We start from the raw sequence: 113,693 nt of genomic DNA, 5'->3' as shown, positions 1-113,693 counted from the left end.
GGGACGCATCCCGGATATGGCCGCTGAGCGTCACGACACCGTCCCGGACCGAGACGCGTGCGGATGACGCCGGGGTGGGGAAGAGGTACGACACCACCTCGCGACGGACTTCGCGTGCGCCATGGTCACCGCGCCGGCCTTCGCGAGGTCGGACAGCCGGCGCAGCTGGGTGATGGGGGCCCCCGGGGGGTCGGGGTCGCTGTCGCGGAACTCCTCCTTGGGCAACAGGTCGGCCTCGGACACCACCCCGACGACACGGCCCTCGCCCTTCAGGACGGGCAGGGCGCTGACCTTCCAGTCGTGCATCATCCGCACGATCTCCTTGAAGGCGGAGTGCCGTACATGACGCCTCCCCTGGCGCTGTCACTTCGACTCGGCGCGATCACAGGAGGCTGCCGCTGCCGTAGGGGGCGTACAGGTCCAGCAACCGGGCGCGGGACGAGCGCAGGCGGTGAGCGAGGACGTTCCCCACCCACTGGGCGACGCTCGCGCCGAGCGCGGGGTCGTCCCGGCACATCGAGCGGACTGCGGTGGCGTCGAACTCGTAGGCGCGCACCGGGCTGGTCGCCTCGGCGCCCATATGCCAGCTGTGCGGGGCGAACAGCCAGGACCAGCCGAGGAGTTGGTTGTGGTCGAGGGTCTCGATGACGGCCGCGCGGCGGCCGGGCACGTGCATGTCCAGGGCGACGGTGCCGGTACGGATGATCCAGAACCGATCCGCCTTGCCGCCTTCCTCGAAGAGGCGGGCGCCCTGCGGGAACGACACCTCCCGGGCGAAGCGCATCAACCGATGACGGTGCTCGGCCGGCAGTGCCCGCAGCATGCCGGCCGTGGCGGGAGCGTTCATGACGTGCCTCCAGTCAGAGCGTACGAACCTGCCATGTCCAGCGTGTTCCCGTGCCTGCTCCTGGGCCATGGGCCACCCGGCCCCATTGCCGGGCCGCCCGGTACCCCGTGAGAGCCCAAGGGCCCCTGGCCCGGGAACGGGCCGGGGCGGTTCGATGAAGACGAGAGACAACCCGTTGGAAGGGGGTGCTCATCGTGGGTACGTCACCGACCCCGGAGTTCTGGCGGCTGTTCGCCGTCCTCCTGGTGATCTCTACGGCGGTCACCTTCGTGCTCAGCGCCGCGCTCGACGCGCTGACGCTACGGGCCCAGCGGCGCGACATCGGGCACCGGCCGACGACCACGCGGATGAGCGAGGCGTCCCACGGACCCGTCCGGAGCCTGGTACGGCACTGAACCGGAGAAGCGCCGCACAAGGCCGTTCCTGGACAACGCTCGACCCAGAAGAGCACACAGGCTCAAACGGAGGAGGCAGGCAGCATGCTTCAGCACGTCACCGCAGGAGTCGACGGTTCCACCGAGAGCCTGGCGGCCGCACACTGGGCGGCCCGGGAGGCCCTGCGTCGCGGAGCCCCGTTGAGGCTGGTGCACGCGTGGGCCTGGCATCCCCGCCCGGCCGCCGCCGTACCCATGGGCACGAGCGAGCGCGAATGGGCCCAGCAGACCCTGGACCGAGCGTCCGGCAGCGTCCGGGCCGCACACCCGGGGCTGCGGATCGTCGAGCAGTTGGTGTCCGGCTCAGCGGTCGACGCCCTGCTCGCTGCGCCCGAGGAGGCACGGTTGCTGGTGCTGGGCTCCCGCGGGCTCGGCGGTGTCGCGGGCTTCCTGGTCGGATCCGTGTCCCAGCGGGTCGTGGCCAGGTCGGTGCGCCCGGTGGTGCTCGTCCGGGCGGGCGAGGCCGCCGCCGACGAACACCTTCCGGTGTCCGACGGCGTCTCGCCGGAGGAGATTCCCGGAACCCCGTACCGCGATGTCGTCCTGGGGCTGGACACCCGGCGCCCCTGCGACGAGCTGATCGAGTTCGCCTTCGAGTTCGCCGGGCGCTACGGCGCCGCACTGCGCGTGATCCACGCCTTCAGCGTTCCGTCATCCGACGGCGCCGACCTGCACGCGGTCACAGGGGCAGGGCCGGAGTTTCTGGCGGTGCAGGAACGCGCCGTCGTCGCGACGCTGCGTCCGTGGTGCGAGAAGTTCCCCGAGGTCTCCGTGACCGAGACCGTCTCCGAAGACAGGGCGGCCACCGCGCTGGTGCGCGCGTCGTCCGGTGCCTCCCTCGTCGTCGTGGGGCGCCGCATCCGGGACGGCCACCTCGGCACGCACATCGGTCCCGTGACGCACGCGGCGCTGCACCATGTCCGCTGCCCCGTCGCCGTCGTACCGCACACCTGAACCGGTCCCCACGATGCCCCCATCGGCGCCGCCCGACCACCGCACGCCCGGACCGTGAACTGCTCGACACCTGCGGCCTCGACGGGCCGGAGCTCACCGACAACGGAATGCACACCACCAAGGCCGTGCTGGTCGCCACACTGGAGGACTGAACCGTGCGCATCGTCATCGCCCTCGGCGGCAACGCCCTGCTGCGCCGGGGTGATCGCCCCGACGCGGCCATACAGCAGGCGAACGTCGACCGGGTGGCCACTGCCGTCGCCGCCCTCGCCCTCGAACACGAGATCGTCATCACCCATGGCAACGAGCCGCAGATCGGCCTGCTCGCCATGGAGAGCGCGGCCGACCCGGTCCTGACCGCTCCCTTCCCGCTCGACCTGCTCGGCGCCCAGACCGAGGGCCTGATCGGCTCGCTTCTGGTCCGGGCCCTGCACGACACGCTTCCCGGACGCAAGATCGCCGCACTCGTCACCCACACCCTGGTACGGGGCGACGATCCGGCGTTCGCGCGGCCCACGAAGCGCGTCGGCCCCGTGTATCCCCGGGACGTCGCCCACTCCCTCGCGCGAAGGCGGGGCTGGCACATCGCCAAGGACGCCACCGGGTGGCGTCAGGTCGTCGCCTCACCCACGCCTGAGGGGATCGTGGAGACCGAGACCATCCATGACCTGCTCACCTGCGGCGCGCTGGTCATCTGCGCCGGCGGCGGAGGCGTTCCCGTCACCGCCGACCACGACACCGGCGCGCTGACCGGGGTCGAGGCGGTCGTCGACAAGGACCTCACGGCCGCCCTGCTCGCCGAGGAACTCAAGGCCGACTTCCTGCTCATCCTCACCGACGTACCGAACGTCTACGCCGACTACGGCACCCGGCACCAGCAGTCCGTCCTCGACGTCACCCCCGACGATCTGCGGCGCGGCCCCTTCCCCGAGGACTCGATGGGCCCCAAGACGGAGGCCGCCGCCCGGTTCGTCGAACGCACGGGCGGGCTGGCCGCCATCGGCGCCCTCGACGCCGCGTACGAGATCGTCCACGGGCGGTCGGGGACCCTCGTGCGCTCTGACCTGGCCGTCGGCTGAGAGCCGCCGACGCGAAGGGGTGGGGCGCCGGAACGGTTCTTCCCCCCGCCTTCGCAGCGATCGGGGTTACTACGGAGGCGGGCCACTCGTGTGCCCGTACGGCCTGTCTGAGTTTCCGTGGCTCAGCGTGGATCAACCGGTCCTGTGTCCCCGCTGCGGGCTGGCCAGGTCCCACGCCCTGCCCCACTGCCCGATACGCCGCCGGTCGAGTCCTACCGCGCGAGGGCTCCGGCGCCGAAGGCGTGCGCGGCCCCGGTGGCCAGGGCGCCGGCTCCGACGGGCGCTTCCGTGGGAGTCGGCGGCTCGACGGGGTCTCGTCGGCGTCTGTCCAGCGGACTGGCGACGCCAAGCAGGTGCGGTCGATGAAGGCCGTGGTACGCAAGTCCAGGACCGGATCGGGTGCCGGCCGGCGGCGAGGTCCTCCAGCCGGGCCCTGAGGGACGGCGCAGTGAAGATGTCGATCTCGCCCACCCAGCTCCACGACGGTGGTTTCACCGACGCGAACCGGACCTGGTCCGAGGAGACAGGCAAGGCGCGCCGCGGGTGGGCCGATCGGCCCACCCGCCCGGTCCCGCGAGGCCCGTCAGGCGTAGCGACGCGGCCGAGCATTCCCCGAACACCGCGGACAGGCCGGCCGTGCGGCCCATCGACCGTGGTGCTGCGCGGGTCGTTCTCCGTCTCGGCAGGGACCCATGGCCCCTCATCCTCGGGCCTCGTCCGGCGCAGGGTGGAGGAACGCAATGCCGCTGTACCAGGTGAGAGACGGGCTGGCTGATGGACCCCAATGACGGTTTCCGCGAACTCGGGCGGCAGGAGTGCCTGCGGCTGATGGCCAAGGCGTCCATCGGCCGCATTGTCTACACGCGCCGCGCCCTGCCCGCCGTGCTGCCGATCAACTTCACCCTGGACGGCGACGGCACGGTCCTGCTGCGTACCTCCGCAGCCTCGGAACTGGTCCGCGCGATCGACGACACGGTGGTCGCCTTCGAGGCCGACGACGTCGATGTGGCCCGCCACTCCGGCTGGAGCGTTGTCGTCACGGGCACGGCCACAGTGGTGACCGACCCGGCCGAGCATGAACGCCTGGCCCGCACCGGCCCGGCCTCCTGGGTACCCGCGCCGCAGGAGGTCTTCGTCCGCATCGAGGCCGAACTGGTCACCGGACGGGAGCTCGTCGCCGGACGAACCCTGTACGGGGTAGATCTCCCCGCCTGAAGGTCCTCCTCCCTTTTCCTGTTGCTTCTCGTCGGCCGGAGCCGTACGGCCCGACGAGATGGGGCCATACGGCACGCCGCCGGGTTCCGGCGGCCTCTGCCCGCGGCGTCCGCGGACGACGAGCATCTCCGTGGAGCAGAAGGGAACAGGACAATGACTGAGCATCATGTGGCTGTTGGAGTGGACGGCTCATTGGTCGCCGTACTGGCCTTGGACCGGGCTGCCGAGGAGGCGGTGCGCCGCGGCGCCGCGTTGCGCATCGTGTACGCCGTGGCCGACCGGGACGAGGCGGGGCCGGTTCTGGCATCGGCCGCCTCGCGGGTCCACGAGCGCCATGCCGGTCTGCTGGTGGAGACCAGGGCCGTGGAGGGCGGCGCCGTGCGGGCGCTGGCACGGGAAAGCGAGAGTGCGGCCCTCACCGTCGTGGGCACCCGGGGGTTCGGCGGTGTCTCCGGCCTGCTGGCCGGATCCGTGAGCCGGCGCCTGACCGGGCACGTGCACGGTCCGCTGCTGGTCGCCCGCGGGGATCACCCTCACGACGAGGGGCGCGCGGTGCTGCTCGGCCTGGAGAGCGACGCCGATGAGGCCGCTGCTGCCTATGCCTTCCAGGAGGCGTCCCGGCGTGGGGCCCGGCTGCGTGTCGTGCACTGCGCGACACACCGGCACACCTCGCCGGAACTGGCCTCGCTGGTGGCCGCGACGAGTCCTGGCCGGCAACGCCAGGCCCAAAGCGACCGTGCGGAAGAAGCCGTGCCGCGCTTGGGTATCGCCCGGCTGCGGGAGGAGTACCCCGGGGTCGAGGTCGACAGCTGCACGGTCCGCACCGGCCCGGCCCACGCCCTGCTGGCGGGCACCCGCGAGGCGGACGTCGTGGTCATCGGCACACACCGGCGCGCGGGCCGGCCCGGTCCACCACTCGGCCCGGTCGGGCATGTCCTTCTGCACCACTCCCACTGCCCTGTGGTGCTGGTGCCGACGACCTGAAGACAGGCACAGTGGATCCGCCGGGGCGGGTGAGTGTGGGGAGGTACGGCCCCGCGTGCACCTCAGACCGAACCCCGACCCGCAAGCGTCCACGGCACCGACCTGCCTGAGGTCGCCGACTGTCCTGGGACGGCTGACCGATGCCAATGGGGCCCGGACAGCGGGCCGTTCGGCCCGCGGTCCGGGCCCTGCAGCCCCTCCGACGGGCGTCGACGACGCGGGACATTGAAGGTGCGACGAGAGTCGCCCGACATCCTGCGCGTCATACCCCTCGAAAGGGATGAGCATCATGACAGTGCACGACCACCCCCAGCGTCATACGGGATTCCGCTTCCCGTCCCTGCGCAGGGCCGGGACGGCTCCCGCCGCCGGCGAGACGACCGCCACCGCGACGGCGACCCGGGCGTACATGTTCGCCGGGCTCCGGATCCTGACCGGGTTCGTCTTCCTGTGGGCGTTCCTGGACAAGACCTTCGGCCTCGGTTACGCCACCGGTTCCGGCAAAAGCTGGATCGACGGCGGCTCGCCCACCAAGGGCTTCCTCGGCGGGGTCGCCGCCGGCCCGATGGAGTCCACCTTCCACGACTGGGCCGGGGCCGCCTGGGCGGACTGGCTGTTCATGCTCGGCCTGCTCGGCATTGGCCTCGCCCTCGTCTCCGGCATCGCGCTGCGGCTCGCCGCGGTCGCCGGCACCGGCATGATGGCGCTGATGTGGATCGCCGAGTGGCCGCCGGCCAAGCACCTGTCCGACGGCTCGGTGAGCATGTCGACCAACCCGTTCGCCGACTACCACCTCATCTACGCCATCGTCCTGATCGCGCTGGCGGTCGCGGGCGCAGGCGCCACCTGGGGACTGGGCAAGGCGTGGGCGCGGCTGCCGTTGGTCAGCCGTAACCGCTGGCTGCTCTGAGGGCCGCGCGCTCACAGGAGCGGGGCACCTCCGCCGACGGGCGGAGGTGCCCCGGTCGTTCGTTTTCAGGCAGCCGGGCGATGCCGGGGGCCCGACCGGGCCCAACGGCCCAGCAGACGAGGGACCGATGGCGAGCCCCAGGAACTCCGACAGGCCCTCCTCGTAGGCATCGCGAGCGACGAGCATCAAAAGCGAAGAAGTTCCACGTGCAGAGCGAGGGAGAGACCGGCGATGACGGCAACGGCGACAACTGGTGCCCGGGCGGCAACCGAGGCATGGCGCGGCTTCGCCGGCTTGCGCTGGCGCGACCGCATCGACGTACGCGACTTCATCCAGGCCAACTACACGCCGTACGAGGGCGACTCGACGTTCCTGGTCGGTCCGACCGAACGCACCCTCGCCGTCTGGCACAAGGTCGCTCGTCTGTTCCCCGAGGAGCGGCGCAAGGGAATCCTCGACGTCGACCCGGGCCACCCGTCCACCATCACCTCGCACCGGCCGGGCTACATCGACCGCGACCGGGAGCTGATCGTCGGCCTGCAGACCGATGCCCCGCTGCGGCGGGCCATCATGCCCAACGGCGGTCTGCGGATGGTCGAGAACAGTCTGAAGGCGTACGGCTACCGGGCCGACCCCTTCGTCACCCGTGTCTTCGGCACCTACCGCAAGACCCACAACGACGGTGTCTTCGACGCCTACACGCCTGAGATGCGTGCGGCCCGCAAGGCCGGGATCATCACCGGCCTGCCGGACGCCTACGGCCGCGGCCGGATCATCGGCGACTACCGTCGGGTCGCGCTGTACGGCACGGACCGGCTGATCGAGTCCAAGCGGGCCGAGCGCGCCCTGCTGGACGCGCGGCTCTCCAGCCCGGACGTCATCCGCGACCGTGAGGAACTGGCCGAGCAGATCCGGGCGCTGGGCGAACTGACGGCGATGGCGGCCTCGTACGGCTGCGACGTCTCCCGCCCGGCCGTCACCGCCCACGAGGCCGTGCAGTGGCTCTACCTCGGCTTCCTGGCGGCGGTGAAGGAGCAGAACGGCGCCGCGATGTCGCTTGGCCGCACCTCCACGTTCCTGGACGTCTACGTGCAGCGGGACCTGGACGAGGGGACCCTCGACGAGACCCGCGCCCAGGAGCTGATCGACGACTTCGTGATCAAGCTGCGGATCGTACGGTTCCTGCGCACCCCGGAGTACGACGCGCTGTTCTCCGGCGACCCGACCTGGGTGACCGAGTCCATCGGCGGCATGGGAGGTGACGGGCGCACACTCGTCACCCGCACGTCCTTCCGCTTCCTGCAGACGCTGTACAACCTCGGCCCGGCCCCCGAGCCCAACCTGACCGTGCTGTGGTCACCCCAACTGCCCTACGGCTTCAAGGAGTTCTGCGCCCGGGTGTCCATCGACACCAGCGCCGTGCAGTACGAGTCCGACGACCTGATGCGCCCGCGCACCGGCGACGACACCGCGATCGCCTGCTGCGTCTCGGCGATGACGGTGGGCCGGCAGATGCAGTTCTTCGGGGCCCGCGTCAACCTCGCCAAGGCGCTGCTGTACGCGATCAACGGCGGCCGCGACGAGATGACCGGCGAGCAGATCGCGCCCGAGGCGCCCGCGCTGACCGGTGAGTACCTGGAGTACGGGGAGCTGTCGGCCGCGTACGACCGCATGCTGGACTGGCTGGCGGCCACCTACGTCAACACCCTCAACGTCATCCACTACATGCACGACAAGTACGCCTACGAACGCATCGAGATGGCGCTGCACAACCACCCGGTGTATCGCTACATGGCCTGCGGTATCGCCGGACTCTCGGTGGCCGCCGACAGCCTCTCCGCCGTCAAGTACGGCCGGGTGAAGGTGATCCGGGACGACACGGGCCTGGCCGTCGACTACGAGATCGAGGGCGACTTCCCGGCGTACGGCAACAACGACGACCGTGTCGACTCCATCGCCGTCGACCTCGTGAAGTCCTTCATGGCGAAGGTCCGTTGCCACCCCACCTACCGTAACGCCGAGCACACCCAGTCGGTGCTGACCATCACCTCCAACGTGGTGTACGGCAAGCACACGGGCAACACCCCCGACGGCCGGCGTGCCGGACAGCCCTTCGCGCCCGGCGCCAACCCGATGAACGGCCGTGACCGGCACGGAGTGGCCGCCTCCGCGCTGTCGGTGGCGAAGCTGCCCTACGAGGAGGCCCGGGACGGCATCTCGCTGACCACGACGATCACCCCGGAGGGGCTGGGGCACCACCCCGACGAGCGGCCGGGCCACCTGGTGGGCATCCTCGACGCCTATACGGCCTCGGGCGGCTTCCACATGAACGTCAACGTCCTGGACCGGGCGACCCTGGAGGACGCCATGGAACACCCGGAGAAGTACCCGGAGTTGACGATCCGGGTCTCGGGGTACGCCGTCAACTTCGTCCGCCTGACCCGCGAGCAGCAGCTCGACGTGATCAGCCGTACCTTCCACGGATCGCTGTGAGCACCTCGGTCGCACCGGTGACGGGCCGGATCCACTCCTGGGACCTGTCCACGGGAGTGGACGGTCCCGGGACCCGGTTCGTGCTGTTCCTCAGCGGCTGCCCCCTGCGCTGCCTGTACTGCGCCAACCCCGACACCTGGCACATGCGCGACGGGAAACAGACCACGGTCGACGAGGTGATGGCCGAGATCGAGAAGTACCGGCCCTTCATCACCGTCGCCGGCGGGGGGGGAGTGACGCTCACCGGCGGCGAGGCCCTGCTGCAGCCCGAGTTCACGGCCTCGGTCTTCCGCCGCTGCAAGGAACTCGGTCTGCACACCGCCCTGGACACCTCCGGTTTCCTCGGCGCCCGCGCCACCGACGAGCTGCTCGCCGACACCGACCTGGTCCTGCTGGACATCAAGTCCTTCGACGGCCGGACCTACCGGAGGCTGACCGGCGGCGACCTTTCCCCGACCCTCGACTTCGCCACCCGCCTGGACCGGCTCGGCGTCCCGGTGTGGATTCGCTACGTCCTCGTGCCCGGCTGGACCGACGACCCGGCGGCCGTCGACGGCCTCGCCGGGTTCCTCGCCGGGCTGGGCAACGTCGACCGGGTGGACGTCCTGCCGTTCCACAAGCTAGGCGCCCACAAGTACGACGCGCTCGGCATCCCCTTCCCGCTGCGCGACACACCCACGCCGGATCCGGACCTGACGGAGCGGGTGCGCGAGCAGTTCCGTGAGCACTGCCTGCGGGCGGTGTGACGCGCTGAGCGGCCCGGAACCCCGGGCTGCTGCACGTGCTCAGTACCGGGATGCCGGCCAAGTACAGGGCACGGCCACGAGGACGCCGACATCCAACAGCACGCCGACACTGAGCCATGCGTCGAACCAGATCGCCTTGAGAACAAGCCCACTTGCGGCCCCGACCAGAGCCGCGGTGGGCCACCAGCTGGTGGCCGGCAGCCACCACTTCACCAGCACCAGGCCGCGAGAGAGGTGTGTGGGGTGGTCGATGTCCAGCCGGGCCGGGTAGTCGGGTTCCTCGCCCAGGCTGAAGGGCGCGGGTAGCGGTCGGTGCCCAGGGCGCCGTACGAGTAGTAGGCGACGCGCCAACTCCCGCGCAGGACACCGAGGTCGAAGTCGGCTTCGTTCCGTCAGAGCGACGGATGGTGCGACGGGGCGGCCATCCGGCCGCTTCTCATGGGCACTGCCGCCCCGCCGTGTGAGGGCCCGCACCCGCTGCCCGGAGCAGCGACGACGCCCCCGTGATCAGCACTCGTCGGTCAGCCCAGGGGGAGCCGGGCGACGACGTACTCGGTGAGGTCGAGGAGCCGGTTGGTGTAGCCCCACTCGTTGTCGTACCAGCCGAACACCTTGACCAGGTTCCCGTGGGCCTGGGTGAGCGGGGCGTCGAAGACGCAGGAGGCGGGGTCGCCGACGACGTCGCGGGAGACGATCGGGGCGTCGGACACCCGCAGGATGCCCTTCAGAGGCCCGTCGGCTGCCTCCCGGAAGGCGGCGTTGATCTCGTCGACGGTCACCTCCCGGTCGAGTAGGAGGGTCAGGTCGGTCAGGGAGCCGTCCTCGACGGGAACGCGGACCGCGAGGCCGTCGAGGGTGCCGGCCAGCTCCGGCAGGACCAGGCCCACCGCACGGGCCGCTCCTGTGCTGGTCGGGATGATGTTCACCGCGGCCGTGCGGCCCCGCCGCAGGTCCTTGTGCGGGCCGTCCAGGACGACCTGGTCGTTGGTGTAGCCGTGGATGGTGGTCATCAGGCCCTTGTCGATGCCGAAGGCGTCGTCGAGGACCTTCACCATCGGGGCCACGCAGTTGGTGGTGCACGAGGCGTTCGAGACGACGTGGTCGCTGTCCGGGTCGTAGGTGGCCTCGTTGACGCCCATGACGATGGTGGCGTCAACTCCCTTGCCCGGCACGGACAGCAGCACCTTGCGGGCGCCGCCCTTCAGATGCAGTCCGGCGTCCTCGCGGCTGCGGAAGCGTCCGGTGGACTCGATGACGACGTCCACGCCGAGGCCGGCCCAGTCCAGGGCGGCGGGGTCGCGCTCGGCGGTCACGGCGATGCGGTGGCCGTCGACCGTGATCGAGGTGCCGTCGTGCTCGACCGTGCGGTGCAGCCTGCCGTACGTCGAGTCGTACTCCAGCAGATGGGCGAGCGCCGCCGGGGAGGTGAGGTCGTTGACCGCCACCACCTCGACCGGTGTGCCGGCCGCTGTCTCCGCGCGCTCCAGCACGAGCCGCAGGTAGTTGCGTCCGATGCGGCCGAAGCCGTTGATTCCCACGCGCACGCCCATGTCCGTCGTCCTCCCGATCGATCCGCGTCCGTGTCGCTGCCAGCCTGCTGGCCGGGGACGGGATCGTGCTTGGGCCGGACGGGGACGAGCCGGGGGGACGTTCGGTCCAGCGGCTCGCCGCGGGCTTCAGCGCCCCTGTGGCTTGGCCCGGTCCTGGGCCTGGGCCTGGGTGGCGATGACCGCGGCCTGGATGCGCCGCTCCACACCGAGCTTGGCCAGCAGCCGGGAGATGTGGTTCTTCACCGTCTTCTCCGCGAGGTAGAGCCGCTGGCCGATCTGGCGGTTGGTCAGTCCCTCGCCGATCAGGGCCAGGATCTCCCGCTCCCGGTCCGTCAGACCGGGGAGGGCGTCGGGCTCGGGTTCCGGCTCCTGGCCCTGGCGCAGCCGGGCCATCAGCCTGGCGGTGGCGCTGGGGTCGAGCAGGGACTGGCCGGCGGCGACCGTGCGGACGGCCGAGACAAGGTCCGAGCCCTTGATCTGCTTCAGGACGTACCCGGACGCCCCCGCCATGATCGAGTCCAGCAGGGCTTCCTCGTCGTCGAACGAGGTCAGCATCAGGCAGGCCAACTCCGGCATCTGCGAGCGCAGTTCGCGGCACACGGTCACGCCGTCGCCGTCGGGCAGGCGGACGTCGAGCACGGCCACCTGCGGGCGCAGCGCGGGCACGCGGATCAGGGCCTGCTCGACAGTGGCGGCCTCGCCGACGACGGTGATGTCCGGCTCGTCGTTCAGCAGGTCGTGCACCCCGCGCCGTACCACCTCGTGGTCGTCCAGCAGGAAGACCCGGATCGGGTTGTCCGGGCCGGGCTGCGCGCCGTCCGCCATTGGATGCTCCTTGTTCTGCGCTGTCTGAATCCTGCACCGGGTTCTGCACCGGGCTGTCGCCCACGGGGTGTAACCAGTCCTTGCCTATTGCAGATCTTGCGCGATCCGGGGCCAAAGGGCCAGGGCCGTTCGGCCCTACCGACTTCTGCGCCCCGCCTTCCCCCGGGGGCCCGAGCGGATCGCCTACGCGGACCGGCAGCGGCCGGGCAGTGGATCTGCTCGGCAGGCTCGAATCCATGGGAGCGGGCAACATCTCCAGGTCTCGGTCATGCGCGTGGTCGGCCTGGGGGCACGCCTCCGACGTCGCACCGACCGCCGCGAGAGGCGGGCGTGGTGTGGTGGTCGGCGACGCCGGGCGCTCTCCCGTGTTCCCGGCCCGCGCGGCCGTCCCAGATGGCGTCGGATCAGCAGGAGGCATCCCGCGTCGGCGCGCCCCGCTCGGCTCAAGGGGTCCGTCTCCGCGTTGCTCGGGGCCGATCGGCCCCCTCTCCGAGGACGTCCAGGACCTGCCGCCGCGCCGGGACGGAGCCGACGCTGAATTCGCACCGCACCGCACTGCACCGCACAGTCAGCCCTTGAGGAGCATGTGATGAAGGCAGCAGTCGTCCGATCCTTCGGCCAGCCGCTGGTGATCGAGGAACGGCCGGATCCGGAGCCCGGCCCCGGCCAGGTCCGCATCCGCGTGGAGGCGTCCGGGCTGTGCCACACCGACATCCACGCCGCGCACGGCGACTGGCCTGTCAAGCCCACCCCGCCCTTCGTGCCCGGCCATGAGGGCGTCGGCCTCGTCGAGGCCCTCGGCGAGGGCGTGACCCACCTGGAGATCGGACAGCGGGTGGCCGTGCCCTGGCTGGGCTGGGCCTGCGGGCGGTGCGAGCACTGCCTGTCCGGCTGGGAGACCCTGTGCGAGCAGCAGATCAACACCGGCTACGGCGTGGACGGCGGCTACGCCGAGAAGATGCTCGCCCCGGCCGACTTCGCCGCTCTGGTCCCCGACGGCATCGACCCGCGCGACGCCGCCCCGCTGACCTGCGCCGGCGTGACCACGTACAAGGCCCTCAAGGTCGCCGGTGTCCGTCCCACCCAGCTGGTGGCGATCTCCGGCATCGGCGGGCTCGGCCACCTGGCCGTGCAGTACGCGAAGATCGCCGGCGCCACCGTCGCCGCGATCGACGTCACCGACGACAAGCTCGACCTCGCCCGCGAGCTCGGCGCCGACATCCTCATCGACGCCCGCAAGGAAGACCCGGCGAAGGTGCTCAAGCAGCACGGCGGTGCCCACGCCGCCATCGCGCTCGCCGTCAACGAGCAGGCGTTCGCCTCCGTCTACGGCGGACTGCGGCGCGGCGGCAAACTGGTCATGGTCGCGCTGCCCGCCGGCGGAACCATCCAGTTGCCGATCTTCGACACCGTTCTGAACGGCACCTCCGTCATCGGCTCCATCGTCGGCACTCGCCAGGACCTCGACGAGGTCTTCCAGCTCCACGCCGCCGGACGCACCAAGGTCATCTACGAAACCCGGCCGCTGCACACCGTCAACGACTCCATCGCCGAAGTCCTCGACGGACAGATCAAGGCACGCATCGTCTTCGAGACGTGACCCGCTCCCGCCGGCCGCCGACCGGGCGCCGACCGGGTTCAGCGCCCGCGGGCAGACCCGGTCCCGGCAGCCCCTCAGGGCCGCTGCCCTTCGTCCGCGGCGAGCGGACCGGTCAGCCGGACGGTTGCCGGCAGGCCGCGTTCGTGCGGCTCCGGCAGCCACTTCACCTCGGAGCGGCGACGAGAAGACCGACGCCACGCTCGGGAGTCGGATTCACCTGCCCGCCCGTCTGCCCGCCCCGTGCGCGCCACTGAGCCGGCGCTCTTCGCGGGAGCCGGCTGGGCCGAACGTCCCCGTGCCGTCCCGATGCGGCCCGCATGACATGCTTCCCTGCTGTCACGCTGGGAGCGGACCCCGGTCACCAAACCACCGGGCACCGATCGAAAGGACGACGGATGGAGGGCGTGAAGCCGGGCTCCGCCGGTGAGAGCAGCCCCGCTTCCGCGGGCCGGAGCCGTCCTCGGCGCGCTGCCGTCCGCGTTCCCCACGAGCGTGTCCGGCAGGCACGGATGCGCACCTCGCAGGACCGTGTCGCCGACGCGATCACCTCGTTCGCGGGGACGATGCGATTCGTCTACCTGCACGCTCTCTGGTTCACGGTTTGGATCGTGCTGAACGAGGGCCTGCTCGGGAAAGCAGAGATCTTCGACCCGTATCCCTTTGGGCTGCTCACCATGATCGTGAGCTTGGAAGCGATTTTCCTGTCGACGTTCGTCATGGTCAGCCAGAACCGGCAGGCGGCACGCGAGAACGTACGCGCCGATCTGGACTTCGAGACCAACCTGCGCTCCGAGGTGTGGTCGGTTCATATAGGAAAGGCACTGGGCCTCGACCCTCAGCAGATCGAGCAGCACGTGCAGGAGATCATCGCGCAGAGCAAGGCGGGCATGGACCTCGAGCAGCGTGGGACGCCGGTCGACCCCCAGGACCTCTGATTCCAGAAGGAGAGAACACGTGGAGGCCATCGCATACGGCGTCCTCGCGGACGAGGAGCCGCTGCTGCACGGCGCATTCACACGCGAGTTCGCGGGCCGGCATGAACTGCGCTGTCTGGGACTCTTCCTCAATCGCGACACGGCCCCCACCGCAGCCGGGCACGAGATCGTGCTCACCAGCGTCAACGACACCCTCGACGCCGAGGTCCTGCGCGCCCTGGCCACGGGCGGCACGAAGATGATCGCCCAGCGGGCCACCGGCTACAACAACATCGACCTGACCGTGGCCGGGGAAATCGGCCTGACGGTGGCCCGGGTGTCGTCCTACTCGCCCTACTCGGTCGCCGAGTTCGCCTGGGCCCTGGCGCTCGCCGTCGACCGGCGGATCGTTCGCGCCGCGCACCGCACCCGGGAGTTCGACTTCCGACTCGACGGGCTGATGGGCCGCGACCTGCACGGCCGAACGGCCGGTGTGGTGGGCACCGGCAAGATCGGGGCCGCGTTCGCGCGCATCGCCCACGGCTTCGGGATGCGGCTGCTGGGCTGGGACCTCGCCGAAAACCCGGACTGCCTGGCCCTGGGCATGCAGTACGTCGAGCGGGAGCGGCTGTTCGCCGAGGCGGACCTGGTCAGCCTGCACGTGCCACTGTTGCCGGACACCCACCACCTCCTCGACGCGCGTGCCCTGGGGCTGATGAAGGACGACGCGCTTCTGGTCAACTCCAGCCGCGGCGGCCTCGTGGACACCGACGCCCTGCTGGAAACCCTGCGCGCGGGGCGGCTCAGCGGCGTCGGCCTGGACGTGTACGAGGAGGAGGCCGGAGTGTTCTTCCTCGACAAGTCCCTGGAAGTGATGACCGACGAACGCCTCGCGCGGCTGATGACCTTCAACAACGTCCTGGTCACCTCGCACCAGGCGTACTTCACCCGGGACGCCGTCGGCCAGATCGCCGAGACGACGGTGGCCAATGTCGCGGACTACTTCGCCGGCCGAACCGGCGACAACACGCTCGTCCGGTCGCCCGCCGCCTGAGGCGCCGGACCCAGCGTGGATGGCTCTGCCGTTCGGAATCGGGGAGGTTTCCGTACCCGATGCGGTGGCAACCCGGCGATGGGCTCTGCGACGGCACCCACCCCGGCCCCGGGCGCCTGCGCGCCCATAAGATTCCGGCCGCAGAGCCTGGAACTCAATGATCACTCGACGTACTGGGGCGTCGCGCAGACGCATGGGCGGCATTCGGGGTTTCGGTTTCGCACGCCCGGCAGGTCCCATGAGGCGGACACTGGGATCAGCCGGCCGGATGCGGGCTGACCGCCACAGCCGTGTGGCGTGTCCGCCGAGCCGTCAGTGGGGTACCCGGTCAGCGGGGTCCACGTCCCGGCGGGCGCGTGCGAGGAGGATGCCATGGCATTGCGACAGCTCGATGAGAAGACGGTGACCACTTTGGTCGCCGAGGCCACCGCGGCGCCGTCCATGCACAACGCTCAGCCATGGCGTTTCCGCTTCCTGGCCGCTGACCGTCTTCTGCTGCTGTACGCCGACCTCGAGCGGGCCATGCCGCGCTCCGATCAGGGCAACCGGGCGCTGCACATCGGCTGCGGAGCGGCACTCTTCAACCTGCGCGTCTCCGCCGCGCATGCGGGCCTCAACCCGGAGGTACGGCTGCTGCCCGAGCCGCAGGATCCGCAGCTGCTCGCCGCCGTCCATCTGACCGGGGAGGCCGGGCGCGCGCCGGACGACGAGCTGGCCCGGCTGCATGCGGTGATCCGGCAGCGCCACACCAGCCGCCATCCTTTCGCGGAGAAGGACATCCCCGAGGACATCCGGACCACGCTGCAAGAAGCTGCGGCACGCGAGTCGGCCGCCCTGCTCTTCCCCGGCCCCTGGCATGCCGAGACGGTGCTCGACCTGGTCCGCGACGCGGAGAGCCGCGATGTCATGGACTCCGGCGCCCGCGAGGACCTCGTCCGCTGGACCCGGCTCGGCCCGGAGGCGGACAGCGCCGTCGACGGTGTCCCCGAGTACGCCTTCGGGCCGCGCAAGCGGGACGGCAAGGCTCCGGTACGGGACTTCTCCGGGCGCCGACCGGTGGCCGACCGCGGCACCACCACCTTCGAGTACACCCCGCACCTGGCCCTGCTGAGCACTCCCGGCGACGGGCCCGCCGACTGGCTGCGCGCCGGTCAGGCCCTGGAACGCGTGCTCCTGGAGGCAACCCTGGCCGACCTGGCCACCTCCCTCACCTCCCACGCGCTGGAGACCCCCGAACTGCGCCTGCTGGTCCGCGACCCGGGATCGGGCACGGGGCAGGTGCAGATGGTGCTGCGTCTCGGCTACGGCCCGCGAGGTCCGGCCACGCCCCGCCGCCCGGTCAGTGACGTTCTCGACATCGTGTAGCCGCAAGACCGCTTCCGTCTGACCGGGCCTTGCGATCGTTCGCAGCTGTGAGTGTTCGCTCCGCTGTCGCTTGTCCTTGGTGTGTTTGGCGCGTCCGGTCGCTGGAGACCCGCACGGAAACCAGGCGCGACTGCGTGGCCCGTTCGGACCGAGGGGTGGCCGGGGGCACTGTTGCCGCCGACGGGTCCGGTGGGGGTGTCCGCATCCACGTGAGCCGATCGGCCTCATAGAGAAGGCCATTCGGCCCTCGGCCCCCGCACGTGGATCGAGCCACGATGGTGAGCGCCATCCCCCTGCACACCCGCACTGCTGAGGAGACCCATGCTTTCGCCCGAGTCGGCCACCGTCGTCCGTGCCACCCTTCCCGCCGTCGGCGGAGCTCTGGACGAGATCACGGCCCGGTTCTACGACACGATGTTCGCCGAACAGCCAGAGCTGCTGGACGGGCTGTTCAACCGCGGCAACCAGGCCAGCGGACAACAGCGCCGTGCGCTGGCCGGGTCCATCGCAGGCTTCGCACAGGCACTGCTCGCCGACCCCGACGCCCGCCCGGACGCGCTGCTGTCGCGGATCGCCCACAAGCACGCCGCACTTGGTGTCACCGAGGACCAGTACACGATCGTCCACAAGTACCTGTTCGGGGCCATTGCCGACGTCCTCGGCGAGGCGGTCACGCCGGAGGTCGCCGGCGCGTGGGACGAGGTGTACTGGCTGATGGCCGGCGCGCTCATCGCCCGGGAGGCCCGCCTGTACCAGGAGGCGCAGGTCGATCCCCGTCATCCGTGGCGGCAGTGGACGGTCGTGGAGCGGCGGGAGGAGACCCCCGACGCGGTGTCCTTCCTGCTGCGCCCGGCCGACGACGCCCCGCTCCCCTCCGGCAGGGCCGGCCAGTACGTCAGCGTCCGCGTGAAGATGCCCGACGGCATACACCAGTTGCGCCAGTACAGCCTCTCCGGCGCCCCTGGCGACCAGCTGCGCCGTATCACCGTCAAACGGGTCGCGAGCGTGGCCGACGCCCCCGAGGGCGAGGTGTCCAATCAGCTGCACCGCACCGTCCGGGCCGGCGACGAACTCACCCTGTCCGCGCCGTTCGGCGACGTGGTCCTCGACGAAGCCGACAGCCCGCTGCTGCTGGTCTCGGCCGGCATCGGCTGCACCCCGATGGTCGGCATGCTCGAACACCTCGCGGCGACCGGAGCCGCCCGCCCGGTCACGCTGCTGCACGCCGACCGTTCCCCGGCCGACCACGCCCTGCGCGCGGACACCCGCCGCCTCGTCGGCCAACTGCCCGGCGCCCGGGCCGAGTTCTGGTACGAACAGGATGCCGCCGCCGAGCCCGGCGCCCGCACCGGTCTGATGGATCTCGACGGACTGGACCTGCCCGCCGACGCCGACGTCTACCTGTGCGGCGCACTGCCCTTCATGCGGTCCGTGCGGGCCCAGCTGCTGCAGGCCGGTATCCCCGCCCGCCACATCCGTTACGAGGTCTTCGGCCCCGACCTGTGGCTGGCCCACGCGGAAGGCTGATCACGGGCACCGCAGAAGGTTGGGCGGGGCCGGTGACCCCGCCCTACGCGGAAGCTGTGCGGGCCGGTGTCGAACCGGTGGTCGCAGGCGTCCAGAACCGCGTCCCCTTTGCCGATCAGGTGGGCCCAGGTGGCGGTGTGTCCACCTGGAGGTCACGGTCGTGGCATTGGTCCTGTGGAGGAGTGGTCGTGCCCAGGCTGCCTTGGGGCTGCTTGCTGGTACAGGGCCGAGCCGGGGCAGGTGGTGGGGTCGGCCGCCCCCTCGCGGTTGGGCCGGTGGGCATGGGGCTGGCGGCCGGGGGTCGGGATCCCAAGTCGCCCCGGTGCGTCGCCATGGGACAAGCCGAGATCCTGGACCTTCGGTAGGGCTCCGGCGGCGGGTGCACGCCGGAAGGGCGCCACACGCAGCTTCTTCGACCTCGACGGCCACGGCCGGCAGGTCGTGTGCATGGATCCGTCAGACGCCTCGGACAGCTCGACCACGCCGGCGAGAGGCCCGACCCCACCGACCTAGCGCAGGCACGAATCCCGTGGGCGTCAATCTGATAGGTAATTGCTAAATTTCGCAATTGGTTAGATGCTGTATTAGCTGTGATCGCAGGTAGTCGCGTACGCAGCCTTCCCCGTCTGACCCGAGGTGGGGTCTTCGAAGGAAGCCGAGGGACCGTGTCCGTTCCGCTGTATCAGGCCAAGGCCGAGTTCTTCCGGATGCTGGGGCATCCCGTACGGATACGGGTGCTGGAGTTGCTGCAGGACGGGCCGTTGCCGGTACGGGACCTGCTCGCGGCGATCGAGGTGGAGCCCTCCGCCCTGTCGCAGCAGCTGGCGGTGCTGCGCCGCTCCGGAATCGTCACCGCGACGCGGGAAGGCTCGACCGTTGTCTACGCGCTGGCCGGCGGGGATGTGGCCGACCTGTTGAAGGCGGCCCGGCGGATTCTGACCGACGTGCTGGCCGGGCGGAACGAGTTGCTGGCCGAGCTGCGGGAAGCCGAGGTCGTCGCGCGATGACCACGGCACTCGGCCGGGTGGGGAACCGGATCGCCGCGCTACTGCCCAGGCGGGACGATCTGGCTCAGATGCGGCGGGACCCACGACGGGATCTGCTCGCGGGTCTGACCGTGGCGATCGTCGCGCTGCCGCTCGCGCTGGGCTTCGGTGTTTCTTCGGGGCTCGGCGCTCAGGCGGGCCTGGCGACCGCCGTTGTCGCGGGTGCGCTCGCCGCGGTCTTCGGCGGGTCGAACCTGCAGGTGTCCGGCCCGACCGGTGCGATGACGGTGGTCCTCGTGCCGATCGTGGGCCAGTACGGGGCGAGCGGAGTGCTCACCGTCGGCTTGATGGCGGGCGTCATGCTCGTCGGCCTGGCCGCGCTGCGGGCCGGCAAGTACATGCAGTACGTACCCGCCCCGGTCGTCGAGGGCTTCACCCTCGGCATCGCCTGCGTGATCGGTCTGCAGCAGGTCCCGAGCGCCCTCGGCGTGCCCAAGCCCGACGGCGACCGCGTCCTGGTGGTGACCTGGCGCGCCCTCGAGGAGTTCGCCAAGGCCCCGAACTGGACGGCCGTCGGCTTCGCGATCGCCGTGGCCGCGGTCATGTTGCTCGGTGCCCGCCGGCTGCCGACCGTCCCGTTCTCCATCCTGGCCGTGATCGCCGCTACGGCCGTGGCACAGCTCGCCCACCTGGACGAGGCAAAGCCGATCGGTGACCTGCCCTCCGGACTGCCCGTACCGTCGTTGTCCTTCCTGGACCTCGGCTCGCTCGGGACGCTGCTCGCGCCGGCCGTGGCCGTCGCCGCTCTGGCCGCCCTGGAGTCGCTGCTGTCGGCGTCGGTGGCCGACGGCATGACCGTGGGCCAGCAGCACGACCCGGACCGGGAGCTGTTCGGGCAGGGCATCGCGAACATCGCCGCCCCGCTGTTCGGCGGTGTCCCGGCGACCGGAGCGATCGCCCGCACCGCGGTCAACGTCCGCACCGGCGCGAGCTCACGATTGGCAGCCCTGACTCATGCCGCGGTCCTGGCCGTGATCGTCTTCGCGGCGGCGCCTCTCGTCTCGAAGATTCCGCTGGCCGCCCTGTCGGGCGTCCTGCTGGCCACGGCGATCCGGATGGTCGAGGTCGGCTCGCTGCGGGCCATGGCCAAGGCCACCCGCTCCGACGCGCTGATCCTCGTCCTCACCGGCGTCGCCACGCTCGCACTCGACCTCGTGTACGCCGTGATCATCGGCCTGGTCGTGGCGGGCGCCCTGGCTCTGCGTGCCGTGGCCAAACAGGCACGTCTCGACCAGGTACCGCTGGACCGCGGCGACCACAGCGTGGAGGAACACGCCCTGCTGGCCGAGCACATCGTGGCGTACCGCATCGACGGCCCGCTGTTCTTCGCCGCCGCGCACCGCTTCCTGCTGGAGCTGACCGACGTGGCCGACGTCCGTGTCGTCATCCTGCGCATGTCGCGCATCTCCACGATGGACGCGACCGGGGCCCTAGTCCTGAAAGACGCCGTCGAGAAGCTGAAGCGGCGTGGCATCCTCGTCCTCGCCTCCGGGATACGCACCAGCCAGGTTCAGGTCCTGGCCTCCGTCGGCGCGCTGGACCTGCTGCGCCACGAGGGGCGGGAGTACGCCTCCACACCCGAGGCGATCCGCGGTGCGCGCGATCACCTGGAGAAGTCCGGTGTCCTGTCGACCGGCCCGGCCCAGCCGACCGCCGCCACCAGCGAGGAAGCAGTCGGATGAGTACGCGTCCCGCCGTACTGCAGCAGCATCGGGAGCAGGCTGCACGTCCCACCCGGCACGTGTGGGAGTTCGGCCGCCTGATCGTCCGCACCCCGACCCCGCCTGATCCGGTGCTGTTGTCAGCGACGTCCCCGGTGGACGACGCGGGCGCCGCGACCGACACCGGCGGGACGGTGACCGCGACCCGCCCCGCCGACATGATCACCGACCGGGACCAGGCCGCCCACTACCAGCGCCCCCTGCCCGGCCGGGTGCAGGCTCCGCACCACCCACTCGTGCGCATCCGCACACAGACTGCGACCGGCCTCCGCTGCGCGCGGGCCACGGAGGGCTGATGTCCACGCGGCTCGAAGCCCTGCCCCACCGACACGTGCTCACGCTGCCCGCCGAGCCGTCCGCCGTCCGGATAGCACGGGAGACCGCCGAACAGGCACTGGTGGAGTGGGGGATCAGCCTGCGCCACCCCACCGTGAACCCGGCCCTGCTGATCGTCAGCGAGCTGGTCACCAACAGCGTGCGCCACGCCGCCGTCGTGTCCCCGAACACCACGGGGTGGCCGGTCGGCTGACCTCGCCGGCTCTCAACCCGAGACGAAGGAACCGTCGCCGTCCCGTACCGGGACGAGGGCGGATGCGTCCTCTTCGGTGGCGATCGCCACGTCCTCGACGAATCCCATCGCGGCCAGCTGACGGCCGGAGGCGCTGGTGGCGACCGTGTGGGCGAGGTCGGCGGTGCCTTCGTAGTTCGCCTTCGCGGCGGCGGCCTCCGGGGAGAGCGGGCCCGCGCCCTGGGAGCACAGGGCGCTGACGAGGGCTCCGGCGCCGAGCAGGTCTTCCAACGCGGGGCGCAGGCTGCCGTCCGGCCACAGCTCGCCGGCGGCGATCACGGCGACGGGATGTTCGGGGGTGCCGTAGTCGTGGGAGGTGAGCCAGGTGCCGACCGCGGTGATGTTGCGCAGGCAGGCGGCGACCACCCGCACGCCGGGCGGCGCGGCGGTTGCGATCGCGGCGCCGTTCGGTGACGGCAGCACCAGGCGGGCCACGAAGGGCGCGGCCCGCAGGTGGGCGGGCGACAGCGACCAGGGCGTTTCCGGTGTGACGGTGTGGCGGTGGGAGGCCAGCCGGGCACCCGACTGGCGCGCGTACGCCGTGGCGGCCTGCGCGGCGCCGCTCCGTTCCGCCTCGGACACGGGGCCGCCCGGCCACCGGAAGGGAAGGACGCGGATGCCCCTGTCGACGGCGACGCTCACCGCTGTGGTGAACGACAGTACGTCGACGGCGACAAGGCAGGCCGTCGCGCTCGCGAGCCGGCTCGCACCCGCGGGCCCCCATTCGAAGCGCACTCCGCTCCCGGACTGGACCTCCCAGCCACCCATTGCACCCCTATCAGGTCTGTGTGCCGTGCATGGGCCAGCGGCGGTCGGTGCCCGGGGTGGGCTTGTCGGGACGGCCACCGAGGGACAACTTCAGCAGGCGGGCAGTGCCGCAGCGCGGGCAGGCACCGTCCGGACCGACGGCCGCGGGGCGGCACTTCAGGCGGCAGGCGGGGCACTGGAGCCAGGTGACGCCCGAACCGCGCAGCGGCGTGATCCTCACGCGAACCTCCCTCACGTACCTCAGTAATTGCTAATATTAGCAATTACTGAGACTGTCACTGCTGGATTCGGCCGGCTCTCGTCCCCCGTGCGGATTCGGCCTGGCCGGTGCCGCACGCGAGGATGGGCCGCATGTTCTTGACGAGTGGGTGGACGCGATGCGCCAAGGCCCGGCCGGTGGGGCCGTGTTGCCGTAGGGCGGAGGGGACGGCACCGTGAGTACGCCGCTGTACCAGCTCAAGGCCGAGTTCTTCAAAACCCTCGGCCACCCGGCCCGTATCCGCGTCCTGGAGCTGCTGAGCGAACGCGAGCACGCGGTCGCGGAGATGCTGCCCGAGGTGGGGATCGAGCCGGCGCACCTCTCGCAGCAACTGGCCGTGCTGCGCCGGGCGAACCTGGTCGTGACCCGAAAAGAGGGCTCGACGGTCTACTACTCGCTGACCAGCCCGTACGTGGCGGAGCTGCTGCGGGTGGCCCGCACGATCCTGTCGGGTGTGCTGGCCGGTCAGGCCGAGCTGCTCGCTGACCTGCAAGCGGCCCAGGCCGAGGGGAAACCGCCGTCGTAGCGGCGGCATCTTGAACGGCGGTCGTCTCCTTCGGAGTCGACAGCACTCTGTGGCGCGGAGGCGGCCGCCTTCCCTAGGGGTCGGTATCCCTCACGCGGACACTGCCGGTCCTACAGGCCGTCAGCCCGCCGCGGTGATCCTCAATTCGGTCACCATGCCGTCGCCCCGCAGAGTCAGCGCCGCCGGGCCTTCGTGACGCACGCAGTCGAGACGGCCGAGCGTGGTCTCCCGGCCGTCCGGTCCGCCGATGGCGGTCCCCTCCGTGACGGCCATGACGAGTAGGGTCTCGCCCGCGGCGCACGCCATCTCTGCTTCCCGTGCGACAGCGACGGTGACGATCCGCACCGTTGCCGTCGCCCGGCTCCTGCGGGTCATCACATTCACATTGCGGACCGCGCCCGCCTCCAGCCGACAGTCCGTCGCAGCGTCGCCGGAGAAGGCGAAGGGACTCAACGGCCCGACCGGATGCGGTGTCCCGTCCACAGTCAGCACCATGCCCTCGCCCTCGACGAGGGTGATCACGCGGTCGATCCCCGGAAAGGTGGAGAAGGGGCCCTCCGCGTCTACGTCCGCGACGCTCACCCGCCAGTCGAAGCCGTCCGTGATCTCCGCCGAGGCCATGGGCGCTTGCAGGGTGCCCGACGCGACCTGTCGGGTCATGCCGCCGCCGTTCTTCCACGGCACGCTGCGGTACTCGTTCCAGCGCAGAGCATGTCCGCCCATCCGACGCCGCCTCCTTGCTCGTCATCCGGCCGGCCGCCTTCACCGGCGAACCTGGGCCACGGGTCTCTCGGTCGTCGGACGGCAGGAGCCTCCAGGCACGTGATCATCGAGTGCGGGGCCAGCCTACGCGCCGACCACGTGCGGAGGGCGGGGGGTCCGCGGTCATCGGCTCTGTCTCCTCATGCGGCTGCGGCAGCAGGCGCCCCGGAGCACGGGGTGATGCGGTCGGTGAGGTGCGGGCTCAGCCGAGTGGATTGTCGGTGTCGCGCAGGGTGGCCAGAGCCGGGGCATACATGCGGGCCTTGATGGTGCCGAGGGTGTCGCCGGCCTTGGCCACCTGTGCCCGGGCGATCTCAACGGCGGTCGAGCGTACGGCGTCCTCGCCGACCGGCTGGTCGACGACGCCGACGGCCGCGGCGTCTGAGCCGCCGTAGCGTCGGGCGGTGAGCATGGCCTCGTGCGCGCTCTGCGGCGCCAGGCGGGACTGGATGAGGGCCGACATGCCGGGGGTGAAGGGGATGTTGATGTCTGCCTCGGGAAGGCACCGGTAGCCGCGGTCGGCGCGCATCACGCGGAAGTCGTGGGCGAGGGAGAACATCGCACCGGCGGCGAAGGTGTGCCCCTGCAGCGCGGTCACGGTGATGACCGGCAGCGAGAGCATCCGCGCGAACAGTTCGTGGACGGAGACGACGTCCTCGCCGGGCCGACGGGCAGAGGGCCCCGGACCGATCGTCACCGGAGGACCGATCGCGTTCCGGGGCCTCTAGCCTCACCTCGGGATGAACGCAAGCAACCACTGACGGCCGGGCCGGTGCAGGGGTTCCGGGCCCGGCGGCGGGAGCCGGTTCAGTGCGTCACGGGATGGGATTACCAGCCCTGACCGCAGTCGGAACCGATGTCGGTGCTCTGTGCACCCGGGCTGCCCTCGCCATTGAGCAGGTTGCCGCCGAGGCCGTTGAGGATGCCCACTTCGCCGAGAATGTCGATGTTCAGGTCGTGGGACTTGCACCCGCCGCCATGCGTGCCTCCCGCAGCCTGGGCGGTGGCAGGGCCGGCGCCCATGAGGCTGAAGCCACTGATGAGGGCGACCGCGACAGCGGCCTTGTGAAGCTTGCGCACTCTTTCCTCCTAGAGCTGAGTGAGCGCACCGTCAAAGATCACCAAGCGCTCATTTCGGAGGCTAGATCGACATCTCCCACGGCGCTCACCGAGGGAGCCGTCCGGGGGCTCGGCGGCTCGAACCGTCACGTTGATGTGTGCGTCGCAGGTGCGAAATCCTGCCGGTGCGCAGACAGACGGGCTGGCCCGGGAGGAGCCCCAGGGCCGGCCCGTCATCGTGATCGAGGGCGGGACCGCCGAAGGGCGCTTGGATCCGAGCACCTCAACAAGCGTGATGGCGCGCTGGCGGTGGCGGGGCTCGTCCTGTCGCCGGGGGGACAGCCGGGTGCAGCGCGTCGCGATGTGAGACCGCTGCCACCGCGCTTTGCTTTGAGGACGGCCTCACTTGGTGGCGAAGCCGCCGATGCGCCGTGACCCCTGTGAGACTCGTCAGGCTGGGCTGGGTGCTGTGGGGCTCACAGGCTGTGGGCGATGGGATGCAGCGGTTCGTACAGCGGGAGTTCCGCGCCGCTGGGGAGCCGGATCGCAGTCAGCTTGCCCCAGCGCTGCTCGCTGACCGGGCGGGTGATCTCGACCCCCTGTGCGCGGAATTCGCCGAGCTGGGCATCAAGGTCGTCGCACATCAGGAAGAACTCGTGCTGCGGCGGGCCGTCGGTCGGGTGCACGGCCACCTCGGCCGGGGGCAGCTTGAAGATGAGCCAGCCGCCGCCCGCGTCGACCCCGGGAAAGCCGAGGACGTCACGGAGAAAGGCCCGGTCCGACTCGGCGTCCTGGCTGTAGAGGATGACATGCGCACCGCTGATCATGGCTGGCTCCTGCCCCGTTGAGTGCTGGCGGTCGTGCCCCTCGGCATCCTGGCACGCTCAGGTCCCAGAGGACCTTCGACTGCATTCGATGACACGCCGACCGAGTTGCATGACAACGGACACGAACCGGCGAATGAACGGGATTGGAGCTGAGATTCCGTGGCCGAATCTCAGGACCGGTAGCCACCCGATGGCCGGTGGGCCACGGATCCAGATCTGCGCGGCGCTGGGTGCACGGTGGCCGACCCTGATGGAGGCACAGCCGGTCGCCGCCGCTGGGGGCCAGGCCAGGAGGAGCAGGAAAGGGCGATTGGCGGCGAGGCGGGGCCCGTGCGGCCGGTGCCGCGCCGGGACGGCCCGCCGGCTGCGGCCGCCGAACCGACGGTGGGGCTGCGGTGGTGGTGCGGCAGTGTGGGCTCTGGCTGGACTGGGGCGTGTCGCGTCTCTGGTACGGACTGTGCTGGAGCTGCCATGGCTGGCTGGAGAACCGGGGGACGGCGCAGCGGCAGCACCGGGCCGTGGACGGTGACGGACTGGGCCGGCCGTACGTAATCGCGGGTGCGGGAGGAGATCCGGGCCGGCACCGAGGCCGTCTTCCCGGGCCGACCCAGCTGCACGTCTACGTGAGGGGTCTGGGGCAGCAGGGTGCACGGAACCCGAGCGTGCCTCCCCAAGCCGGAAGTAGCCCAGCTCCCAGTTCCACGCGATCCTCCCAGGCTCCACGACCGGACGTGGACGAACGCCGCCTGGCCCTGCGGCCTCCGTCCAATCCGGAACAGGCGGCCGCCCCTCATGGTCGGCCGGCCGCTGTTCCCGCAGCGCAGTCCCTGTCTGGCGTCCGCATGCGGATACCCCCGCTGCGCCTCCTTGACCGGTCACTGGTTCGCCGTCGTACTGGCAGTCCGTCTCACCGTCCCATGCGCCAGACCGGCAGCCGCGGCGTCCCATCGGCCCGGTCTTTGCGAGGGGATGCACCATTGATTCCGCTTACCTGCCGCGTCCCTTTGCCTGTTCAGGATCTTGCATCGTGATGCACACCGTCATCCCGTGGCAGGATCTGCCCGAATTGCCTGCTCCCACCCGGCAGGCATGCGTGCCATCTGGCTGGTGATAGTAAACTCAGGTATACGGTGCAGGCCGCGCCGTGTACGCGGCCACCGGAACGAGTACCCGGCGTCGATGTGGAGGTGAGTTCTGTGCCATCAGGAAGGCACGTGTCCGGCCCCATGGATGACGAGCCGGCCTGTTCCATGGAGCGGAGCCTGCAGATACTCGGCGAGCGGTGGACCCTGCTGGTGCTGCGTGAGGTCCTCTACGGCAGGCACCGGTTCGCTGAAATTCAGTCAGCTCTCGGCATCGCGTCGAACCTGCTCAGTGACCGGCTCAAGGTTCTCGTCGACGCCGGAGTGCTGCGGACACTGGCCTACCAGGAGGCGGGCAGCAGGCCCCGGCAGAGCTACCATCTGACGCCGGCCGGGCTCGAACTGCAGCCCGTCCTGGGTGCGCTGCAGCAGTGGGGCGACCGTCACCGTCCGCGGCCCGCAGGTCCCTCCGCTTGCCAGCGGACCCGATCCACGGGTCGGGCCGTCCATGTGGGGTTCCTCGATGAGGATGGCCGCGAGGTTCCCATGGACGATGTGTCGCTGATGGCCGCACCTGACCCTCAGAACCCATCCGGACTCGGGAAACAACGGAACAGCCGTTAGCGCCAAGCGCTCTGGTGCCCCTGAAGGCGTGTCACCGTACGGGCTGTGGCTTGGCCCATGGCTCGGGACCTTTCACCTCTTGCCGGCGAGTCAGTCCTGGGCGAGGCGGTCGAGGAACTGGCCGACCAGTTCCAGGCCGGTGCACAGGGTCTGGGTGTCGTCGGCGAAGCCGATGCGGACGGTGGGCTCGATGTCGAAGGCGGCGCCGGGGGTGAACATGACCCCGGTCTCGCCGAGGAGGCGGGTGCGGAACTCGTAGGAATCGATCGGGGCGTTGCAGCGCAGGAGCGCGGTGGTGCCCGAGGCCGGTTTGACGTAGGTGATGTCGTCACGGCCGGTGACCCACTCGTCGAGGATGGCGAGATTGGGGCGGGTGATCTGGTGGGAGCGGGCGAGGACGGCGTCCTTGTTCTCCAGTGCGACGCAGGCCAGGAGGTCGTCGACGCGTCCGACGCTGATGGTGGTGTAGTCCCGGTGGGTGGCTCCCTCGGCGAGGAGGCGGGTGGGGCCGACGATCCAGCCCAGGCGCAGCCCGGCCAGGGAGTAGGGCTTGGACATGCTGCCGGTGGAGATGCCGCGCTCGTACAGGTCGGCGATCTGAGGCGGTGAAGCCGTCACCGTCCTGGTCGACGCCCCGGTAGACCTCGTCGCACAGCACCCATGCCCTCACCCGTTCGGCGATCTTGACGATACGGGCCGGTCCGGCTTCGCCGATGAGGGCGCCGCCCTGGGGTTGTGGGGGTTGTTGACGGCGATGAGCTTGGCGTCGGCCGAGACCAGGCGGTCGAGTTCGTCGAGGTCGGGCAGCCAGCCGTTGGCCTCGCGCAGCGGCAGTTGGCGCCCTCGAACTCACCGCCTCCCTCGAAAGGTGGGCCCAAGTCTCACCCCTGCTGGATTGCATTTTTAAAGCCAGGCCCTCTAGGGTCGTCACCAAGCGACCGCTAGAGAATTGCGAAGGAGGCGCCGACATGGGCGTGCTTGCGGGCAGGACGGCTCTGGTCACCGGGGCGAGCAGGGGCATCGGACGCGGGATCGCGGAGCGGCTGGGACGCGACGGCGCACGGGTCGCGGTGCACTACGGCAGGAACGAGGCGGCGGCGAAGGAGACGGTCGCCGCGATCGAGGCGGCGGGTGGCTCGGCCTTCGCGATCGGCGTGGAGCTGGGGGCGCCCGGGGACGCCGAGGCCCTGTGGGAGGAGTTCGACCGGCACGCGGACGGGCTGGACATCCTGGTGAACAACGCCGGAATCGGCAACACCCGGTCGATCGAGGAAATCGACGAGGCGGAGTTCGACAGCGTCTTCGCGGTGAACGTGAAGGCGCCCTTCCTCCTCGTCAAGCACGGCATGACCCGCCTGCGCGACGGCGGCCGGGTCATCAACGTCTCGTCGGGGCTGGCCCGGAGCGCGAAGATGCCGAACGCCATCGCGTACGCCATGACGAAGGGCGCTCTGGACACCTTCTCCCTGTACCTGTCCAAGGTGCTGGGCCCTCGGAACATCACCGTGAACTCGGTGGCGCCGGGGGTCATAGCCACCGACGGCACATATGAACTGCTGCACGCGAGCGAGGACGCGCGGGAGCAGCTGGCGGCGCTGTCCGCGCTGGGCCGGGTGGGGGAGACGGCCGACGTCGCGGATGTGGTGGCGTTCCTGGCGTCGGACGGGGGCCGGTGGGTGACGGGGAGCTGGGTGGACGTTACGGGAGGTTCACAGAGCTAGCCAGGGCGTCGCAACGCGACCCGGAGAACGGCGCCGCGTGCGAACGGCCGCCGCGGTGCTTCCCCGTCACAGCTGCGATCTTGTCGGGCAGCGGCAATAGTTGAGTGACGTCGATACACCAGTACCTCGGAGAAGGCCGAGACGGCGGCCTGGACGTGTGGCACCGGCCCTCGACAAAGTCGCCGCCTTGAAGCCACGGTTCGTGTCGGCCTGTCACAAGGACACCCGACGCGGAAATCCCGCCTCGGACATCGAAGGAACCCGGCGCTATCTCGATGCAGGCGCCGTCGTCCTTGAGCAGTCCACGAACCCCGCGGGATTCTTCAACGGGATGAAGCAGCGCTACTTCGAGGGGGTGCATCCGTGGGCAATCTGGCTCAGCGCCGTGCAGCTGTTCGGCAACTGACAGCCAACCTCACGGTGCCGCCGCCCTGATGGAGCTGCTGCGCGCAGGCGTTCTCCAGGGTGCGCTCCGCAGGCAGCAAACCGACGTCCTCATAAAAGCGCAGTGCCGTGGCTGTCTTGGCCGGGGACACCGGAGCGCTCGGCCGGCTGCGAGATGAGGCAGGTCGTCAGGCCACCGAAGGTAGACCTTCGACCCGACACGAACGTCAAGCTCGGTACGCAACCCGTATCGGGATGGCCACCAGTTCCTCACCGGCGCACGGGTTCCCTCAAGGACTGCTCCGGGATTCCGCGAACCCGCAACCTTCCACCCTCGACGACTTCTCCGGGCCGGAGTGCGTGAAGAACGCGCCGAGACAGCCGCCTGCACAGCCGAACACCTACTCCAGGAACATCACCCAACTGGCCCATCGCACCGTGCACCGCACCCGCGCCGACGCCACGCTGGCCTCATGGCGTCCGATCACCCCGTCGTCGTATACCCGCCCACCGAGGACGGAGGCCGCCGCGTCCGCATCGGCGACCACTTCGTCGGCATCGCATACGGGCTCCTCGACATCGCTGCCTATCTCCAAGAAGCCGGCTTGCAGGACTGGGACGAGATGGACGTGGCCCGATCTGGGCTCATCGAATGGCGCGGTGGCGGGCCCGACGTCTGGGAACACTGACCGGGCTGACGGCCAAGAAGCGGATGGCGCAGATTTCCGCGCCGCTGGAGTAGTTCCACCGCGCCGTCGAGGAGATCCGCATCACCCGCGGGACGCTGCTGGAGCTGCGCGCGCCGCCAGCCCCGAAGCTGACGGTGTTCGCCGTGGCCGACGGCCCGCTGCGGGCACGGTAAGTGTGCGTGGCGATGAGCACGGAGGTTACGCCCGACGACAGCAACAACACCCGTCTGAAACTCAAATGGCTGGCCGAGCGCGGGTCGGGCGGGGCGGGCAGGCGGGGTTCCGGTTAAGGCCGTGCGCAGCGGCGCGTCAGGGAGCCGGGGACTCACGATGTCGTTGCCGCCGCGCTTGGCGACCTTGATGACGCCGTCTCCACAGCCCGCCTCGACGCCGCCGCGCTCGGGCAGCACGCCGAAGTGGTGTTCACCCCGGAACGGCGTTCCGTCGACGACCCGTTCCTCGCCATCGTCGAGGACTGCCACGACCCCGTCGGGGCCGGTGTGCGCGCCGGTGAGCAGTTCGCCGTGGAAGTCGGCTGTGCCGGTTTCGGTCAACTGCCGTAGCGCGGTGAGGAATTCACGTAAGCGGGCGATGGGGCGTTCGAAGGGTAGGCCGAGGCCGGTCTCCGTCAGCAGTTTCGTGCCCAGGGCCAGACCGAGGTGGTAGCGGCCGTGCGTCGCGGCCTGGGCTGTCTGGGCCTGGCTGGAGACCAGCAGCGGGTGTCGGCCGAAGACGGGGATCGCGGAGGTGCCCACTTGTAGTCCGGGCACCTCGCGTCCGACGATCGCTGCGAGTTGGGGTGAGTCCGCGCCGAAGGTCTGGCCGAACCAGACCGACCGCAGCCCGGCGGCCGCGGCCTCCTGGGCCAGCTGCACGGTGGCGTCGACCTGGTTCGGTGCGTCAGATGCGTTGAGTGCTACTCCAACAGTCATGCCAGTCAGAACGGATGCCTGGCGAACCCGCATTCTGGTGTGTGTGACAGCTTCATGTCAGTCATGTGTGGCTGTCAGCCCGCCTGCCGGTGGTCCGGTGTGGACCGGTGGGTGAGCGTTCTGGCGCGGCGGCACTCAATTTGAGCAGGCCAGGTGGAGGGTGAGGACGGCCTGAACAAGGCTGGTGATAGGAGACTCGCGGCGCCGTCGGCACTTCGGGGGTGAGCCGGAACCGGAGCTCAGGATCGCTGGGGTACGTCATCAGCGGCGCCGTGCCGGTCGCCGTACTTCTCGGCGAGTCCGCGGAAGCGCCAGACGGCGGCGGCGCAGAGCCAGGAGGCCGCGAAGATGGCGACCACGATGTAGCCGAGCAGTTCGAAGTGGTCGGCCAGGGAGGCGTAGGCCGTGACGAGTGTCCCGGCTCTGGTGGCGTCGGCGACGAGGCCCGCAACGTAGACGCTGGCGATGAACGCGGCCACGGCCACGGTCATGCCGGTCGTGGCGATGTTGTAGTAGAGCCTGCGTGCGGGGCTGCGGTACGCCCACGAGTACAGGCGGGTCATCAGCATGCTGTCGGCGGTGTCGAAGGCGCTCATTCCCGCGGCGAAGAGCAGCGGGAGGGAGAGGACGGCGAGGGTCGGCAGGCCGGATCCGTGGGCGGCGGCGCTGGCGGAGAGGGCGAGCAGGGTGATCTCGCTGGCGGTTTCCAGACCGAGGCCGAAGAGAATGCCGACCGGGTACATGTGCCATGACGAACGGATCAGTCCGCGGGCGCGGCGACCGAGGATACGGTTCATCAGGCCGCGGTTGAGCAGTTGCAGATCAAGCTCGCCCTGGTCCAGCCGGCCCGACGCCATGCGCCGCCACAGGCCGACGATGCCGGTCAGCACCATGAGGTTGAGCACGGCGACGAGCAGCAGGAACACCATGGCCACGATCTGCGAGACCAGGCCGCCGACATGACGGAAGGTGCCGATGCCCGAACCGGCGGCGCCCGCGGCGAGGGCGACGACGAAAGCGAGCGCGAGGACCACGGTGGAGTGGCCCATGGCGAAGAAGAAGCCCACGCCGACGGGTCTGCGTCCGCGTTGCATCATCAGCCGGGTGGTGTCGTCGATGGCGGCGATGTGGTCCGCGTCGAAGGCGTGCCGCATGCCGAGTGTGTAGGCGAGGGTTCCGGCTCCGGCGAAGGCCCCGGCACCGGCCGGACCGCTGGCGTAGAAGAGGTAGAGGCTCCATCCGATGACGTGCAGGGCGGCGATGACGCCGACGATGCCCGTGATGCGTAGCCGTTCGGCGCGGGTCCATCGGCCGGCGGTGATGGTAGTTGTGGTCACACACACATCCTTGGCAAGGGGCACCGCGCGGTGCCGTCGTCAGCAGTGAGAGGGGGGCGGGCCGCACCCGCTGGTCGTGAGCCTTTCGCGGGTGCGGCCCTGGAGGACGGGCGGGAACGGACGTCCTGGGTGGTCCAGGCCTTGGAGCGGGTTACGCCCCGAGCAGGGCACGCATCTCGTCGTCGGCGACCAGGTCGTGGTCGACCAGTACGCTTTCGAGCGCCGCGAGCCAGTGCTCGTAGTACTGCCAGCTGCCCTGTTCGGTCGCTGAGGTGGCCTCCCATGCGCCGATGGCGGCGATGAGTCTCTGCTGGAACGCGTCCCAGGGGTAGTGGCCGAACTCGGACAGGGCGACGGCGACGCCGAACGCCCGGCGCTGCCAGTCGGCGTCGAAGGTGGGCGCGTTCATGTCGGTGACGCAGGTGTCGTGCAGGGGCGGGGCGGGCGTGGTGGTGGCGGTGGCCTCCATGGGTTTCCCTTTCTGTGGTGTCCGGGTGCGGCTCAGGCGGCGGCGGGAGAGGGAACCGCGGCGATGCCGATCATCGATTCGGTGGTGACCAGGGCGGCGAGTTCCTCTTCGGTCATGCCGTCGGTTCCGGAGGGGCGCTGCGGAATGACGAACCAGCGGGAATGGCCGCTGCTGTCCCACACCCGCAGTTCGACGGACGGGTCGAGGTCCAGGCCGGTCTCCTTGAGCACCACACGGGGCTCCCGGGCCGCGCGGGCGCGGAAGGTCGGGTCCTTGTACCAGTACGGCGGGAGGCCGAGCACGGGCCAGGGGAAGCAGGAGCACAGGGTGCAGATGACCAGGTTGTGCACGCCGGGGGCGTTGGCCACGGCCTGCAGGTGTTCTCCTTCGGCGCCGTCCATGCCGATGGGGAGGTCGAGTTCCGCGACGGCGGCCGGTGTGTCCTTGACGAGTCGTTCCGCGAACTGCGGGTCGGTCCAGGCGCGGGCGACGATCTTGGCTCCGTTGAGCGGCGTCATGTCGGTCTCGAAGTAGCCGAGGACCTTGTCGACGGTGGCGTCGGTGATCACGCCCTTTTCGATGAGCAGGGCTTCCAGCGCCCGCACGCGGGCGGCGCTGTGGGCTTCGCGGTCCTCGGGGTAGCCGAACTGAACGGTCACTGCTGTTCCTCCGTCGCGTGGGTGAGGTAGGCCTGGTAGAGCTCGCCGTAGAGCACGGCGCCGGGTTCGGCGAGTTCTCCCCAGATGTCGGTCGGTTCGAAGCGGACGGCGTAGACGGGCATCGGCTCTCCGATGCCGTCGGGGCCGGTGGAGCAGAAGTAGCCGTAGTTGCCCTCGAAGACGCGCTCCACGGTGCCGGTGCGGCCGCGCAGGTTGCCCGGCAGCCGGGTGTGTTCGGTGGGCGGCACGTCCGTGACGGTCACCCGGTCACCGACGGCGAAAGCGGGGGATTCGGCCGGACCCTGGCGGGGTGAGTCGCCCTCGCGCAGGTAACGGACGACCTGGTCGTCGATGCGTTCGTCCCCGCCCTCGGGCAGGTCGAGTCCCGGCTCCTGGAGGTACTCCGCGGCCTTCGCGTCCAGCTCCTCCGCGGTGATGTAGCCCTGGGAGACGAAGAATCCGCCGATGCCGCCGAGCCACTTCTCGTAGTAGCGGTACTGGAAGTAGGCGAAGGGGTGCATCGCCTCGGCGCCCTTGCGCAGGTCCGCCCAGGTCCAGACGGAGGAGAAGGCAGTGGGTACGTCGTCGATCGGGTACTGGGGTACGGCGTCGCCGAGGTGGGCGCTCAGGCCCATCATCGCGACGTGGATGCCGAAGATGCGCTGCTCCCAGTCCTCGACGAAGACACGGGGCTCGTAGGCGACGGGGCCGAGGTTTTCCAGGCCTCCGAGATGGTGCTGAAGTTTCATGACTGCCCTTCCGGGGTCGGCTCGGCGGCCGGGCGTGCGGTCATCGCGGCTCCCCAGTACTCCGAGGCGATGCCGAACACAGCGCCCAGGACCATGGACAGCGCCGCGACGAGCGCCGGGTTGCTGATGGACGCGGTGGTGATGTCGTGGCCGGTGGCGGCCACGGTGCCGACCGTGGAGGCGAATCCCCACACGATGGCCGGGAGTTTCGAGAGCAGGGGGATCTTCGACGCCTGCACCATGGCGGCGCTGCCGACGCCCACGGCGATGGCGGCGATGGCGGTGCCACCGCCCAGCGCGTGGATGACCAGCAGTGTGAGCGAGGCGATGACAATGCCGGTCAGGTTCGAGGCGATCGACCTCGCCATGCCGTCGGTGCCGGCTCCGAGAATGAAGAAGGAGGCCCAGGCAATGAAGATGACCCAGACCGGAACGGTCAGGACGGTTGCGGTGATCAGCGTGGCGACTCCGCCGAGCACGCCGATACTGATCGAAAGAGCATTTAGCTGGCGCATGGCCAAACCACTCCTCTGGCGCCGGGTTCTCACGGCCCGGCGGAATTCGTGCCCGAGCATGGGCAGGTGATAATTGGCCCGCTGAGGGGCGGAAGAGAATGGGGCTCCCTGGCGCGGAAGTCGCGCAGAGGGTCGGTTTGCTGGTTCCGAATCCGGTGGTTCGTGTTTTTTGATTCGGACGTGGGCGGGCGTGCTTCTTCAGCTTCTGTTGCCGAATACGTCCTGGCAGGGTGCCCCTCGACGACCGCGGTTACGTCGGTGCCAATTGTGTCGGCTACGGCGCGGTGAGACATCAATAGGTTCAGGCTACCGTGTTTCACGAAAGTTAACGATGGCTGAATAAATGATGTCCTGAATTGACGGCGGCGGCATTTTGTGTCAACGCAGAAAAAGCCGCCCAGGCGGCCTGTCGGTGAGGCCATGGGAGGCTGCAAAGTCGATATGAGCACTGGACCAATCAGGTCTCGGTGCGGTTAGTATTCCTCACCCGGTATATCCGGGAACCCGGATAGCCGGCCAGGTGATTGCTCGGCCTCCACGTTCCCGTCTGGAGGGCACAGGGGCCAAGGGCTGCAACGGACACACGAGCCACGATTTCGGACACGAGGGCAAGCCTCGCTCCACTCAGGAGGTCGGAGTATGAACCGGAGTATCGCGGCCGCGGACCACGGCGCCGAGCGGACCATGGTCTTCGTCCTGTACGACAAGGTGACGCTGCAGGACGTGGCGGCGCCGCTGGAGATCTTCGCCCGGGCCAACGACTTCGGGGCCCGCTACCGCGTGCTGCTGGTCTCGCCCACGGGGCAACCGGTCGGGACCACCGCCTTCACGCGGCTGAGCGCGGACATGCCCGTGACCGACGCTCCCGACTCCATTGACACCCTCCTCGTGCCGGGAGGTGTACCGGCCGACTTCACGTTCGCTTCGGGCACGCACGACATTCCGGAGGAGCTGACCCCGGACACGGTCCCCGAGGCGCTGGCGATGGTCCAGGAGCTGGCGCCCCGGGCCTCGCGAATCGCCTCCGTCTGTACCGGCGCCTTCGTGCTGGCGGCCCTCGGGCTGTTGGACGGACGCCGAGCGACGACCCACTGGGCGCACTGCGCGCGACTCGCCCGGGAGTACCCCCGCATCAAGGTGGATCTGGACGCCCTCTTCGTCCAGGACGGCCCCTTCGTCACCGGTGCCGGCATCAGCGCGGGAACCGACATGGCCCTGGCCATCGTAGAGAACGACTACGGCACCGACGTCGCCCGCAGGGTGGCCCGGTGGATGGTTGTCTTCCTGCAACGCCCGGGCGGCCAGGCCCAGTTCAGCGTCTGGTCCGAGGCGGGCGCCCCCACCACGCGCGGCCTGCGCCAGGTCCTGGACTCAGTGGTCCTCGATCCGGCGGCGGACCACTCGACTGCCGCGATGGCCGCACGCGCCGCGGTGAGCGAACGCCACCTGGGGCGGATGTTCCGCGACGAGGTGGGCGTGACACCGGCCCGCTACGTGGAGCAGACCCGGCTGGAGGCGGCCAAGCTTCTCCTGGTGAGCGGCGATGACAGCCAGGAGTCCGTCGCACGGCGTGCCGGCTTCGGCTCCCCGGAGACGATGAGACGGATCTTCCGCCGCAACCTCGGCGTCTCGCCGGGCGGCTACCGCAGCCGGTTCCGTACCACCGGCATCGACCGCCAGGAGACGGAGCCCGACCAGGACGACTGATCCGGTGATATCCCCACCCCGCACGCTCCGGCAACGGCGTCGACCGCCCCGAAAGCGCGCGGGTTCGCGGGCCGGCAGCCCCATGAGCTGCGAACCGGACCGGGCTGCCGCTCTGGAGCTGGGGAAGCGTTGACGCAGCGTTCCCGCGCTCCGGCGCCGAGCGGGAGGGCGGGGGAGCGGAGCTCTTGTGTCCCGTTCGCGGAGACCGGCACGGGTGCGTCGTACGGCGTTCCGCTGACGGTTCACACACGCGGTACCTACTAGGTACCATCTGGTGTATGCCATCCCTGAACGTGCCGTTCACCGAGGAAGAGCTCGAAGGAGTCCGTGCGGCCGCGGCCGCCGAGGGCAAGAGCCTCAAGCAGTACCTGCACGACCTCGGTGTCCGCGAGATGCAGCGCAAGCAGTTCATCACGGGCGCGAGCGCCTGGGCCGACCGGCTGCGCGACGAGTTCGACGACGCATTCCCCGACGAAATCCCGCCTGCCGAGCGCCCCGGCGGGGCCGCGGCCGCCTGATGCACTTGCACATCGACGTCTCCTGGCTCCTCGACGTCCAGGAGACCGCCCTCGGCTCCGAGGACATGTCCGTCGCCGACTACTCCGCCCTGGTCGCCGCCGTGGCCCGGCACAAGACCAAACTCCCCACCCTTCAGGCAGCCGACCCGGACGCCGCCTGGCGGGCTGCCGCGCTCATGCACACCATCGTGCGCCTGGAGCCGCTCCCGCACCGCAACAGCCTCTACGCCGCGTTCGTCGCGGCCCAGTACATGGACCAGTCCGGCGAGGGCATCGACCCGCCCTACGGCGCCCTGTCCGACCTTGTACGGAAAATCCGCGACGCCCGCCTGCGGGTTCCCGAAGTCGCCGACCAAGTTCGCTCCTGGAAAATCTGAGTGTCTGGCGACGCCCCGTGGGTTGGTGAAGGCTGGGGCGCGACACTCGTGATGACCATGATCTGCGCCTCGGGAGGGCGTCAGGGGGGAGCAGCTCCCTCAGGCTGAGGCCGTCTCGTCGCCCGCGGTGACGAAGATCCGTACGTCCCAGGCGCCGAGGCGCAGTGCTGTGCCGGCGGGTGCGGAGGTGCCGTCGAGCACGTCGGCGAGTGCCACCGGTGCCGTGACGTGCGTGGGGTCCCAGCTCCAGTTGTGGACGACGTGGACGCGGTGGCCGTCGGGGGAGGTCCCGGTGGCGGCGGTGACCGACGGCGGCAGGTTCTGCCAGCCGCTGCTCGGGGCGGGTGCCAGCCAGGCGGCGAGCGCCCTGGCGAGGTCGCGGCCGGGAACAGTGCCGACGCAGGTGACCCGGCCCGCGCCGTGGCGGCGGGTGGTGATGGCGGGCCAGCGTCCGAAGTGCGGGTGGCCGTACGCGGCGAGCACCTCGGCGTCCAGGGCCGTGAGTCCGTCGACCCAGCGCGTGGCCGTCGCCTGCTCCGGCAGCTCCAGCGGGCTGCCGGGCACAGCGCGCAGCGGGATTTCCCGCACCAGGTTGCTGAATTCCTCGTACTGGACTCCGGCGGCCGTGGTGAGTCGTGCCGGTGCGGGTTCCTGGCGGGCCCGTGCCTCGTGGTCGGCGTAGCCGGTCCGCGGTCCGAGGACCAGGTGGCCGCCCGCGTGGGCGTAGGCCGCGAGCCAGTCCAGTGTCCCGTCGTCGGTCACGTACAGCGCCGGAACGACCAGGACCGGATGGAGGCGTACGGCCTCCTCGGGGCTCGGACCGGGGACTTCGCCGCGGGGGTCGTGCAGCTGGCGGGCGTGCACGATGCGGACCTGTCGGCCCGCCTCGAAGGCGCCGCGGTAGAAGGGATCGAAGATGCCGTGGTAGGCGGCCGGATCGGGTCCGCCGTGCTGGTTCGCCAGGGGCGGGTACTTCTGCATCAGCCACTTGCTCGGCGTCGAGTACACCATGGTGATGTCGGCGTCCGGCTCGATGCCGGCGACCAGCGGGCCCGCGGTTTCGAACTCGCCTCCCAAGCGGGCCAGTTCGTCGTACACACGGCCCGGCCTGCCGCTGTGCGGGAGGATGCCGCCCACGTACGTCTCGGCCCCGAAGTGCAGGGTGTGCCAGTGCCAGTACTCGATCATCCGCGCCCCACGCGCCACCAGCGCCCACGCGGCCTGCCGCCACTGGCCGTCGTAGGCGGGGCGGTTGTCCCAGCAACCGCCGATGGTGGCCGCGTTGGTCTCGGTGACCAGGAACGGGGCCTGGCGGGAGGAGTACATCCGGTCCGCGATCTGGGAGATCGACCAGGCGCCGGTGGTCTTCCCGTGCTCGGCCTCGCGTTCGTCGGGCAGCAGCAGGGCGTCCTGCATCGCGTAGTACGGGTTGCCCGCGGCGATGTCCAGGGCCTCGTTGAGCTCATGGTCCTCCACCCCCGGGCGGGGATAGGAGACGCAGGTGGTGACGAACTGCTCGGGGAGGGCGTACTCGCGGGTGATGCCCGCCTGCCAGGCGATGAACTCGGTGGTCTGCCCGGCCTGGAACTCCCGCCAGGCGACGTCGTACTGCGGCTGGGCGTTGCCGTCCGGCGTCCACAGGTCGGCCCACGTGGTCAGGCGGTGCGACCAGTAGACCAGGCCCCACTCCCGGTTGAGGGTCTCCACGTCACCGTACTTGCGGCGCAGGTGGTCGGTGAAGCGCTGGAAGAGACCGTGGTTGTGGAAGAGCTCCAGGCCGGGCTCGTTGTCCACCTGGAAGCCGATGACCGCGGGGTGGCGGGCGTAACGGGCGAGGATGCGGCGGATGACGCGTTCGGCGTGGAAGAGGAAGGCGGGGTGGGTGTAGTCGACCTCCTGACGCGCTCCCCAGCCGATGCGCTGCCCGGTGGCCCGTTCGCCGCAGATCTCCGGGTACTGCCGGGCCAGCCACGGCGGGACCGCGTAGGTCGGTGTGCCCAGGATGACGGAGATCCCGCGCTCCCGGGCGCCGTCGAGGACGGGCTGGAGCCAGTCGAGGTCGAACGTTCCGTTCTCCGGCTCCCAGGTCGACCAGACCGACTCGCCGACCCGGATGACGGTGAAATGCGCCTCGGCCATCAGGTCGAGGTCGTTCTTGAGCTGCTCCTCGGCCTGTTCGGTGCCGTAGGGCGGCCGGTACTCGTGGTAGTACGCGGCACCGAAGAGAACGCGGGCGGGCAGGTCCGCCATGAAGTGGGCCTCCTGAAGGCAGAGTTGGGTGCAGGGAGGGCGGCGGGGAAGACCTGCTGCCCCCGGATCAGCTGCCGTTGGCCGGCTGGCTGTAGGTGGTCGTGTCGATGCTCGTGGTCAGCGTGCCGACGGCCTGGACGCCGTTCCCCGACATGAGGGGGAGGCCGGCGCCCCGGCGTAGGTGATGCCGGGGAACACGAACTTCGCGTCTCTGGTGGAGCCGGGGAATCCCAGGCCGCCCCAGTCGGCCGAGACGCAGCCGGTGGGATGGGTGCGGACCCCGTCCTGCGGGGCGGTCGGCGGCACGGGCAGTTCCTTGATGTCGACCCGCGCTTGGTCGGCCTGCGCCGTGTGCGTGGCCGTGGCCGTGGACGTCTGGGCGGCGGCCGGGGGTCTGGCGCTGGACAGGGCTGCGGCGAGGGCCGGTAAGACGGCCGGGGCGCATCTCGCCCGGGTGGCACGCCGTCCTGCTCGCTGGACCCGATGAACCCGGCGAAGACGGCCATCATGATGACGGCGGCCGCCGTGACCCTTGGACGCCTTCGTGGTCCGCATGACGATGGTTCCGGCCGTCCTCGGCCTGCTCGGCGTGCTGCTGGCTCCCCGGCCGGCTGGCCCCACACTCCTGACGCTCTTGATCATTGCGGCTTCCTCACTGGTGGTCGCTGCCCGGTCACTTGAGCGCTCCGGCCGAAAGACCGCTGATGATGTGGCGCTGTGCGATCGCGTAGAAGACGACGATCGGCAGCACCGCGATGAGCGAGGCGGCGAGCAGGATCTGTTGTTGCGGGGACTCCGCCGAGACGAAGTTGGTGAGCCCGCGCTGCACGGGCATCAGCGAACTGTCGTTGAACAGCACCAGTCCCATGAGGTACTCGTTCCAGACCCCCATGGCCTGGATGACGGCCACCGCGACCAGACCGGGCCGGGCCAGCGGGAGGATGATCCGCCAGAAGGTGCCGAGCAGGGAGGCACCGTCGATGGCGGCGGCTTCCTCCAGTTCCTTGGGCTGGCTGGCGAAGAACCCGCGCATGATCAGGATGGAGATCGGCAGCCCGCCGGCGATGAGTACGAGGATGTAGCCGACGCGGGTGTTGGCGAGCCCGAGCGTGATCAGCAGCTTGTACTGGGCGATGAACGAGGCCGGCAGAGGGATGATCATGATGACGAGGATGGCGCCCACCACGGCACCTCGTCCGGGGAACTCGATGCGGGCCAGGGCGTACCCGGCCATGCTCGCGATGACCAGGATCCCGACGACCGAGGCCGCGGTGTAGAGGAGGCTGTTGGGCAGGTACTGGCTGAAGCCGCCCTCGTTCCACGCGGTGGCGAAGTTGCCCCATTCGAAGGGGTGAGGGATGGGGTCAGTTCCCTTGTACAGCTGCTCGGCGCTCTGCAGGGATCCGCTCAGTATCCACAGCACCGGCACCAGTGCTTCCAGCGCTCCGGCGATCAGCAGGGCGTACAGGGCCATGCGTGGTCCGCGCAGACGGGCGCCACGGCGTCGTGTGCTGGGCGTCGGCACCGGCGGCCTCTCGGTTCCCCGTGCCGTGTCGACAAGCGTGTTCACCGTCAACTTCCCTTCTCCGCCCGCGAGCCCGTGCTTCCACCGAGCCTGCGGGAGACCCACAGCTGGACGCAGGCGAGGACGATCAGGCACACCCCGAAGATGACCGACATCGCGGCCGCGCGACCGTACTCGCTGAACTGGAAGGCCTGTTGGTAGATGTCGAGAGTGGGGACCTCGGTATGTCCGGCGGGGCCCCCGTTGGTCAGCACCTGGACGGTGCCGAAGATCTGCAGTCCGCTCAGCAGGGTCAGGACGCTGACGATGCCGGTGACATGGGACATCGAGGGCCAGGTGACATAGCGGAACTGGGCCCAGCCGCGGGCCCCGTCCAGCGACGCGGCCTCGTACAGCTCCTGGGGCACGTCCTGCCGGCCGGCGAGGAAGAGGATGAAGCCGAAGCCCCAGTGGTACCAGACGAACACGACGGCGACCGCGATCAGGGCCGTCTCGGGGTCACCCAGCCAGTTGTGCTGGAGTCCGTCGAGTCCGGTCGCCTTCAGCGCCTGATTGACGACCCCGATCTTCGGGTCGAGGAACCATGCGAACATCACGCCCACCACCACCGTGGAGAACACCCCGGGCAGGTAGTAGACGGTGCGGAAGAACGCCGCCCCGCGGCGGGCGCGGTGCACGGCCAGCGCCATGACCAGCGACACCGCGTTGGCGACGACCAGACCGACGACGCCGAAGACGACGGCGTTCTTCATCGAGCCCCAGAACTCGGTGTCGTGCAGGACGAAGCGGTAGTTGGCGAGCCCGACGTAAGGCGCGTCCAGACTCACCCCGTCCCAGGACTGGAAGCTCAGCAGGATGCCCTGAACGAAAGGGACGACCGTGAACACGGCGATCATGGCCAGCGCCGGCGCCAGGAAGACGCCGGCGGCCAGCATCCGGGTGCGGTGCCTCACTAGGCGCTCCGCTGCGCCGCGTCGAGGTCACCGAGCACCTGGTCGACCGTGCGCTCCTTGAGCACGATGGCCTGAGCGCCCTTCTGCAGGGCGGTGATGACCTGCACTTTCATCTGGTTCTCGACGAGTTGGACGTCGGAGATCTTCGCGGCGATACCCGCCAGTTGCTGCGGAATGTTCTTCTCGGACACAGCGCGCGCGGAGGGGATGAGCGGAACCTTCTCGGCGAAGACCTGCTGCTGGTCCGGCTCGGTCAGCCACTGGACGAACTTGAGGGCCTTGGCCGCGTTCTTGCTCCTGGGGTTGATCGCGGCCCCCTTGGCCGTGCCGCCCACCAGGCGCGGCGTCTGCGTGCCGTCGTCGGCCTTGGGGACCGCGAGGGAGCGGAAGTCCGTGAAGTCAGGGGCGGTCGCGCGGGCCACACCGACGGCGGAGGTGCCGTCGAAGATGGCGGCGACGCCCTGGGTGTTGAAGAAGGCCTTCTCCACGTTCGGGTTGTCGCTGTTGCCCGAGGGAATCGAGCCCGTGGAGATCACACCGGCGTCCCGCAGGTCGACCAGGATCTGCAGGCTCTTGCGCCAGCCGTCGCTCTTCCAGCTGGACTTGCCGAGGAACGTGGCGTTCAGCTCCTCGTCGGTGAAGTAGTTGGAGGCGTAGGACTGGACCAGCTGGTTGGAGTTGCTGGCCGCGAACCAGAAGGGGTCCTTCCCGGACCTCTTGATCTTGACCAGTTGGTCGATGAACTCGCTCATGGTGGTGGCCGCCTTGTCCGGGTCGAGGCCGGCGGCCTTGAACATCGCGGCGTTGATGAAGATCCCCAGGGCCGGGGCCTCCCAGTGGGCGCTGTAGATGCCCGGCTTCACGCCCTGCGAATTGTCCGCAGCGAACGTCGACGCCTTGACCGTGGTGGGCCGGAAGGTGTCCCCCCAGCTGCCCTTCATCCGGTCGCTCAGGTCCATGGCCCAACCGGCCTTGTAGTAGGGCGCCATGGAGAACGAGTCCATCGCCGAGTAGATGTCCGGCATGTCGCGGGACTGGGAGCTCGACTGGAGCTTGGTCAGGAAGTCGGCGGGTCCGACGTTGTCGACCTTGATCTTCACGCCGGTCTGCCGCGTGTACTTCTGCGCCAGCTGTCCGAGCGCTGCCGCCTGTCCGCGGGACTGGTTCATGAACACGATCTCGGAGCTACTTCCCGTACTGCCCCCGCCCGACCCGCAGGCGGCCAGCGTCGTGGCGGCCAGTCCGCCGCCGACGGCGCCGAGGAAACCGCGCCGGGACAGGAATGTGGCGGCGGTCGGCGAAACAGCCTCCGCGGTGTGGTCTCGCCTCATCGCGAGTCCTCCTCCATGGGTCGGTGACGATGATGTCGACGCGCCGGACGATCGAGGCCGGCGGGATCTGCAGGTCCTTGAGCAGGGCGACCTGACCAGAGGGCGGGCTGCTGCTGCAGAGGAAGACCGGGGCGGGTGCCAGGTGCTCACCGTGCTGCCCAAGTTCGAATGGGGTCGCGTCAGTCGCAACTACTCCGAAAATTTGTGACACGACAATTCGAAATTGCTTTCCGTGAATCCTGCTGACCGTGAACGCTAAGCATGTCGATGACCTTCGTCAACCCCTTGTGTCGACCTTGTTTCAGCCGGGTTTGACTGCCTGAAGGGCTCGAAACCTCTACGAAAAATATTTCGGTGCTAGTGTGTTCAGGGCAAGGAACGCTCAGACCGGCACCGTCGCCAAAGGGGACCCATGGCATCCGTTTCCAACCGTGTGACACTGGCGCAGATCGCCGAGTACGCCGGCGTCTCCGTCGCCACCGTCTCCAAGGTCGTCAACGGGCGCCCTGATGTCGCCCAGCAGACCCGTGACGCGGTACTGGAGCTGATGCGCCAGCACAACTACGGCGGGAACCGGGATGACCTGCGCTCACACCCCACCGTCGAGCTGTTCTTCGGCTTCGAGGAGTTGAGCATCTACTGCACCGCCATGGTCCAGGCCGTGGTGGATGCCGGGGTCCGGGAGGGCGTCGGCGTGGTGGTCAGCAGACGGGGCGATCGTGATCCGGCCGCCGACCCGGCCGGGTGGGCGCACAACCTGGCCGCCGCCGGCCGGCGCGCGGTCATCGCCGTCACCGCCAACACCTTGTCCCCTCCGATGGTCGAAGCCCTGAGCCGGGTTCGCCTGCCGCTCGTGCTGCTCGACCCGGAGGTGCCCGACCCTTCGATCGTCAGCGTCGGTTCGACCTACTTCGCCGGTGGCCGTGCCGCCACCACACATCTGCTCTCCCTCGGCCACCGCCGCATCGCCTACCTCGGAGGCAAGGAGGACGCCAGCTCCAACCAGGCCCGACTGCACGGATTCCGCAGCGCCATGGAGGCGGCCGGCGTACCCGTACTGGGCGAACTGGTCCGGCACGCCGGCAGTTTCCACACCGCGGAGGGCGTCGAGCACGGCAAGCGGCTGCTGGCCGCCGACCCCGCGCCCACCGCGGTGTTCGCCGCCTGCGACGAGCTGGCCGCAGGAGTCATCGAGGCCGCCCGGCTGCGGGGCCTGCGTGTCCCGGAGGACCTCAGTGTCGTCGGCTTCGACGACACGCCGCTGGCCCGGGTCACCTCGCCGCCGCTGAGCACCGTCCACCAACCCATCAACGAAATGGGTGGCGTTGCCCTGCGGACCGCTCTTCGTCTGGCTTCCGCCGAGGAGATCGATTCCCACCACGTCGAGCTGGCCACGAGGCTGGTGCTCCGGGACTCGACCGCACCGGTCCCCGCCGATACCGACCCCGACGGCGCCGGGCAGACCGAAACCGCTGTCGCCTTCTGATCCCCTACCTCACGCACGCCTGAACGTCCGGGACGCGGCGCAAGCCGCCCCCGGCTGCCGCACGCCCTCGCGGGCCCAGAGCGCCCCGCGCACGCTCGTCCGGCACCGGCAGTGGAACAACCGACTGACCCACATGGAAGGGGAGGCGAGGGCGTCGATGGCCATGCTCGCTCCGTACGACCTCACGATCGACTTCGGTGGCGACCAGTTCCCGGTCTCCGGGAGCCGCCCGCGACTGTCGTGGAAGCCACCGGGGGGCATACCCGCGCGTGCCGGCCACGAGTTGGAGATTCACGTCGACGGGCGCCCGCCGCAGGCGGCGCACGTCGACGACCCCCTGTTCGTCGACTGGCCGGCCCGCCCGTTGGGCAGTGGCGAGCGCGTGCGGTGGCGCGTCCGAGCACACGGGGACGTGGAGATCTCGCAGTGGAGCGAGTGGCACGCCTTCGAGGCCGGGCTCCTCGACGAGGACTGGACGGCACACTGGATCACGCCGGCGGACGATCCGCAGGACGCGCGCCGCGAGCCCGGGACCCGCCCCACGCACGTCCTGGGCTCCACCTTCACCACCACAGAGGTGGTCCGCGCCCGCCTGTACTCCACGGCCCTGGGCGTGTACGAGGCGTTCGTCAACGGCGAGCGCGCGGGCACCGTCGAGCTCGCGCCCGGCTCGACCTCCTACGACCGCACGCTGTACGCCCAGGCCGCCGACGTCACCGCGTCCGTCCGCCCCGGCGTCAACACCGTCGAGATCGTGCTGTCCGACGGCTGGTACCGCGGCCAGGTCGGCGCCTTCCGTAAACCGGCAGGCTGGGGGGAACTCCTCGCCGCCCGGCTCGAGTTGCATCTGGAGTACACCGACGGGACGCGCAGGGTCGTACGCACCGACGAGCACTGGACCTCCGCCCGGGGCCCCGTCACCCGCGCCGACCTGAGGGACGGCCAGATCACCGACTTCCTCGCCCCCCGAGGCCCTGAGCGGCCCGTCCGCGTCGACGCCGTCCCTGCGCCCCCGGTCGACTGGTCCCCGGCCCCGCCCGTGCGCCGCGTCGAGGACCGCCCAGTCGTCTCGCTCACCCGCCTGCCGGACGGCGCCTGGATCGCCGACTTCGGCCAGAACGCCTCCGGCTGGCTCCTCCTCACCGACCTCGGCCCGGCCGGCACCCGGACCGTGATCGACCACGGCGAGCACCTCGACCCCGCCACCGGGAACCTGACCACCACTCACCTGGACATCCAGCGCCCCGGCGATCCGGTGACCGTCTTCGTGCAGCGCGACGAGGTCGTCTCCTCCGGGGCCCCCGGCGAGACCTTCGAGCCCCGCCACACCGTGCACGGCTTCCGGTACGCCCGGTTGGAGCGCGGCGACGTCCCGCTGGACGCCGCCGGCCTCACCATGCGGGTGGTCCACACCGACCTGCGGCCCGCCGGCACCTTCGCCTGCGCCAACGAGGACCTCAACCGCCTGCACGAGGTCGTGCGCTGGAGCTTCCGCGGCAACGCCGTGGACGTGCCCACCGACTGCCCCACCCGCGAGTGCATCGGCTGGACCGGTGACTACCAGGTCTTCGCGCCCAGCGCCGCACGCCTCTACGACGTGTCCGGCTTCAGCCGCAAGTGGCTCCGCTCGGTCCGCGACGACCAGCTCGACGACGGTCGCATCGCCAACTTCTCCCCCGACGGACGGCGCGCCAAGCTCCGCACCGACCGGCGGCTGGACATGATGACGGGCTCCGCCGGCTGGGGCGACGCCATCGTGCTGGTGCCCTGGGTGCTGTACGAGACCTACGGCGACAGCCGGGTGCTCGCCGAGAACTGGGACGCGATGGTCCGCTGGGTCGAATGGGCACTGACCACCGCCCGCACCGCCCGCCACCCCTCCCGAGTGGCCCGCTCGGCCCAGCCCCTGCCCCACGAGGAGTTCGTCTGGGACGGCTCCTTCCACTGGGGCGAGTGGGCCGAGCCGAAAGCCCGCGCCGAGGACGGCTCACTGATCGAGCCGGTGGAGGACGGCCCGGACGGCTGGATGAGCACCGACAAGGGCGAGGTGGGCACCGCCTTCCTGTACCGCTCCACCTCCCTCCTCGCCGAGGTCGCCATCCTCCTGGGCCGCGACGTGGAGGCGGCCCGTTATACGAAGTCGGCGCAGCAGATCAAGGACGCCTGGCGCACCGAGTTCCTGGACGACACCGGCCGGACCACCACCGACACCCAGGCGAGCTACGTCCGCGCTCTCACCTTCGGGCTTGTGCCCGAGAAGTTGCGTGACGCGGCCGTCGAGCGTCTGGTGGTCCTCATCCGCGCGGCCGGAACGCACCTGGGCACCGGCTTCCTCTCCACCGCCGACCTGCTGCCGCTCCTCGCCGACACCGGCCACGCCGACCTCGCCTACGAGGTGCTGCTCCAGCGCACCGCGCCGTCCTGGCTCGCCATGCTCGACCGCGGCGCCACAACGATGTGGGAGGACTGGGAGGGCATCGACGAGAACGGCGACGCGCACGACTCGCTCAACCACTACAGCAAGGGCGCCGTCGTCAACTTCCTGCACACCCACACCCTCGGACTGCGGCAGGCCGAGGGCTCGGTGGCCTGGGAACGGTTCGTCGTCGCCCCCGTACGCCATACATCGGTCGACTGGGCGCGCGGCACCTTCGACAGCCCACGGGGCACTATCGCGGTCGAGTGGCGCACCGAGGGCGACGAACTGCACATCACCGTCGACGTTCCCCCCGCCTCCACCGCCACCGTGATCTTCCCTGACGGGGAGGAACTGACGGCGGGCCCGGGCCTGTTCACGGCGCGACGGAGCGTGGGAGCGCGGTGAAGGCGCGGGTAGCGCGCACCGCCAGGGGCGCGGGGAACTTGTAGGGAAAGGTCATCGCCACAGGTCACGCGGCGTGCCGTTACTTGTTGAGGGCGCCGCTGAGGTTGCGGGTGCGCAGGAGTCTGTCGCTGCCGAGGTCGCGGACGGCCTGATGCGCGTGTCCGAGGATCAGCCAAGAGGGGGCGTGGGCGCGGGGGCGGCCGCACCGCGATCGTGGGAGGCCGAAAACCGGCGCCGCGTGTACTGATTTGCCTGACCTGCGTGATCAATTCAAGCCGTTGCCTTGAGGCTTGCATGACAAGAACACGTCCGTGGTGGCACTCTGCTCCGGGAATTCACAGCTCCCTTACAGGTTCATCACGCGGCTCAGTCGCGTTTCCTCCACCCCCACCTCCTTCACCCGCATGCCGTGCAGCGCTCCGGACCGGCCCACCCCGCCGATCCGTCTCGTCCACGGCCCCCACCACGGGTCGGCCGTCGTACCGAAGGAGAACCCCCTTGCCCCTGCGACAGAACGCCCTCGTGCGCCCCAGACGCCTCACCGCCCTCGCTCTGGCGGCCGTGGGCTCCCTGCTCGCCCTGGCCGTCCCGGACTCCGCCACCGCCGCACCGGCACACCCGGCACGCACGAAGATCGCCGCCACGCCTCGGGCCGACGCCGCCCAGACCGCGCTGTCTCCCGCCCGCCGCACCGCCCTGATCGGGAGCGCCCAGTCCGAGGCGGCCGGTACCGCACAGCGCATCGGCCTCGGCGCCAAGGAGAAGCTCGTCGTCAAGGACGTCATCAGGGACGCCGACGGCACCATGCACACCCGCTACGAGCGCACCTACGCCGGGTTGCCCGTCCTGGGCGGCGACTTGGTCGTGCACGCCGACAGCGGCCGTACGACGGTCACCAAGGCCAATGCGGCGCAGCTGTCGGTGCCCTCGCTCACCCCGAAGATCACGACCGCAGGCGCCACCGCCAAGGCCCTCACCGCCTCGAAACAGGACCAGGTCACGGGCGCCAAGGTGGCCGACGCCTCCCGCCTGGTCGTCTGGGCCGGAACCGGCAAGCCCGTGCTGGCCTGGGAAACCGTCGTCGAAGGCGTCCAGAGGGACGGCACGCCCAGCGAACTCCAGGTCGTCACCGACGCCGCCACCGGCAAGGAACTCCTGGCTGCCGAGAAGGTGCACACCGGCTCCGGCACCGGCCAGTACGTGGGCACGGTCCCTCTCGGCAGCACCTTGTCCGGGGCGACGTACCAGCTCGCAGACCCCGACCGCGCCGGGCACCGGACGTACGACCTGGGCCAGGGCACCTCGGGCACCGGCACCCTGTTCACGGACGACAACGATGTCTGGGGTGACGGTCTGCCGTCCAACCGCCAGACCGCAGGTGTCGACGTGGCCTTCGGCGCCGCAGCCACCTGGGACTTCTACAAGGAGACCTACGGCCGCAACGGCATCCGCAACGACGGGGTCGCCGCCTACAGCCGCGCCCACTACGGCAGCAACTACGTCAACGCCTTCTGGCAGGACTCCTGCTTCTGCATGACCTACGGCGACGGCTCGGGCAACACCCACCCGCTGACGGCGCTCGACGTGGCCGCCCACGAGATGAGCCACGGCGTCACCGCCGCCACCGCGGGCCTGGTCTACTCGGGCGAGTCCGGCGGCCTGAACGAGGCGACCTCCGACATCTTCGCGGCGGCCGTCGAGTTCCACGCGAACCTCGCAAGCGACCCCGGTGACTACCTCGTCGGGGAGAAGATCGACATCAACGGCGACGGCACCCCCCTGCGCTACATGGACAAGCCCTCCAAGGACGGCTCCTCCCGCGACAGTTGGAGCTCCACCCTGGGCAGCGTCGACGTCCACTACTCCTCCGGGCCGGCGAACCACTTCTTCTACCTGCTCTCCGAGGGCAGCGGCGCCAAGACCGTCAACGGTGTCTCGTACGACAGCCCGACCTACGACGGTCAGGCCGTCAGCGGCATCGGCATCGAGAACGCGGCCGCGATCTGGTACCGGGCGCTGACGACGTACATGACCTCGACAACGAACTATGCGGGCGCCCGCACCGCCACCCTGTCGGCCGCCGGCGACCTGTTCGGCACCTACAGCCCCACCTACCTCGCCGTCGCCGACGCCTGGGCCGCGATCAACGTCGGCAACCGCATCGCCCTCGGCGTGAACGTCGCGCCGGTGACAGACCAGATCAGCGGCGTCAACCAGGTCGTCAGCCTGCAGCTGGACGCCTACACCACCAACACAGGAGCCTCGCTGACCTACGAGGCCTCCGGCCTGCCGGACGGTCTGGCCATCAGCCCGAGCGGCCTGATCAGCGGCACCCCGACCACGCTCGGCACCGGCGACGTCACGATCAAGGTGACCGACAGCACGGGAGCGACCGCCTCGATCACCTTCAGCTGGCAGATCGCGTACGTCTACGCCAGCGCCTCCCGCGTGGACATCCCCGACAACGGGGCCGCCGTGGAGTCCCCTGTGACCATCACCGGCCGCGACGGCAACGCCTCCGCGACCACCAAGGTCTACGTCAACATCGTCCACACCTATCGCGGTGACCTGACCGTCGATCTCGTCGGCCCCGACGGCACCGTCTACTCCCTGCTCAACCGCAGCGGAGGCTCCGCCGACGACGTCGACCAGACCTTCACGGTCGACGCCTCCACGCAGCCGCTCAACGGCACGTGGAAGCTGCGCGTACAGGACCGGGCGTCCATCGACGTCGGATACATCGCCCGCTGGCAGCTGACACCCTGATCCGGCACCACTGGCACGCCGCCGCCCGGGCCTCTCGGCACCCGGGCGGCGGAGTCGAACAGTTCCGCGTTCGTCAGGGCTCCGGCCAGAGGGCCACTCGTCCGACCACGGGAAGGTCCAGAACATCAGCGACGGAGTGCAGGGCGGCTCCCAGCGGGAGACTGACGCGTGTATGGGCGAGCTGGTCACCGCGGGTGGGATCCCGGTTGATGATGAGGACACGTTTGCCCGCCTGAGCGGCTTGGCGGACGAACCTGAGTCCGGACATCACCGTGAGCGAGGAGCCCAGAACCAGCAGCGTGCTCGCCTCACCGACCAACTGGCGGCAGTACTCGATACGTTGCACGGGCACGGTCTCGCCGAAAAACACCACATCGGGCTTGAGGATGCCGCCGCAGTCCGCGCAGGGCAGGACACGAAAGCCGGCGACCTGTTCGTCGGACAGGTCGGCGTCACCGTCGGGGTTGATTCCCGCGGCCACCGGCGCGAAGGCCGCATTGGCCTCTTCCAGCCGTACGGAGAGGTCCTGGCGTGAGGTGATGGCATCGCAGGCCAGGCACCGAACCCTTGCCAGGCTCCCATGCAGTTCCACGACCCCTTCGCTGCCGGCAGCCTGATGCAGGCCGTCGACGTTCTGGGTGATCACCCCCGAGAGCAGACCCTGCTGGGCGAACGTGGCGACGGCCTGATGCCCGGCATTGGGACGGGCCCGGCCGAAGGTACGCCACCCGAGATGGCTGCGCGCCCAGTATCTTCGCCGTGCCTGCGCGGTGCCGGTGAAGTCCTGGTACGTCATCGGCGTGTGCCGACTCAGACTGCCGCCTTCGCCCCGGTAGGCGGGGATGCCCGACTCCGTGGACATGCCCGCCCCGCTGAGCACCAGCACCCTGCCGGCGCTCAGCGCATCGACCACCGGCTGCAGGTCGGAGGTGCCCGGCGGCAGGCCCGGGGGAGGGGACCAGTGAAGTGTGGGACGCGTCCGCATGCGTGCCAGGGTACGAAACCAGGACCGCTTCATCCCACAGCAGAGAGTCCGGAGGGCATTGCTGCGGGCTCCTGGCAGAAGATCAGTCCCGTCGTACGGCGACCGACCATCGGCGGCATCGGGATTCGCGGGGGCGTACGTGACCTCGGCCCGCTCGGCATCTCCGGCCGAGCTCTTGCACTCACGCCATACGCCATGACTGTCGGCGTAGGAGTAGTGGTACTGCTTGCCGCCTACGTGCCAGTGGGTCCCCTGTACTTCTCCCTCGACGGTGATCCCCGGGTCCGAAGCACCCACGGCTCCCGGAAGGAAGGAGAGGGGCCACCGCTCAGAAGACCACCGGGACCACCCCGGTGGCGCCCGTTACCAGTACCCCTTCACCAGCAGCAGGGCGAGCACCGGCACATGCCCACCCCCGACGCCCCACCAGAGCAGACGGACTCGGTTCGGTGCCGCCCGATCCAGCTCGTCGGTGTCCCGCCACCTCGCGCCTGCCTCTCCCTCCCGTGAACTGCCGTCCGACACGGGCGGCGGCGGTCAGCCATGGCCGCGAGCAGTTGAGCAGGAACGTTGCGACTGGCTGCTCGACGGCACCCGGATGAGCCGGGCAGAAGTGCCTGCCGTGCCCCGAGAGCAGGCGAGCCGCCAGACCAGTCACCCGCCCTTTTTGTTGAACCATCCGAGCGACTGGACGACGGACGCGCCGATAAGGAGGATGCCGAGAGGAACGATCGTGAACCAGGTGGCATCGGCTTTCATGGCCGCGAGCAGGGCGATGGCGCCGAGGGCCAGCGCCAGGAGCGCGAGCATGCCCAGAAGGACACGAATCTTGGAAACCAACGGAGGACTCTCCCATGTTCAGCCGGGCTGTATTGACCAGACAGCGTTCGCTCCCCGTTGGACAGCTGGCGACGGTTGCCCACTAGGGAGGCAGCAAGCTCCCAGGCGTGACCCCACGGCTCCGCCAGGAAGCTCATGGGGAGAGTCTCCCAACGCTGCCTTCCCGAGGCGCCAGTAGAACTACGTAATCGAATACGTAGGTCCACCGGCCGGGGCGGGGCGGGGTAGCGGTCAGCCGTACCGTGAGCCGTTGCCAATCTCCCCTGTCGGATGGGCAGTTGGCCTGCGGACGGATGAATCCCCTGGTAGTTGGGCTTTGACCGAGAGAACCGTCTCCACCTTGGGCTTCGTATGCTTGTCTATCCATCCGGCGTCGACGTGTCCAGCTCTGCCCTGCGATTCCTCTTTGCCCGCCGACGCTCGCGAAGCCATGCGGGCCGCGTCGATGAGGGCGTATCTGATCCTGGACGGGACGCTTCTGCCGATCGACCGGATCGCCGCCGACTGTCCCTTCTGCTCGGGAAAACACAAGAAGCATGGCATGAACGTGCAGCCCATAGCCGACCCAAAGGGGCGTCTGAGCAGCTCTCGTCGGTCAGCAGGCCGTCAACCAGAAAGAGATCAATGAGGACCTCGCTGTGCGGCGACGGCCTCGTGCACGTTCAGTAGAAAGCGCTGGATAGTGGCCAGCTCTGTGTCGGAGAAGGTCCGCGTCCCAGCGACGACCTCCGTGATCAGCGGTCCGAAGAACGACTGTCCGAGGGTTACCGCACGTTCATCAACCTCGAGCAGCACGCGGCGTCGGTCGTGGCTGTCTCGTGTGCGCCGCACGTGGCCGAGCCTCTCGAGCCGGTCGACAAGGGCCGTGGTGCCCGCGGAGTTCAGGCCGAGCTGACGCCCGAGCCAGCCGGGCGTCGCGAGCGTGTGCGCCCGAGCGGCATCCAACAGGCAGATCAGGGCACGCAGGTCGGTCGGATGCAGGCTGTTTCGTTGCGCGAACTCGGCTCCGAGCAGGTCGAGTTCGATGGCGACGGCCCGTAGCTGATGCACGACCCGCAGTCCAGGCTCTTCTTCGTCCATGCCATTGCGCCCTTCCGTGATCGATCCAGTGTGCATAGTATCTCGCTCGACGAGATACTTGCTCAGTGACCTATTTTTCTGAGGGCGTCCCATGGCAGAAGATCCGACTCGCTTTCTGGCGGCATACGACGCCGTCTTGGACCGCTGGCCCGTGCCCGTCGACCTGATGGATTTGACGTCGGTGTACGGCACCACCCGCATCACCGCGTGCGGCCCCGTGGACGGGCAGCCGTTGGTGCTGCTGCACGGTGGCGGCGCCACCTCGGCCGTGTGGTTTGCCAACGTGGCCGACCTGAGCCGCACTCGGCGCGTCTACGCTGTCGACCGGATCGGCGAGGCAGGGCGCAGCCTGATCGGGGGCCGCGGGGTCCGGTCTGTCGACGACCTTCTCGACTGGCTGGACGGCGTACTCGACGGTTTGGGCCTGGGGTGCGCCGACCTGTGCGGGCACTCCTATGGCGGATGGATCGCCCTCACCTACGCGCTGCGTACGCCGCAGCGGGTCCGCAGGCTCGCTCTCCTCGATCCCACCCAGTGCTTCGCCGGGTACAAGGTCGGGTACCTGCTGCGCGCCCTACCGATGCTGATCCGGCCTACCGCCCAACGGGCCCGCGCGTTTCTTGCCTGGGAAACCCACGGCGCGGAAGTTGACCCCGCATGGCTGGACCTCTACGGGTTCGCCGCCGAATTTCCGCGCACGAAGGTCGTCGTGGGCAAACGCCCGAGGCCCCGGCAACTGCGGAGCTTGACGGTCCCGACGCTGGTGCTGCTTGCCGGGGACAGCAGGGCGCATGACATTCGGCGCGTCGAGGCTGCGGCGCGGCTGCACCTGCCACACGTCGACACCGCAGTACTTCCCGGCCTGTCGCACCACAGCATCCCGTTCGCCCGGGCCGCCGCGCTCAACAGCATGCTCCTGGACTTCCTCGGCAAGTCCTGAACCGGGGTGGGATGTTGCACATCATTCTTGGACTCAGCGTGGGTAGCCGTTCCAGCGAGATGAGCTGGGCGCCTAGGTCGTCGCTGGTGATGGACCCGGCTTGCGTCGTCGAAGTCGGTGATCGCGGCGGTGTCCGAGCCCGTACGCGTCAACGAACCGTCCGACGACTTGACGAGCGGGTGTCAGGAGTCGGTGACCATGAGGACAACCAGTTCGGTCGCTCCCGACGCTGCGACAGCTGCCAGTTCACCGTCCATCGTCTTCTCCTGGGTGAGTGGGGACCCGGTGTCTCATCGGGCGCGACAGGGGCAGAGTGCGGCTCTTTGCCTTTGTCCGACGTGAAGGTCGCCGGCGGATCGAACCGGCGTAGCGGGTCCTCGGCTGTCTCATGGCGGTTCTGCTTGATGATGTCGGAGAACTGTTTGGCAAGCATCGGCGGACCGACTCCTCGGTGCGGACGCGAGGCGGGTGGGCGGAGAACTCACCCTTCCGTCCTGGACCGGAGGGGCTGACAGATCTCGGATCCCCCGTCATCTGCCGACGACTGCGCACCGCACTTCGTGGAGAGTAGGGGCGGGCGATCGTCCCGGGCTTGGCCTGGTCGATGCGTCAAAACGCATTCGTAGCAGTCGGGGCCGCGCAGCCTCACATCCGGGATTTCAGCACGTCGACCTCACAGCCCGGCGCGAACGCGTCGAAGCCGTGCTCGATCAGCCAGCGAACCCCCAGCAGGCTTCGCAACGACCACCACGCGCGGATCAGGTCGAGGTCGACGTCGGTGCCGTAGCCGGCGATGACGTCGTCGAGGTGTTCCTCGTGTCCGAGCGTGAAGGTGGCGAGGTCGAACAGGGCGTCACCCTGGCCCGCCTCGGACCAGTCGATGATGCCGGTGACCTCGCCGCCGTCGACGAAGACGTGATCGATCTGCAGGTCGCCGTGCGTGAACGCCGGCGTCCACGGCCGGAGTGCGGCCTCGGCGACCTGGCGGTTGCGGGTGACCAGGTCGGCGGGCAGGACGCCGTTCTTCACGAGCAACTCGCACTCGCCGTCGAGTTCCGCCGCCAACTCGTCGGGATCCCGGCGGCGTCGGCCGCGCCAGGGCGGCAACGGTGCGTCGTGCAGCCTTCGGATGGCGGCGCCCGCCGCGGCCCACGCCGCCGGCGACGCGGTCGACGACTCGCCCAGGCGGCCGAGCGCCGTGCCCGGGACCGCGGTGATCGCGAGCACGGGCGGCTTGCGCCACAGGACCATTGGGGTCGGTACCGGCGCGAGGGCCATAGCCTCGACCTCGATGTCGATGCGTGCCTGATCGGTGTCCACCTTCAAGAACACGTCACCGATGCGCAGAGTCGCGCGCTCGGAATGGGCGACGACGACGTTGACCTCATTCATGGGCGACCAGTATCCCGGGGATGAGGGCTGACGTCGCCGGGTTTATCGTCACCGCCTCGGCGGTCGAGTGTCAGGGGCTGCACGATCAGTGGTATTCGAGACCGCCAGGAGATCGCCGACACAATCCGGCGCGGGGCTGCAGAGAAGCCCAGGGTGAGAGTGGATCACGACGTCGGAGCTCAGCTCGGGCCTCCCTCAGTCGAGATGGCCATCGGGTGGTTGGTCGCGTCTGCTTCGTAGCGTGCTGTCGCTGGTCAGGACGGGTGCGAAGCCATGAGGGGCTCGTCAGCGTCGGCTTGTGAGCAGTGGAGCTGAGCCGCTGAAGGCACGTCAAGTGGCTGCGCAGTGGGCCATGGACCCTGGCGGTCCGTAGTCATGATCCGTGTTTTGGCATAGGACAAAAAATGCTAGTGTCGGTGGACGGAGGTGACGACGTGCAGATCAGAGGGACTACTGCGGCTGAGATCGCAGGCAGTGTCCGGGACCAGGTTGCTGCGGGAGAACTGGCGCCACGGGCAGTGCTGCCGCCGGTGCGGGCGCTCGCCGCCGAGCTGGGGGTCAACCGGAACACGGTGGCCCTGGCGTACCGGCGGCTCGTTGAAGCCGGGGTGGCCGAGACCCGGGGGCGTGGCGGCACGGTGATCGCGGCGGTGCCGCAGCTGGCCCGTGAAGGCGTTGGCGTCGGGGGCGACGCGGTCGACCTGGCCAGTGGCAATCCCGATCCGGACCTGCTGCCCGACATCCTGGCGGCAGCCAGGGGCGGGCACTACCGCCATCCCCTGTACGGCGTGGCCGCGGTCGACGCGGGGTTGGCCGAGTGGGCCCGCGCCGACTTCGCCGAGGACATCGAGCAGCCGTTCAGGACGCTGGTGGTGCACGGAGCGGTCGACGCCACCGAGCGCCTCCTCAACGCCCACCTCACCCGCGGCGACACGGTGGCGATCGAGGACCCCTGCTTCCTGGCGAGCATCGGCACGCTGCGGTTGAACGGCTACCGGTCCGCGCCGGTCCAGGTCGACGGCGCCGGCATGCGTCCCGACGCCCTGAGGGCCGCACTGGAGGACGGTGCCCGTGCGGTCGTCTGCACGCCCCGCGCCCACAACCCGACCGGTGCGAGCCTCACAGAGGAACGGGCGGCCGACATCCGCGCGGTCCTGGCCGACCACCCTCAGGTCCTGGTGATCGAGGACGACCACTTCTCAGCGGTCTCCGCACGGCCGTACCACCGCATCACCCCGCCGACCACCGCGCGCTGGGCGCTGGTGCGGTCCGTGTCCAAGTTCCTCGGCCCGGACCTGCGTCTCGCTCTCGTCGCCACCGACGCCGACACCGCCGTGCGCCTGGAGGCCCGGTTGAGCGCCGGCACCACATGGGTCAGCCATCTGCTGCAGCACATCGTCCGCGAACTGCTGCTCGATCCCGGTGTCCTTGAACTCCATGAACGGGCCCGCGAGGCGTACGCACACCGCAGCGGCCTACTTGTCGACCGGCTGCACGCCCATGGCATCGAGGTCCCTCACCGGCCCGACGGGTTGAATGTATGGATCGAACTGGACGTGGACGGCCGGTCGGCGGTCGGAGCCCTGGCACAGCGGGGCTGGGCTGTCCGGCCCGGCCACCTCTTCGTCCGTGACCCCTCCACCCACCAGGGCGCCATCCGGGTCACCAGCTCCACGATCAGCGAGCCGCAGGCCGAGGCGTTCGCCGCCGAACTTGCCGCAGTCGTAACGGAACTGCGGACGACTGGCAGCTGACCACGACCGGTGCTTGCTCCCGTGAAGCCCTGTGAAGCCTGTGAAGCCCTATGAAATCCCTTGAAGGAGTCATCATGTTCCGCGGCCTGAGCGCCTTTCCCCTCACACCCACTGACGAGCGCGGCATCGACGACACGGCATACGCCACGCTCGTCGCTCGCCTCGCCGCCGTCGGCGTGGACTCGATCGGTGCGCTCGGCTCCACCGGCGGGTACGCCTACCTCACCCGGGAACAGCGCGCCCACGCTGCGAAGATCGCGGTCGAGGCCGCTGATGGCGTGCCTGTCATCGTCGGTATCGGCGCGCTGCGCACGGCCCATGTCCTGGCGCTGTCCGAGGACGCCCAGAAGGCGGGGGCTTCGGGTGTGTTGCTTGCTCCGATGACGTATCAGCCGCTCACCGAGGACGAAGTGTTCGGCCTGTACGAGGATGTCACCCGCGAACTGTCCGTGCCGCTGTGCGTGTACGACAACCCTGGCACCACACATGTGAACTTCACCGACGAACTGCACGGCCGGATCGCCCAGTTGCCGAATATCGGCTCGATCAAGATTCCCGGAGTGCCCGACGCCCCGGCGCAGGCCAAGGCCCGGGTCGACGCACTGCGGACGCTGATCCCGGAGACGGTCACCATCGGTGTGAGCGGCGACTACACGGCCGCCCGAGGGCTGAACGCCGGGTGCGACGCCTGGTACTCGGTCATCGGCGGTACGTTCCCACAGACCGCGCTCGCTCTCACTCGCGCCGCTCAGAACGGTGACGCCGATCGGGCGACGGACCTGTCCGACGAACTCGAGCCGCTGTGGGCACTGTTCCGCCGCCACGGCAGCCTGCGCGTCATGTCCGCTGCCGCTTCGCACCTCGGCCTGACGGGGGAGCCGAACCTGCCGCTTCCCCTGCGCGGGCTGGACGAGGCCGCACGTCAGGACGTCGTCGCCGTGCTGAGCGCCCTCAAGCTCACCGCCTGAGCATGCGCGCCGAGAACCATCGGACCACCGAGGCCGGGGCGAACGCGACGAGTGTGTCGACTCCGACGGATGGCCGCGGGGGAGGCCTGGTGCGCTACGTGGTCGCCGCGGCCCTGGCCCGCACCGCCGACGGGGGAGCGGTCGTCGCCGTCATTCTGCTCGTCACCTCGTCGGGCGGCTCGGGGACGCTCGCAGGTGCGCTCGGCGCGTGCATCACCGCACCACACCTGCTCGGCCCGTTCGTCGCCCGCCCGCTGGACCTGGCGCGGGACGGACGCAAGGTCATCGCGTCGGCCTGCTTGTTGTACGCCGCCGTACTCGCCACCGGTGTCCTGACGTATGCCCGTGTGCCCGCCCTGGTCACCGCGCTGCTGCTGGCCATGGCCGGTACCTGCGGCCCTCTGCTGACCGGCGGCATCAGCAGCCGGCTGCCCGCGATCGTCGGACCGGAGACGCGTACTCAGCGGCGGGCACAGGGCTGGGATGTGGCCACGTACGGCGTCGGTGGCACCGTCGGTCCGTCTCTTGTGGCGGCCCTGTCGGGCTGGGCCTCTCCCTCCGCTGCCGCTCTCGCTCTGGCGGGCGGCGCCGGTGTGGCGGCGGGTGCCGTGCTCCTTCTGCCCTACGCGCCCGCGGCCCACGGTGGGGACAAGGCTGCAGTTCTCAAGCCGGGGCCCACCCTGGCCCTTGTGGCTCGCACCGGCCAACTGCGGCGCACCGTCTACCTGACCATGATCGTCGCGCTCGGTGTTGCCGCGCTCCCGATCACCGCAGTTCACATGACCCAAGTCCTGGGTGTCACCACATCCACCGCGGCGGTGCTGACCGCCGCCTACGGGCTCGGCAACCTGGCCGGCTCGGCGGTGCTGATGGTCTTCCCGCTCACCGGCGATCCGGACCGCCTCATGCGCTGCCTCGCCCTGGGGGTCGTCGTCGGCCTCTGCATGGTCGCCGCGAGCCACGTCTTCCCCCTGTCCGTGGCGGCGTACGGGCTGACAGGTGTTCTCAACGCCCTGTTCTTCGCCTCCACTCTGGCTGCCCGCACCGAGTACGCGCCCGCTGGGGCACGCGCCCAGGTCTTCATCTGGGTGGCGGCCCTGAAAATCACGTCGGGGTCCGCGGGCACCGCCCTCGCCGGTTCTCTCACGGGTTTGGACGTCCGTCTTCCTCTGCTCCTCGGCGCCGCCGCGATTTCGGCGGCTGTCCTGGCGGCGACGCTCGAGAAACGGGCCGTAGGGAGCCTCACAGGTTCCCCCTGACCGAGCGGTGTTGCTCAGCCTCCGGTACTGGACCGGCGCAGGCGCAATCGCACGCCTCGCCGGACGGCACCCCTGCGGCCCGCGCGGAGCCCGTGCTCGGGACTCGGCACACCCCCCGCGGCGTCACGCCAGACGTGTCGCCCACGCCGTTCGACCACTCCGAGGACGTATGGACGATCTTGAACTGTCCGGTTCCGGAGAACCTGCGCAAGGTGCGTTACCAGCTCCACGGACGACTGACGTGGGCGGGCTTCGGCGCGGTCCAGGCCAACCTCTGGATCGCGCCCGGCCGAATCGACGTCGAGGAACTGCTGGACGACGTCTTCCCCGCGGAGGCACTCGGCCTCGTGCAGGCGTTCCATGGTGCCCCCACGGGACCCAGCAGCCCTGAACAACTGCTGCGCGCGGCCTGGGACCTGGAGGCACTGCGTGCGGCGCACCTCGGCTTCCTCGACCGCTGGGAAGCCGCGGACGCGGCGTCCGCCGAAGCCCTGCCCCAGCTCCTCCTGCTTCTCGACGACTGGGGACGACTGTTGCGCACCGACCCCGGACTGCCCGCCGCCTACCTGGACGAGGTCTGGCCTGCCGAGCGCTCCGCCCGGACATTCCAGCGCCTTGAGGCGCGACTCGGCCCGCTTGCAGACGAACAGCTTCTGCAGTTGATGGGTGCGCAGGGCTGAGCCGCCCCTTCTTCGGCAGCGGGCAGGAGTGCCGACGTAGGGCTTGATGTGAATCATCAATCACATTGAGGCGAGGCGGGGCTCACATGGGCCCCATCGCTCGCCAGGACTTGTGTGCGCACCTCATTGCGACGGCAGTCAGGCGTCAGTCGTTTTCCGGGGCGTCGAGGAGGTAGGAGACGACCGCTGTCTGTAGGTGGCTCCGCAGTGCGTTCCAGGGAAGTGGGCGGTCGGACTCCAGGAATTCACCCTGCGTCACGCGGTGCGCGATCGAGGCGTAGATCAGGCGGTAGGCGAAGTCGAGCGCGGCCTCGGGGTCCGTATGCGCGATGGGGGTGTGGCGCAGTGTCTCGGCGAAGTAGCGATTGCCCTCGATGCTGACGCGGGAGCCCTCGATCCGTACCGCTTCGTGCCGGGTGCCGAGCAGCAGGAAGACGCGCAACAGGGCTTCATGCGCCTGGAAGGCGTCGGTGACCGCACCGACCGCCTCGGCGACGGCCACGGCCGGATCGCGCAGGATCCGTAGCCGCTCCGGGGACATCCGTTCCATGATCTCGGCCTGGAGGTTGTCGGTGAAGGCGCGCTGGATGGCCAGCAGAAGTCCTTCCTTGTCGCCGAACCGGCGGTAAATGCTGCCGACCGCCATGCCGGCCCGCTCGGCGACCGCGGCCACGGTCAGCGCGTCCACTCCGCCCTCTTCGAGCAGCGCGTACCCGGCCTGCATGAGGTCCTGCTGTGAACGGCGACTGCCTTCCCGGAGGGCGGCAGGCCTGCGGGTGGGGGACTCGGTCATCTGCGCAGTTTATCGGCCGGGCTCTTGACGTCCATGTTGCCATTGTGTGAATCTCGCTTCACACCAAGTGTGAATCGTGATTCACGCAAGCTGCGGCGGACACCAAATGGTCGCGCCCCAGCCTCTCCCTTCCCACCACGACCCCTCGCAACGGCGCGGGGCTGTCTCTGGAGGCGTCTGATGGCTCCGCACTATGACATCGCCGTCGTCGGCTACGGTCCGACCGGACTCGCCGCGGCGTCCCTGCTCGGTCGGCTCGGCCACCGGGTGGTGGTGTGCGAGCGCTGGCCGACCCTGTACGGGCTGCCCCGGCTGACCCACATCGACGACGAGACCGCCCGCACCATCCAGGCGGCCGGCGATGTCGGCGAGGCGCTGCGCGACTCGTCCATGTGTCAGTACCTGTGGGTCAACGGCAAGGGCGAGACCCTCGTGAACATCCCGGCGAACCCCAGTGGTCCGATGGGGTATCCGGATCACATCTCCATGTACCAGCCGGATGTGGAGAGCGCGATCGACCAGCGGCTGCGCGGCTACGGCACGGTCGACGTCCGCCAGGGCTGGTCGGTCACCGGCCTCGGCCAGGACGACGACGGCGTGACCTTGCACCTGCGCGGCTGGAACGCCGACGCGTACACCGCCGACGGGCCGCACGCAGACGTCCGGGCCCGCTATGTGATCGCCGCCGACGGCAGCCGCAGCGGGGTACGCGAACTGCTGGGCGTGGAGCGGCAGGACTTCGGCTTCAACGAGCAGTGGGTCAACGTCGACGCCGAGTGGCTGCGTCCCCAGCCGCCGGAGTTCGCGTACGGCACCCAGTACTGCGATCCCGCCCGCGGGCACATGACCATCAACATCGGTCACACGCGTCAGCGCTTCGAGTTCGCCTTGCTGCCGGGCGAGACCAGCGAGGAGATGACCACTCCGGAGGCCGCCTGGCGACTCCTGCACGAGTACCACGACCTGGGTCCGGACGACGTGCGGATCACCCGGCAGCTGGTCTACGGCTTCGAGGCCCGCATCGCCACCCGCTGGCGGACGGGCCGGGTCTTCCTGGCCGGCGACGCCGCCCACACCATGCCCCCCTATCTCGGCCAGGGGGCGTGCAGCGGCCTGCGCGACGCCACCAACCTCGCCTGGAAACTGCACCTGACGCTCGGCGGCCAGGCACCGGACGCGCTCCTGGACACCTACGAGAGCGAGCGTCGCCCGCACGTCACGGCACTCACCCACGCGGCGATCGGCCTCGGCAAGGTCGCCAACACGCATGACGTCGAGGCAGCGGCGGCCCGGGACGCGGCCTTCTTCGCCGGCAAGGTGCCCCCGCCACCCCCGTTCCCGTCCCTTGCCCACGGAGTGCTGCGCCCGGGCACGGACGCGCCGACCGGCACCCTCACCCCGCAAGGCCGTATCGCTCTGCCCGACGGGCGCACCGGGCGCCTCGACGACCTGACCGGCTACGGCTTCACCCTGGTCACGGCCGAGGATCCCACCGCCGCCCTCGGCCCGGAGCGGCTCGCCCTGCTGGAGCTCCTGGGCTGCGCCGTGGTCGCCCTCGACACGGTCGACGACCTCGACGGACGGCACCGCGAGTACCTCCACCTGCTCGGCGCGGTCGCGTATCTGGCCCGCCCCGACTTCGTCCTGTTCGGCACCGCCGCCGACAGCACCGACATCGGCACGCTCGTCGACGCCCTCGACACCGCGCTGACCGCACCCATGAAGGTGATGGCATGACCGAGAAGCAGGAAACACCGACGCTGCCGCCGCTGGTCGCCGCCCAGCACCGGGCCATGCCCTTCACCCGGCTCACCGACTGCGGCATGGATCCCGCCGACGCCCGCCGCCTGCTGACCGACACCGCGGCCGGGACCCCGTGGCCGGACGCCGCCGCGGCCCTTGCGGAGGCGCAGCTCGAACGAGCCCGACGCGCACAGGAGTCGGGACACCGCACGACCGCCCGGCAGGCATACCGGTTCGCCGCCGCGGCCCTGATGTTCGCGCAGATGGCGTACCAGACCGACACCCCGGAGAAACGGGAGCTGTACGCCCGGCACACGGCCGCCGTCGCGGCTCTCGCGCCCGAGGTGCAGCGCGTGGAGATCCCGCACCGCGACGGCGTTCTCGGCGGCTGGCTGTGCCTGCCGGCCGGCACACCCCGGGCCACCGTGGTCGCGTGGGGTGGGCTCAGCAGCTGGGGAGCGGCGTATCTGCCGGTGGCTGACGCGTACACCGCGCGCGGCCTGGCCTGTCTGCTGGTGGAAGGGCCCGGCCAGGGCGAGTCACGGCTGCGCCACGGGCTGTACGTCGACGAGCAGGTCATCGAGGGCTTCGCCCGCTTCGTCGACCTGGTCGAGGCCGATCCCCGCCTCGGCGGCCCGATCGGCGTCCAGGGCATCAGTTTCGGCGGTCTGTTCGCCGCCCATCTGGCCGCCGCGGACTCGCGCGTCGCCGCGGTGGTCGTCAACGGTGCTCCGGCGGTACCGACCGTCCCGGAATTCCGTACCGCCCGCGAGCAGCTGTCAGCCGTGGTCGGCACGGACGACCTGGGCCGGGTGACGGAGGTCATGGACAGCCTGCGCTTTCACCCGGACAAGCACCGCATCACCTGCCCGCTGCTCCTGCTGCACGGCGGCCAGGATCCCCTCGCCCGCTACGAGGACCAGGAGCCGTTCCTGCGCGCCGCCGACCCCGCCGCCTCCACGGTGCGGATCTGGCCCGACGGCGAGCACACCCTCTACAACCACGCGGCCGAACGCGACGCGCTCACCGGAGACTGGTTCACCGACCACCTCGTCGGCCGGGGCACCTCCGAGAGTTAGGAACGCCAGGTGGACTTCACCGTCGAGACCGCCACCGACGCGGTGGTGGACAGTTTCCGGGAGACCAAGGACCAGCGGCTGCGGCAGATCATGGAAAGCCTCACCCACCACCTCCACGACTTCGTGCGGGACATCGAACCCACGATGGAGGAATGGGAAGCCGCGATCGGGTTCCTCACCGCCGTAGGCCAGACATGCGACGACACCCGCCAGGAGTTCGTCCTGCTCTCCGACGTCCTGGGGATCTCCATGCTCGTCGAAACCCTGAACGGGGCCGAGCACGGCACCGAGAGCACCGTCCTGGGCCCCTTCCACATGACCGCCTCGCCGCACCGTGAACTCGGCGACACCATCGACCTGCTGGGCACCGGCCACCCATGCGTCATCTCCGGCCGGGTGATGAGCTCCGACGGCACACCTCTGCCCGGTGCCGAACTCGACGTCTGGCAGTGCACTGAGGACGGCTTCTACGACGTGCAGCAGCCCGACGTCCAGCCACCGGGCAACGGGCGCGGTCTGTTCCGTACGGACGACGAGGGCCGCTTCAGGTTCCGCAGCGTCGTCCCCTCGCACTACCCGATCCCGACCGACGGCCCGGTCGGCAGCCTGCTCCGCGCCACCGGCCGGCATCCCTACCGGCCCGCCCATGTGCACTTCATCGCGCGTGCCGACGGCCATCAGCCGGTCACCACCCACGCGTTCGTCGCGAACAGCCCGTACATCGACTCCGACGCGGTCTTCGTCGTGAAACGCGGTCTCATCACCGACTTCACCGAGTCGCCTGACGAGCGGGACGCCGAACGCTTCGGCTTGACGGTGCCTTTCACCCATGCCACGTTCGACATCGTCCTGGCCACAGCACCGGAGGCCACGCCATGACCACCCAGCAGCCGAGTTTCACCTACGAAGCCTTGCCCATGAGGGTGGTCTTCGGTGCCGGAAGCATGGCGCAGATCCCGCAGGAGGCGGAGCGACTCGGCCTGCGCAGGCTGTTGGTGCTGTCCACGCCGGCGCAGGAGAAGCTCGCCGAGCAAGCCGAGACGCTGCTCGGAGAAGCCTGCGTCGGCCGCTTCACCGAAGCCCGGATGCACGTGCCCGCCGACATCGCCGCGGCGGCCGTCAAGGCCGCGCGTGAGACCGGCGCGGACGGCTGTCTGGCCATCGGCGGCGGCTCCACGATCGGCTTGGGCAAGGCGATCGCCCTGGAAACAGGGCTGCCCGTGATCAGCGTCCCGACCACCTACGCGGGCTCCGAGATGACCCCCATCTGGGGCGTGACCGAGAACGGCCGCAAACGGACCGGACGCGACCGTTCGGTCCTGCCGCGCAGCGTGGTCTACGACCCCGAGCTCACCCTCGGTCTCCCTGTCGGCATGTCGGTGACCAGCGGCTTCAACGCCGTCGCCCACGCCGTCGAAGCCCTGTACGCCCCCGACGCCTCACCGATCATCTCCCTGATGGCCGAGGACGGTGTCCGTTCCCTGGCCGCCGCCCTGCCCACCATCGTCGAGGACCCTCTGGGCCTTCAGGCGCGGTCGGACGCACTGCGGGGGGCCTGGCTGTGCGGCGCCTGCCTGGGGGCCACCACGATGTCGCTGCACCACAAGCTCTGCCACATCCTCGGCGGCACCTTCGACCTGCCCCACGCCGAAACCCACACGGTCCTGCTCCCGTACGTCGCCGCCTTCAACCTCCCGGCGGCACCGGCGGCCGAACAGGCGCTACGCCGTGCCCTGGCCACCGACGACGTGCCGGGACACCTGGCCCGGACGAGCGTCGAGCTCGGTGCCCCGCGCTCCCTCGCCGACCTCGGCCTGACCCAGGGCGACGTGGACGAAGTCATCGGCCAGGCAGTGGGCCGGCCTTACGCCAACCCGCGCCCGGTCACGTCCGACGCCCTTCGCTTTCTGCTCACGGCAGCGTTGAACGGCGCCCTCGCGCCCTGACCAACATCGGAGTGACCCGGCCGCCCGAGCATCTCCTACCGGTCCGCCCGGTGGTGACCATGCTCACCGACTCCCTGGCCGCCGTGGTCGATGGCCTGCGGCAAAGTGACACAGGCGACCAGCCGTCCGAACCGGGCGACGGCGTCTGGGCCATGACCGTTCCCGATTCCCCAGGTGCGCCGTTCGTGTCCGTCAACAGCGGTCTGCTACGGCGTCCCGGGGCCGACGGGGTCTTGCTGAGCGATCTCATCCGCGCCACGGTACGGTCTCGGCCGTTGCCGACGACGACCTTGTGATCCACGCACAGCAACTGCTCGAAGTGCGTCTGACACGGTCCGGCACCGCGACCCAAGCCCTCTGTCGGCCTTGCGCTCGTCCCGGCGGACTTTCTCTCCGCGAAGTCCAGGTCCTGGCCGAACTGACCCGCGGCCGCACGAACCGCGAGATCGCCGGCAACCTGTCGATCGCAGTGCGCACGGTCGTCACGCACATCGAGCACATTCTCGCCAAACTGGACCTTCCCAATCGCGCCGCAGCAGCCGCCCGAGCGGCCGCTTGGGGACTTGAACCGATCCCGGGGCACAGCAACAAGAGCACGCCTTGAACCAGTTCGGATGAGGGAGGAGCGAAGCGCGCGGGCTCATACCTGCGCCAGTGGGGGCCCGAGGGGAGGCGCCTCTCAAGGATGAGACTTCCCCGCCAGGGACCGGCGCTCGAGTCAGCCTGTCGCTCGCCGACACGATCACCGCCGCCCGTAGCCGCGAATTGGTGATGGGGCGCCCCGAGCCGTTGCTCGTCTCTTCCATGTCACTCCTGACTTCGTTGCCGGGTCCCGTCCGGTGCCGGATGCCGGGCGCTCGTGGATGTGCCGCGCGTTCTCGTCGAGTTCGGCTCGTTCGGCGACGGTGGCGATGACCGATGGGGAGACGAGTTGGTTTGAGCCAGTCGGCGTGCCGCTGGAGCTGGGTGACGAGTTGGTCGCGGACGGGGCTGAGGGGCGGGCGAGCGAAGGCGGACGCTGCGCGCGAGCGTGTCGACGAAGAGGGTCTGCTGGTCCGGACCAGCGTCGGTGGACGGTGGCGCGGTTGAGGCCGGCCCGTTGGGCGACGGAGCGTGGGTGAAGTGGCGGCGGTCACCTCTCTTCCTCCCGCGCGATCTGTGAGACTTATTGACTCACAACCATCTTCGATACATACTGTCTCACAGATGGGGCGGAGGTCCCGTGCAGGCGGGTGCCGCTGCCGCCCACCGTCATCTAGGGGCCCGTTGCGGCTCTGTCGACCGAGGGAGAGCTCATGTCCGTGAACGAGAACGCCGTTGCCCTGCGCTTCGCCGACCGGGCCGCCGCGTATCAGGCGCTCAGTGAACTGAAGTACCTCAGCCCCGCCACGACCGAGGTCCGTGCCGCCGTCCTGGTCGAGCGCCTCCAGGACGGCGCGGTGCGCGTCCCCGAGGGCATGGACGGCGAGGAGGGGAGGAACACCGCGGTCGGCGGGCTGGTCGGCTCGCTCGTCGGCATCCTCGGCGGACCCCTCGGCGTGCTGATGGGCTGGGGCGTCGGCGCGCTGATCGGGGGAGGCCACGACTACAAGCGGGCCGAACAGGCCGCCACTGCCGTAGGCGTCTTCGCCCAGCAGGTACCGCCGGGCGGCACGGCCATCCTGGCCGAGGTCAGGGAGTCCGACACCCAGTCCCTGGACCAGCTGGCCATACGCTACGACGCCGTCCTCGAACGCCGCCCCGCCGACTCCCTCCGCACCGAACTGAAAGCCATGGAAGAAGCCGCCGAGCAGGCGAGGAAGGAGCAGGCGCGGCAAGAGCGGGACCGCAAGCGCGAGGAGCGGAAGGCGCGGCACGGCGCCTCGACGCACATGCAGGCGGCCACCGCGTAACCGGGGCGGGCCCATGGATGCGAGGCAACTCCCCTCGGCCCCGCTTGGTGAGGGCGGGCCCCCTCGCCCGCCCTCACCCGCCGGGCCGTGAGATGACACCGCCACCCTTCACCCCCCCACGAGGAGTACACGTAATGCGAATCCTGTTCAGCGCCCCGGGCTCGGCCGCGCATGTCTTCCCCATGGTCCCGACCGCCCAAGCCCTGCGGTCGGCCGGTCACGACGTCCTGTTCGCCGGGCAGGCCCCGGTCACCGTGCTGAGGCCGACCGGGTTTCCCCTGGTCGAGGTGGGCGACGGAACCACCACGGCCGAGATCTTCGCTCGCTTCAGCACGAACGGGCCGAAGGAGCTCACGCAGGAGGAGATCAACCGCCTCGCCGTGATCGGCTTCACCGAGCACAGCCGGTCCGCCCTGGACGACCTGGTCCGGCTGGCCGAGACGTGGCGGCCGGACATGATCGTGCACGCCACGATGCAAGGTACGGCGCCACTCGTCGCTGCCGCGCTGGGCATCCCCACAGTGGTCCACAACTTCGGTGTGACCGCGGGCCTGCCCTACGTCGAAGGAATGGCCGCCGAGCTGGCCGACGAGTACCGGGCCCGCGGGGTGACCGGGCCGCCCGAACGCACCGTGCTCGACGTGGTCCCCGCCTCGCTCGGCGGCGACGGCACGGGCTGGCGGGTCAGGTACGTGCCGTTCAACGGCGGCGGCCCGGTGCCGGCGGACCTGGTCGCGCGCGGCGGGCGGCAGCGGGTCGTGGTCACGCTCGGCACGGCGCTGTCGCGGACGGCAGGCGCGCGGTACGTCGACCGGCTGATCGAACAGGCGGCCACGGTGGACGCCGACTTCCTGCTCGCCCTCGGCGGCGCCGACCTCGCGCCGCTGGGCGAACTGCCGCCCAACGTAAAGCCGTTGTCGGACTGGGTGCCGCTCGCCCAGCTGCTGGCCGGCTGCGACGCCGTGGTCCACCACGGCGGAGCGGGCACCATGATGGCCGCGGCGGCCGTCGGCATCCCGCAGCTGTTCCTGCCGAGTGGTGCCGACCACTTCACCAATGCCGCGGCTGCCACTGCGCAGGGCTTCGCCCTGCGCGCCGAGCCCCAGGTGGTGGACGGCGACCTGCTCGACACCCTCCTGAACGACGACGCCCTGCGCAAGGCCGCCCTTGCCATGCGTGACGAGATCGCCGGGCTCCCCTCCCCGGCCGACCTGGTGGGCGACATCGAGGACCTGACGACGGCAGCGCGCTGAGCACCGTGTCACCTCCCGCCCTGGCTGCCGACCGACATGCTGGCGGCCGATGCACAGCGTTGGGCCCAGCGCTGCTACGACGATGACCGCGCCGAGGGTGCGGTTCGGCTGCGCCACCGCTTTGTGAAGCTGTCCGAGGGGTGCCCACGATCAGGATGTGGACCACTACGCGGGCGCGTGCACCATAGGGCTTGACCTGTCTGGAAGGCGTCCGGTGATGGCCAGGTGAGGACACAACACGGCGAGTCGGTTCTGGCGAGGACGGTGCGGATCCTTGACGCGTTCACGCCCGAGGAGCCCGCCCTGACCGTCTCGGAGATCTCCCGGCGTTCCGGGCTGCACGTGGCGACCGCGTCGCGTCTGGTGGCCGAGCTGGTGTCGTACGGCTGCCTGATCCGGGACGACGACCGCCGGGTGCGGATCGGTATGCGCCTGTGGGAGTTGGCCACACGAGCCTCGCCCACCCTGTCGCTGCGCAACGCGGCCATGCCGTTCATGGAGGGTGTCCACGACGTCGTCGGCCACCACGTGCAGCTCGGTGTGCTGGACGGTGACGAGGCACTGTTCCTGGAGCGGCTGACAGCACCGGGTGCCGTCATCAACTACACCCGCGTCGCGGGGCGCCTGCCGCTGCACGCCTCCTCCATCGGCCTGGTCCTCCTCGCCCACGGGCCTGCTGACCTGCGCCGACGGGTGCTTGACGGATGCCTGCACCGCTATACCCCGAATACCCCCGCCACCGCCGCGCGGCTGCGGGCCGTTCTGGCTGATGTACGGCAGCAGGGTTACGCGTACTGCCCGGGGTATGTGCATCTGGAGGCCCTGGGCGTGGCAGCGCCGGTACGTGACGCGCGTGGTGAGGTAGTGGCCGCTCTGGCGGTGATCGTCCCCAACGCGTCGGAGGCCTCCTCCGTCGTGCCCGTGGTGCGGACGGCGGCACGCGGTGTCTCCCGTGCGCTCGGGGCACCGGTTGGTCCGAGGCGGGGCCGAGAGCCCGGTGACTCACGCGACGGTAGAACAACGGCCGTATGAGCCGGCGGATGTTCGTCTCTCATTGATTGAGAATGCCGTCGCGCTCGTCCGTCGTCGCCCTGCATCCTGCGTGCAACCCAACGACGGGAGGCGACAACGTGGTCGGAACCAGTGCGCTGGCGGATGCAGGTCCCGGTGTCGGTCCGGGACTGACGGTCTCCGCGAAGGAGCACGTCGCCGAGGGCGTCGTATCACTCACCCTCACCCACCCCGGCGGGGCACGGCTGCCGGACTGGACGCCGGGGTCCCACATCGACCTCGTGCTGCCGGACGGGACGACCCGGCAGTACTCGCTGTGCGGCGACCGATGGGACGCGCACACCTACCGGATCGCCGTGCTGCGGGAGCCCGTGGGCCGGGGAGGGTCCGCCTACGTGCACGACCGGTTGAGCCCAGGGGACCTCGTCGGGGTCGGCGGCCCGCGCAATCACTTCCCCCTCGTCCCGTCGGAGAAGTACCTCTTCATCGCGGGCGGCATCGGCATCACGCCGCTGCTGCCCATGGTGCGGCAGGCCGAACTGCTCGGTGCGGAGTGGCAGTTGCTGTACGGCGGGCGTACGCGGTCATCAATGGCCTTTCGCGAGGAACTGACGGCGGCCTACGGCGAGCGGGTCCACGTCGTCCCGCAGGACGAACTCGGGCTGCTGGACCTGGAGGCCTGGCTGGGCACACCGCGGCCGGACACCAAGGTGTACTGCTGCGGCCCCGCCCCGCTGCTCGCCGCCGTCGAAGCGGCCTGCGCCGCCTGGCCGCCGTACGCCCTGCGCACCGAGCGCTTCACCGCCGCCGCGCAGACCCCGCCAGTCCGCAAGACGCCCTTCAAGGTAGAACTGCGGCGCACCGGACGCACGGTCACCGTCACTCCGGACGTGTCCGTGCTGGAGGCGGTGCGCAGGGCCGGCGTGGGCGTGCTGTCCTCCTGCGAACAGGGCACCTGCGGCACATGCCTGACGCCCGTGTTGGAAGGGCGGCCGGACCACCGGGACTCGGTGCTGGCCGACCACGAACGGACCGCGAACGACTGCATGTTCCTGTGCGTGTCGCGCTCCTGCGGCGACCGTCTCGTCCTCGATCTGTGAGACCGACCTCTGCTCGCTGAAACCTTCTCGAAGGAGCCGTGATGACCGAGGCACTGGAGCATTCCGTCGTGCCGCCCGTAAGTGACGTCGACCCGTTCGCCCACGACGTCCTGTTGGACCCCGAACCGCTGCACGAGGCGCTGCGCGATACCGGTCCGGTCGTGTACCTCTCCCGCCATGACGCGTACGCCCTGGCCCGCTACGAGCAGGTGCATGCCGCACTGGTGGACTGGCAGCACTTCGAGTCGGGCTCGGGCGTGGGCCTGGCCAATTTCCGGCACGAGGAGCCGTGGCGGCCGCCGAGCCTGCTGCTGGAGGCGGACCCGCCCCGCCACGACGCCCCGCGCCGGGTGCTGCGGGAGATCCTCGCCCCACCCGCCTTGCGCCGCCTGCGCGAGACCTGGAACAACGTGGCGGAGGAACTCGTCGAGCAAGTCCTCGCTCAAGGAGCCGAGTTCGACGGCTTCACGGCGCTGGCGGAGGCGTTCCCACTGCGCGCTTTCCCTGACGCGGTGGGCCTCGGGCCGGACGGCCGGGAGAACCTCCTGCCGTACGGCAACATGGTCTTCAACGCCTTCGGCCCTCGCAACGACCTCGTCAAGGCGGACGCCCACCGGTTGTCCGAGCTGTCGGCATGGGTCAATGCCCAATGCCGGCGGGAGGCGTTGAGCGAGGACAGCTTCGGAGCTGCCATCTGGGCGGCTGTCGACCGTGGAGATCTGACACACGAGCAGGCACCGGTGGTGGTGCGCTCCCTGCTCTCGGCCGGCGTCGACACCACCGTGCATGGTCTGGCAGCCTGCCTGTACGCCTTCGCCACCCATCCCGAGGAGTGGCAACGTCTGCGGGAGCGGCCGGAGTTGGCCCGCGCCGCGTTCGACGAGGCGGTCCGCTGGCAGTCACCGGTGCAGACCTTCTTCCGCACCGCCACCACAGACGTCACCATCGCCGGCACGGTCGTCCCGGCGGGCGCGAAGATCCTCATGTTCCTCGGCGCGGCCAACCGCGACCCGGACCGCTGGAGCGACCCCGACCGCTTCGACCCCACTCGAGACCCCTCCGGCCACGTCGGCTTCGGCATGGGCATCCACCAGTGCATCGGCCAGCATGTGGCCCGCCTGGAGGCCGAGGCGCTGCTGACCGCGCTGGCCGGCCGCGTCGAGCGGTTCGAGCTGACCGGCACTCCGCGCCGCCACCCCAACAACACCCTGCGCTCCTGGGCGTCTCTGCCCCTGGGCGTCCAGCCCGTTTGAGCAGGAGGGAATCCAGCAATGGCCCAGCAGGTACGAGGCGTCGTCGCGAGGGCGAAGGGCGAGCCGGTCGGCATCGAGACGATCGTGATCCCCGACCCGGGGCCGGGGGAGGTGGTGGTACGGATCCAGTCGTGCGGGGTCTGCCACACCGACCTCCACTACCGCGATGGCGGCATCAACGACGAGTTCCCCTTTCTGCTCGGCCACGAGGCGGCCGGGATCGTCGAGTCGATCGGTGAAGGCGTGCCCGACGTGGAGCCCGGCGACTTCGTGATCCTCAACTGGCGTGCCGTGTGCGGCCAGTGCCGGGCCTGTCTGCGTGGCCGGCCCTGGTACTGCTTCGACACCCACAACGCCCGGCAGAAAATGACCCTCACCGACGGCACTGAGCTGTCCCCGGCCCTGGGCATCGGTGCCTTCGCCGAGAAGACCCTGGTCGCGGCCGGACAGTGCACCAAGGTCGACCCGGCCGCGTCGCCGGCCGCAGCAGGCCTGCTGGGCTGTGGCGTGATGGCGGGCATCGGCGCGGCGATCAACACCGGTGCGGTCACCCGTGGTGACTCCGTGGCCGTCATCGGCTGCGGGGGAGTCGGCGCCGCAGCCGTGGTGGGTTCCCAGCTGGCGGGTGCGTCGAGGATCATCGCGGTGGACATCGACGACCGCAAGCTGGCCACTGCCGCATCCTTGGGCGCCACACACACCATCAACTCGCGGGAAACGGACCCGGTGGAGGCCGTACGCGAACTGACCGGCGGCTTCGGCGCGGACGTGGTCATCGACGCCGTAGGGCGCCCGGAGACATACCGGCAGGCCTTCTACGCCCGCGACCTGGCCGGCACGGTCGTCCTCGTCGGCGTACCCGCGCCCGAAATGAAACTCCAACTGCCACTGCTGGACGTCTTCGGCCGCGGCGGGGCGCTGAAGTCCTCCTGGTACGGCGACTGTCTGCCCTCACGAGACTGCCCGTTGCTGATCGATCTGTATCTCCAGGGGCGTCTGGACCTCGATGCGTTCGTCAGCGAGACGATCGCCCTGGAGGGCGTCGAGGACGCCTTCGCCCGGATGCACAAGGGCGACGTGCTCCGCTCAGTTGTCGTTCTGTGACGGCCGCCCGCATCGAGCACCTGGTCACGTCCGGCACCTTCAGCCTGGACGGCGGCACCTGGGACGTCGACAACAACGTGTGGATCGTGGGCGACGACGACGAGGTGATCGTCATCGACGCCTCTCACGACGCCGGTGCCATCGGCGCCGCCGTCGGAGACCGGCGGCTACGGGCCATCGTGTGCACCCATGGCCACGACGACCACATCGGCGCCGCTCCCGCGCTGGCCGACGCGACCGGTGCGCCGATCCTGATCCATCTCGACGACCGGCTGCTGTGGAAGCACACCCACCCGGACCGGAACCCTGACGGCTACCTCTCCGACATGCGCCGACTTCGTGTGGCCGGCTTTGAACTGACCGTGCTGCACAGCCCCGGACACACGCCTGGCGCAATCTGTCTGCACGCTCCGTCACTGGGTACCGTCTTCACCGGCGACACCCTGTTCGCCGGCGGACCGGGGGCCACCGGGCGGTCGTACTCCTGCTTCCCGACGATCGTCCGTTCCATCCGTGACCGGCTGCTGGTGCTGCCGCCGGAAACCGTGGTCCGCACCGGCCACGGCGAGTCGACCACCATCGGAGCCGAGGCCCCGCACCTGCAGGAGTGGATCGCCCGAGGCCACTGAGTCCGGCGAACCCGCCGCCTCCGCCGGATGGCAGGACGCCACACGAGGCCGACCATCTGCTGTGGGGTCGGACCATCAGGCGCGGAGCGAGGTTACAGACGTGCGGGCACCGAGCCCCAGGCGTCGGGTGACCAGCCGCGTCAACCGAGGGCTGCCCGACTTCGATCAACTGTGTTTGACGGGTTACAAGATTTGAATTCTGTAACCCCAATATTGTAGGGTCGCAGCATGGACGCACGAGTCCCAGGAGCCGCCACGGGTGGCGCGACGGCCCTCTCGAGCAAGTGGGCCAGGTGGCGCAGCTCTCGACCTCGTCACAGGGGAAACCCGCTTCCGGGGCAGGGGGGCCACCAATGCGCTGCCGGACTAGCCGTACCCTCGGCGCCGGCCTTCGCCTCCTCGCCGCCGTTGCGCGCCTGCTGGTGCGCGGTTGGAGCTGGTGGCCGGTGTTGTGGACGCTCCTGTGTCGCACCAAGGGGGAGCGTCGGTACTCCGGCCGTTGGCACGACAGTTCAGCCACACAGCCAGGCTTGAGTACATGTTCGTTCACCGGGAGGTAGGAGTCATGGAAACACGGCAGCTGGGGGCCGGTGGTCCGCGTGTCTCGGCGTTCGGTCTGGGTTGTATGAGGATGTCGAACAGCACCGCTGCGGCAGATGAAGCGGAGGGCATTGCGACGATCCGTGCCGCCCTCGATGCGGGAGTCACCCTCCTGGACACTGGTGACTTCTACGGAACAGGCCACAATGAGGAGTTGATCCGCCGGGCGTTGTCCGCCGAGGGCCGGGAGAAGGCCGTTCTCAGCGTGAAGTTCGGCACGATGACGGACCCTGATGGGCACTTCGGCGGCATGGACGGGCGCCCGCAGGCGGTGAAGAACTATCTGGCCTACTCGCTGCAGCGACTCGGCACCGACCACGTCGACGTCTATCGCCCGGGCCGCCTCGATCCGACGGTGCCGATCGAGGACACGATCGGGGCCATCGCCGAGATGGTTCAGGCCGGGCATGTGCGTGCGATCGGACTGTCGGAGGTCGGCTCGGAGACGATCCGGCGGGCTCATGCGGTTCACCCGATTGCCGATCTACAGGTCGAGTACTCCCTGTTCAGCCGCGGCATCGAGGGCGGCGTCCTGGACACCTGCCGGGAGCTGGGCATCGCCGTCACGGCCTACGGGGTGCTCTCCTACGGGCTGCTGAGCGGCAACTGGACGCGGCAGGCCCCCTCACCGACCGACCTTCGGGCGTTGATGCCGCGCTTTCAGGACGGCAACGTGGAGAGCAACCTCAAGCTGGTCCAGGCACTTCACGAGATCGCCGACGCCCGCGGAGCCACGGCGGCACAGTTGGCCATTGCCTGGGTGCTCGCGCAGGGCCGCGGGCTGGCTGACATCGTCGCCATTGTCGGGTCGCGCACGCGCCGGCAGCTGGCCGAGGCGCTGCCGGGGGCCGGACTGGTCCTGACCGAGGAGGAGCTGGAAGCGATCGAACAGGCGGTGCCGATCTCCGCGGTCGCCGGCAACCGCGGAGCGCTGGGCATGAGGGACGGGGAGCGCTGAATGCGTTCACGCACGACGCTGGACGCCGAGACCATCCTGGCCGCCACCGAGGACGTGCTGCGCCGCTACGGGCCGGAGAAGGCGACGGTGCTGGACGTGGCGCGCGCTCTGGGGGTCAGCCACGCCAGCGTCTACAAGCACTTCTCGTCCAAGGCGGCACTGCGCGAAGCCGTCACCCGGCGCTGGATCAGCCGCGCGCACGGCAGCCTCGCGGCGGTCGCGGCCGACACCGGTTCCGCAGCGCCCGAGCGGCTGCGCGCCTGGCTCACCGCGCTGTTCGCCTCCAAACGGGCGGTGACGTCCGAGGACCCGCAGCTGTTTGCCACGTACCGGGTCCTGGAGGCCGAGCACAGCGGCGCGGTCGCCGACCACATAGCCGACCTGATCGAGCAACTGCGCGTCATCATCGCCGACGGGGTCGGCAGCGGGGACTTCACCTCGGCCGACCCTGCCGCGACGGCGCGGACCGTCTTCGAAGCCACCATTGGCTACCACCACCCCGTCCACGCCGCCCGGTGGCAGGCCCCCGGGGCGGACGCCGCCTTGGAGGCCCTGTGCACCCTCCTCCTCGACGGACTGCGTTCACGCTGACCCCCCACTACTGTCCCCGACCAGCGGTCTGACCGGCGCCACGCACGCATGCCGGTGGCTTCCACGTCACCGGCGTAGCCCTCCAAGCCGGCGATGTGGCCTCCAACAGCGGCTCGGCGGCGGCCGAAGGTCTCTGACCGCCGCGCTTTTCCTGACCGCCGTGCGCACCGGCCATGGAGCGCTGGGCGAGCCATGAGTCCGCCAGTGACGAGGACGCACGTTCTGCTGCCCCGCGACGGTCGGTACGACCACGTGCGCGCCCGACCGTTTCGTGTTCCCTCGCCCTCATCCATCCACCTAAGGAGCTTCCCTTGAGCGACTCAAACGCGGCTGTGGAGGCGGAGGAACACAGCTCCTCCGGGACCCCCCGCCGCTTCGGCCTCATATTCGCCGCCCTCATGGCCGCGATGCTGCTCGGGTCCCTGGACCAGACGATCGTCAGCACCGCACTGCCGACCATCGTCGGCGAGCTGCACGGCGTGAACCACATGGCGTGGGTGACCACCGCGTACATCCTCGCGGCCACCATCGCCATGCCCGTCTACGGTCGGCTCGGCGACCTGCTCGGCCACAAGGCACTGTTCCTCGGCGGCATCGGTGTCTTCCTCGCCGGCTCCGTGGTCGCGGGCGCGGCGCAGGACATGACCGTGCTGATCATCGGCCGGGCCGTACAGGGTCTGGGCGGTGGTGGGCTGATGATCACCTCGCAGGCGGTCATCGCCGACCTGGTCCCGCCGCGCCAACGCGCGAAATACATGGCCCCCATGGGTGCCGTCTTCGGCTTGTCCTCCGTCATCGGACCGCTGCTCGGGGGCTGGTTTACCGACGGCATCGGCTGGCGCTGGTGTTTCTGGATCAACCTGCCGGTCGGCGCCCTGGCCCTCGCCGTCGGCGCGTACGCCCTGCGCGTGCCGCGCAGAGCCGTCAAGGTCGTCTTCGACTACGTCGGCTTCGCCCTCATGGCGGCTGCGGTGACCTGCACGGTCCTGGTGACCACGTGGGGCGGCACGGAGTATGCCTGGTCCGACCCGCTGATCATCGGCATGGCCGTCGGCGGCCTGCTGACCTGGGTCCTGTTCTTCTTCTCCCAGAGCCGTGCCGCGGAGCCGATCATCCCGCTCTGGCTGTTCCGCAGCCGGATCTTCAACACGGCCACCCTGATCGGGCTCCTGGTCGTCGGCATCGGCATGTTCGCCATCATCGGCTACCTGCCCACGTACTTGCAGATGGTGTACGGCCTCAGCGCCACCGAGTCCGGGCTGCTGCTCATCCCCATGGTGGTCGGCATGATGGCCACCGCCCTGCCGTCCGGACGGCTGATGAGCAGCACGGGCCGCTACAAGATCTTCCCCATCGTCGGCACGGTCTTGGTGTGTGCCGCCGCGCTGCTGATGTCGACCCTGGACACCGAGACCTCACTGGTCCTGGTCTGCGTCTACGTCTTCCTGCTGGGCGCCGGTCTCGGCGGTACGATGCAGCCTCTGGTCCTGGCCGTGCAGAACGACTTTCCCGCCTCCGACGTCGGCACCGCGACCTCCGCCAACAACTTCTTCCGCGAGATCGGCTCCACCCTCGGCACCGCGGCCGTCGGCTCGGTGTTCGCCCACCGCCTCGCCGACCAGCTCGCCGAACGCCTCCCGGCCGGCGCCGCCGGCCCGGTCGGCGACACCCACTCGCTCACCCCGGCCCTGGTCCACTCCCTCCCGGACAAGATCCAGGACGCGGTGATCCTGTCCTACCAGCACGCCCTGACACCGGTCTTCCGCTACCTGGTCCCCGTGTTCCTCATCGGCCTTGTCCTCGCCTTCCTCCTCCCGGAGAAGAAGCTCGCCGACGGCAGCGATCCCGAGGCGACGCCGGCCACCCAGCCCGGTGAGACGGGGCCGGACATTGCTGAGGTATCGGCGCCGACAGGGCAGTGAGCCGCACGCGTCCGTCACCGGACCGGGGACGGGCAACTGTTGCCGGACAGAACCCCGGGTGACAGCGGTGAGGGCGGGCCATCACGGGCCCGCCCTCACCATACGGAGCAGCGGGGAGCTGCCCGCGTCGTTTATGCGGTGGCCTGCTGCGGCGGTGTCGCGCCGCCCTTCCTCGACTTCTTCTCGGCGCGCTCGCGCTCACGCCGCTGCTTCGCCTCCTCCCTCCTGCTCCGGTCAGCGGCCTCTTCCATGGCCTTCAGTTCGGTGCGGAGGGAGTCGGCGGGGCGGCGTTCGAGGACGGCGTCGTAGCGCATGGCCAGCTGGTCCAGGGCCTGGGTGTCGGACTCCCTGACCTCGGCCAGGATGGCCGTGCCGCCCGGCGGTACCTGCTGGGCGAAGACGCCGACGGCGGTGGTGGCCTGTTCGGCCCGCTTGTAGTCGTGGCCTCCCCCGATCAGCGCGCCGACGCCCCAGCCCATCAGCACGCCGAGGGGTCCGCCGAGGATGCCGACGAGCGAGCCGACCAGCCCGCCGACCGCGGTGTTCCTCCCCTCCTCGCCGTCCATGCCCTCGGGGACGCGCACCGCGCCGTCCTGGAGGCGCTCGACCAGGACGGCGGCACGGACCTCGGTCGTGGCGGGGCTGAGGTACTTCAGTTCGCTGAGCGCCTGATACGCGGCGGCGCGGTCGGCGAAGCGCAGGGCAACGGCGTTCTCGTTCACGGACATGAGCTCTCTCCTTGGGCCGGCAGGTCTCCCCGACCTACGGCCGGTGGTGCCTGGGTTGGCGAGGTCTCCCTCATCTGTGAGACAGTATGTATCGGAGAGAGGTTGTGAGTCAAGTTGTCTCACAGAAGTCTGGAAGAGGTGTCCCGATGCCCCGTATCAACGACGACCCCCGCGCCCGCCGCAGCCGCGCAGCCGCATTGATCGCAGCCACTGAACTCCTCGTCGAAGGAGGGCCCGAACGCGTCACTCACGCCGCCGTCGCCGAACGGGCCGGAGTCGGCCGCGCCACCGTCTACCGGCACTGGCCCGACCAGCAGGCCCTCCTCTTCGACGCACTCGCCAACGACGTCCGCCCTCTGCTCACCTTCGGCGAAGGCCCGATCCGCCACCAACTGGTGAGCCAGCTTGAACACATGGCCGAGTGGCTCAACCAACCCGTCGCCGTGTCGGTCATCGCCACCATCGTCGAGCGGGCCGAGCGGGACGAGGACGTGCGGCGCATCCGCGAAGAGATGTTCGGCCACGCCGACAAGCACTTCGCGGGCGCGCTCGCCGCCGCTGTCGAACGCGGCGAATTCCGTCCCGGCGTCGAGGAACACGCCAGAGAAGTGGTTGCCCGGATTCTCGGTCCCCTGCTGTTCCAGCGGTTCATGCTCGGTGCGCGACTCGACAAGGACATGGTGATCGGCTCGGTCGACGCCGCGCTCGCTCCCTGGCTGCCGAACGCGTGATGGCCCGATCTGGAGCGGGCCGTCACGCATGTTGCTCGAAGAGCTCGGGGGAGTGTGCTCCTGACATCGGCGGCAGAGCCAGGCAGGTGGCCGCCGGTGCCGCTCACAGGAGCTAGCCCCTGCGGGATCAGGGGGACCGCGGTCCGCTCATGTTGTGCTGGTCGGGCCGGGTGGATCGGGGAGGGCGGTTATATTCGGAGGGTGATCGACAAGGATGGGCGTGCTTCTGAGTCGGCGGGGCGGCGGCGTCATCGGCGCTCGGCTGATCCCAGCCGTCGGCATGATCCGGAGCTGACGCGTCAGAGCATCATGGACGCGGCGAACGAGGAGTTCGGCGAGCACGGCTTCAAGGGAGCCCGTGTGGAGCGGATCGCTGCCGCGGCCGGTGTGAACCATTCGTTGATCACCTACCATTTCGGTGGCAAGCAGGGTCTTTACGATGCTGTCACCGAGCGGTGGATCACCAAGGGCGCGACCATGATGAGCGGTGCGGAGCCGTTCGCCGAGATCGTCCGGGACTTCGTGCGCTGGGAGCACGACGAGAAGGTGTCGATCATCCGCACGCTGGTCCGCGGGGAACTCGACGGCAAGCCTCCGCCTCCCGAGGCGTGGGCGGCCCGGCTGCTCGATGTCGTCGACGAAACCCGCAGAAGGCAGGCCAGGGGTGAGATCCGGGCCGATCTGGATGTCGGCGCGTTGACGCTGGCGTTCTTCACCGCGGCGATGGCGCCGGAGATCCTGCCGCAGCTGACCGCGACCGTCACGGGTGCGGATCCGGCTTCCGCGGAGTTCATCGACCGCTATGCCGAACAACTGGCCCGCCTGGTCCATACACTCGTCGAAGTTCCCCAGGACGGACCGGGGAACCGGACGGTCCCCCCGCAGAGCGCCGGCGAGACGCAGGCCGAGGACCACCCCGGCAACTGACACCGCCCCAACTCCGTGCAGTTCATGAGAGCTTGAGGGCATCGACCTGGTGTTCGTTCGTTCCCTTTGATGCGTCCCTTTGATGGGACAGGGGCTGGCGTGGGCGACGTCTGAACGGAGCGTGCGAAACGCTTTCCGTTGAATGGAATCCGCCGTGTCGCCGCAAGCGGAAGCCACGCATCATGACCGGCAAGGGGCTGCGTCGCATGCCTGGCTGCGGGGTGGAGTGCGTTGTTCGTCGAGGACACGGCGTTCGGTCGCTCCCGCCGATCGAGCCCGGGGAACGCGCGCAGGGCCACTGGTCTTGAGGGGCCGCGCGGATGGCTGTGCGGGCAGCACTCACGGATATCTCCGGCCCCACGGAAAGGGAGTTGAGTCATGGCGGGACGTCTGGCGGGAAGAATTGCCGTGGTGACCGGCGGCAGTGCCGGAATCGGTCAGGAGATCGCCCGAAAGCTGTCGTCCGAAGGGGCCGACATCGCGGTTGCCGATGTCGACGCGGCGGACGATACGCAGGGGGCTGTCGAAGGGTACGGGCGGCGGTTCATCAGCGCGAAGGTCGACGTCTCCGACGAGGCTCAGGTGAATGCCTTCGCCGCGGAGGTCCGGGATGCGCTCGGCCCAGTCGACATCCTCGTGAACAACGCGGGCATCGTGCCCTTCGCCGGCATCGACGACGTGACGTTCGAGCAGTGGAGCCGGACCTTCGCGGTCAACGTGACCGGAGCCTTCTTGATGGCCAAGGCATTTCTCGAGGACCTCAGGCAGTCCACCGCCGGTCGAGTGATCAACATAACGTCCGGGAGCTACTGGGTGAGCCCGCCACCATTTGTCGCGTACGTCTCCTCCAAGGGTGCCCTCAACGGGTTCACCAACGTGCTGGCGGCCAACCTCGCGGAACACAATGTGACGGTCAACGCGGTCGCTCCCAGTCTGGTCCCCACAGCCGCGGCGCTCCGGAGCGCGGACGAGGCGTTCTTCGACATGACCGTACAGATGCAGGATCTGAAGCGACGACAGAGTCCGACGGACGTCGCCAACACGGTGGCGTTCCTCGCCTCCGACGACGCCGCGTTCATCACCGGCCAGATCCTCGCCGTCGACGGAGGGCTCACGCGTCGCTGACAGCACACCTTCGTAGCGCGCGTTTCCGTTATCCGTAAGACAAGGAGGTGGCCGGAGGAGGTCCCACAGCCTCCGGCCACCAGATGCTCATCGCCGGTCGCGGGTTGGGCGGGGAGCAGCGGCCAGAACGCTGTCGATCACGGCTTTGATGCCCTCGCGCGACAGCCCCAGATCACGGAGCGGACGGCGGCTGCCGGTGCGGTTGTACAGGTCGGAAAGGCCGTCCAGCGCGTTGGCTGTGCCAAGACCGTGGGGAAGCAGGCGCGTTGAACGCGAGAACATAGGGCAGTGCCGCGGCGTGCAGTGTGGTGTGGGGGAGAACGAACGCGCCGCCGAGCTCGTGGCACACCTCGTGGTGCATCCCGGGACCAGCCGAGGCCGACCCCCCGGGGTGTGCGCCGAGCTGCTGGTGGGAAGGCGCCGTGAGTTGGCGTCCGCGGCTACGGCGTACCGCAGGTGCCGGCCGGTTCATCTGCTCCGCTTCCGGTGCGAGAACGCCGAGTGCCGCGACGAACCGGCCCTTGCGTCGAAGGCCGGCGCGACGGCCGACGGTGATCCGGCTGTGAGTTCACCTTGTGAGTAGCCGATCCGTGCGTCCCGCACCTTGACCAGTTCGGTTTCCAGTCCTCCGGGGCCGGTTGTCGTTCGCGTGGTGCACCGACACAGCGACGCGGACGCCGGGGCGGCGGGCACGTCCGCCGTCCCTGGATCGAGCCGCTGCTCACCGGGGAGACAGGACACGGCCAGTGCCGCTCGCCCCAGTGGCGACACGCTGGCCGCAATCCGTCGGTCCGTCCGCTCATGTTGTGCTGGTCGGGCCGGGTGGATCGGGGAGGGCGGTTATATTCGGAGGGTGATCGACAAGGATGGGCGTGCTTCTGAGTCGGCGGGGCGGCGGCGTCATCGGCGCTCGGCTGATCCCAGCCGTCGGCATGATCCGGAGCTGACGCGTCAGAGCATCATGGACGCGGCGAACGAGGAGTTCGGCGAGCACGGCTTCAAGGGAGCCCGTGTGGAGCGGATCGCTGCCGCGGCCGGTGTGAACCATTCGTTGATCACCTACCATTTCGGTGGCAAGCAGGGTCTTTACGATGCTGTCACCGAGCGGTGGATCACCAAGGGCGCGACCATGATGAGCGGTGCGGAGCCGTTCGCCGAGATCGTCCGGGACTTCGTGCGCTGGGAGCACGACGAGAAGGTGTCGATCATCCGCACGCTGGTCCGCGGGGAACTCGACGGCAAGCCTCCGCCTCCCGAGGCGTGGGCGGCCCGGCTGCTCGATGTCGTCGACGAAACCCGCAGAAGGCAGGCCAGGGGTGAGATCCGGGCCGATCTGGATGTCGGCGCGTTGACGCTGGCGTTCTTCACCGCGGCGATGGCGCCGGAGATCCTGCCGCAGCTGGCCGCGACCGTCACGGGTGCGGATCCGGCTTCCGCGGAGTTCATCGACCGCTATGCCGAACAACTGGCCCGCCTGGTCCATACACTCGTCGAAGTTCCCCAGGACGGACCGGGGAACCGGACGGTCCCCCCGCAGGGCGCCGGCGAGACGCAGGCCGAGGACCACCCCGGCAACTGACACCGCCCCAACTGTGTATCCGCGCGGTCGGGAAGTAGGCGACCTGCATCTTCCATGTCGGCCGTGAGTTGGAGGCAGGTCTCCGCGCCGCCGACATGCTCTGCTGCGGCGTGCGTCAGTCGGCGGCGCATCGCGTGCGGCACAGCGGCGGTCACGGCTTCGAGTCACGCGGCTTCAGCCCGTTCGACGGCGGTGACACTTCTGTCCGGTGCGGTCGGCGGGATGGTGGGTGATTCGTTCACAGGTCCAGCTCCAGGATGGGGGAGTGCGCTCGGGACGAGCAGGTCGCGAACATGCCTTCTGCACGCTCGTCGGCGGTGAGCACCTCATCGCGATGGTCGGGGTCGCCCGCCAGTACCCGCACGACGCAGTCCCCGCAGATCCCCTGCTGACATGAGTACGGCGCGTCCACGCCCTTCTCCAGCAGCACATCCAGCACGCTGCGCCCCTCGGGGACGAGGTACTCGTCCCCTGTCGAGGCCAGTCGCACGGTGAAGCCGCCCGAGCCGGCTGTACCGGATTCCGAGACGGGCCGAGCGCTGCTGAACCGCTCCTTGTGCAGGACATGCGGTGGCCAGCCCAGCGCCTCGGCCTGGCCCAGCACGTAGTCCATGAACCCCGCAGGACCACAGACGTAGGCCGCCGTGTCCAGGTACGGACCGCCAAGGTCACGTTCCATGTCCAGCATCTGCTCCGGGTGCTCGTCATCGAAGTGAAAGGCGACGCGGGGGTTGCCTGTCAGCTCCGACACGAAGGCCGCGCGAGCGCGGCTGCGGGCACAGTAATGAAGCGTGTAGTCGCCGCCCGCCTGCTCGAGATGGCGCACCATCGCCAGCAGAGGCGTGATCCCGATGCCTCCTGCGATCAGCAGGTGCCGCTGGGCCGTGACGAGGGGGAAGCGGTTGCGCGGCGCCGAGATCCGCAGCCGGTCGCCCACCCTGAGCGCGTGCATCGCCCGCGAACCGCCGCGGGACCGGGGCTCGTTCAGCACGGCCAGGCGGTACCGTCCGCTCTCGGGCGGCCCGCACAGCGAGTACTGGCGGACCAGTCCCGAGTCGGTCAGCACGTCGATGTGCGCGCCCGCGGTGTAGGCCGGGAATTCGGCCCCCTCGCCCGGGGCGAGGTCGATCACCGCGACATCCGGGGTCGCGAGGAAGTGGGAGACCACCACCGCTTCCGTCCACGTCACGGCCGGGTTCCCCCTCAGGCTCCGGTCGCGGGAACAGCCGCCGCGGTGTCTTCCACTGCCCCCGTGGACACCGTGTACACCCCGGAGTCCACATGGCGCGGCGGTTCCTCGGCCATGCTCACGTTCAACGGGTCCCGGCCGGCCTCCACGTCGTCGATCATGGACTTCAGCATCCTGCGGAGCATCACCACGCCACGGTCGGTGGTCGCCAGGGTCTCCTCGGAGTGCATCGGGATCGCTCCCTGAGAGCCCTGTGCCTCACCGTCACCGGGGAAGCGCTGACGGTCCTCTTCTGTCAGTTCCCAGGGGTCCTTGCCGTTCTGCTTGAGGCCGAAGGCGAACCGGGCCAGACGCTCGGGATCGCTGGCGCGGATGGAGAAGAACACCCGGTGATGGGTGTCATCCATCGGGACGACCCACATGATGTGGTCGGGCCGCTTGTCGGTGGGCAGGTCCACGTAGTCCGGCAGCCCGAAGACGTTCGGCATGTGAAGTTCCACGCGGAAGGTCCGCAGCCGCGGGTCGCCGTTCTCCGCCTTGTCCCGGATGAGCTCGTCGTACTTCGCTCCGAACTCCGTCCTGGTGTACGTGATGCTGTCCTGGAAGCCGTCGGGATCGTAGAAGTTCTCGGGAAGTCCGGTGGTCCCCGTTCCCAGGGCCTGGAAGCCGCTGTGCGTGGAGTGCAGCCAGCTGACGTGCGAGGGGTCGAGCGCGTTCTCGTACATGTTCAGCCAGCTGAAGTCGGACACCAGACCGGTCGGGGGCAGCCCGGGAATCGGCCACTCGGCGTAGTACTGGTCGCCCTCCTCCAGGGGTTCCAGGGCCGTGTAACGGGGGAGGACGGGCTTGCGCTCGGGCGGTCCCATGTAGACGAACACGAGGCCGTACCGCTCCTCGACCGGGTACCACGGCTGGTGCGCGGCGTCGCGGCGGCGGCCACGGTCGGGTTCGAGGGCCTGCTCCAGGCAGTTCCCCCGGACGTCGAACTTCCAGCCGTGGTAGCAGCAGCGGATGCCGTCCTGCTCGACACGACCGAAGAACAGGCTGCTGCCGCGGTGCGCGCACCGCTCGAAGACGACGCCGGGCCGGCCCTGACCGTCACGGAAGACGATCAGGTTCTCGCCCAGGACGCGCGTACGGTGCGGAACGTCGCTGGTGAGCGTCGCCGACGTCGCGATCGGGTGCCAGTACCGCCGCAGCAGCTCACCCATCGGCGTGCCAGGGCCGACTTCGGCCAGCCGTGCGTCGTATGACGGTGCCTTGCGGCCGTAACCGGTACCGGTGTCCGCAGGAGTTGTTTCAGTCATGTCGATCTCCTCGACGTTGAGGGACAGCGAAATGCCGACGGAAATGTCGTCACCGTCGGCTTCCAGCGCCACGGTGAGTAGTCCTCCGGCGAGTGGGAGGTTCTTCAGGTGTTCCGCCCGTCGCAGGGCACATCGGCGAGCCGGGTTCGGATGGGCACTGGCCACGGTCATGGGCCCGGGGACCCTGCTGGCACTGCTACGGCCGGCGCGGCGACGTCGGCACGATGCCCTTGCTCAGATGTATGCGGTTCGGTGAATGGCAGGCATACCAGAGCTCTTGGCGCAGGTGCCGGTCGAAGAGCAGACCGGGGTGAGGACAACACCCCGTCTCCCGGCGCCCGTTGCATCACGCGACGACCAAGGATTCGCAGTGTCGACGTGGTTCGGTCCGGTGCCGTCGGAACCGACCACGACCTTCCTGACATCGCCGCGATGGACCACGACGTCGGCGGCTCGTTCGCTCTCGGTGGCACTGTGCGCGATGCCGTAACTGAGCGGTTCCCTCATGGCGTTACCTCTCCTCGGGCGGAATCGCGGATTCCCGGCCGGGTCGCACTTGTGTGCTGCTGATCAGGTTCACTGGGGGTTTCGGACCTCGCGCGGCTCCATGCTGTGGAGCTCGCGACACCTGTGACCACAGGGGGATGGACAGCCGGCGACGCGGCGCTGTCGGGCAGGCCTTCGTCGACCGCCCTACCTCTGCTCGAACGGCAACATAGCACCGCGAAGTCCCTTTGCTAATACTTCTGACAAAAGTTTGTCAGAAAATTCGCTCGGGTCGACGGCTCGGGTGGCCGCTCGGTCCAGGACGCGCGATCTCTTCAGAGGCCATGTGCCTGCTTGGCTCCCCTGCCAGAACTTTCGGCACTCGTCCGCAGAGTGATGGGACGCCGCTGACGGCATCTCACGTCGAGGGTGGCTCATGCAGATTCGTCGTCGACGGCATGCGTGAGCTGAGCGGGTCTGAACTCCCGCGTCAGCCGCTCAAGTACGCAGGGCTCAGCCGCTCCGCGACGTCGGCCCGGCCGAGCGCAATGGGCCGCGCCCGCCGCCGACGCCGTACCCACCGCGGCGTCGGCCGGTCGGCCGCCCACCCGCAGCGTCCACGAGTTCAACTCGAGCGAGGACTCATGACGAAGCTTGTATCGGTCAGTTCCTCGGACAGTGCCCAAAGGCGCCCCGCCGCCGCCGGATCGCTCGCCGCCGCGGTCGGGCTGACCAGTGCCGGGCCGCCGCGCATCCCGGAGATGCCGTCCGGGCCGACGTAACTCGCACCGGGAAGGTCCTCGGTCGCTGCGAAGAGCGTCGGCAGGGCACCGGCCTCGGCATCCTGCGCGACCAGCCGGATGAACGTGCGCAGCATCGGGTTCGGGGTGCGCAGCAGATTTGTCGCCGCGAGGCCGGGATGCGCGGCGAGCGCACGCACGGGTGATCCGATCTCGCTGAGCCGTCGCTGCAATTCCAGCGTGAAGAGCAGGTTTGCCAGCTTGGACTGGCCGTAGGCCTTCCGGGCGTTGTAGGCACCGGTGAGGTTCGGGTTGTCGAAGTCGATTCCGCTCACCCACCGGTGCGCGGCGGCAGAGACCGTCACGACGCGGTCGGTGATGTGTGGCAGCAGCAGATTGGTGAGCGCGAAGTGGCCGAGGTGGTTGGTGCCGAAGTGCGTTTCGAAGCCGTCCTTGGTGCGTCCCTCCGGTGCCATCATCACGCCCGCGTTGTTGATCAGCAGGTCGAGGTCGCCGTCCCAGGAGGCGGCGAACTGGCGCACTGACGCGAGGTCGGCGAGGTCGAGGCGGCGGACCTCGTGGCTGCCCGGGACCGCGGCCGCGGCCTCCCTGCCCTTGTCGAGGTCGCGCACGGCGAGCACTACGTGCGCGCCGGCCTTCCCCAGCGCCTGGGCTGTAGGTATGCCCAGGCCACTGTTCGCGCCGGTGACGACCGCGGTGCGGCCGGTCAGGTCAGGCATGTGGCTGGTCTGCCAGCTGGCGGACATCGGTTGCTCTTTTCGCTTCAGTGGTGGGAGAGCGTCACGTGCTGGTGGGAAGGCGCCGTGAGATGGCGTCCGCGGCTCGGCGCACCGCGGGTGCCAGCCGGTCCACCTGCTCCGCTTCCGGTGCCAGTACGCCGAGTGCAGCGACGAACCGGCCCTCGGCGTCGAAGACCGGCGCGGCGACCGACGCTGTTCCCGCCGTGAGTTCACCTTGTGAATATCCGATCCGTGCGTCCCGCACCTTGATCAGCTCGACGGCCAGTCTGCCGGGGTCGGCGATCGTCCTTGCGGTGTACCGGCGCAGCGATGCGGACTGCAGGACGGTGCGGACGCCGGCGTCGTCGGAGTAGGCCAGAATCACCTTTCCCACGCCGGTCGCGTGCAGGGGGAGGCCGCCGGCCACCTCCGCCACGTTGACGACCGCCCGGGGACCGCTGACCTTGTCGACGCACACGGCCTGATGGTGGCCGGCGACGGCGAGGTGAACGACGGTGTGGGTACGGCCCGCGAGTGACTGCATGACTGGGCGTGCCGCGCGGCGCAGGCCACGCTGTCGTGGTGCAGCGGAGCCGAGTTCCCACAGAGCGGTTCCGATCTGGAGGGTGCCGTCGTCGTTCCGCTCCAGGGCGCCTTCGGCTATCAGTTCGCGTGTCAGCCGGTGGGCGGTCGCCACCGGGATCTGTGACCGGCGTGCGAGGTCCGTGAGCGTCACCGGGGCGGTGCCGTGTTGGCAGGCATGCAGAATCGCGAAGACACGGCTTGTGCTGCTACGGCCCGGCTCATTGGAGGTGGGCATGATTTCGCCGGTGACAGCTCAGGCCGCTCGAAGGCGGAGCAGTCGGTGATCGGCCTTGGAGGACGTGGGCGCGACGATGGCGCGGACACGCTTCTCAGGATCGCCCACGTGCCCCCAGCCGACGGTGCCCTTGGTGCCGGGCTCGGCGTACTGGGCGAACACACCGAGTACTTCTCGCCCCATGAGCTCGTGCCCGGAGTCGCTTACCTCGCCCCGCCAGGCCTTGACCGGGCTGTGGTAGCAACCGGAGATCGTGATCCGCGCACCCGTCCTGCGCCCCACGAACTCGGCGTCCACGTCGAGGATCGCGGCATGGACCTCGCCCGAGATCGTCCGGGGCCCTTGGATCGCACAGCAGATTTCGCCCGACATGTTCTGCCGCAGCGTGGTTTCAGTCATGTCCGTCTCCTCGACGTTGAGGGAGAGTGAATTGCAGGCGGACGTCACAGCCTTCGGGGCTCTTCGGAGAAGTTCGTCACCGGAGTCCGTCAGGAGCGGAGTCGGGGCGCTGCGGTGAACCTCAGAGCACGACGTCGAGTCGAGCCGGGCGGCGGGTCAGCAGGAGGCCCTCAGGCGCCTCGCGGTGGTAACCGGGGACGAGCCGTAGTCCGGGGAAGCGTTCCAGCAGGTGTTCCAGGACGACGCGGGCCTGCAGCCGGGCCAGTGGTGCGCCGAGGCAGGTGTGGATGCCGTACCCGAAGGCCATGGTGGTGGCCTGTCCCGCCGGGCGGTCGAGAGAGAAGTCCGCGGCGTCGGGGCCCCAGGCCCGTTCGTCCCAGTTGGCCGACTGCAGACTGACGGCCAGGCGGTCGCCGGGTTTGACGGGGCATCCGGAGATCTCCCGCTCCTGTTTCACGGTGCGCAGCACGTACTGCAGGGGTGCGTCGTGGCGCAGTGACTCCTCGATCGCCGTGGGTATGAGGGACCGGTCGGCGAGCAGCCGTTCCCAGTGACTGTGGTCGGCGAGCAGTTCGTGGAGGAGGTTGGTGATCAGACTGGCGGTGGTGTCCGTGGCGGCCACGATCAGCTGGAAGGCGTGGATGACGGCTTCGGCCGGAGTGAGCTGCGGCTCGCCGTCGGCTGGGTGCGCGAGAACGTCCAGGACGCCATCCCCGGTGACCGGGGCGGCGGCCCGGGCGGCGAACTGCTCTCCGAGGTAGCGGGTGAGTGCCACGAACTCCGGCATGTCGATCGGCATCTTCGGGAGGATGTCGTCGATCGCGTCGGCCCACTGGTGCAGGCGCTCCCAGTCCTCCTCCGGCAGACCGAGGAAGGCGTACACCACCCGGGTCGGTACCTGACGGGCCAGGTCGTGGTGGAGCTCGGCCTTCTCGCCCGGCTGCCACGCGTCGAGGACGTCGGACACTATCTCGCGGACGCGCGGTTCCTGCTTGCGGATCACGGCCGGAGCGAACCAGCGCCTGAGACGGGCGCGCAGTGCCGTGTGGTCGGGCGGGTCCAACTGGGTGATCGTGGCAGCCGGCAGGTCGGCGGTCGTGGCGGCGCCTTCCAGGGCGAAGTTGTCGACGGACGAGTACGTCTCGGGGGCGGTGAGGACGTCTCGTACGTCGTCGTGGCGGGCGAGGAAGTGCACGCCGGGGCGTGGCTGGGACACCGGACAGCGGTCGCGGGCTTCGGCGAGCCGCGCCGCGGGATCGGCGTGGTGGGCTGGATCGAGTGGATCGTAGGGGGCGAGGTGCGGGAGCGTCATGGTCGCGTCCTTACCTATGGGCTTTCGTCCGGGCAGGTACCGGTGCTGGTACTCCGGCTCCGAGGCGCTTGAGTTTGACGACGGGAAGTCGGTGATTGACGGCTACGGCGGTGGCTGTGCCGCGGTCGTGGCGCCATCTGAGCAGAACACTGCGGTCGTCCACCGATCCGGCGACGACTTCGGGGGCTCCGGCGAGCGGGAGTTCGCCGCTGATCTTGATGTCGAGTCCGAACTGCTCGGTCCAGAAGTAGGGGTCCGGCCGGTACGGTCGCGCCGCCTCGCCGTGCAGCAGGCTTGCCGCGGCCATACGGCCTTGCTCGACGGCGTTGGTCCAGTGGGGAGTTCGACGTCCCTCGCGAGATACGACGTCTCCGGCGGCGACGATGCCGGGAGCTACGCGGCAGCGAGCGTCGGCGACCAGGCCGCCGGCGGCGTCCAGACGGAGGCCGGAGTCCTTCAGCCAGTCGGTGTTGGGTACGTCGCCCACCGCGCAGACGATCACGTCGGCCTCCAGAACCGACTTCCCGCAGCGCACACGGTGCTCATCGAGTACGTCGACGCCGTCCGGTGCGACCCGGACCTGTATGCCGTGGTCACGGGCGGCCGCGACGGCGAGATCGGCCAGCCACGGCCCGAGCAGCCTGAGCAGCGGCGGGAGGAGGTCGACGACGGTGACCTCCAGGCCGAGTGCGCGGCAGGTGCCTGCGACCTCCATGCCGAGGAAGCCACCGCCCAGGACGACCGCACTGCGGGCCTGGGTCAGCCGGGCGGCGAGGGTCGAGGCCTCGTCCAGAGTGCGCACCACCAGGTCGCTGTCACCGGTGAGGCGGCGTGCCCGGGCGCCAGTGGCGATCACCAGCCCGTCGTACGGAACGTCGGTGCCGTCGGCCGTTGTCACCAGGCGGCGGTGCGTGTCGAGCCGCGCTGCCCGTGATCCGGCGCGGAACTCGATGTCCTCGCTCGGGAGCGGCAGCAGGGCCGACTCCACGGACTCCCGGCCTGCCAACACGCCTTTCGAGAGGGGAACGCGCGAGTAGGGCGGATGAGGCTCCTCGGACACAACGGTCACCTGACCGTCGTAGCCCTCGGTGCGTAGGCTTTGCGCCGCCGTGACGGCGGCAATGGACCCACCGACCACGACGATCCGTCTCACGGCTGGACCTTCAACGCCGCGACGGGACATACCCGAACCGCGGCCGCGACGACGCTCTCGTGTTCCGCGACCACCTCGTCACTGGTCAGGTGCAACTCGCCCTCGTCGTCGAGCCGGAACACCCCGGGCGCGGTCTGCTCGCACAGCCCATGGCCCTCGCAGCGGTCGAAGTCCACCACGATGCGGGTCATCTCAATGTCCCTTCACGCGTACGGTCGGAGGTCGGCAAGCCTGGAACCAGCCCGGCGGCGCGGCTTCGCTCCCTGTAAGAACCGCTCGATCAGACGAGGATGAGGGCGACGTCTCTTCGGGAACCGTGGGCGGCGCCGTGGACCAGGAGGTGCGTCTACGTGCTCGCAGTGACCAGTGTGTCGAACAGCCTGCGGCGCGGCGCGCGATGCCGTGACTCGGGGAGGCCTTCATGACGTTGCCCTTTCGTCGGGCGGCATCGTGGGTTCTCGGCCGGCGAGCACGCGCGTGCCGCTGACGAGGTCCGGACGGGGATTTGCGCCTCGTGCACCTGCGTGGGTGTGGTGTGCCCGATGCCGCTCTGTCCGCAGGGGATGACAGCCGACCGTGCGGGTCTGTCGAGCGGCCGTACCGGCCGCCCCACCTCTGCTTGACCGGCAACGTAGCACCGAGATGGCGCTTTGATTAATACCTTCGACAAAAGTTTGTCAGAGAGGTCTGCTGCGGGACGAGGCTGGAGGGCGGTGGCCCGGACCTCGCGATCGCCACCTGTTGGCAGAGCGGGGCCTGTCGCCGCGTACCTGGCCTCGCCCCTCGTCGGCGAGGCCGTCAGCACATGCGAATCGTCAGGGTCGGCACGTGCCGGCCGACCCTGACGTCGTGATCGAAACGGTCAGACGAGGTCGAACCGGTCGAGGTTCATGACCTTGTCCCACGCCGAGACGAAGTCCTTGACGAACTTCTCCTTCGCGTCGTCGCTCGCGTAGACCTCCGCGAGCGCGCGCAGCTCCGAGTTGGACCCGAAGACCAGGTCGGCACGGGTGCCGGTCCACTTGACCGCACCGGAGGCGTCTCTGCCCTCGAAGCTCGTCCTGTCCTCGGAGGCCGACGTCCACGTCGTGCTCATGTCGAGCAGGTTGACGAAGAAGTCGTTGGTCAACTTGCCCGGGGTGTCGGTGAGGACGCCCGGTTTCGAGCCGCCGTAGTTGGCGCCGAGCACGCGCAGGCCACCGACCAGGACCGTCATCTCGGGGGCGCTCAGGGTGAGCAGGTTCGCCTTGTCGAGCAGCAGGTACTCGGCCGGCAGGCGGTTGCCCTTGCCGAGGTAGTTGCGGAAGCCGTCCGCTGTCGGCTCCAGCGCCGCGAAGGACTCCACGTCGGTGTGCTCCTCGGTCGCGTCCACGCGACCCGGGGTGAAGGGCACCTCGATGTCGAAGCCCGCGCCCTCGGCGGCCTTCTCCACGGCCGCCGAGCCGCCGAGCACGATCAGGTCGGCCAGGGAGACCTTCTTGGCGCCGGTGTTGAACTCCTGCTGGATATTCTCCAGGGTGTGCAGGACCGTCGCGAGCTGCTCGGGGTCGTTGACCTCCCAGCCGCGCTGCGGCTCCAGGCGGATGCGGGCGCCGTTGGCGCCGCCGCGCTTGTCGCTGCCGCGGTACGTCGCGGCCGACGCCCACGCGGTGGAGACCAACTGTGCGACGGTCAGGCCCGAGTCGAGGAGCTTGGCCTTGAGGGCCGCGATGTCCGCGGCGCCGACCACCTCACCCTCTGGCTCCGGCAGCGGGTCCTGCCACAGCAGAGTTTCCTCGGGGACCTCCGGGCCGAGGTACAGCGACTTCGGGCCCAGGTCACGGTGGGTCAGCTTGTACCAGGCGCGGGCGAAGGCGTCCGCGAACTCCTGGGGGTTCTCGAGGAAGCGGCGGGAGATCGGCTCGTAGATCGGGTCGAAGCGTAGCGACAGGTCGGTGGTGAGCATGTTGGGGGCGATCTTCTTCGAGGAGTCGTGGGCGTGCGGCACCGTGCCCGCGCCCGCGCTGTCCTTCGGCTTCCACTGCTTGGCGCCGGCCGGGCTCTCGGTCAGCTCCCACTCGTAGCCGAAGAGGTTCTCGAAGAAGCTGTTGTCCCACTGCGTGGGCGTGCTGGTCCAGGTGACCTCCGGTCCGCCGGAGATGGTGTGCGTGCCCTTGCCGGTGCCGAAGCTGCTTTTCCAGCCGAGGCCCTGCTCCTCCATGGAGGCGGCCTCCGGGGCGGCGCCGACGTGATGCGCGGGGCCGGCGCCATGGGTCTTGCCGAAGGTGTGGCCGCCCGCGATCAGCGCGACGGTCTCCTCGTCGTTCATCGCCATGCGGCGGAACGTCTCGCGTATGTCGCGGGCCGCGGCGATCGGGTCCGGGTTGCCGTTCGGGCCCTCGGGGTTGACGTAGATGAGTCCCATCTGGACGGCGCCGAGCGGGTTCTCCAGCTCGCGGTCGCCGGTGTAGCGCTGGTCGTCGAGCCAGGTGGTCTCGGGACCCCAGTACACGTCCTCCTCCGGTTCCCAGACATCCGCACGGCCGCCGCCGAAGCCGAAGGTCTCGAAGCCCATGGTCTCCAGCGCGACGTTGCCGGCGAGGATCATGAGGTCGGCCCAGGAGACACTCTGCCCGTACTTCTTCTTCACCGGCCACAGCAGACGGCGGGCCTTGTCGAGGTTGGCGTTGTCCGGCCAGCTGTTCAGCGGGGCGAAGCGCTGCTGGCCGGTTCCGGCACCGCCGCGGCCGTCGCTGATGCGGTAGGTGCCCGCGCTGTGCCAGGCCATCCGGATCATCAGTGGGCCGTAGTTGCCGAAGTCGGCAGGCCACCAGTCCTGCGAGGTGGTCAGCACCTCGGCGATGTCTCGCTTGACGGCCGCCAGGTCGAGGGCCTCGAACGCCTCGGCATAGTCGAACTCATCATGGAAAGGGTTGGCCACGGCCGGGTTCTTCGCAAGGATCTTCAGGTTGAGCCGCTCCGGCCACCACTGGCGGTTGCCACCGCCCTGGGTCGGGTGCGGGGCGCGCCCGTGCGCCACCGGGCACTCTCCGGTGCCTTCCGTTTTGGCGTCGGTGACGATCGCATCGGGGTTCTCGGACATGCAGAGTCCTTCCGGATGTTCGGATCTCGGTGCTCAGATACTGCTGGCGGGGGAACAGTCGGGGCACAAGCCCCAGTACATGACCTCGGCCTCGTCGATGGAGAAGCCGCGGTCATCGGACGCGGTCAGACAGAGGGCATCGCCGACCGCGCAGTCGACGTCGGCGACGGCTCCGCACGACCGGCACACGAGGTGGTGGTGGTTGTCCCCGACGCGGCCCTCGAACAGGGCGCGACTGCCGGCCGGTTCGACACGGCGTATGAGTCGCGCCGCGGAGAGCGCGTGGAGGGCTTCGTAGACGGCTTGAAGAGAGATATGGCCCAGGCGATCACGCGCCCCGCAGGCGATCGCCTCGACGCCGAGGTGGTCACCGGCCCGGACGGTCTCGAGCAGCGCGACCCGGGCGGCCGTCACTCGCAGGCCGGCATGGCGCAGCTCCTCTGCCGTGCCCGGATTCTGGGATGTGGTCATGACGCCGGATCTACTTCCATGAAGTCAGTGAACGAATGGTTCAAGGTTGGTGCGTCGCGTCAGACGATGTTCATGTCGGCGTGGCATCACGTGCCGCCTGCAGTCGGCGGCTACCGTCCGCTCACTCGTGGGGGGCCGGCGAAGATCGGGGTCTTCCGAGCCGGAATCGTCAGCGAGGAGCGGAGTTGGGACATCAGGTTGGGCATCTCCCGGCCTGCGAAGTGGATGGCTGTGGGGACCGGGTGGCTGGAGCAGATCGGCCGGCCGGGGGTGGTGAGCCTCGGCGGCCGAACAGTTGCCGGGCGACGACCAAAAGCGCGTTCGCCTCTTCCTCGTCGATGGCGGCCAGGCCCAACCAGTGCGCGGACGCTCCACCTCGATGCGCCAGGGATTCATGATCGAAACGCAATGCTCCCACTCCTCGTCGCTCGCCGACGGGGCACTGACTCGTGCGGCTTCGGCGGCATGATGGCGAACAACACACGGGGAACGATCGATGAGCGACGGTGCCGCTTGCTCCGCCGTCGTTCGCGGACCACCGATAGCAACCATAGCGTTCCTGACAAAAGTTTGTCAGAACTGTTCAGTGAAGCGAATTGCGGTGCTACGTTGTTCACGAAGCGGAAGTGGGGCGGTTGGTGATCCCCCGTCCGGCGGCACCGAGTCCTCGGTACGTCGTCCTCTGAGAGCGTGACGATGGCGGAACCTCGCCGTGAGCGGGGACACGACTACGTCTTGGTCGGTGCGGTAGCAGTTGGGCTTGTTCGGCGGCTTTCGGCCGTTCTGGCCCTGATCCCATTCGCCCGACGGCGGCCGGCCGAGCGGCACACCGATGCCCTTGCCGGCTCCGGCGGTCAACGACAACGCCACCGTCATCGTTGGCGCCGGGAGGCGCGCGAACTTACCACTCTTGAGCGCACGAAACCGGTCGTGAGTCCGGTAACACGCAGGGAAGGGAACGATATGAGGGAACCGTTGAGCTATGAGATCGCGCGCCGGGCCGCGGAGGCGGTCCTTGAAGCGGCACGCGCCGAGGGTGAGCGGGTTTGCGTCTCTGTGACCAACCGGAGCGGTATCACCAAGGTCATACTCGCTGACGACGGCGCTGGGCCGATCGCCGTCGAGACGTCTCGCCTCAAGGCTTACACGGCCGCGGTGATGGGCGTATCGACCGCCGAGTTCGCCAAGTTCGCCGCGGAGCCGGTACTGCAGGCGTGCCCGCCTCATCTGGTGGACAGCCAGCTGCACCCGGTGCCGGGGGGATACCCGATCGTCACGGACGACGGCGAAGTCATCGGCGGCATCGGGGTGGGCGGGGCTCATGGAGAGGTCGACGCTCGTGTCGTCGGCGAGGGGCTGAAGAGCGTCGCCGACCTACTGACCTGAGGGATGACCGCAGCTGGAGAAGAGGGCGCTTGGGGACGTCCTCGTGGGCAGGGTATGGCACGCGATATGCCCAGGGCGTGCCGGCAGAAGGGATGAATCACATTGACCGCGAAGGTGCACCGTCGGCTGCTGCGCCCAGCCGAGCTTCGTGAGCTGTTGCGCCCCGCTCCGATCCAACTCAACGGCCTGGAAAGGCAATTGGCGCGAGCGGCTTCCATCGCCGACCTTCGCGCGCTCGCGCGACGACGGGCGCCCAGGGCGGTCTTCGATTTCGCCGACGGAGGGGCCGGCGTGGGTGAACTCGCGCTGCGTCGAGCTCGTGAGACGTTCCGGCGCATCGAGTTCCATCCTTCGGCGCTGCGGGACGTCTCCCGTGTGAGCGCGGAGACGATGATCCTTGGCAAGCCGTCCGCCCAGCCTTTCGCGTTCGCTCCCACGGGTCTTACTCGCATGATGCACACCGGAGGGGAACGAGCCGTCGTCGCCGCCGCGGAGAAGGCCGGGATTCCCTACGCCCTCTCCATGATGGGCAGCACCACGATCGAGGAAACCGCGAGGGCGGGCCCTCGGGCGCGGAAGTGGTTCCAGCTGTTTCTGTGGCGGGATCGGGGCCGCGTCAAGGATCTGGTCGACCGTGCGGCCGCGGCCGGGTACGACACGTTGATACTCACCGTGGACACCCCGGTCGCCGGGACGCGGCTGCGCGATGTCCACAACGGGCTCACCGTGCCGCAGCAGCTCACGCTGCGCACCTTCGTCAACGGTGCCCTTCACCCTCGCTACTGGTTCGATCTGCTGACCACTGAGCCACTCACCTTCGCCAACGTGGCTGCTTCCGAGGGCACGGTCGCCGACCAGATCGACCGCGTCTTCGATCCCGCGATCACGATCGCCGACCTCGAATGGCTCCGCGGCCACTGGCAGGGCAGTCTTGCGGTCAAGGGTATTCAGTCGGTGTCCGATGCCCAGCGGGTGGTGGACGCCGGTGCGGACGGCGTCGTGCTCTCCAGCCACGGCGGGCGGCAGCTGGACCGCGCCCCCGTACCGGTCGAGTTGGTCCCCGCGGTGCGCGAGCGGTTGGACGGGCAGGCCGAAATCCTGGTCGACACGGGTATGACGACCGGTGCTGACATCGTGGCCGCCCTGGCGCTGGGCGCCGACGCCGCGCTGGTGGGTCGTGCTTTCCTCTATGGCCTCATGGCCGGCGGTCAGCGCGGAGTCGCTCGTGCCGTGGAGATCCTGTCGCGTGAGGTCGTCCAGACCATGGCACTGCTCGGGGTCAACAGCGTCACCGAACTACGCCCGGAGCAGGTCTCGATCCGCTTCCCGTGACCACAGGTGCGAGCGCCCCAGGCGCGTAAAGGCGAGACGATCGAGCCGGACCCTGCCCCGCTCCCACGGTGCCGACCACGTAGGGGCTGTGCCTGCCTGCCCCCTCGTCCGGTCGAACCCGGCTGCCTGCGCCGGTCACCGCCGCTGCCTCATTGGTACGTCCGGTCGGCCCGGACCGTCACCGCCGGGCCCTGGCGCTCTCGTCACCGCGTGGCCCTGGCGGAGGACAGGCCGCCTGCGCCGTAACAGGGCGGCTGCCTTGGGGCCCTGAGGGTGACCCACTTACTGACAACTGTCCATGAAGCTCGGTAGAGAGTAGTGAGAGTATGGCCGACGAGATCAGTACCCCCAGCGCTGCCGGCGTCCCGTTCACCGGTGAGAACGTCACTGTGGCCGGGCTGAACGCCTATCAATCACGCCCGCTGGGAGACTCCACAGGTGGCATGTTGCTGTTGCCCAGTGTCAGCGGGATCTCTCCGCAGTTGCGCGAGTTCGCCGACGGCCTGGCCGCCGCCGGAGTCACCGCGCTGTCCTGGGACCTCTGGCGCGGTCGGCCGGGCAGCGATGACCTGTCACAGCTGGAGACCCAGTTGCAGTGGGTGTCGGAGCTGAATGACGAGTCCAGTCTGACCGAAATGGATCAGCTGCTCGACCACATGTTTGACGAGCTCGGCTGCCGACAGGTCGGTGTGATGGGCTGGTGCGTGGGCGGTCGGTTCGCGCTGCTGCTCGGCGGACGGAACAGCCGGTTGGCGAACGTGGTCGCCTATCACCCCACCGTGCCGGACACCCCGGCTCCGAACCACACCCTGGATGCCACGGAGTTCACTGCCCGGATCGCCGCGCCTGCCATGATCCTCTACCCAGGGGCGGACGAGGTGGTGTCGGTCGAGAGCTTCCGCCGGCTGCAGGCCGCTCTGAACTCGCGGACCACCGGGCCGAGCATCACGCATGTCTACCCTGGCGCCGGGCACGGCTTCACGGGCCGGGCACAGCAAGGCGATCCGGTCAACAAGGCGGCCACCGACCTGTCCTGGCCCCAGGTCATCGCGTTCATCCGGGCCACCACCCTCGTCTGAGCGGATTCGTTCCCGCGCCTCGTCGGTGTCTTCTGCAGGGATCACCCGGTCATGAAGACGGGCGGTCTTCCTGGTGTTCGGCGACCGCGAACACGGAACCGACGCAGGCCGGTGGCAGGTCGTCCTCATCGGCAATGCGCCTTCGAGCGAGACATCCACGATCGCTCCGATGACCGAGCCCCCTTCCGCGTATCAGCGGAAGGGGGCTCGGTCCTGCGGTCAACGCCCCGTACGACTCGTGGCCGCACGGAGCACGGGCGGCCGCGATGTCCTCTACGTGGATGCTCCCGACGTCACGGTGACCGGGAGGCTATCCAGACCCCGGATGACGTTGTTGAGGTGCCGCCGTGGCGGGCCGGTCAGATGGATCGCCTCTACGTGATCCAGCAGCGCCGACAGGATCGCCTTGCCCTCCACCCGTGCCAGTCCCTGGCCGGCACAGGCGTGCACGCCGGAGCCGAACCCGACGTGGTCCATCGGCGCTCTGCCGATGTCGAACGTGTCCGGCTCCGGCCACTTGCGTGGATCCCGGTTGGCCGAACCGAACAGCATCGCCACCTGAGCCCCGGCCGGGATCGTGGCGCCGTCGATCTCGACGGCCCGCGTCGTGCGGCGGAAGAACGTCTGCACCGGTGACTCGAACCGCACGACCTCCTCGAAAGCGGAACGGAGCAACGTCCGGTCGGCGCGCAGGGCCGTCCAGGCGGTCGGGTGCTCGGCGAACAACCACAGCGCGCTGCTGATCGCGTTGATCGTCGTGTCCATGCTCGCCACCAGGTACGCGCGCAACAACCGTCCCACCTGGTGCTCCCCGATCACGCCCCGGTCGGCCGCCTGGTACAGCGCCTCGCCCCAGCCACCTGGCACGAGGTTGTCGCGGTTCATCATCGAGATGAGCTCGTCGAGCAGCCGGTCGGCAACCTGCACCGACGCCGTCGTCCGCTCGTTGAGAGGGCCGAAGGTGTTGAAGAACGCGTCGGCGAACACGAGCACCTCGTCCCGCGCGCGGAGGGGCATCCCGATCAGATCCGCCACCACCGTCAGCGGGAACACGCGCGCCAGATCACCCACGACGTCGAATGAACCGCGGGCCACCACGGACTCGACCAGTTCCGTCGCGCGCCGACCGATGTCGTCGTTCAGGCCCGCCAGCGCGCGCGGGGACAGGCTCTCCGACAGCACCGAGCGCAGCACGTCGTGTTCCGGCGGGTCCGTCGCCAGCACACCACCCCGGCGGGCCTCGTTCAGCGATGGCTCGTAGCCCACGCTGTCCACGGAGGAGAACCGTTCGTGGTCGCGCAGCGCCGCCCGTACGTCTTCGTACCGGGGCAGGGCCCAGCAGTCGTAGCGCTCCAGGTACACCGCGGCGCCTGCCTCCCGCAACACCGCGTAGGCGGGGTAGGGATCGGTCAGGACCTCGTCGGCGAAGATGTCCACATCGGACACCGGAGTAGCGGCCGTTGTCATCGTTGACTCCCATCATTCATCGCGGTGAACCGCACCCGCTCGTGTGTGAAGCCTCATTCAGGACGCCCGTCCGCAAAGGTGACCCATGACGCCGGGTGCCGTCTCGACCAGGACGAGGCCGTAGGTGGTGACGTCGAGGACGCCGAGGTCGGTGATCATCCGGTGCACGCAGCGCTCGCCGGGCTGTCCACAAGGAGTCCTTCTGGAAGCTTCGTTTCCGCCCAGGAGCGCCGGCAAAATAGTTGACCGGCCGTGGTCGGTGACGTGACAGGCCTGCGCGGTGCTGCTCCTGGTGACCGGGAATTCGGCGCGCCTGTCTCAGGCGCCGATCATGTTGAAGCCGCCGTCGGCGTTGAGGTAGACGCCGGTCATGTGGGCGGCGTCGTCTGTGGCGAGGAAGAGCGCGGTGCCCGCGAGTTGGGCCGGCCCGGGGATGCGGCCCATCGGGGTCTTGGCGATCATGTCCTCGCGGCGGCCGGATTTCCAGTCCTCGCGGCCCAGTAGCGTCTCGGTCTCGATGAAGCCGGGCGCGAAGGTGTTGACCCGAACGACGGGGGCGAGCGCCTGTGCGTAGGACTTGGTGATGCCGAGGATGCCGTACTTCGCGGCGGCGTACTGCGGAGCCCGCGCGCTGCCGCGCACGATGACGGTGGAGCCGATGTTGACGATCGCGCCATGGCCCTGGTCCAGCATCCGGGAGCCGAACTCGTGTGTGCAGAGCATCGTTCCCTTGATGTCCACGGCGAGCACGTGGTCGATGGACTCCTCGGTGAGATCGTGCCAGGACATCTGGTCGCCCGCCACGTCACCGACGTTGTTGACCAGCACGTCCAGGCCGCCGAACTGGATGAAGACCTCCTCGGCCATGCGGATCACATCGGCGTGGACGGCGATGTCGGCCTGCACGGTGAACGCCTCGCCGCCGACCTCTTTGATGCGGGCGACGGTCTTGTCGGCTCCGGCGGCGGAGCTGCGGTAGTGGACGGCGACGTTGGCGCCCTCCTGGGCGGCGCGGACGGCGATCTCGGCGCCGTAACCGGTGCCGGCGCCGGTGACCAGGACGGTGCGGCCTTCGAAGCGGCGGGGAATCGGCGTGCTGTGGGTGGGGATGCGCTCGGACATGGAGGTCCTTGTCTGCGATGGTCGGACGCGGGTTCCGGGGGCCGGGGGGACGGAGAAGAGTCGGCGCGCTGTCGCGGCTCTCAGCTTCCGGACGGCTGCCGGGCGGGGCCGGTGAACTGCTGGCGGATCTCGCCGATGCCCTCGATGCGGCTGACGAGTTCGTCGCCATCGGTGAGGTAGCGCGGCGGGTTCATGCGGTTGCCGACGCCTGCCGGGGTGCCGGTGAAGACCAGGTCACCGGGGAAGAGCGGCAGCACGGCCGAGAGCCGGGCGATGAGCTCCGGCACCGGAAAGATCATGGACTTGGTGCGGTCCTGCTGGACGATCTCGCCGTTCAGCAGTCCGGTGATCTCCAGGTCGTCGGGGTCGTCGAGTTCGTCGGGGGTGACCAGGACAGGTCCGATCGGGCCGAAGCCGGGGAAGGACTTGCCCAGGCTGAACTGAGCAGGTTTTCCCTGGAGTTGGGTGACCCGTTCGGAGAGGTCCTGACCCACGGCCAGGGCGGCCACCGCCTCCCAGGCGTGGTCCTCGCTCACCCGGTACGTCTCGCGGCCGACCACCGCGACGAGTTCGACTTCCCAGTCGACCTTGCCCGGGGGGAGGGCGACGCTGGTGTGCGGACCGGTGACGCAGGCCGGGAACTTGGTGAAGACGAGCGGTTCCTCGGGCGGAGTGAAGCCCGCTTCCGCGGCGTGCGGTGGATAGTTGAGGGCGACGGCGAAGACCTGGCGGGGGAGGGGCACCGGCGCGCCGAGTGCGGTGGGGTCGACCGGGATGTCGTACGCCTCGTCGGGCAGCCCGGCCGCCCAGTCCCGTAGGCGTGGCCAGTCCTGCAGCAGTGCCATCGGGTCGGTGGGCAGCCTGCCCTGCGAGGCCCAGCGGACGTTCGCGGCCCGGTCGCCGCTGACCACGACGGCGTGGCCGTCGAGGACGCCGAGCCTCACCAGTCCACCTTCGCGGGTACGGGGGTCCCGTGCCCCTCCTGCCAGCTGACGATGGGGGTGCGCAGGACGCCGAGGCGCTCGACCTCGGCCTCGACGACGTCGCCGGGCTTGAGGTACATGTCCGGGTCGCCGCTGAAGCCGGCCACGCCCTGGACGGTTCCGGTGGTGATGAGGTCACCGGCGCTGTAGCCCTGCGGGGAGTGGTAGGCGACCAGGTGCGGGATGGAGACCGACATGCGGCTGGTGTTGGACTTCTGCCGGACCACGCCGTTGACCCGCAGTTCCATGTCGAGGTTCTGCGGGTCGGGGATCTCGTCGCCGGTGACGATGTAGGGGCCGACGGGGCAGAAGGTGTCGATGGCCTTGCAGAAGGAGAAGACGCCGGACTCCATCTCGCGGCGCTGGATGTCGCGGGCCGTGATGTCGTTGAAGACGACATAGCCGGCGATGTGGTCGTGCGCGTCGTCCACGCCGAAGAACTTGCCGGGCTTGCCGATGACTACGGCGATCTCCAACTCGTAGTCCAGTTCGCTGGTCAGGTGCTCCGGGTAGATGACCGGCTCGTCGGGGCCGACGATCGCGTCGACGTTCTGGAAGAACACGATGCCCTTGTGCATGGGGTGCGACCAGTCGACGTGCTTCGACTCGTCTTCGTGCTCACGGAAGTTGCCGGACGTGTGGAAGAACTTCTTCGGCACGATCGGCGCGCGCAGCGTCACGTCGTCCAGCCGCAGCCGCTCACCCGTCTCCAGGACCTTGCCGTCGCGCTCGAAGTACCCCCGGGTGCTGTGGACTTCGAGTGGCAGCACTATCCGTTCATCGAGTTCCAGCCGGCCGACCCGCCCATTGTCGAAGGTGATCAGCTTCACGATTTCCTGCTCTCTTTCGAAGAGTGAAAGTTACATTCACTGTATGAACTTGAGTTGAGTATTGAAGGGTCACCGTGGGGTGTCAAGCCGTTGCCCAGGGCTGAGAGCGGGAGGCATCGGAACCGGAGGTGCTTCCCTCGCCCAGAAAAACCCGCAGCTGGAGGGCGAGCATCGAGTAGTAGCCGACCAGCGTCGTCAGCTCGAACACGCCTCGCTCCCCGGTCGCGGCCAGCGCGTCGGCGTACTCGTCGTCGTTCAACGTGCCGTGCCGCAGCAGTGCCCTCGTCGCCCGCAGGGCAGCGCGCTCGGCCGGCACGGTGAGCTCCGGCATCTCGCCGGCGCGCAGTGCGGCCATCTCCGGTTCGGCCAGTCCGGCGCTGGTGCGGCCGACGGCCTCGTGAGCTTCCCGCTCGAAGGTGCTGTCGAAGTGGGCGGCCACCGTGAGGATCGCCATTTCGCGCACGCGATCGCTCAGCGAGGAGCTGTAGCGCACGGCCGCGCCGAGGGCCTGCGTCGCGAGACCCACCGGAGGGCTCAGCAGCATGGCGTTGAAGGGGCCGCGCAGCCGCCCCTCTTGGTCGGTCAGAGGGAACGCGCGCGGGCCCGAGGCCCGGGCGCCGCCGGTGATGGCCCGGTAGACCTCGGCCTGCTCCTCGTCCAGTTCACCGGGCAGCAGCCCGTCCAGTCGCACGCCCATTTACGTCCTCCTTGTCGCCCCACGGCGGGTGAGTCTGATGCTGACTTCCATACAATGAAAGTGGCGGTGCTACGTCGTGGCGTCCGTCGTGCCCAGTAGACAGAAAGCGAGACCTTTCGTGCCGCCGCGTGAAAAAGCGCCCAGTTCCCTCCCCGCCGACGGCTCCGCGGCGTCCAAACGCAGCTACCACGTCGAGGCGCTGGCCAAGGGACTGCGGCTGCTCGGTCAGTTCTCCGAACAGCGGTCGTCGATGAAGCTGACAGACATGGCCGCCGAGGCCGGTGTGCCGTTGCCGACCGCCTTCCGGATGGCCGCCACCCTGGTGACCGAGGGCTTCCTGGAGCAGCTGCCGGACGGCGCCTATCGTCCGGCTCCCAAAGTCCTCATGCTGGGCTTCGCGGCATTGCGCGGCATGGACGTGGTGGAACTCGCCGACGGGCCGCTGCGCCGGCTCGCAGCGGCGACGGGTCAGACGGTCAACCTGGGCACCCTGTCCGGCGACCAGGTGCTGTACTTGATCCGGCTGCGCAACAACGACCTGGTGACCGCGAACATCCAGGTGGGCTCGCGGCTTCCTGCCGTCAACACCTCCATCGGAAAGGTCCTGTTGAGCGGTCTGGACGACGCTGAGCTGGAGGAGCGCCTCACCGAAGAGTCCTTCACCGGGGCGACCGGCCCCAACGCGATCCGGTCGTTGGCAGAGCTGCGGCCGGTGCTGGCGAATATTCGCGAACGGGGCTGGGCGGTGCAGGACGAGGAACTCGCCTACGGGCTGCGCTCGGTGGCCGCGCCCTTGCGTGACGCCTCCGGTTCGGTGGTGGCCGCCGCCAACGTGGCCGTACCGGCGATGGGATTTCCCGTCACCCGCCTGCTCGACGAGCTGCGCCCACGGCTGCTGAGCACCTGTCAGGAGATCACGCGGCTGCTCGGCGGAAGCTGACGGATGTGGCAGCCTGCGGTGCCGTCCTGTCCGCTCGGCTCCTGGCTCATACGAGCGTGCGGCCACCGTCCACATACAGCACCTGCCCCGTGATGAATGACGCCCGCGACGAGGCGAGGAACAGCACGGCGCCGACCACGTCCTGAGGGGTGCCCAGACGTCCGGCCGGGACCAGGCCGAGCATCTCCTCGCGCATCCCTGGCCTGGCCAGGTACTCGCGAGTCAGTTCGGTCTCCGTGTAGCCGGGGGCGACCGCGTTGACGGTCACGCCGTCGGCGGCCCACTCCCGGGCCATCACCTTCGCCAGCTGGTCCAGTCCCCCCTTGGTCGCGGCGTAGGGGGCATGGTGCGGGTGGGCGAGCCGGGAGGAGACCGAGGAGAAGAACACCATGCTCCCGCGCCCGGCCCGGCGCATCAGACGTCCCGCCGCTCGCCCGGCGTAGAAGGCGCTCGACAGGTTCAGCGCGAGGATCCGCTCCCAGGTCTCATCCGGTGTGTCGACCACCGCCCGGCGGTCGTTGGTTCCCACCGCGTGCACCAGCACGTCCAGGCCGCCGAGCGCGTCGGCCGCCGCCCGGACTGCTTCCTCGCAGGCCGTCGAGGTCGTGACATCGGCCGGAATCACGTGCACATCGACGTCCGCGAGCGCCGGATCGTCCCGCAGAGCCTTGAGCTTCGCCTCGTCGACGTCCACGACGGCCAGCTGTGCCCCGGCATCCGCGAACCCTTGGGCGCAGGCGGCACCCAGGCCGCCGGCCCCGATGACGAGCGCCCGGCTGCCCTCCAAGCCCAACCAAGCCATGGCACTCTCCTCTACTTTCATCTAACAAAACTGACTTTTATGGATGACGATAGGTCCGCAGTCGTGCAATGTCCATCACGCCTGTCAGGGTCAGACGGTGTCTCGGCGGAGCAGGAACGACACGAAGCGGTGGTCCGGATCCCACTGGTCACGGATGATGTTGAGACGGGACAGCGCGTCGGCGGAGAAGTAGGAATCCGGTCCCAAGCCGCGGGACGCCATGGAGTCGGCGCCGATCTGGCTTCCGACGGCCACCGGTTCCAGCTGCCGGGCATGGTCGGTGACCCACGCCTGCAGCTGGGCGTCCTGGCTCGGATCGTCTCCCACCGCGACCACCTCGATCAGGGTGTCGCCGAGCAGGGAGAAGGCCATGTCCGGCAGTTCCGGAACCCCCGCGAGGTTCTGCCAGTTGATGTGTGACCGGGGTGTGGGGAGCGAGGTGAGGGCCGCGTCGAGGGCCGGCAACAGGGCGGATGCCTCCGCGCTCGACATGATGTTGTCGTGCGCGTACCGGAGACCGGCCGGGTACAGGTCATCGACGCCCGTGAGGTGCTGCACGCTCCCGACGGTGGTGCCGTCATCGCCCCAGATCGCCTTCACCCGCAGAGGAGCGTTCGTGAAGAGCGCGAGGGCATCGTCGGCCTCGCGCTCGGAGTCGGCGAAGGCCACTGTGCCCAGCAGCATTGTCGGCCCGTCCGGCGAGTGGGTCACGTGCTGGGTGACACAGAGGGCCTGGTCCACGATCGGCGCCATCTCGTGACGCATCTCGTGCAGCCAACTGAGGAGTTCACCACGCGCCGCGAGCGGATAGTTGTGTGCGGCGGTCTTGATCACGGCCGGTTTCGGCTGCATATCCAGGTGGAAGGCGGTCACGACGCCGAAGAACCCGGGACCTGCGCCTCGGGCCGCCCAGTAGAGATCGCTGTTCTGCGACTCGTCAGCCCGGACCACTTGACCGTCCGCCGTGATCACGTCGAGGGCTCGGACCAGGCCACACCCGGGACCGTACGCACGCCAGTTCCATCCCAGGCCCCCACCCAGCAGGAAGCCCCCCACGGCCACCGTGGAACAGTGGCCGTGGGGGAAGAACAGCCCCAGCGGATCCAGCGTCAGGTCGAGGTCCCGTCCGATGGCCCCGGGGCCGACGACCGCGGTCCTGGCCCGGGCCTCGACGTCGATGCTCGACAGGCGGGACACGTCGATGAGGAGCGCGCCCTCTCGAACACCCGCGGCGGAGGTGCTGTGCCCGCCGGCGCGGACGGAGACCTGGAGCCCCCGCTCCTGCGCCAGTCGTACCGCAGCCGCGACGTCGGCGGCGTCCTCGGCCAGCACGATTCCGGCCGGACGTCTTGGAGGCTTACGGCCGTTCCAGACGGCGTCGCGGCGAGCTTCCTCGTAGCCCTGATCCTCCGACCAAAGCAGCTTCCGCTCCAGTTTTCCTGCGAGTGCCACATTCTTCCTTTCGATGTGGGATGCCAGGCGCTCAGGCACCGGTGAGGGATCGAGGACAGCCGATCCGGAGGGTTGGTGAACGCCTCATCCGGCGTCGACAGAGGTTCAACGGCAGGTGCGAGACCAACGTCGGCGGCGCGTGATTCCTCGGTCAACGACGACGAGCTGACCGGTGATGAACGCGGCTTCGTCGGAGGCAAGGAATGCCACGCGGTTGGCGATCTCCTCCGGCTTCCCTCGCCGCTTCAGGTCCTGCATCCGCACGGTCTGGTCGAAGGACTCTTCATTTCGCGAAGGTGTGTTTCCAGTGCTCGAACGTCGCGTTGTCGAAGTCGGCGAGAGGCACGATGGCCGCGTTGTCCACGAGGATGTCGGCAGGGCCCAGTGCGTCCCGGGCCTCCCCGGCGAAGACATTCACCTGCGCCTCGTCGGACACGTCGACCTTCGCACTGAAGAACCGCTGCCCGGTAGCTTCCACGAGCGCCCTGGTCTCCTCCGCCGCGTTGATGTCGGCAACCGCGATGTCGGCGGCTTCGGACACCAGTTCTCGGGCGATCTCCTGGCCGATTCCGGCACTACCGCTGGTCACCCCGGCAATTCTGTCCGTCAAGCGTCCAGCCATGACACAACTCCTTTGTAGTCACAGCACGGAAACACCGGCCGGGATTCAGGTGTCCCCGAGCGCGATGTTGCGGGTCCTGATCCGTAAGCGCGTGTCTTCGTCCCGCAGGCGTCCGTGCAGCGGGTAGGGGCGGCACGAGGTCTCGGGCTCGTCCCGGCGGTCGGGTCTTCGCTGGGCATGGCGTCCTCCCCGGCCGGCGGCACTCGGAGCGGATCGGCGGCGGCCGGCCCGTCCGGGCACGTGTAATGCTGCGTGGCCCCGGCGCAGGGAGGAACAACACCTTCCGATGATTGAAAACGAGGTACGGCGCAGCCCGGGGCAGTCGGTACCGGCGCCCGCCGACAGCGCCTCCCGGAACAGCCGTGCGCTCCTGACAAGCACTTCCCGCTCCGGGCTGAAGCCCTTTCCGGCTGTCTCATGCGCCCCACCCCACCGCCTGGGCAGCACCCGCGCCGCAGCAAGATACGGTTCCGGCATGTCCGATCTCGACGCTCAGCAACCGTCGGCCTCCGGCTCCACGGAACCTTCTGCCCAGAGGCTCAAGGCTCTGGGCGAGCGGCTCAAGGAACGGATCTACGCGGTGATCACCATGCTCGCCGTTATGGTCGGCCTGGCGCAGAACACGCATACCCGGCACAGCACGGCGGCGCTGTACGTCACGGGCACCGCGGTGGGCTTGTGGCTGGCGACGTTGGTGGCCGACCTGCAGTCCCACCGCGTCGTTCACCAACGGTTGGTCAACCGCCGCGAGGTAAGGCACCTGCTGTTCGTCAGCAGCCCGCTGCTCAGCTGCGCCGCGGGCCCGCTCCTGATGATTGCGCTGTCGGCGGGCGGCGCCCTCGGTCTGACCACCGCGCTGTGGACGGCGGTTGGCGTGGATGTCGTCTCGATGGCGGTCTGGGGCTTCACGGGAGGGCGGCGGATGGGCGGTGGGGTACTGCTTTCCGGCGTGGCGGGGCTGTTGGACGCGGCGATCGGCTCGGGCGTGGTGATGGTGAAGGTGATCACTGGGCACTGAGGGCGCCGGCAGGCATGTCCCTGGTCTGCACGTCGGTCAGCCGTCGGTGGCACGCCCGGGGATGAGGCCGGACGCGGCCGTGAGGAGTCGGAATTCCGGTGGGCTGCTGTTCCGTCCGTTCGGCATCGGACGGTGTGCGGCGGTCACTTGTGCGGCTGCCAGGTCGCCAGGGCGGCGTCGACCGTGTCGGCCACCGTTTTCCTGTCCGGCTGCGTGCCGAGCATGAGCCTCAGGAAGAGCAGGGGGCCGAGGATCCGGGAGGCCAGGTCCCGGGTGTGTTCTTCGATGCCGGCGCGTAGTTCACCGCGTGCGACGGCGGCGGCGAGCGCGTCGGTGAGGTGCTCGCCGCCGCGGCCGAACATCTCGTCGCGCAGGCAGCGTATGTCCGGGTCCCACTCCGCGCGCTGCATGACGGTAGCGATGACGGAAGCGGAGACCGGACGGTTGAGCCAGTCGGTCTGCTGCTGCAGGTGAGTCACCAGCTCGTCGCGGACCGGGCCGTGGCCCAGGGTGAGCAGGGGATGGGCCGCGCCGGTCAGGGTGTCCAGGAGGAGCGCCTGCAGGTCGGGCCAGTGCCGGTAGACGGTGGCGCGGCCCACTTTGGCCCGTGCGGCGACGGCGGCGTGGGTGATGTGTCCCGGTCCTCCTTCCGCGAGAAGTTCGGTGGCAGCGGCCAGGGCCGCGGCGCGGCTGCGGCGGGCACGGGGGTCGTCGTTCGTAGGGGGCATCGGGGCACCGCTCCTTTCCGAGCGGCTTGTGAGACGACTTGACTCAGAAGCTTGCTCTGATACATACTGTCTCACAGATGGCCGGGAACCCGCTCCACGGGGTCCATAAGTCACCCATCCCTTGAGGCTCCAAGGAGACAGCTCATGTCCGTGACCATGAACGAGAACGCCATCGCCCTCCGCTTCGACGACCGCGCCACCGCCTACCAGGCACTCAGCGAGCTGAAGCACCTCAACTCCGCCACCGCCGAGGTCCGCGGCGCCGTGCTGATCGAGCGCATGGAGGACGGCACCGTCCACTTCCCCGAGGGCATGGACACGGAGTCCGGACGCGGCACCGCGCTCGGCTCGCTTATCGGTTCGCTCGTCGGCATCCTCGGCGGCCCCCTCGGCCTCTTGATGGGCTGGGGCATCGGTGCGCTGATCGGCGGAGGCCACGACTACAAGCGGGCCACCGAAGCGACCGGGGCGGTCGGTGCCTTCACTCCGCATGTCCCGCCGGGCGGCACCGTCATCCTGGCCGGGGTCGAGGAGGCCGGCACCGAGGCTCTGGACCTGCTGGCCACGCGCTACGGTGCGGCCCTCGAACGCCGCCCCGCCGACGACGTGCGCGCCGAACTGAAGGCGATGGAGAAGGCGGCCGACGAGATCAGGAAGCAGGAGGCCAAGGACAAGCGCGACGGCAAGCGCGCCGAGCGCGAGCGCAAGGCAGGCGGGCGGAAGAGCAAGGATGGCGCCGACACGCCGGAGCCGAGCCTCGCCCCGGCCGACACAGACGCGGGGTAACACCCCCCTGCCCCGCAAGGTGGGGACGGGCCGGCCAGGTCCGCCCCCACCGTGTTCATTTGTCACCGACTTGATGCGAGTAGCAGCCAGCCCGGTCACGGTGTGAGTTCGCGGCAGTTCGACCCGTACTCGACCTTCCGGCCCGGCCACCTCCCACTCGCCCTCGTCGATCTGGGAGAAGGGCGGATCCGTCCCGCCGACTGGGCTCCGGACCCCCGGGGTGGACGCCGGTGGTATGGGACCGGCTATACCGCGAGGGCAGCCAGCCCGAAGAAGCTGGTAACCCCGCGGTTCGGTTCCGTTCTCGGCGCGGCCTTTCGCGGGGCACCGACTCACCCTCGCCGGCGTGCCTGTGAGCGCAATTCCCGCCGCTTACCAGGAGTTTCGGACATCCGAGACCGCCTATGCTGGCCATGACAAGAGCAATAGTGCGCGGAGGCCTGGCGTCGTGGGTCTGGATCTGAACCTATTGGTGCCGTTGGACGCGCTGTTGCAGGAGCGCAGTGTCACGCGGGCGGCCCAGAGGCTGGGGCTGAGCCAGCCCACCGTGAGTTCCGCGCTGGCCCGGCTGCGCCGCCACTTCGGCGATGAACTGCTCACCCGGGTGGGGAACACCTATGAGCTCACCCCGCTGGCCGAGCGCCTGGCGGCGCACACGGCGCAGGCGCTCGGCTCGGCGGACCGGGTCTTCCAGACCCTCCCCGCCTTCGACCCCGCCCACGCGCTGCGCGAGTTCACCCTGGTGGTGGCCGATATGCATCTGGCCACCTTCGGCCGGACACTGGCCGGCCTGGTGCACGACGCGGCGCCGGGGGTGCGGCTGCGGTTCCAGCACATCGCCCCGCAGATCGCCCGCCGCGCCCGGGAACATCTGCGCACTGTTGACGGCATGGTGCTGCCGCAGGGCCTGTTGGCGAACGTCCCGGCCATCGATCTGTACGAGGATCGCTGGGTGTGCGTCGTCTCCTCCGACACCGTCGGCTCGCCGCCACCGACTCCCGAGGAACTTGCTGCCCGCCCCTGGGTGCTGCCTTACCACGTCCCGTCAATGGGCTTCTCGCCCTTGCACGGGCTCCACGTCCAGGGCCTGGAACCGCGGGTCGAGATCGCCATCGAGAACTTCCTCACCATGCCGTACCTGATCGCCGGCACCGACCGGGTGGGCGTGGTCCCCGAACGCGCCGCCCGCCTGTTTCCCGCCGACAGCGGCACGACAGTCGTCGAGCTGCCCTTCGGTGCGGGGCGGGTGGTGGAATCCCTGTGGTGGCACCCCCTGCACGACCGCGACCCCGCGCACATCTGGCTGAGGAAGACCGCGGCCGAAGTCGGCCAACTGGTCACCGCCGGTGAGGCAGAGCCTCCCGTGTATCACGCCCCGTCGCACAGCTGACCGGACATCAAGCGGCAGGCCTGTACTCCGGAAGGGCATGGCAGGACCTGCTGTGGGCGGGGGACTTCGACATCACGCCGTGCGCTTTCGGCAGCGCCAGCATGGCTTGAGCCGGTCCGGGCCTGGGCTCCCGAAACCAGGCTTGCGCGCCGGTATTGATCCCGTCTATGCCCGCCATCGGCGATCTCTCATTCCCAAAGCTCCTGGTCAGAGCAAGAGTTGGACTCGCGAGCACGCCACTGGCGTACGACGAGCCGTCCGTTGTTCCATCGACCGGTACGGCGCATCCGCCTGCGGCACGGCCTGCAACGACCGAGCTCGTCCCCCACCCCCCACTTTTTACGGTTTCTTGGAGATGACGGTTATGCGCAGCGAGCTGCTGGCGCTTAAAGCAGGGCACGTCTTCGACGGCGTGGACGTCAGGCCGTCCGGCATGGTGCTGATCGAGGACGGCGTGATCGGTGACGTGGATTTCACGGGAGCGGCACCTCCGGAGCACGCGACGGTGACGGACTTCGGGCCGGAGGCGTGGCTGCTTCCCGGGCTGATCGACGCGCACGTGCATCTTTGTTGGGACGCCACCGACGACGCCGTCGCGCATGTGACGTCCGACGCCCCCGAGACCGTGCTGAAGACCGCACGCGCTGCCGCGGCGGCCACGCTGACGGCGGGTGTCACTACCGTCCGGGACCTCGGCGACCGCGACTACCTCACCCTCGCGCTGCGTGAGCAAGTGCCGCCCACGCAGCGCCCCGACATCGTTGTCGCGGGCCCGCCGATCACCGCCCGCGGCGGCCACTGCTGGTTCCTCGGCGGCGAGACCGAGGGGGCCGACGCGCTGCGGGCCGCGGTACGCGAACGCGCCGAGCGCGGCTGCGACGTGGTGAAGGTGATGGCCAGCGGCGGGGCCATGACACCCGGCTCCAACGCCCTTGATCAGCAGTACGACCGATCGGACCTGCGACTGATCGCCGACGAGGCACACCGGCTCGGACTCACCGTGGCCGCCCACGCCCACGCGCGTCCAGGCGATCGCGGACAGCCTCGACGCCGGTTTCGACACCATCGAGCACTTCTCCTTCTTCACTTCCGAAGGCGTCGGCCTGCGACAGGAACTGCTGGACGAGGTCGTACGGCGAGGAACCTTCGTCAGCCTCACGGTGGGCATGAGGCCCGGCAAGGCACCGACTCCTCCGGCCGTGGTCGCTCGTTTCGCAGCCCTGATGGACATCGTGGCCAAGGTCATCGCCTCGGGTGCCCGGGTCGTTCCCGGAACCGACTCAGGCATCAGTCCCGGCAAACCGCACGGCGTCTACCCGTACGGGTTGATGCAGCTCGCCGAGCTGGGGATGCCGAACCGTCAAGTGCTGCGCTGCGCGACCACCGAAGCCGCCAAAGCGGTGGGCCGGGCAGGGCGAAAGGGCGCGCTGCTCCCCTGCGCGGACGCCGACCTCCTCGTGCTCGGCAGTTCCCCCATCGACGACATCTCCGCCATCGCTGATATCCGCGCGGTGTATCGGGCAGGCCACCGGGTGCGCTGAGCCCCAAGAAAACCACCCCCACAGAG

General features: G+C 69.5%; 106 protein-coding genes and 7 pseudogenes (1 of these 113 only partly in view). 63 read left to right on the top strand and 50 right to left on the bottom strand.

Annotation, left to right across the window (positions count from 1 at the left end; translation table 11 throughout):
• Window positions 1-306 (bottom strand): annotated as a pseudogene (locus M2157_RS03090) (BON domain-containing protein); it reaches 95 nt to the left of the window's first position.
• A gap of 76 nt (window positions 307-382) precedes the next feature.
• Complete coding sequence (locus tag M2157_RS03085; RefSeq protein ID WP_280860213.1) at window positions 383-847, bottom strand: cyclic nucleotide-binding domain-containing protein; 465 nt, start codon at window positions 845-847, stop codon at window positions 383-385.
• Between the two features lie 194 nt (window positions 848-1,041).
• Here M2157_RS03085 and M2157_RS03080 point away from each other — a divergent pair, with 194 nt between their 5' ends.
• The 8 genes from M2157_RS03080 (at window position 1,042) to pflA (ending at window position 9,662) form a co-directional block, all read left to right on the top strand.
• The gene (locus M2157_RS03080) at window positions 1,042-1,242 is read left to right on the top strand and encodes a hypothetical protein (RefSeq protein ID WP_280860212.1); all 201 of its coding nucleotides are present in this window, start codon (window positions 1,042-1,044) and stop codon (window positions 1,240-1,242) included.
• Between the two features lie 84 nt (window positions 1,243-1,326).
• Entirely contained in the window at window positions 1,327-2,235 is a 909-nt protein-coding gene (locus M2157_RS03075; RefSeq protein ID WP_280864315.1) for a universal stress protein, read from the top strand.
• A gap of 155 nt (window positions 2,236-2,390) precedes the next feature.
• The gene (locus M2157_RS03070) at window positions 2,391-3,314 is read left to right on the top strand and encodes a carbamate kinase (protein WP_280864314.1); all 924 of its coding nucleotides are present in this window, start codon (window positions 2,391-2,393) and stop codon (window positions 3,312-3,314) included.
• Window positions 3,315-4,088: 774 nt separating this feature from the next.
• A complete protein-coding gene (locus M2157_RS03065) occupies window positions 4,089-4,529 on the top strand; it encodes a pyridoxamine 5'-phosphate oxidase family protein (protein WP_280864313.1) in 441 nt (146 codons plus the stop codon).
• A 153-nt stretch (window positions 4,530-4,682) separates the two neighbouring features.
• A complete protein-coding gene (locus M2157_RS03060) occupies window positions 4,683-5,513 on the top strand; it encodes a universal stress protein (RefSeq protein ID WP_280860208.1) in 831 nt (276 codons plus the stop codon).
• Between the two features lie 289 nt (window positions 5,514-5,802).
• Window positions 5,803-6,423: a hypothetical protein gene (locus M2157_RS03055; RefSeq protein ID WP_280864312.1), complete on the top strand. Its 621-nt coding sequence runs from the start codon at window positions 5,803-5,805 to the stop codon at window positions 6,421-6,423.
• 231 nt (window positions 6,424-6,654) lie between these two features.
• Complete coding sequence (pflB, locus tag M2157_RS03050; protein WP_280864311.1) at window positions 6,655-8,916, top strand: formate C-acetyltransferase; 2,262 nt, start codon at window positions 6,655-6,657, stop codon at window positions 8,914-8,916.
• A complete protein-coding gene (gene pflA, locus M2157_RS03045) occupies window positions 8,913-9,662 on the top strand; it encodes a pyruvate formate-lyase-activating protein (RefSeq protein WP_280864310.1) in 750 nt (249 codons plus the stop codon). The genes pflB and pflA overlap by 4 nt, the downstream gene beginning before the upstream one ends.
• Window positions 9,663-9,860: 198 nt before the next feature.
• On the opposite strand, the pseudogene M2157_RS03040 reads toward pflA, so the two are convergent.
• From M2157_RS03040 to M2157_RS03030, 3 genes and pseudogenes are all read right to left on the bottom strand, one after another.
• Window positions 9,861-10,042: pseudogene (locus M2157_RS03040) on the bottom strand (DUF4389 domain-containing protein); the annotation flags it as partial.
• A gap of 141 nt (window positions 10,043-10,183) precedes the next feature.
• Window positions 10,184-11,212 carry a type I glyceraldehyde-3-phosphate dehydrogenase gene (gap, locus tag M2157_RS03035; RefSeq protein ID WP_280860204.1) on the bottom strand — a complete coding sequence of 343 codons (1,029 nt, stop codon included), beginning with the start codon at window positions 11,210-11,212 and terminating at the stop codon, window positions 10,184-10,186.
• 126 nt (window positions 11,213-11,338) lie between these two features.
• Window positions 11,339-12,037 (bottom strand): response regulator transcription factor, encoded by a 699-nt coding sequence (locus M2157_RS03030; RefSeq protein WP_280860203.1) that lies wholly within the window; start codon window positions 12,035-12,037, stop codon window positions 11,339-11,341.
• A 589-nt stretch (window positions 12,038-12,626) separates the two neighbouring features.
• On the opposite strand from M2157_RS03030, the gene adhP reads away from it, so the two are divergent.
• The 9 genes and pseudogenes from adhP to M2157_RS02985 all read left to right on the top strand — a co-directional run.
• Entirely contained in the window at window positions 12,627-13,637 is a 1,011-nt protein-coding gene (gene adhP, locus M2157_RS03025; protein WP_280864309.1) for an alcohol dehydrogenase AdhP, read from the top strand.
• A 509-nt stretch (window positions 13,638-14,146) separates the two neighbouring features.
• The gene (locus M2157_RS03020; RefSeq protein WP_280860201.1) at window positions 14,147-14,572 is read left to right on the top strand and encodes a DUF1003 domain-containing protein; all 426 of its coding nucleotides are present in this window, start codon (window positions 14,147-14,149) and stop codon (window positions 14,570-14,572) included.
• Between the two features lie 19 nt (window positions 14,573-14,591).
• Window positions 14,592-15,605, top strand: coding sequence for a 2-hydroxyacid dehydrogenase (locus M2157_RS03015; RefSeq protein ID WP_280864308.1), 1,014 nt, complete (start codon window positions 14,592-14,594; stop codon window positions 15,603-15,605).
• 372 nt (window positions 15,606-15,977) lie between these two features.
• Window positions 15,978-16,970, top strand: coding sequence for a nitroreductase (locus M2157_RS03010; protein ID WP_280860199.1), 993 nt, complete (start codon window positions 15,978-15,980; stop codon window positions 16,968-16,970).
• Window positions 16,971-17,291: 321 nt separating this feature from the next.
• The gene (locus M2157_RS03005) at window positions 17,292-18,497 is read left to right on the top strand and encodes a globin domain-containing protein (protein WP_280864307.1); all 1,206 of its coding nucleotides are present in this window, start codon (window positions 17,292-17,294) and stop codon (window positions 18,495-18,497) included.
• Between the two features lie 665 nt (window positions 18,498-19,162).
• Window positions 19,163-19,504 carry a metalloregulator ArsR/SmtB family transcription factor gene (locus tag M2157_RS03000; RefSeq protein WP_280864306.1) on the top strand — a complete coding sequence of 114 codons (342 nt, stop codon included), beginning with the start codon at window positions 19,163-19,165 and terminating at the stop codon, window positions 19,502-19,504.
• A complete protein-coding gene (locus M2157_RS02995; RefSeq protein WP_280860196.1) occupies window positions 19,501-21,225 on the top strand; it encodes a SulP family inorganic anion transporter in 1,725 nt (574 codons plus the stop codon). The genes M2157_RS03000 and M2157_RS02995 overlap by 4 nt, the downstream gene beginning before the upstream one ends.
• On the top strand, window positions 21,222-21,560 hold the full coding sequence (locus M2157_RS02990; protein ID WP_280864305.1) for a pyridoxamine 5'-phosphate oxidase family protein: 339 nt from the start codon (window positions 21,222-21,224) through the stop codon (window positions 21,558-21,560). The genes M2157_RS02995 and M2157_RS02990 overlap by 4 nt, the downstream gene beginning before the upstream one ends.
• A pseudogene (locus M2157_RS02985) lies at window positions 21,560-21,766 on the top strand (ATP-binding protein); the annotation flags it as partial. The gene M2157_RS02990 and the pseudogene M2157_RS02985, both read left to right, overlap by 1 nt.
• A gap of 39 nt (window positions 21,767-21,805) precedes the next feature.
• On the opposite strand, the gene M2157_RS02980 reads toward M2157_RS02985, so the two are convergent.
• Together M2157_RS02980 and M2157_RS02975 are read right to left on the bottom strand one after the other, a co-directional pair.
• A complete protein-coding gene (locus tag M2157_RS02980) occupies window positions 21,806-22,600 on the bottom strand; it encodes a 2-phosphosulfolactate phosphatase (protein WP_280864304.1) in 795 nt (264 codons plus the stop codon).
• A 10-nt stretch (window positions 22,601-22,610) separates the two neighbouring features.
• Entirely contained in the window at window positions 22,611-22,820 is a 210-nt protein-coding gene (locus M2157_RS02975) for a hypothetical protein (RefSeq protein ID WP_280860193.1), read from the bottom strand.
• A gap of 214 nt (window positions 22,821-23,034) precedes the next feature.
• Between M2157_RS02975 and M2157_RS02970 the strand changes: the two genes are divergently transcribed.
• The gene (locus M2157_RS02970) at window positions 23,035-23,385 is read left to right on the top strand and encodes a metalloregulator ArsR/SmtB family transcription factor (protein ID WP_280860192.1); all 351 of its coding nucleotides are present in this window, start codon (window positions 23,035-23,037) and stop codon (window positions 23,383-23,385) included.
• A 120-nt stretch (window positions 23,386-23,505) separates the two neighbouring features.
• On the opposite strand, the gene M2157_RS02965 is transcribed toward M2157_RS02970, so the two are convergent.
• The 4 genes and pseudogenes from M2157_RS02965 to M2157_RS02950 all read right to left on the bottom strand — a co-directional run bounded on the left by M2157_RS02965 (window position 23,506) and on the right by M2157_RS02950 (window position 26,033).
• On the bottom strand, window positions 23,506-24,108 hold the full coding sequence (locus M2157_RS02965; RefSeq protein WP_280864303.1) for a HutD family protein: 603 nt from the start codon (window positions 24,106-24,108) through the stop codon (window positions 23,506-23,508).
• Between the two features lie 241 nt (window positions 24,109-24,349).
• A pseudogene (locus M2157_RS02960) lies at window positions 24,350-24,799 on the bottom strand (enoyl-CoA hydratase/isomerase family protein); the annotation flags it as partial.
• 176 nt (window positions 24,800-24,975) lie between these two features.
• Window positions 24,976-25,227 carry a hypothetical protein gene (locus M2157_RS02955; protein WP_280860190.1) on the bottom strand — a complete coding sequence of 84 codons (252 nt, stop codon included), beginning with the start codon at window positions 25,225-25,227 and terminating at the stop codon, window positions 24,976-24,978.
• Window positions 25,228-25,682: 455 nt separating this feature from the next.
• Complete coding sequence (locus M2157_RS02950) at window positions 25,683-26,033, bottom strand: VOC family protein (RefSeq protein ID WP_280860189.1); 351 nt, start codon at window positions 26,031-26,033, stop codon at window positions 25,683-25,685.
• A gap of 1,214 nt (window positions 26,034-27,247) precedes the next feature.
• On the opposite strand from M2157_RS02950, the gene M2157_RS02945 reads away from it, so the two are divergent.
• Complete coding sequence (locus tag M2157_RS02945; protein ID WP_280860188.1) at window positions 27,248-27,739, top strand: helix-turn-helix domain-containing protein; 492 nt, start codon at window positions 27,248-27,250, stop codon at window positions 27,737-27,739.
• 90 nt (window positions 27,740-27,829) lie between these two features.
• Here M2157_RS02945 and M2157_RS02940 read toward each other — a convergent pair whose 3' ends face one another.
• Window positions 27,830-28,357 (bottom strand): aminotransferase class I/II-fold pyridoxal phosphate-dependent enzyme, encoded by a 528-nt coding sequence (locus M2157_RS02940; protein WP_280860187.1) that lies wholly within the window; start codon window positions 28,355-28,357, stop codon window positions 27,830-27,832.
• Window positions 28,358-28,707: 350 nt separating this feature from the next.
• On the opposite strand from M2157_RS02940, the gene M2157_RS02935 reads away from it, so the two are divergent.
• The 3 genes from M2157_RS02935 to M2157_RS02925 all read left to right on the top strand — a co-directional run bounded on the left by M2157_RS02935 (window position 28,708) and on the right by M2157_RS02925 (window position 30,533).
• Entirely contained in the window at window positions 28,708-29,460 is a 753-nt protein-coding gene (locus M2157_RS02935) for an SDR family oxidoreductase (RefSeq protein ID WP_280860185.1), read from the top strand.
• A gap of 157 nt (window positions 29,461-29,617) precedes the next feature.
• Window positions 29,618-29,866: a hypothetical protein gene (locus tag M2157_RS02930; protein WP_280860184.1), complete on the top strand. Its 249-nt coding sequence runs from the start codon at window positions 29,618-29,620 to the stop codon at window positions 29,864-29,866.
• A 451-nt stretch (window positions 29,867-30,317) separates the two neighbouring features.
• A complete protein-coding gene (locus tag M2157_RS02925; protein WP_280860183.1) occupies window positions 30,318-30,533 on the top strand; it encodes a hypothetical protein in 216 nt (71 codons plus the stop codon).
• On the opposite strand, the gene M2157_RS02920 is transcribed toward M2157_RS02925, so the two are convergent.
• The 6 genes from M2157_RS02920 to M2157_RS02895 form a co-directional block, all read right to left on the bottom strand.
• On the bottom strand, window positions 30,431-31,465 hold the full coding sequence (locus tag M2157_RS02920; protein ID WP_280863682.1) for an LLM class flavin-dependent oxidoreductase: 1,035 nt from the start codon (window positions 31,463-31,465) through the stop codon (window positions 30,431-30,433). The two genes, M2157_RS02925 and M2157_RS02920, sit on opposite strands and share 103 nt — an antisense overlap.
• A gap of 239 nt (window positions 31,466-31,704) precedes the next feature.
• Window positions 31,705-32,802 carry a HoxN/HupN/NixA family nickel/cobalt transporter gene (locus M2157_RS02915; protein WP_280864302.1) on the bottom strand — a complete coding sequence of 366 codons (1,098 nt, stop codon included), beginning with the start codon at window positions 32,800-32,802 and terminating at the stop codon, window positions 31,705-31,707.
• 151 nt (window positions 32,803-32,953) lie between these two features.
• Complete coding sequence (locus M2157_RS02910) at window positions 32,954-33,271, bottom strand: nitrile hydratase accessory protein (protein ID WP_280860181.1); 318 nt, start codon at window positions 33,269-33,271, stop codon at window positions 32,954-32,956.
• 32 nt (window positions 33,272-33,303) lie between these two features.
• Complete coding sequence (gene nthA / locus M2157_RS02905; RefSeq protein ID WP_280860180.1) at window positions 33,304-33,930, bottom strand: nitrile hydratase subunit alpha; 627 nt, start codon at window positions 33,928-33,930, stop codon at window positions 33,304-33,306.
• Window positions 33,927-34,679, bottom strand: a complete 753-nt coding sequence (gene nthB, locus M2157_RS02900; RefSeq protein ID WP_280860179.1) for a nitrile hydratase subunit beta — start codon at window positions 34,677-34,679, stop codon at window positions 33,927-33,929. The genes nthA and nthB overlap by 4 nt, the downstream gene beginning before the upstream one ends.
• A complete protein-coding gene (locus M2157_RS02895) occupies window positions 34,676-35,194 on the bottom strand; it encodes a DUF1097 domain-containing protein (protein ID WP_280863681.1) in 519 nt (172 codons plus the stop codon). The genes nthB and M2157_RS02895 overlap by 4 nt, the downstream gene beginning before the upstream one ends.
• A 639-nt stretch (window positions 35,195-35,833) precedes the next feature.
• Between M2157_RS02895 and M2157_RS02890 the strand changes: the two genes are divergently transcribed.
• The 3 genes from M2157_RS02890 (at window position 35,834) to M2157_RS02880 (ending at window position 37,796) form a co-directional block, all read left to right on the top strand.
• Window positions 35,834-36,901: a helix-turn-helix domain-containing protein gene (locus M2157_RS02890; protein WP_280860178.1), complete on the top strand. Its 1,068-nt coding sequence runs from the start codon at window positions 35,834-35,836 to the stop codon at window positions 36,899-36,901.
• 278 nt (window positions 36,902-37,179) lie between these two features.
• Window positions 37,180-37,419 carry a hypothetical protein gene (locus tag M2157_RS02885; RefSeq protein ID WP_280860177.1) on the top strand — a complete coding sequence of 80 codons (240 nt, stop codon included), beginning with the start codon at window positions 37,180-37,182 and terminating at the stop codon, window positions 37,417-37,419.
• A complete protein-coding gene (locus tag M2157_RS02880; RefSeq protein WP_280864301.1) occupies window positions 37,419-37,796 on the top strand; it encodes a toxin Doc in 378 nt (125 codons plus the stop codon). Before M2157_RS02885 ends, M2157_RS02880 begins: the two co-directional genes overlap by 1 nt.
• 99 nt (window positions 37,797-37,895) lie before the next feature.
• On the opposite strand, the gene M2157_RS02875 is transcribed toward M2157_RS02880, so the two are convergent.
• The 4 genes from M2157_RS02875 to M2157_RS02860 form a co-directional block, all read right to left on the bottom strand.
• Entirely contained in the window at window positions 37,896-40,046 is a 2,151-nt protein-coding gene (locus tag M2157_RS02875) for a beta-galactosidase (protein ID WP_280864300.1), read from the bottom strand.
• A gap of 673 nt (window positions 40,047-40,719) precedes the next feature.
• Window positions 40,720-41,520 (bottom strand): carbohydrate ABC transporter permease, encoded by an 801-nt coding sequence (locus M2157_RS02870; RefSeq protein ID WP_280860174.1) that lies wholly within the window; start codon window positions 41,518-41,520, stop codon window positions 40,720-40,722.
• A gap of 98 nt (window positions 41,521-41,618) precedes the next feature.
• A complete protein-coding gene (locus M2157_RS02865) occupies window positions 41,619-42,524 on the bottom strand; it encodes a sugar ABC transporter permease (RefSeq protein ID WP_280860173.1) in 906 nt (301 codons plus the stop codon).
• On the bottom strand, window positions 42,524-43,855 hold the full coding sequence (locus tag M2157_RS02860) for an extracellular solute-binding protein (protein WP_280864299.1): 1,332 nt from the start codon (window positions 43,853-43,855) through the stop codon (window positions 42,524-42,526). Before M2157_RS02860 ends, M2157_RS02865 begins: the two co-directional genes overlap by 1 nt.
• Before the next feature lie 412 nt (window positions 43,856-44,267).
• Here M2157_RS02860 and M2157_RS02855 point away from each other — a divergent pair, with 412 nt between their 5' ends.
• The 3 genes from M2157_RS02855 (at window position 44,268) to M2157_RS02845 (ending at window position 50,931) form a co-directional block, all read left to right on the top strand.
• Window positions 44,268-45,341 carry a LacI family DNA-binding transcriptional regulator gene (locus M2157_RS02855; RefSeq protein WP_280864298.1) on the top strand — a complete coding sequence of 358 codons (1,074 nt, stop codon included), beginning with the start codon at window positions 44,268-44,270 and terminating at the stop codon, window positions 45,339-45,341.
• A gap of 157 nt (window positions 45,342-45,498) precedes the next feature.
• A complete protein-coding gene (locus tag M2157_RS02850) occupies window positions 45,499-48,165 on the top strand; it encodes an alpha-L-rhamnosidase (protein ID WP_280864297.1) in 2,667 nt (888 codons plus the stop codon).
• A gap of 498 nt (window positions 48,166-48,663) precedes the next feature.
• Window positions 48,664-50,931: a M4 family metallopeptidase gene (locus tag M2157_RS02845; protein WP_280864295.1), complete on the top strand. Its 2,268-nt coding sequence runs from the start codon at window positions 48,664-48,666 to the stop codon at window positions 50,929-50,931.
• Between the two features lie 73 nt (window positions 50,932-51,004).
• Here the strand turns inward: M2157_RS02845 and M2157_RS02840 are convergent, their stop codons facing one another.
• Together M2157_RS02840 and M2157_RS02835 are read right to left on the bottom strand one after the other, a co-directional pair.
• Window positions 51,005-51,916: an NAD-dependent protein deacetylase gene (locus M2157_RS02840; RefSeq protein WP_280860168.1), complete on the bottom strand. Its 912-nt coding sequence runs from the start codon at window positions 51,914-51,916 to the stop codon at window positions 51,005-51,007.
• 654 nt (window positions 51,917-52,570) lie between these two features.
• Window positions 52,571-52,726, bottom strand: coding sequence for a hypothetical protein (locus M2157_RS02835; protein WP_280860167.1), 156 nt, complete (start codon window positions 52,724-52,726; stop codon window positions 52,571-52,573).
• Window positions 52,727-53,107: 381 nt separating this feature from the next.
• Between M2157_RS02835 and M2157_RS02830 the strand changes: the two are divergent.
• A pseudogene (locus M2157_RS02830) lies at window positions 53,108-53,336 on the top strand (hypothetical protein); the annotation flags it as partial.
• Window positions 53,337-53,377: 41 nt separating this feature from the next.
• On the opposite strand, the gene M2157_RS02825 reads toward M2157_RS02830, so the two are convergent.
• Window positions 53,378-53,836 (bottom strand): MarR family transcriptional regulator, encoded by a 459-nt coding sequence (locus tag M2157_RS02825; protein ID WP_280860166.1) that lies wholly within the window; start codon window positions 53,834-53,836, stop codon window positions 53,378-53,380.
• Window positions 53,837-53,927: 91 nt separating this feature from the next.
• On the opposite strand from M2157_RS02825, the gene M2157_RS02820 reads away from it, so the two are divergent.
• Entirely contained in the window at window positions 53,928-54,776 is an 849-nt protein-coding gene (locus tag M2157_RS02820) for an alpha/beta fold hydrolase (protein WP_280864294.1), read from the top strand.
• Window positions 54,777-55,421: 645 nt separating this feature from the next.
• On the opposite strand, the gene M2157_RS02815 is transcribed toward M2157_RS02820, so the two are convergent.
• Window positions 55,422-56,168 carry a phosphotransferase gene (locus M2157_RS02815; protein WP_280864293.1) on the bottom strand — a complete coding sequence of 249 codons (747 nt, stop codon included), beginning with the start codon at window positions 56,166-56,168 and terminating at the stop codon, window positions 55,422-55,424.
• A gap of 434 nt (window positions 56,169-56,602) precedes the next feature.
• On the opposite strand from M2157_RS02815, the gene M2157_RS02810 reads away from it, so the two are divergent.
• The 4 genes from M2157_RS02810 (at window position 56,603) to M2157_RS02795 (ending at window position 60,829) form a co-directional block, all read left to right on the top strand.
• A complete protein-coding gene (locus M2157_RS02810) occupies window positions 56,603-57,922 on the top strand; it encodes an aminotransferase class I/II-fold pyridoxal phosphate-dependent enzyme (RefSeq protein ID WP_280860163.1) in 1,320 nt (439 codons plus the stop codon).
• Window positions 57,923-57,996: 74 nt separating this feature from the next.
• Window positions 57,997-58,890, top strand: coding sequence for a dihydrodipicolinate synthase family protein (locus M2157_RS02805; protein WP_280864292.1), 894 nt, complete (start codon window positions 57,997-57,999; stop codon window positions 58,888-58,890).
• A 2-nt stretch (window positions 58,891-58,892) separates the two neighbouring features.
• Window positions 58,893-60,149: an MFS transporter gene (locus M2157_RS02800; protein ID WP_280864290.1), complete on the top strand. Its 1,257-nt coding sequence runs from the start codon at window positions 58,893-58,895 to the stop codon at window positions 60,147-60,149.
• Between the two features lie 134 nt (window positions 60,150-60,283).
• Complete coding sequence (locus M2157_RS02795; protein WP_280864288.1) at window positions 60,284-60,829, top strand: PaaX family transcriptional regulator C-terminal domain-containing protein; 546 nt, start codon at window positions 60,284-60,286, stop codon at window positions 60,827-60,829.
• Window positions 60,830-60,974: 145 nt separating this feature from the next.
• On the opposite strand, the gene M2157_RS02790 is transcribed toward M2157_RS02795, so the two are convergent.
• A complete protein-coding gene (locus tag M2157_RS02790) occupies window positions 60,975-61,622 on the bottom strand; it encodes a TetR/AcrR family transcriptional regulator (protein WP_280860157.1) in 648 nt (215 codons plus the stop codon).
• A gap of 180 nt (window positions 61,623-61,802) precedes the next feature.
• On the opposite strand from M2157_RS02790, the gene M2157_RS02785 reads away from it, so the two are divergent.
• The 16 genes from M2157_RS02785 to M2157_RS02710 all read left to right on the top strand — a co-directional run bounded on the left by M2157_RS02785 (window position 61,803) and on the right by M2157_RS02710 (window position 78,703).
• The gene (locus M2157_RS02785) at window positions 61,803-63,359 is read left to right on the top strand and encodes a bifunctional 3-(3-hydroxy-phenyl)propionate/3-hydroxycinnamic acid hydroxylase (protein ID WP_280864286.1); all 1,557 of its coding nucleotides are present in this window, start codon (window positions 61,803-61,805) and stop codon (window positions 63,357-63,359) included.
• On the top strand, window positions 63,356-64,444 hold the full coding sequence (locus M2157_RS02780; protein WP_280864285.1) for an alpha/beta hydrolase: 1,089 nt from the start codon (window positions 63,356-63,358) through the stop codon (window positions 64,442-64,444). The genes M2157_RS02785 and M2157_RS02780 overlap by 4 nt, the downstream gene beginning before the upstream one ends.
• 9 nt (window positions 64,445-64,453) lie before the next feature.
• Complete coding sequence (locus M2157_RS02775) at window positions 64,454-65,323, top strand: dioxygenase (protein ID WP_280864283.1); 870 nt, start codon at window positions 64,454-64,456, stop codon at window positions 65,321-65,323.
• Complete coding sequence (locus M2157_RS02770; protein WP_280864282.1) at window positions 65,320-66,390, top strand: maleylacetate reductase; 1,071 nt, start codon at window positions 65,320-65,322, stop codon at window positions 66,388-66,390. The genes M2157_RS02775 and M2157_RS02770 overlap by 4 nt, the downstream gene beginning before the upstream one ends.
• 59 nt (window positions 66,391-66,449) lie before the next feature.
• Window positions 66,450-66,686, top strand: a complete 237-nt coding sequence (locus M2157_RS02765; protein WP_280863870.1) for a hypothetical protein — start codon at window positions 66,450-66,452, stop codon at window positions 66,684-66,686.
• The gene (locus M2157_RS02760; RefSeq protein WP_280864281.1) at window positions 66,683-66,994 is read left to right on the top strand and encodes a helix-turn-helix transcriptional regulator; all 312 of its coding nucleotides are present in this window, start codon (window positions 66,683-66,685) and stop codon (window positions 66,992-66,994) included. The genes M2157_RS02765 and M2157_RS02760 overlap by 4 nt, the downstream gene beginning before the upstream one ends.
• Window positions 66,995-67,685: 691 nt before the next feature.
• On the top strand, window positions 67,686-68,282 hold the full coding sequence (locus tag M2157_RS02755) for a DUF1269 domain-containing protein (protein ID WP_280864280.1): 597 nt from the start codon (window positions 67,686-67,688) through the stop codon (window positions 68,280-68,282).
• 134 nt (window positions 68,283-68,416) lie between these two features.
• On the top strand, window positions 68,417-69,535 hold the full coding sequence (locus M2157_RS02750; protein WP_280864279.1) for a glycosyltransferase: 1,119 nt from the start codon (window positions 68,417-68,419) through the stop codon (window positions 69,533-69,535).
• 225 nt (window positions 69,536-69,760) lie between these two features.
• Complete coding sequence (locus M2157_RS02745; protein WP_280864278.1) at window positions 69,761-70,567, top strand: IclR family transcriptional regulator; 807 nt, start codon at window positions 69,761-69,763, stop codon at window positions 70,565-70,567.
• A gap of 98 nt (window positions 70,568-70,665) precedes the next feature.
• On the top strand, window positions 70,666-71,646 hold the full coding sequence (locus M2157_RS02740; RefSeq protein WP_280864277.1) for a PDR/VanB family oxidoreductase: 981 nt from the start codon (window positions 70,666-70,668) through the stop codon (window positions 71,644-71,646).
• A 41-nt stretch (window positions 71,647-71,687) separates the two neighbouring features.
• Window positions 71,688-72,899, top strand: coding sequence for a cytochrome P450 (locus tag M2157_RS02735; protein ID WP_280860149.1), 1,212 nt, complete (start codon window positions 71,688-71,690; stop codon window positions 72,897-72,899).
• Window positions 72,900-72,917: 18 nt separating this feature from the next.
• Window positions 72,918-74,003: an S-(hydroxymethyl)mycothiol dehydrogenase gene (locus tag M2157_RS02730; protein WP_280864276.1), complete on the top strand. Its 1,086-nt coding sequence runs from the start codon at window positions 72,918-72,920 to the stop codon at window positions 74,001-74,003.
• A complete protein-coding gene (locus M2157_RS02725) occupies window positions 74,000-74,632 on the top strand; it encodes an MBL fold metallo-hydrolase (RefSeq protein WP_280864275.1) in 633 nt (210 codons plus the stop codon). The genes M2157_RS02730 and M2157_RS02725 overlap by 4 nt, the downstream gene beginning before the upstream one ends.
• A 565-nt stretch (window positions 74,633-75,197) precedes the next feature.
• Window positions 75,198-76,190 carry an aldo/keto reductase gene (locus M2157_RS02720; protein ID WP_280864274.1) on the top strand — a complete coding sequence of 331 codons (993 nt, stop codon included), beginning with the start codon at window positions 75,198-75,200 and terminating at the stop codon, window positions 76,188-76,190.
• On the top strand, window positions 76,191-76,781 hold the full coding sequence (locus M2157_RS02715) for a TetR family transcriptional regulator (protein WP_280860146.1): 591 nt from the start codon (window positions 76,191-76,193) through the stop codon (window positions 76,779-76,781). It abuts the gene before it with no gap.
• Between the two features lie 311 nt (window positions 76,782-77,092).
• Window positions 77,093-78,703, top strand: coding sequence for an MDR family MFS transporter (locus M2157_RS02710; protein ID WP_280864273.1), 1,611 nt, complete (start codon window positions 77,093-77,095; stop codon window positions 78,701-78,703).
• A gap of 131 nt (window positions 78,704-78,834) precedes the next feature.
• Here M2157_RS02710 and M2157_RS02705 read toward each other — a convergent pair whose 3' ends face one another.
• On the bottom strand, window positions 78,835-79,431 hold the full coding sequence (locus M2157_RS02705) for a DUF1269 domain-containing protein (RefSeq protein ID WP_280864272.1): 597 nt from the start codon (window positions 79,429-79,431) through the stop codon (window positions 78,835-78,837).
• Between the two features lie 146 nt (window positions 79,432-79,577).
• Here M2157_RS02705 and M2157_RS02700 point away from each other — a divergent pair, with 146 nt between their 5' ends.
• The 3 genes from M2157_RS02700 (at window position 79,578) to M2157_RS02690 (ending at window position 82,214) form a co-directional block, all read left to right on the top strand.
• Window positions 79,578-80,162, top strand: coding sequence for a TetR/AcrR family transcriptional regulator (locus tag M2157_RS02700; RefSeq protein ID WP_280860143.1), 585 nt, complete (start codon window positions 79,578-79,580; stop codon window positions 80,160-80,162).
• A 201-nt stretch (window positions 80,163-80,363) separates the two neighbouring features.
• The gene (locus tag M2157_RS02695) at window positions 80,364-81,089 is read left to right on the top strand and encodes a TetR/AcrR family transcriptional regulator (RefSeq protein WP_280864271.1); all 726 of its coding nucleotides are present in this window, start codon (window positions 80,364-80,366) and stop codon (window positions 81,087-81,089) included.
• Window positions 81,090-81,500: 411 nt separating this feature from the next.
• Window positions 81,501-82,214 carry an SDR family oxidoreductase gene (locus M2157_RS02690; RefSeq protein ID WP_280864270.1) on the top strand — a complete coding sequence of 238 codons (714 nt, stop codon included), beginning with the start codon at window positions 81,501-81,503 and terminating at the stop codon, window positions 82,212-82,214.
• A gap of 172 nt (window positions 82,215-82,386) precedes the next feature.
• Here M2157_RS02690 and M2157_RS02685 read toward each other — a convergent pair whose 3' ends face one another.
• Window positions 82,387-82,686, bottom strand: a complete 300-nt coding sequence (locus tag M2157_RS02685) for an iron-containing alcohol dehydrogenase (RefSeq protein ID WP_280864269.1) — start codon at window positions 82,684-82,686, stop codon at window positions 82,387-82,389.
• Window positions 82,687-83,067: 381 nt separating this feature from the next.
• Between M2157_RS02685 and M2157_RS02675 the strand changes: the two genes are divergently transcribed.
• Window positions 83,068-83,793, top strand: a complete 726-nt coding sequence (locus tag M2157_RS02675; RefSeq protein ID WP_280864268.1) for a TetR family transcriptional regulator — start codon at window positions 83,068-83,070, stop codon at window positions 83,791-83,793.
• Between the two features lie 238 nt (window positions 83,794-84,031).
• Here the strand turns inward: M2157_RS02675 and M2157_RS02670 are convergent, their stop codons facing one another.
• The 10 genes from M2157_RS02670 to M2157_RS02625 form a co-directional block, all read right to left on the bottom strand.
• Complete coding sequence (locus M2157_RS02670; RefSeq protein WP_280860134.1) at window positions 84,032-84,982, bottom strand: PDR/VanB family oxidoreductase; 951 nt, start codon at window positions 84,980-84,982, stop codon at window positions 84,032-84,034.
• 14 nt (window positions 84,983-84,996) lie between these two features.
• Complete coding sequence (locus M2157_RS02665; protein WP_280868156.1) at window positions 84,997-86,289, bottom strand: Rieske 2Fe-2S domain-containing protein; 1,293 nt, start codon at window positions 86,287-86,289, stop codon at window positions 84,997-84,999.
• A 1,111-nt stretch (window positions 86,290-87,400) separates the two neighbouring features.
• Complete coding sequence (locus tag M2157_RS02660; protein WP_280864267.1) at window positions 87,401-88,282, bottom strand: oxidoreductase; 882 nt, start codon at window positions 88,280-88,282, stop codon at window positions 87,401-87,403.
• Between the two features lie 34 nt (window positions 88,283-88,316).
• Window positions 88,317-89,075: an IclR family transcriptional regulator gene (locus M2157_RS02655; protein WP_280860132.1), complete on the bottom strand. Its 759-nt coding sequence runs from the start codon at window positions 89,073-89,075 to the stop codon at window positions 88,317-88,319.
• An 18-nt stretch (window positions 89,076-89,093) separates the two neighbouring features.
• Window positions 89,094-89,474, bottom strand: a complete 381-nt coding sequence (locus M2157_RS02650; RefSeq protein ID WP_280864266.1) for a hypothetical protein — start codon at window positions 89,472-89,474, stop codon at window positions 89,094-89,096.
• A 121-nt stretch (window positions 89,475-89,595) separates the two neighbouring features.
• Complete coding sequence (locus M2157_RS02645) at window positions 89,596-90,786, bottom strand: cytochrome P450 (protein WP_280864265.1); 1,191 nt, start codon at window positions 90,784-90,786, stop codon at window positions 89,596-89,598.
• Window positions 90,787-90,796: 10 nt separating this feature from the next.
• The gene (locus M2157_RS02640) at window positions 90,797-91,939 is read right to left on the bottom strand and encodes an FAD-dependent oxidoreductase (protein WP_280864264.1); all 1,143 of its coding nucleotides are present in this window, start codon (window positions 91,937-91,939) and stop codon (window positions 90,797-90,799) included.
• Entirely contained in the window at window positions 91,936-92,130 is a 195-nt protein-coding gene (locus M2157_RS02635) for a ferredoxin (RefSeq protein ID WP_280864263.1), read from the bottom strand. Before M2157_RS02635 ends, M2157_RS02640 begins: the two co-directional genes overlap by 4 nt.
• A 671-nt stretch (window positions 92,131-92,801) precedes the next feature.
• Window positions 92,802-95,021, bottom strand: coding sequence for a catalase/peroxidase HPI (katG, locus tag M2157_RS02630; protein ID WP_280864262.1), 2,220 nt, complete (start codon window positions 95,019-95,021; stop codon window positions 92,802-92,804).
• Between the two features lie 33 nt (window positions 95,022-95,054).
• Window positions 95,055-95,492 (bottom strand): Fur family transcriptional regulator, encoded by a 438-nt coding sequence (locus tag M2157_RS02625; RefSeq protein WP_280860127.1) that lies wholly within the window; start codon window positions 95,490-95,492, stop codon window positions 95,055-95,057.
• 963 nt (window positions 95,493-96,455) lie between these two features.
• On the opposite strand from M2157_RS02625, the gene M2157_RS02620 reads away from it, so the two are divergent.
• From M2157_RS02620 to M2157_RS02610, 3 genes are all read left to right on the top strand, one after another.
• Window positions 96,456-96,878: a heme-binding protein gene (locus tag M2157_RS02620; RefSeq protein ID WP_280864261.1), complete on the top strand. Its 423-nt coding sequence runs from the start codon at window positions 96,456-96,458 to the stop codon at window positions 96,876-96,878.
• A 102-nt stretch (window positions 96,879-96,980) separates the two neighbouring features.
• A complete protein-coding gene (locus M2157_RS02615; protein WP_280864260.1) occupies window positions 96,981-98,210 on the top strand; it encodes an alpha-hydroxy acid oxidase in 1,230 nt (409 codons plus the stop codon).
• Between the two features lie 326 nt (window positions 98,211-98,536).
• A complete protein-coding gene (locus M2157_RS02610) occupies window positions 98,537-99,289 on the top strand; it encodes a dienelactone hydrolase family protein (RefSeq protein WP_280860124.1) in 753 nt (250 codons plus the stop codon).
• Between the two features lie 273 nt (window positions 99,290-99,562).
• Here the strand turns inward: M2157_RS02610 and M2157_RS02605 are convergent, their stop codons facing one another.
• The 6 genes and pseudogenes from M2157_RS02605 to M2157_RS02580 form a co-directional block, all read right to left on the bottom strand.
• Window positions 99,563-100,756: a cytochrome P450 gene (locus M2157_RS02605; RefSeq protein ID WP_280860123.1), complete on the bottom strand. Its 1,194-nt coding sequence runs from the start codon at window positions 100,754-100,756 to the stop codon at window positions 99,563-99,565.
• 57 nt (window positions 100,757-100,813) lie between these two features.
• A pseudogene (locus M2157_RS02600) lies at window positions 100,814-100,936 on the bottom strand (succinyl-CoA--3-ketoacid-CoA transferase); the annotation flags it as partial.
• A gap of 138 nt (window positions 100,937-101,074) precedes the next feature.
• The gene (locus tag M2157_RS02595; RefSeq protein WP_280860122.1) at window positions 101,075-101,878 is read right to left on the bottom strand and encodes an SDR family oxidoreductase; all 804 of its coding nucleotides are present in this window, start codon (window positions 101,876-101,878) and stop codon (window positions 101,075-101,077) included.
• Window positions 101,879-101,958: 80 nt separating this feature from the next.
• Window positions 101,959-102,822, bottom strand: coding sequence for a fumarylacetoacetate hydrolase family protein (locus tag M2157_RS02590; RefSeq protein ID WP_280860121.1), 864 nt, complete (start codon window positions 102,820-102,822; stop codon window positions 101,959-101,961).
• Complete coding sequence (locus tag M2157_RS02585) at window positions 102,819-103,691, bottom strand: fumarylacetoacetate hydrolase family protein (protein WP_280860120.1); 873 nt, start codon at window positions 103,689-103,691, stop codon at window positions 102,819-102,821. The genes M2157_RS02590 and M2157_RS02585 overlap by 4 nt, the downstream gene beginning before the upstream one ends.
• Before the next feature lie 82 nt (window positions 103,692-103,773).
• Window positions 103,774-104,388, bottom strand: coding sequence for a carboxymuconolactone decarboxylase family protein (locus M2157_RS02580; protein WP_280860119.1), 615 nt, complete (start codon window positions 104,386-104,388; stop codon window positions 103,774-103,776).
• 118 nt (window positions 104,389-104,506) lie between these two features.
• On the opposite strand from M2157_RS02580, the gene M2157_RS02575 reads away from it, so the two are divergent.
• Window positions 104,507-105,328, top strand: coding sequence for an IclR family transcriptional regulator (locus M2157_RS02575; RefSeq protein ID WP_280860118.1), 822 nt, complete (start codon window positions 104,507-104,509; stop codon window positions 105,326-105,328).
• A 46-nt stretch (window positions 105,329-105,374) separates the two neighbouring features.
• On the opposite strand, the gene M2157_RS02570 is transcribed toward M2157_RS02575, so the two are convergent.
• The 4 genes from M2157_RS02570 to M2157_RS02555 form a co-directional block, all read right to left on the bottom strand.
• Window positions 105,375-106,130, bottom strand: coding sequence for an SDR family oxidoreductase (locus M2157_RS02570; RefSeq protein ID WP_280860117.1), 756 nt, complete (start codon window positions 106,128-106,130; stop codon window positions 105,375-105,377).
• 90 nt (window positions 106,131-106,220) lie between these two features.
• Complete coding sequence (locus M2157_RS02565) at window positions 106,221-107,582, bottom strand: FAD-binding oxidoreductase (protein ID WP_280860116.1); 1,362 nt, start codon at window positions 107,580-107,582, stop codon at window positions 106,221-106,223.
• Window positions 107,583-107,687: 105 nt separating this feature from the next.
• Window positions 107,688-107,840: an SDR family oxidoreductase gene (locus M2157_RS02560; protein ID WP_280860114.1), complete on the bottom strand. Its 153-nt coding sequence runs from the start codon at window positions 107,838-107,840 to the stop codon at window positions 107,688-107,690.
• A gap of 25 nt (window positions 107,841-107,865) precedes the next feature.
• Entirely contained in the window at window positions 107,866-108,204 is a 339-nt protein-coding gene (locus M2157_RS02555) for an SDR family NAD(P)-dependent oxidoreductase (RefSeq protein ID WP_280860113.1), read from the bottom strand.
• A gap of 475 nt (window positions 108,205-108,679) precedes the next feature.
• Between M2157_RS02555 and M2157_RS02550 the strand changes: the two genes are divergently transcribed.
• The gene (locus M2157_RS02550) at window positions 108,680-109,222 is read left to right on the top strand and encodes a hypothetical protein (protein ID WP_280860111.1); all 543 of its coding nucleotides are present in this window, start codon (window positions 108,680-108,682) and stop codon (window positions 109,220-109,222) included.
• A gap of 143 nt (window positions 109,223-109,365) precedes the next feature.
• On the opposite strand, the gene M2157_RS02545 is transcribed toward M2157_RS02550, so the two are convergent.
• Window positions 109,366-109,950: a TetR/AcrR family transcriptional regulator gene (locus M2157_RS02545; protein ID WP_280860110.1), complete on the bottom strand. Its 585-nt coding sequence runs from the start codon at window positions 109,948-109,950 to the stop codon at window positions 109,366-109,368.
• Between the two features lie 144 nt (window positions 109,951-110,094).
• Here M2157_RS02545 and M2157_RS02540 point away from each other — a divergent pair, with 144 nt between their 5' ends.
• The 4 genes and pseudogenes from M2157_RS02540 (at window position 110,095) to M2157_RS02525 (ending at window position 113,667) form a co-directional block, all read left to right on the top strand.
• A complete protein-coding gene (locus tag M2157_RS02540) occupies window positions 110,095-110,736 on the top strand; it encodes a histidine kinase (RefSeq protein ID WP_280860109.1) in 642 nt (213 codons plus the stop codon).
• A gap of 448 nt (window positions 110,737-111,184) precedes the next feature.
• The gene (locus M2157_RS02535; RefSeq protein ID WP_280860108.1) at window positions 111,185-112,126 is read left to right on the top strand and encodes a LysR family transcriptional regulator; all 942 of its coding nucleotides are present in this window, start codon (window positions 111,185-111,187) and stop codon (window positions 112,124-112,126) included.
• A gap of 37 nt (window positions 112,127-112,163) precedes the next feature.
• A pseudogene (locus tag M2157_RS49070) lies at window positions 112,164-113,102 on the top strand (amidohydrolase family protein); the annotation flags it as partial.
• Between the two features lie 55 nt (window positions 113,103-113,157).
• Window positions 113,158-113,667, top strand: a complete 510-nt coding sequence (locus tag M2157_RS02525) for an amidohydrolase family protein (RefSeq protein WP_348541826.1) — start codon at window positions 113,158-113,160, stop codon at window positions 113,665-113,667.
• The last annotated feature ends 26 nt before the right edge of the window (window positions 113,668-113,693 follow it).

Origin of the sequence: Streptomyces sp. SAI-127, from assembly GCF_029894425.1 — a bacterium.
Taxonomy (GTDB): domain Bacteria; phylum Actinomycetota; class Actinomycetes; order Streptomycetales; family Streptomycetaceae; genus Streptomyces.
The sequence above is the reverse complement of the archived record's forward strand: the minus strand, read 5'-3'. Positions and strand labels throughout refer to the sequence as shown.

Coding starts and splice junctions, on each gene's coding strand:
- M2157_RS02820 (WP_280864294.1), top strand. CDS start 53,928: ATGGCAGAAGATCCGACTCGCTTTCTGGCGGCATACGACGCCGTCTTG.
- M2157_RS02580 (WP_280860119.1), bottom strand. CDS start 104,388: ATGGGCGTGCGACTGGACGGGCTGCTGCCCGGTGAACTGGACGAGGAG.
- M2157_RS02645 (WP_280864265.1), bottom strand. CDS start 90,786: ATGACGCTCCCGCACCTCGCCCCCTACGATCCACTCGATCCAGCCCAC.
- M2157_RS02735 (WP_280860149.1), top strand. CDS start 71,688: ATGACCGAGGCACTGGAGCATTCCGTCGTGCCGCCCGTAAGTGACGTC.
- katG (WP_280864262.1), bottom strand. CDS start 95,021: ATGTCCGAGAACCCCGATGCGATCGTCACCGACGCCAAAACGGAAGGC.
- M2157_RS03060 (WP_280860208.1), top strand. CDS start 4,683: ATGACTGAGCATCATGTGGCTGTTGGAGTGGACGGCTCATTGGTCGCC.
- M2157_RS02990 (WP_280864305.1), top strand. CDS start 21,222: ATGAGTACGCGTCCCGCCGTACTGCAGCAGCATCGGGAGCAGGCTGCA.
- M2157_RS02850 (WP_280864297.1), top strand. CDS start 45,499: ATGGCCATGCTCGCTCCGTACGACCTCACGATCGACTTCGGTGGCGAC.
- M2157_RS03010 (WP_280860199.1), top strand. CDS start 15,978: ATGGCATTGCGACAGCTCGATGAGAAGACGGTGACCACTTTGGTCGCC.
- M2157_RS02870 (WP_280860174.1), bottom strand. CDS start 41,520: ATGGCCCTGTACGCCCTGCTGATCGCCGGAGCGCTGGAAGCACTGGTG.
- M2157_RS02925 (WP_280860183.1), top strand. CDS start 30,318: ATGGCGTCCGATCACCCCGTCGTCGTATACCCGCCCACCGAGGACGGA.
- M2157_RS02545 (WP_280860110.1), bottom strand. CDS start 109,950: ATGCCCCCTACGAACGACGACCCCCGTGCCCGCCGCAGCCGCGCCGCG.
- adhP (WP_280864309.1), top strand. CDS start 12,627: ATGAAGGCAGCAGTCGTCCGATCCTTCGGCCAGCCGCTGGTGATCGAG.
- M2157_RS02965 (WP_280864303.1), bottom strand. CDS start 24,108: ATGGGCGGACATGCTCTGCGCTGGAACGAGTACCGCAGCGTGCCGTGG.
- M2157_RS02570 (WP_280860117.1), bottom strand. CDS start 106,130: ATGGCTTGGTTGGGCTTGGAGGGCAGCCGGGCGCTCGTCATCGGGGCC.
- M2157_RS02625 (WP_280860127.1), bottom strand. CDS start 95,492: ATGACCACATCCCAGAATCCGGGCACGGCAGAGGAGCTGCGCCATGCC.
- M2157_RS02705 (WP_280864272.1), bottom strand. CDS start 79,431: ATGTCCGTGAACGAGAACGCCGTTGCCCTGCGCTTCGCCGACCGCGCC.
- M2157_RS02750 (WP_280864279.1), top strand. CDS start 68,417: ATGCGAATCCTGTTCAGCGCCCCGGGCTCGGCCGCGCATGTCTTCCCC.
- M2157_RS02785 (WP_280864286.1), top strand. CDS start 61,803: ATGGCTCCGCACTATGACATCGCCGTCGTCGGCTACGGTCCGACCGGA.
- M2157_RS02890 (WP_280860178.1), top strand. CDS start 35,834: ATGAACCGGAGTATCGCGGCCGCGGACCACGGCGCCGAGCGGACCATG.
- M2157_RS02840 (WP_280860168.1), bottom strand. CDS start 51,916: ATGCGGACGCGTCCCACACTTCACTGGTCCCCTCCCCCGGGCCTGCCG.
- M2157_RS02660 (WP_280864267.1), bottom strand. CDS start 88,282: ATGTCCGCCAGCTGGCAGACCAGCCACATGCCTGACCTGACCGGCCGC.
- M2157_RS03075 (WP_280864315.1), top strand. CDS start 1,327: ATGCTTCAGCACGTCACCGCAGGAGTCGACGGTTCCACCGAGAGCCTG.
- M2157_RS02770 (WP_280864282.1), top strand. CDS start 65,320: ATGACCACCCAGCAGCCGAGTTTCACCTACGAAGCCTTGCCCATGAGG.
- M2157_RS02790 (WP_280860157.1), bottom strand. CDS start 61,622: ATGACCGAGTCCCCCACCCGCAGGCCTGCCGCCCTCCGGGAAGGCAGT.
- M2157_RS02780 (WP_280864285.1), top strand. CDS start 63,356: ATGACCGAGAAGCAGGAAACACCGACGCTGCCGCCGCTGGTCGCCGCC.
- M2157_RS02835 (WP_280860167.1), bottom strand. CDS start 52,726: ATGCTCGCGCTCCTGGCGCTGGCCCTCGGCGCCATCGCCCTGCTCGCG.
- M2157_RS02995 (WP_280860196.1), top strand. CDS start 19,501: ATGACCACGGCACTCGGCCGGGTGGGGAACCGGATCGCCGCGCTACTG.
- M2157_RS02920 (WP_280863682.1), bottom strand. CDS start 31,465: ATGACTGTTGGAGTAGCACTCAACGCATCTGACGCACCGAACCAGGTC.
- M2157_RS02655 (WP_280860132.1), bottom strand. CDS start 89,075: ATGCCCACCTCCAATGAGCCGGGCCGTAGCAGCACAAGCCGTGTCTTC.
- M2157_RS02980 (WP_280864304.1), bottom strand. CDS start 22,600: ATGGGTGGCTGGGAGGTCCAGTCCGGGAGCGGAGTGCGCTTCGAATGG.
- M2157_RS02950 (WP_280860189.1), bottom strand. CDS start 26,033: ATGATCAGCGGTGCGCATGTCATCCTCTACAGCCAGGACGCCGAGTCG.
- M2157_RS02665 (WP_280868156.1), bottom strand. CDS start 86,289: ATGACTGAAACAACTCCTGCGGACACCGGTACCGGTTACGGCCGCAAG.
- M2157_RS02880 (WP_280864301.1), top strand. CDS start 37,419: ATGCACTTGCACATCGACGTCTCCTGGCTCCTCGACGTCCAGGAGACC.
- M2157_RS02800 (WP_280864290.1), top strand. CDS start 58,893: ATGCGCGCCGAGAACCATCGGACCACCGAGGCCGGGGCGAACGCGACG.
- M2157_RS02720 (WP_280864274.1), top strand. CDS start 75,198: ATGGAAACACGGCAGCTGGGGGCCGGTGGTCCGCGTGTCTCGGCGTTC.
- M2157_RS02700 (WP_280860143.1), top strand. CDS start 79,578: ATGCCCCGTATCAACGACGACCCCCGCGCCCGCCGCAGCCGCGCAGCC.
- M2157_RS02755 (WP_280864280.1), top strand. CDS start 67,686: ATGTCCGTGAACGAGAACGCCGTTGCCCTGCGCTTCGCCGACCGGGCC.
- M2157_RS02550 (WP_280860111.1), top strand. CDS start 108,680: ATGTCCGATCTCGACGCTCAGCAACCGTCGGCCTCCGGCTCCACGGAA.
- M2157_RS02715 (WP_280860146.1), top strand. CDS start 76,191: ATGCGTTCACGCACGACGCTGGACGCCGAGACCATCCTGGCCGCCACC.
- M2157_RS03005 (WP_280864307.1), top strand. CDS start 17,292: ATGCTTTCGCCCGAGTCGGCCACCGTCGTCCGTGCCACCCTTCCCGCC.
- gap (WP_280860204.1), bottom strand. CDS start 11,212: ATGGGCGTGCGCGTGGGAATCAACGGCTTCGGCCGCATCGGACGCAAC.
- M2157_RS02765 (WP_280863870.1), top strand. CDS start 66,450: ATGCTCACCGACTCCCTGGCCGCCGTGGTCGATGGCCTGCGGCAAAGT.
- pflB (WP_280864311.1), top strand. CDS start 6,655: ATGACGGCAACGGCGACAACTGGTGCCCGGGCGGCAACCGAGGCATGG.
- M2157_RS02805 (WP_280864292.1), top strand. CDS start 57,997: ATGTTCCGCGGCCTGAGCGCCTTTCCCCTCACACCCACTGACGAGCGC.
- M2157_RS03030 (WP_280860203.1), bottom strand. CDS start 12,037: ATGGCGGACGGCGCGCAGCCCGGCCCGGACAACCCGATCCGGGTCTTC.
- M2157_RS02730 (WP_280864276.1), top strand. CDS start 72,918: ATGGCCCAGCAGGTACGAGGCGTCGTCGCGAGGGCGAAGGGCGAGCCG.
- M2157_RS02855 (WP_280864298.1), top strand. CDS start 44,268: ATGGCATCCGTTTCCAACCGTGTGACACTGGCGCAGATCGCCGAGTAC.
- M2157_RS02875 (WP_280864300.1), bottom strand. CDS start 40,046: ATGGCGGACCTGCCCGCCCGCGTTCTCTTCGGTGCCGCGTACTACCAC.
- nthB (WP_280860179.1), bottom strand. CDS start 34,679: ATGAAACTTCAGCACCATCTCGGAGGCCTGGAAAACCTCGGCCCCGTC.
- M2157_RS02610 (WP_280860124.1), top strand. CDS start 98,537: ATGGCCGACGAGATCAGTACCCCCAGCGCTGCCGGCGTCCCGTTCACC.
- M2157_RS03065 (WP_280864313.1), top strand. CDS start 4,089: ATGGACCCCAATGACGGTTTCCGCGAACTCGGGCGGCAGGAGTGCCTG.
- M2157_RS03055 (WP_280864312.1), top strand. CDS start 5,803: ATGACAGTGCACGACCACCCCCAGCGTCATACGGGATTCCGCTTCCCG.
- M2157_RS02555 (WP_280860113.1), bottom strand. CDS start 108,204: ATGGCTGGACGCTTGACGGACAGAATTGCCGGGGTGACCAGCGGTAGT.
- M2157_RS02860 (WP_280864299.1), bottom strand. CDS start 43,855: ATGAGGCGAGACCACACCGCGGAGGCTGTTTCGCCGACCGCCGCCACA.
- M2157_RS02560 (WP_280860114.1), bottom strand. CDS start 107,840: ATGCAGGACCTGAAGCGGCGAGGGAAGCCGGAGGAGATCGCCAACCGC.
- M2157_RS02650 (WP_280864266.1), bottom strand. CDS start 89,474: ATGACTGAAACCACGCTGCGGCAGAACATGTCGGGCGAAATCTGCTGT.
- M2157_RS02910 (WP_280860181.1), bottom strand. CDS start 33,271: ATGGAGGCCACCGCCACCACCACGCCCGCCCCGCCCCTGCACGACACC.
- M2157_RS02815 (WP_280864293.1), bottom strand. CDS start 56,168: ATGAATGAGGTCAACGTCGTCGTCGCCCATTCCGAGCGCGCGACTCTG.
- M2157_RS02825 (WP_280860166.1), bottom strand. CDS start 53,836: ATGGACGAAGAAGAGCCTGGACTGCGGGTCGTGCATCAGCTACGGGCC.
- M2157_RS02595 (WP_280860122.1), bottom strand. CDS start 101,878: ATGTCCGAGCGCATCCCCACCCACAGCACGCCGATTCCCCGCCGCTTC.
- M2157_RS02935 (WP_280860185.1), top strand. CDS start 28,708: ATGGGCGTGCTTGCGGGCAGGACGGCTCTGGTCACCGGGGCGAGCAGG.
- M2157_RS02540 (WP_280860109.1), top strand. CDS start 110,095: ATGTCCGTGACCATGAACGAGAACGCCATCGCCCTCCGCTTCGACGAC.
- M2157_RS02685 (WP_280864269.1), bottom strand. CDS start 82,686: ATGAACCGGCCGGCACCTGCGGTACGCCGTAGCCGCGGACGCCAACTC.
- M2157_RS02895 (WP_280863681.1), bottom strand. CDS start 35,194: ATGCGCCAGCTAAATGCTCTTTCGATCAGTATCGGCGTGCTCGGCGGA.
- M2157_RS02620 (WP_280864261.1), top strand. CDS start 96,456: ATGAGGGAACCGTTGAGCTATGAGATCGCGCGCCGGGCCGCGGAGGCG.
- M2157_RS03020 (WP_280860201.1), top strand. CDS start 14,147: ATGCGCACCTCGCAGGACCGTGTCGCCGACGCGATCACCTCGTTCGCG.
- M2157_RS02605 (WP_280860123.1), bottom strand. CDS start 100,756: ATGACAACGGCCGCTACTCCGGTGTCCGATGTGGACATCTTCGCCGAC.
- M2157_RS02635 (WP_280864263.1), bottom strand. CDS start 92,130: ATGACCCGCATCGTGGTGGACTTCGACCGCTGCGAGGGCCATGGGCTG.
- M2157_RS02885 (WP_280860177.1), top strand. CDS start 37,180: ATGCCATCCCTGAACGTGCCGTTCACCGAGGAAGAGCTCGAAGGAGTC.
- M2157_RS03085 (WP_280860213.1), bottom strand. CDS start 847: ATGAACGCTCCCGCCACGGCCGGCATGCTGCGGGCACTGCCGGCCGAG.